Here is a 113,588-nt window from a genome sequence, read left to right as displayed (position 1 = left end):
AACCCAACAAATAGATTTAGTCAGATTACCGTTCACTGATAGTTATCTTTGAGTAGCGATAGAGCGCGCCAACGCGCAGAACGCCTCAAGCGGGACTTGTTCGGCACGTTCGGTGGGCTGGATACCGGCTGCGAGCAACCGGTCTTCGATATCCGGTGCGACACCTTTCAGTGAGGCGCGCAGCATTTTCCGGCGCTGGTTAAAGGCAGCCGCGACCACACGTGACAGGGTGGCTGCATGGGCGGGATAGCGCGGCTGGGGCAGGGCGGTCAGGTGAACAACGGCGCTTGAGACTTTGGGGGGTGGCGTAAACGCGCCGGGCGGCAATGACATGGCGATCCGCGCCTCGGCCCGCCATTGGGCGAGGATGGCGAGGCGGCCATAGGCCTTGCTGCCAGGTTGGGCGACGATACGCTCGGCCACCTCACGCTGGAACATCAGGGTCAGGCTCTGCCAGAAGGGCGGCCACTCTGGCGGAGTCAGCCAGCGAACCAGCAATTCGGTCCCGACATTATAGGGCAGGTTGGCGGCAATGCGGATTGGCGGGGTCAGATGGGCCAGCGGGTCGATTTCCAGCGCATCGCCGTTGATCACCTCAAGCCGACCGGGGTAGGCGGCTGCGATATCGTTCAGGGCCGGGATGCAGCGTGTGTCTTTCTCCACCGCCACGACCTTGCGCGCGCCCTCTGACAACAGTCCACGGGTCAGACCACCGGGGCCGGGGCCAATTTCCAACACGTCGCATTCCGTAAGATCTCCGGCCTGACGGGCGATCTTGGCCGTCAGGTTCAGATCCAGCAAAAAATTCTGCCCCAGCGATTTGCGGGCCGAAAGCTGGTGTGCCGCGATAACCTCGCGAAGCGGAGGGAGATTGTCGATTGCGCTCATGATCCGTTTGCCCTGACGCCAGGTGCGCCGAAAATTTTGCCTGTGGCCGAGGTATTTTCAGCCAGGGGAAGGGTCAAGCGCTTTGTGCCATGCGTTGGGCCAGCTTCAGCGCCTCGATCAGACTAGTGGGTGTTGCGATGCCTTGGCCTGCGATATCCAGTGCGGTGCCGTGATCAGGCGAAGTGCGGATAAAGGGAAGACCAAGCGTCACGTTTACCCCGCGATCGAAATCCAGCGTTTTGATCGGGATCAGCGCCTGATCGTGATACGTCGCAATGGCCGCGTCATAGCGGGCACGGGCGGCGGCGTGGAACATCGTATCCGCCGGATGTGGGCCGGTAACAGTATAACTGTCGCCAGGGAGGTCGGCGATCAGGGGCGCGATCCAGTCCAGCTCTTCATGGCCCATCTTCCCACCTTCACCTGCATGGGGGTTGAGGCCCGCGATGGCAATACGAGGGTGCGCGATGCCGAATTGATTGCGCAACCCTTCGACAGTGATTGCAATGGTGTCACGCAGCAGGTCCGGGGTCAGGGCCGAAGGCACCTCGGAGAGTGCGATATGGATGGTTGCGGGCACCACGCGCAGTTGCGCACTGGCCAACATCATGACCACCCGGTTCCGCCCTGCGAGGGCGGCGAGAAATTCGGTATGGCCGGGATAGGCAAAGCTGGCCCCGTCGATCAGGGCCTTCTTGTGGATCGGCGCGGTACAAAGCGCCGAAGCTGCGCCGGATTGCACCAGCGAAACACCACGCTCAATGGCGGCGATGACCGAGGGCGCGTTGGCCGGATCGGGTTGGCCGGGGACGTTGGGCGCCGGAAAATCCAATTGCAGAACCGGCAGCGCCGAGGCGCTGATTTCAACAGCTTCGGACGGGTCAGTTATGCGGACAACCGGCGTTCCCGGCGGCAAGTGGGTCGCGTCACCGATATAGAAGAACGGACATGTGTCGCGAAGGTCCGACCACGCTTTGGCTGCGATTTCCGGGCCTATTCCGGCCGGGTCACCACAGCTGAGCGCGATTGGGGATGTCATTGCTCGACAATGTTTGCTTCGGCGCGCAACTGCGCCACCAGACTGTCAGCAAATGCCTCGAGACGTTGTTGCGTCAGCGCGTTTGCAACGTCCACTCGCGATGTCTCTTCGCCCAGATCACGGGTGCGGGTGCAGAGCATCAAGAACATCAGGGTCTGGCCGTTGTTGCGGGTCAGCGTCGTGGACACCTCATTCAGGTCAAGCTTGGCAAGCTCCAGCGCCACGTCACGCGGTATCTCGCTGGGGCTGGCCTGAATCCGTTGCAAAACTTCTGGTGGCTGGTCCTTGGCGATGCCGTAGAGGTCATCGCAGGTGTCAATTTCTTCTCTGAGTTTGGCCGCCCGTGCCAGGGTTTCAGCACTACGGCCACCGGCCATGTTATAGATCGCGTAGTCTATCTCGGAATAGTTGGTCGCGCTGGTCGCGACCTCACGCAGTCCGCGCATCTGGAACAGCGCAATGGCGTTGGGCAACGAAAGCGGCTGTGTGATCTCTCCGTCCTTCAAACCCAGGATCACTGGTTGCAGTGCTGGCGGCAGGCTGGTGAGGCTCAGCCAGTCAAGTCGTCCACCATTATCGCGGGTGGCTGCCGCTGAATATTGTGTGGCTGCGGCGGAAAACGAGTCAAACCCCTGCAGTTGGGCAATCTCTTGGGCAAGCAGATCAGCCTGGGCAATGGTTTGCTGGTTCACTGGGATAATGATTTCGGACAGCAGCACCTGCAGGCCACCGCTGTCAGTTTGACCCAGGGCGCGGTTGATCTCGTCCTCGGACGGGCGAGCCTGTGACAGGAAACGCGCACTGACATAGTCGCGCCAAGCAACCTGATCGGCCACGAAATCCCGAACGGTTTCGCGATCAACACCCTGATCGGCGAGCAGTTGTAGGAACCGGTCAGTCGACAATTGCCCACGCGCGGCAAATTCGTCGATGCCGACCTGAATGTCTTCGGGGGCTGCCTGGATTCCTGCCTCGCGCATAATCTGGCGACGCAGCCTTTCGTCGATCAGCGCATCACGGACTTCGGCGTCGGACGCACCGGGGGCACCCAGTGCGGTCAGGAATTGTTGCCGTTGTGACAGCTCGTACCAGGTGATGATGTCCTGATTGACCTTGATCGCGGGTGAAAACAGGCTTTGGGCACCAGCTTGTGGCGACGTCAAAGCCAGTGCAGCCCCGATCAGCATTGGGGCGACCGGTTTAAGCCAACCGGAGCGGAGGAAACTGGTGAAACCTGAAATCAACTGCATCTTCTCTTGTACTGTTGGCCGCCACTGTTAACGGAGTACCCCGTCAAGGCTACGGTAAAGCCGAATTCTGTCGAAGGCTCAATACTTGATGATGAGGTAAAGCGCCTACTGACATTCATGTTAACCTGTACGCATTCATTCTGATACGTCACCCCCAACCCATAACGGATCGGTTCGGATTCGCTTAGGTCATAGCGCGCCAGGGCCCGTGTGTTCCAGTTCTGATCCACTCGGTAACGTCCGGTCAACCGAACTTCAGAAATCTCGTCGTCGATACCTTCAGCCGGGTCCGGCTCTTGCCAGCCATAGCTTCCGGTAAAGCCGACCTGCGGCTGTTGCCATCCGACGCGCAGCTCGGCCTTGGAAAAGCTGAAATCGCCGTTCAAAAGGCCACGGCCAGCCAAACGCCAGCCGTTATTGGTTTGAATCTGACCAGCCAGCAGCAAGTCTGAGGTTGTCCCCTGTAAGCCTGAGGTCAGGTTGAAACTGGGGTCAGCATCTGCGCGGTACACCTGACCAATCGTGGCAAGAGCCCGCCAGCCGCCGGCTGCATAGCGGGACCAGTTCAGGCCCACAACGCCGGTCACGCCGTCTTCGCGCCGGTCTGGGGCCGGAAAGCGGGACAGGGACAACAAGTTACCCTGATCGAATTCCTGAAACGTGCTTTCGTCATTTGGCACGTCGTCGTCCGAGACATGGGTCCATCCGATCTGGGCAATCGGTTCCAATATCTGGGTCGCCCCAGATGACTCGCGCTTGCGCATCGGATAACGCAGCGTCAAAGCCGCACGTGGCGTGGTGCGCGTTACGTTGTCAGGGAAATCGCTGTCGTGACGAATGTTGAACGCATCGACCGACGCGCCAGCTCGCACCTCAGCCCGAAGGCCCGACGCAAAAGTCCAATCGCGCAGCCATTCAGCATCAAAGGTGGCACGAGCAACGTCCCGTCCGACGATATCCTCGTCACTGGTACGTTCATGCGCGTGAGTAACAAAGCCCAACCGAACCTCGCCGCCCACAGAGGTCGGGAACAGGCGCTTTTCATAAAACAGATCAAAGATCCGTGACGGGATTTCGTCCTGTTCCTCGCTATCGCGCAGGGTTTTATAGTGGGTGAAACTGGTACGGAACGCCGTGTCGCGTTTGATCCGTTCCAGCGCAACTTCGCTACGCAGCCGATCCAGATCGGGCAGGCCATAATCGGCCAGATAAGCATCGTCTGACGTTGTTCTGATGTTGAAAAGGAACCGATAACCGTCGTTCAGATTGAACCAGCCATTGGCGAACAAGTATCCCCGATCTTCACTCGGCTGCAGGTCATCGCGGGTATAGGCGCCCTCAAGCTGGATGCGCCCCCTTTTAAAGGCCTGCCGATAGCGAAACCCAAGTGTATTGGTCTTGGACGAGACATAGGGCGTCAGTGTCAGATCCTTGTGGTCACCCAGCTTGATGAAATACGGCACCTGGACACCAGTGCCCAACTGCGAGGTAGTTCGGATCGATGGAACCAAGAACCCGGTGGCCCGCTCCAGCGTCGGGTCTGGCAGTCGCAGATAGGGGAAATAGAACACTGGCACATCCAGCACCCGAAGTTGCGCCCCTTCAAAGTAGAGTTGCCGTTCCAGTTGATCATGCGTGACCTTGCGGGCACGGATCTGCCAGATCGGCGGTTTGCCATTCGCGCAGACATGGCACGAGGTGGCCGAAACTTTGCTGAACTGCGTATACCTGCCCGCCGCGCGCGTGGCCTGAACCGAAGCAATCTGCACCTGCTGGTCGAACACCATCCGTGCCCCGATCAGCAGGCCATTCTGAATACCGTCATCCAGTTCGGCCGAATCCGCCAGGATTGTTGTATCACCAGCCTGATCGATACGGATTGGCCCCTCCAGCGTCAGCGCGCCGGTATCGCGATCATAGGTGATACGGTCAGCGGTGATTTTGACGTCACCTTGAAAAGCTTCGACATTACCTTCGGCCACCAGCACGCGTTCGGGGGTGATGAAGATTTCGTCAGCCACCAGCAGGGCGGGCTGGTCCTCTTGCTGGGCATCCTGCGCAGGGCCGGGGGCGGGTTGATTCTGGGCGGCGACACCTATTGGCATTGCCAGAGCCACAGCGCCGGACAGCAAAAGACTTGATATGAGCCGCATCAGCCGTCCTCCGCATGGAGAAGAAGGCCAAGGGAAAGAAGAATTGCTGCAAAGGGCGGAGCCCAGGCTGCGACGAAGATAGGCAATTGACCGTTTTCTCCGAGTATTTGGGCAAAGTTGCGAACGAAGTAGATTGAGAATCCCAAAAGCACTGCGGACAGAACCGCGATGCCGGTACCGCCAAAGCGGACATGGCGCATGGTAAAGGCCGCGCCGATCATCACCATGGCCACCAGAAAGAGCGGTCGCGCAAGTTGAACCTGCAACCAGACTTCATATTGCTTGGTGGAAAACCCGGCCTCGCGGAGGTCACGGATAAGCTGCGGCAAGTCGTAGACCGAAACGGAATCCTGTTGGCCCAGCGTGTCCAGAATGCGCTGGCGCGTCAGCGTGGTGGGGATTTCGATGCGCTGATGTGTTTTGGCGGTCGCCTCGGGGTTCACGTCATCCGCCAGAGACCAGATCTTGGCATTGTGCAATATCCAAGACCCGTTCGACAGTTGGGCCCGATTGGCATTGATTTGCTGTGTAGGTTTACCATCCGGCGAAAATGTAACGATCGTTACGCCGGTCAGTTCCAACGCATCCGCATTCGTGGTGCCGCGCGCGTGGATGACCGATTGCTCATTTTCCGACCCCTGCCGCAACCATAGCCCCTCGCTGGTGATCGACAGCGCCGAGTTGCCTTTGTCTTTGTAGGCATCGGAAAGGCGTCGGTACTCCTCGGACGTGGCAGCGGTGATCGGGTTCAGCAAGGCCACCGCGAGGGTCCCGATAATCAATGCCAACGTGACCGGGGCCAGCAGCGCCCGGATACCGGACCGCCCAATGGCGCGTGTCACCACCAATTCGGAATTACGTGCCAAGCCGATGAACAATGCGATTGTGGCTAGGATGACCAGCAAGGGCAGCATCTCGCTGATCGCTGCGGGTGAATTCAGCAAGGTCAGGTGCAGCAGCGTACCAAAAGACAGCCCCTCCGAGTTAAATCGGCGGGCTTGTTCGACTAGGTCGATCAGAATCAGCAGTGTTAGAAAAATGCCGCCAATGACCAGAAAGCTTTGCATGAACCGGCGGGCGAAATAGCGGTCGAGGATCACGATTGTGCCTCCGCCTTGACCCGGCAGCAGGTTAAATCGGCACCGAAAAGGCCAGAATCACCTTTGCCTGCGCAGATGCGCAACGGCATATGCCTGCCCTGTCTCGCCAATTCGTTCTCCCCCGATCCTGCCGGAATTTTTCCGCGACTGTAATGCAATTGGCGCGCGGGGAAAACTGCTATCTGGTCAAGCCGCGCAGTGCGGGCTAGGTCTTGGGGAACAGTTTTTGAGGAGTTCGCAATGAGCAGTCTTGTCCCGATCCGGTTTCAGCCCTTTGATACGGATGCAATGGCGCAAGCCGAAGGCCGGGTGGCGGTAATCATCCCATCGGACGGCAAGATGAGCCCTGCGGTGCGCCGGGCGAACCGTCTGACCCGCGGCGCGGTGGCGCGCCTGGTGGAAAGCCCCCGGTTCGAAAAGGTAAAGACAGGCGATGTAATCTCGATGGCCTGGCCCGGTGGAATGGCGGCCGAGGCGTTGGATATCGTGATCCTGCCACGCCGCCCTGATCCGACCGAGGCCCGCAAGGCGGGCGCGGCGCTGGCCAAGCTGGCGGGTGGCAAGGACGTGCTTGTGATGGCAGGCAATCAGGTCCGGGCCGAAGATATGGCCATGGGCATCGCGCTGCGCAGCTATGATTTTGACGCGCACAAGACCAAAGAGGCGGAAGAGGTTGGCACCGTCACCATCAGCCACCAGAAAGCCGATGAAGTCGAAGCAGCCTTTGCCCCGCAATATGCCGTGGCCGATGGGGTCCGGATGACACGTGATCTGACCAACGAGCCTGCAAACGTCCTGACCACTACTGAATTCGCCGACCGTTTGGCTGAGATGGAAGCGCTTGGGCTGGAAGTCGAAGTCCTGGAAGAGGACAAACTGGCCGAACTGGGTATGCGCACACTGCTAAGCGTTGGGCAGGGTTCGGTCAGCCCTTCGAAGGTTGTGGTGATGCAGTGGAACGGCGGCGACAAAGACGACGCGCCGCTGGCTCTGGTGGGTAAGGGTGTCGTGTTCGACACTGGTGGTATCTCGCTGAAGCCCGCAGGCGGCATGGAAGACATGACCATGGATATGGGCGGTGCGGGCGTAGTTGCGGGCACCATGCGTGCGCTGGCCAAGCGCAAGGCAAAGGCCAATGTGGTAGGTCTGGTCGGACTGGTTGAAAACATGCCGTCCGGCAATGCCAGCCGCCCGGGCGATGTGGTCAAATCGATGAAGGGCGACACGGTCGAGATCATCAACACCGACGCCGAGGGTCGTTTGGTGCTGTGTGATGTGATGTGGTACACGCAAGAGCGCTTCAAGCCGGTGGGCATGATCGATCTGGCCACACTGACCGGCGCGGTGATCATTGGTCTGGGCCATGAGAATGCCGGTGTATTTTCCAACAACGACACGTTCTGCGATGCGTTCCTGAAATCGGCCAAGGCCGAGGATGAAGGTGCGTGGCGTCTGCCGCTGGGCGAAGGGTACGACAAACAGTTGAAGTCGCGCATTGCCGATATGAAAAACGTCGGCGGTCGCCCGGCAGGCTCGATCACGGCGGCGCAATTCCTGCAGCGGTTTGTGAAAGAGGAAACACCGTGGATTCACCTCGATATTGCCGGTGTGGCCTCGGTGTCATTAGAAACATCATATGCGCCCAAGGGGGCAACCGGCTGGGGCGTGCGCGCGCTTAGCCGTTTGGTGCAGGACAACTTCGAGTAATCGCATGGGGGCCGTCTATTTCTACCACCTGACCCGTCAGCCCTTGGAACACACCTTGCCGGTGCTGCTGGACAAGGCACGGCAGGCCGGGTGGAGGATTGCTGTGCGGGGCATTGATCCCGCGCGGATGGACTGGCTGGATGAAAAACTGTGGCTGGGGCCCGACGACGGGTTCCTGCCACATGGGCGCGAAGGTGGTCTGCATGACGCGGCACAGCCCGTTCTGCTGACAACCGGACCAGATGCGGCCAATGAACCCGCCTGTGTGATGGCGGTCGACGGGGCACCAGTGGACCCGTCGGAGGTGGCGACGCTGGAACGTGTCTGCATCCTGTTCGATGGAAATGATGACATGGCCGTCCAGCAAGCGCGGGGTCAGTGGAAGGCTCTGACTGGTGCGGGTTGTTCGGCGCAATACTGGTCCGAAGAATCGGGCCGGTGGGAGAAGAAGGCAGAGGCGTAAAGGTCTGACCTCAAAAGACATACCAGGAAGGTGACAGATGCACACTAAGCCTTTGGGCCGCACGGGAATAACGGTGACAGACTTATGTCTGGGTACGATGACTTTTGGCACGCAGACATCCGAGACGGATGGCCATAAGCAAATCGACATGGCGCTGGCGGCCGGGATCAATTTCGTTGATACGGCCGAGATGTATCCGGTGAACCCGATCTCAAGGGAAACTGTAGGCCGGACCGAAGAGATCGTGGGCAACTGGAACGCTGCTAACCCGTCCCGTCGTGCAGAATACGTGCTGGCGACCAAACATTCGGGGGCTGGGTTCGCCCACGCCCGCGATGGCGCGCAGATTTCGGGAAAGACGATCCCCGAAGCGATCGAAGGCTCGCTGCAGCGGTTGCGCACGGATTGCATTGATCTCTATCAGTTTCACTGGCCGAACCGGGGCAGTTACATGTTCCGCCAGAACTGGAATTATTCACCCTCGGGACACAACACCAACGAAGTTCTGGACAATATGCAGGACTGCCTTGAGACCCTGCAAGCGCAGGTCGAAAAGGGCAATATCCGCGCCTTCGGCCTGTCCAACGAAAGCACTTGGGGTACCGCACAATGGTTGCGAATAGCCGAGCAGATGGGCGCTCCGCGGGTAGCCTCGGTGCAGAATGAATATTCGCTGCTATGTCGACATTTCGATACCGATATGGCGGAACTCAGCGTGCATGAGGATGTGGGGCTGATGGCCTTTTCGCCCTTGGGTGCCGGTTTCCTGACCGGCAAATATCAGGGTGGCGCGGTGCCCGAAGGCTCGCGCATGTCGTTGGTGGCCGAAATGGGTGGGCGTACCGGTCCGCGCGTGTTCGAGGCCGTGGCGGCCTATCTGGATATTGCCGAGCGGCATGGGTTGGACCCGGTCCATATGGCGCTGGCCTGGTGCCGGACGCGGCCCTTCATGATGTCGGCCATTTTCGGCGCGACCTCGGCGGCACAGCTGGAACACATTCTGGCCGGTAAGGAATTGCGGCTGTCCGATGAGGTCGTGGCAGAAATCGGTCAGGCGCACCGCGCGCATCCGATGCCGTTTTAGGGGGCTCTGCCCCCGCCGCGCCATGCGTGACTCCCCCGAGATATTTTTAGCCAGATGAAGAAGATCCCGTCAGTGATGAGTAGGCTGGATACGTTCCTGCCGCAGTTCACGGGCCGAGAGGCCATGAGCGGTGCGGAAAGCACGTGCAAAGCTGGATTGTGAGGCGAACCCCGTAGCCAGGGCCACATCCATCAGTGGCATGTCGGTGTCGGTGACCAGGCGACGGGCCTCGGCCAGTCGTAACTGCAGATAGTGGTCTTGCGGCGTTGTGTTCAGGCGCAGGCGGAATTGCTGCTGCAGGGTGCGAGGGCTGGTGCCGAGGGTTTCGGCGATGTCCGCCAGTGGCAGCGGCTCGTCCAGCGAGGATTCCATCAGGGTGTTCGCCTTGGCGGTCAGTGCTGTATGGCGGTGTGGGGCACCGGTCCGGCTTTGCGGTTTTGTCGGCTCGGGCGCGCCGTCGTACAGGAACAGACCCGAAACCCGTGCGGCAAAACCGGCACCGTGGCGAGCGGCGATAATGTGCAGCATCATCTCGACCGCTGGGATAGCGCCACCCGAGGTCAGGCGATTGCCGGATACGGTGAAGCGGTCGGGGCGTACGTCCACTTCAGGGAAGCGGGCGGCGAAGTTATCTAAATCTTCCCAGTGGGTTGTGGCGGCGTGTCCATCTAGCAGGCCAGCCTCGGCCAACAGCCAGGGACCACCATCGATGCCCGCCATGGTGGCGCCGGTGCTCGCAATGCGGCGCAATCCGGCCAGCAGACTGGGTGTGGCGTGTCGGGCCAGTTGGAACCCCGCGACAACGATCATCAGATCACAACCCTGCAAACGTGCCAGCGGAATGCCGGGCACGTTCAGCGCGCTGGTCAGCATCGCAGGTTCTGGCGTGGCGGTCACATAATCCCAGTCGAAAGCGGGACGATCCGCCAGACGGTTAGCGGCCCGCATCGGATCAACGGCAGACGCAAAGCTGAGCGTGTTGCATTCGTCCAGAACCAACACGGCCGTTTTCAGGGCGCGATGTTCGGGTTGGAGTATGTTTTTTGCGGATTTCATCAAGTTCGATTCGCATTCTGGCAAGTGTTTTCACAAGGCTGCGTCAGAGTCGCACGCAACGCAAATCGGAATCCGGGGAGAAGCCTGGGGAAAACTCATGGCAAAACCGGGTATAACTTGGGGAAAACACGATGCCTCTGGAAATGAACCGCGAAGTCTTCATCACCTGCGCCGTCACCGGCTCGGGCGGAACGCAGGATCGCAGCCCGCATGTACCACGTTCACCGAAGCAGATTGCCGAAAGTGCGATCGCTGCGGCCAAGGCCGGCGCGGCCATTGTTCACTGCCATGTGCGGGACCCGGAAACCGGTGCGCCCAGCCGTCGCCTGGACCTGTATCGCGAAGTCACCGACCGCATTCGCGAGGCCGAAGTAGACGTTGTCCTGAACCTGACCGCAGGTATGGGCGGTGACATGATCTTTGGCCCGACAGAATCTCCTTTGCCGTTGAACGAGGAAGGTACCGACATGATCGGCGCAGCCGCGCGCGTCGAGCATGTGGCCGAGTGTCTGCCCGAGATCTGCACGTTGGACTGCGGCACCATGAACTTTGCCGAGGCCGACTACGTCATGACCAACACGCCGGGCATGTTGCAGGCGATGGGGCGGATGATGACGCATCTGGGCGTGAAGCCCGAGATCGAGGCTTTTGATACCGGGCATCTGTGGTTTGCCAAGCAATTGGTAAAGGATGGTGTGCTGGATAGCCCAGCTCTGGTGCAACTGTGCATGGGCGTTCCGTGGGGGGCGCCGGATGATCTGAATACGTTTATGGCGATGGTCAACAACGTGCCGGATGACTGGACGTTTAGCGCGTTTGCTCTGGGTCGCAATCAGATGGCTTACACAGCGGCTGCCGTGCTGGCGGGCGGCAACGTGCGCGTCGGGCTCGAGGATAACCTGTGGCTGGACAAAGGCGTGCTGGCTGAGAACTGGCAGCTTGTCGAACGTGCCGGAACCATCATCGAAAACATGGGCGCGCGGGTGATCGGAGCGCAGGAAGTGCGTGACAAGCTGGGGCTAGTGAAGCGGGCACCGGCGGCCGCATGATCCGCAGCGGGCTTTTCGCGCTGATGTTCCTAGCATTGGCTGTACCTGCCTCAGCCAAGGTATATCGTGATCGCAGTGTTGCTATGACAACGGTGCAGGACCTTGAGGTCGAACGATATCTGGGGCTGTGGTACGAAATTGCCCGTTTTCCAAACCGGTTTGAGAAGGGGTGTGTGGGAGTCACTGCGGAATATGGGTTGTTGGAAGACGGTCAGATTTCGGTGACTAACACTTGCCGTGAGGAGACATTGAACGGACAGGTTCGGCAGGCTGAAGGGAAAGCTCGAATTGAGGGGCCAGGACAACTATCGGTAACATTTGTACCTTGGCTTCCGTTCGCGCGGGGAGATTACTGGGTGCTTGGACTTAGGGCAGACTATTCGGTCGCTGTGGTGGGCGCGCCCAGAGGTTCCACCGGTTGGATTTTGGCCAGAACGCCTGAAATATCTGCTGCCGATCGGAACTGGGCCGAATCCGTGCTTCAAAAAAATGGGTATGACACAGGGCAGTTGACGTACATCCCACAAGTCGAAATTGCCGAATAAGTCCCTGCTTTGAACGGCGCAGGGTGCAGGAGTTAGGAAATTGACAAAAACAGCAGCAATCATTGGCGGCGGCGTCATCGGCGGCGGATGGGCCGCTAGATTTCTACTGAACGGCTGGAACGTTCGGGTGTTCGACCCGGACCCCGAAGCTGAGCGCAAGATTGGTGAAGTTCTGGATAATGCGCGCCGCTCCTTGCCGGGGCTGAGCGATGTGCCATTGCCGTCCGAGGGGACTCTGACGCTCCACGAGGATATGGCAGAGGCCGTGCAGGGTGCCGCCTGGATACAGGAAAGCGTGCCGGAACGACTGGATCTGAAACTGAAGGTCTACAAGGGGCTGCAGGAGGCTTGTGATCCTGACGCGATCATCGGGTCCTCGACCAGCGGCTTCAAACCGTCCGAGTTGCAAGAAGGCGCGCTGCGGCCTGAACAGATCGTGGTGACACACCCGTTCAATCCGGTCTACCTGTTGCCGCTGATTGAACTGGTTCCGACTGACAAGAACCCGCCCGCGACGGTTGCCAAGGCACAAGAACTGCTGAAATCCGTCGGGTTCTTCCCGCTGCACGTCAAAAAGGAAATCGACGCGCATATCGCTGACCGGTTCCTCGAAGCCGTCTGGCGCGAGGCGCTGTGGTTGGTCAAGGATGGCATCGCCACGACCGAAGAGATCGACGAGGCCATCCGCATGGGTTTTGGCATTCGCTGGGCGCAGATGGGTCTGTTTGAAACCTATCGCGTGGCCGGAGGTGAGGCCGGGATGCGGCACTTCATGGCACAGTTCGGGCCAGCGTTGAAATGGCCGTGGACCAAGCTGATGGACGTGCCGGATTTCACCGATGAGCTGGTCGACCTGATCGCGGATCAGTCGGACGCGCAGTCGGGCATACACTCGATCCGCGAGCTGGAGCGCATTCGCGACAACAACCTTGTGGGCATGATGCGCGCGCTTAAAGCGCAGAACTATGGCGCAGGGGCGGTGCTGAACCAGCATGACGCGCTGTTGAAACCCGGCGCGTTGCCGACGCTGGAACAGGCAGATCTGAGCCAGCCGATCCTGACATTGTCGCGCGCGGTACCGCTGGACTGGACCGACTACAACGGCCACATGAACGAGGCGAAATATGTCGAGGCCTTCGCCGCTGCGACTGACCGGTTCATGGAGATCATCGGCTGCGATGTGGATTACATCGCCTCGGGCGGCAGCTATTTCACTGCGGAAAACCACATCCGCTATGTCGACGAAGCACACGCAGGCGCGAAGATCGAAGTGCGCACGCAGATGCTGTTGGGGCAGGGCAAGAAGCTGCACGTGTTCCACAGCATGTATGAGGGCGACAAGCTGCTGGCCACGGGCGAAAGCTTCCTGCTGCATGTCAGCCTTGAATCTCGCCGCCCCAGCGCACCGTCGCCGGAAATCGAGGCCGCCATGGCGCGGATCGCCGAGGCGCAGGCAGGGTTGCCCTATCCCGAAGGCGCGGGCGCCGCGATCCGGAAACCCGCATGACCCGGTGCGTTTTGATTACGGCTGGCGCCTCAGGCGTTGGCCGTGCCATGGCCCAAGCATTTGACGATGCAGGTTATGATGTTTGGATCACGGATATTGACGAGGCCGCTCTGACTACGGTGCCGGATCACTGGGAGGCTCGTCGCGCCAATGCCGCAAGCGAATTCGATATGAGCGCCGTTTTTCAGGACATCGCAGCCGAAGGTGGATTGGATGCGCTGTGCGCCAATGCGGGCACGGCAGGACCGACAAACGCGATCGAGGATATCGGGTTGGCAGATTGGCGGTCCTGCGTTTCGATCAACCTCGAGGGCGCTTTTCTGGCCGTGAAATATGCAGCCCCTTTGATGAAGGCCGCGCAGGCGGGCAGCATCACCCTGACGTCGTCAACTGCGGGTCAATTCGGGTACCCGTACCGCGCGCCTTATGCGGCGGCGAAATGGGCGGTGATCGGGTTGATGAAAACTCTGGCAATGGAACTTGGCCCCCACGGTATTCGCGCCAATGCAATTTGTCCTGGTGCGGTTGAAGGTCCACGGATGGAGGGTGTGCTGGCACGTGAAGCGGCCGCAAAGGGTATGACCCGCGATCAAGTCTATGCCGGGTATGCTTCGGGTACGTCGATGGGGCGCTTTGTTGAAGGTCACGACATCGCAAATATGGCCGTTTTCCTTGCCTCGGATGCGGCGCGGTTGGTTTCAGGGCAGGTTATTGCTGTGGATGGGCACACTGTGAATCCAGATCCGAAAATCTAGCTTGTTTCAGAAAATACATTAAACCCCAATGCCCTGGTGCAAAAAGGGCATTGGTGATCGGCTTGAGGCAGGGTTTTCACGAAACGCTGAAGTCAGCCCTGATTTGGCCCGCGAATTTGGCGGATAGTTTGGCGGACAGCTTGCCAGTCTTGTGCTTCCTGTCTATTTCCGGCGGCTTCACATTCGCGCATCTTTTGTGCGGCTTCCGCCTCGGCCCGGTCGCCGTGAACGGTATAAAGAGCCCGTGCGTATTGAGCGGTCTGTAGTGCGTCCATTCCTGTCGTCCTCCGTCTGTGATCGGAATACCCGAAGGTTCGCGCCGAACGACGATAGCACAAGACAGGCTTAGGTGCATCCTCCTAGTCAGAAATCTGTGTACGCAGCTGTTTAAGGTGTTCTGAGAAGTCGCGCGCAGTCAGGTCAGCCTCGCGTACCAGACGGTCGAAATGGCGGGTAAAGGTTTCGATCCGATCACGGTCCCGAAAGGCCATATAGTGGCTGCCGGCGTAGAAAACACACAGCAGAGGGCCGAAGATCGTAACCGGAGCGGAATAAAGCCGTTTTGCGTCAAATAGATAGATTCTAAGACGCGGGTAGAGCTGTTCGCAAATCTCCAGCAGATGGTCGATCTGTTCCAGCCGGATTTTGGGACAAAGACCGTCGTAATAGCCCCGCGCATGGACGAAACTATCGATTTCATACAGCGGCATGGCGATTTCATAGTCGGATTGCGCGCTGCGCATCCACATCAGCCGGTCAGCCGAGGCACCGATGGCCTGGTCCGCCGTCCGCCCCAGATGCGGGGCATATTCCCATTCGAGCACCGCGCGGGTCTTTAACATGTCGGGCAAAGTCGCTGGAACATAACGGATTTTGTACCCTGCGGCTTCTTGATGCCACTCAAAGATGCGCTCATCCACCAGCGCGCGTGGTGCCTCGGTCATCGTCAGCGAGCTGGCCAACAATTCCGCTGCGCTTTCGGGTCGGTCGGACAGGCTTAGAAGCCAATCCGCCGAAACCCCCAGGGCCGAGGCGCAACTGCCTACCACATGTGCATTTGGCAATCGCGCGCCTTCGCCTGTCAAAAGCTGCGATACGGTCGAACGGTCCACCGCAATCTGACGCGCCAGCGCGCTTTGGCTGACGTGCTGCTCTTCCATCGCGCGTGCAAGGCGTGTGCGAAACTGGGCCGCGCGGTCTCGTTTGTCGATTTTTTCCTGCATGTGTTTGAAAATATCACAGATGATGAGTTTTGTTAATCATATTCAGAATTTTCAACGGATGCCGTGACCCGTAATTTTGAAGACATAATAAGAATATGGGTGACGGAATGGAAACACGACGCAGATCAGTCGTGAAGGCGGTGCTGTGGAATGCGATGGGCTTGCTGGTGATGACCCTGGTTGGGCTGGTCGCAACCGGATCGGCGGCTGTGGGCGGGACATTGGCGATTGTGAACACGGCCATCGGATTGACGATGTATGTCATCTACGAGCGTGTCTGGGCCAAAATCTCGTGGGGGCGCAATGTCTAAGGCGGCCTCACCCGAGTGGGGCACCTTCGCCCTAATCCTGGCCTGCTATGGTGCGTGGTTGGCGGTGATTTTCCTTTTGCCGGTTTGGCTGGCAATTCCGGCGATGGGTCTGGTTGCGGCGCTCCATTCGTCGTTGACGCATGAGGCGCTGCACGGCCACCCATTTCGTACGAAATGGTTGAATGAAGCCCTGATGGCTCTGCCTTTGACCCTGTTCATCCCGTATCAGAGGTTTCGCGACCTGCATCTGGCCCATCACCGGGATGAGACGCTGACCGACCCCTATGACGACCCTGAAACCAATTATCTGGATCCACAGGTCTGGGGGGTATTGGCGGGGTGGCAGCGTTGGCTGCTGTCCGTGAATAACACGCTGTTGGGGCGCATGGTGCTGGGTCCGGCGATTGGCCAATTCATATTCACGCGGAATGAAATGCGCAGTGCTTTGCAGGGCAACGTTGTCATCCTGCGGGCCTGGGCGCTGCATCTGGTTGGGGTGGCCTTGGTTCTGTGGGTGGTAGGGCACTCGGCAATGCCGATTTGGGCGTATGTTCTGTCCGCCTATATCGGGCTGGGGCTGGTGAAGATCCGCACCTTCCTTGAACATCGCGCGCATGAAAACCCGCAGGCCCGCACTGTGATTATCGAAGATCGCGGATTATTGGCCTTTCTGTTTCTAAACAACAACCTGCATGTGGTTCATCACATGAATCCAGGTGCGCCGTGGTACCGCCTGCCTGCGCTATATCGCGCCAGCAGAGATCGGTATCAGAACCGGAATGAGGCTTATGTCTACCGTTCATACGCACAGATTTTCCGGGCGTATTTCTGGCGCGCTAAGGATCCGGTGGCACATCCCCTCTGGCCAAAGCATTGATTGAGCGACACAAAGGGGGCCATGAGTTTATGGATTCCCATCACAATCGCTGCCGCCTCGTTCCAGACAGTGCGGTTCATGCTGCAAAAATCGCTCAGCACCATAAAGCTGACGGCGGCTGGGGCGACGTTCGCCCGGTTCGCATATTCGATGCCACTGGCGCTTTTAGGGCTGGTTGTGGCGCTGCAAGTGACTGGATTCAGCCTGCCACAGCTTACGGGGTGGTTCTGGGTGTACGCTGTCATCGGTGGCACCGCGCAAATTCTGGCAACGATTTGTGTAGTCGCGCTGTTCAAGCAACGAAATTTTGCGGTTGGGATCACCTTTAAGAAGACCGAAGTGATTCAAACTGCCATTGTCGGTTTTCTGGTGCTGGGTGATCAGGTCTCGTACGGGGGGCTGGTTGCGATCTTAATGGGATTAATGGCGGTACTTTTGCTGTCCAAATCACCCGGAGGCGGCGGGGCGTGGTGGAAACACCTGACCAACCGGGCCTCGCGCCTTGGGCTGGGGTCAGGCGTATTGTTCGCCTTTTCCGCGGTCAGTTATCGGGGCGCGTCGCTGGAATTGGGCGATATCGACGCGTGGTTTCGCGCTCTGATCACTCTGGCCGCAGTTGTGACGTTCCAGTTTCTGAGCATGGCGCTATGGCTGCTGTGGCGCGACCGGGCCGAACTGCGCGCAGTGTGGCAGACACGTCAAACAGGGGTGTTTGTTGGCCTGACCAGTCTGGGCGGATCGTTTTGCTGGTTCTTTGCGTTCACCTTGCAGAACGCCGCCTATGTCAAAGCGCTGGGACAGGTCGAGCTATTGCTCAGCCTGATCGCATCGATCCTGTTTTTCCGCGAGACCATTACCCGGCGTGAGATCGCCGGGATGGCGTTGTTGGGGCTGTCGATCTTGGCGCTAGTGCTGGCGATTTAACCAGCACGGCGCTCGGCAAAGCTTAGGGCAATGAAGCTGGGCAGGTGATCGCCCATGCCCACAACCGCGTTGCCGTTATCCGAACGACGGCCACGACCTTTAGGCTCTTTGTCCTTTTTGCGGTCGCTCTTTTTGCCTTCGCTCCTTTGCGTGTCAGCAGGCTTGGTCTTTTTCTCAGGCTTCGGCGTGTCGGCTTTGGGTTCTTCCTTGACCGGATTGTCGAGCTTTGGAATGTCCTTCTGGATCAGCTTTTCAATCGCAGCCAGAGCCTTTTCGTCGCGACCCGAACAGATGGTAATCGCCTTACCGTCGCGCCCGGCACGACCGGTGCGGCCGATGCGGTGTACGTAATCCTCGGGGTGGCCGGGGACGTCGAAATTGAACACATGGCTGACCGACGGGACATCAAGGCCACGCGCAGCCACGTCCGAGGCAACCAGCAACCGCAAGGAGCCGTCGCGGAAACCGTCCAGCGTTTTCATGCGCTGTGATTGGTCCAGATCGCCGTGGATCGCGGCGGCGTCATAGCCGTATTTCTTCAGCGATTTTGCGCAGATATCAACGTCTGTCTTGCGGTTACAGAAGATGATCGCGTTGGTGCATTTCTCGCCCTCGGCATCAATCAACGAACGCAAAACCTTGCGCTTACCGCTGGCCTCACGATCACGGCGACCGCCTTTGAACATGACCACGCCCTGTTCAATGGTTTCCGAGGCCGTGGCCTGTCGGGCAACCTCGACCCGCGCGGGGGCGGACAGGAAAGTGTCGGTGATGCGTTCAATCTCGGACGCCATGGTGGCCGAAAAGAACAGCGTCTGGCGGGTGAACGGCGTCAGCGAGAAGATGCGCTCGATATCGGGGATGAAGCCCATGTCCAGCATCCGGTCAGCTTCGTCCACGACCATGATCTGCACGCCGGTCAGCAGCAGCTTGCCGCGTTCGAAATGATCCAGAAGACGGCCGGGGGTTGCGATCAGGACATCGACGCCACGGTCGATCAGTGCGTCCTGTTCCTTGAAGCTGACGCCTCCGATCAACAACGCCTTGGTCAGTTTCAGGTGTTTGCTATAAGTGTCAAAATTCTCGGCGACCTGTGCAGCCAGTTCCCGTGTCGGGCACAGCACTAGCGACCGCGGCATCCGCGCGCGCGCGCGGCCCCGTGCCAGCATTGTGATCATCGGAAGCGTAAAGCTTGCAGTTTTTCCCGTGCCGGTCTGGGCGATCCCCAAAACATCACGACCTTCCAGCGCAGGTGGAATCGCGCCTTCTTGGATCGGGGTGGGGGATTCGTATCCGGCTTCCTCAATGGCTTTGAGGACCTTCGGGTTCAGGTTCAGTTCGTTAAATTTTGTCATGTAAGTCCGGTTTATGCGGACATGAGACCTGGCCCGCGCGTCAAAGGTGTGCCGGGCCCGGATGGCCATACGCTGCATTGCGCATTTTCGGCTTGGAGGGGGACATAACAAAAACGCTGGGCGGGGTCAAATGAAGACCTATTTAGGATTTCTGCTGTCTTTTCTGGGTGGATTTCCCGCAACAATTCAGACACTTCCGGGAAAGTGTTTCCTAACTTTTTCGTCCAGATCCAGTGGCCGATGCCGGATCAGGCCCTGTTGTTCCAGCCGGGCGCGTACATCAGGGTCGGTGCCGCTGATCTCATCAAAAAAAGCGCGCAGACCGTCCATGCCGCTGTCGGCTTCGATCCAGTTGAGCAATTCGTTCATATTCATGCCGCCGCGTTCGCGCGGAGCATTCAGCGACTTGCCGGGCTGATACGAGCCACGCGCCAGACGGAACCGAAGGTGAGCCTGAAAATGTTCCCAATCGGGGGCGTGTCGATGGCACAGCTCCAACCCCGGCAATTCGAACTTGCAGGGCAAGAGTGTTTTATCCTGGAACAGGTTGTGGATACGAAAACTCAGTTTCTTCAGGCCCGTCCGGACGATCAGCTTACCTTGCAAATGGCTGAAGAATCCACCCAGAACAAAGGCGCCATAACGCGGGTACAGCGATTGTACGAGGGCGTCGCGGTGGGGGGATTTGGGAAGATGCGCCTTGTAAAGATCCGTGGCGCCGCCCATGGCTTCGATCGGGCGGACACGTACAGCGGGGATGTGGTCGGGAACATCGGCCAGTTGCTGGTGAATGGGGCGGTCCGTCCACAGAAACTCGTCCATGTCGATATGGGCCAACCAGTTCAGATTGGTCTTGCGATAGGTGAATGACGCATTTGCGGTCTGACGGTTTTGATGCCGTTCGGGCCGTTCACGCTTGCGGCTGGCCCAGAAGGCCTCATCGCATGTTTGCACGTCGACCTTCGGATGCCGATCCAGGGCATCGAAGGCACTGGAATTGGGTTCATCCAGATAGATGTGCATCCGGTCGACCCCAAGATCGAGGTGATAGGCCACAAACCGCAGGATATCCGGGGCAGGGCCCCGAACCGTTGAAACAATGCCCCAGCCAGAGCCGTCAGTCATCAATGTGGTCCAACATGGATTGCCGGGTCTTATAGTGCTGGATTCGCCCAAAAATGCTGCGCGGGTCGTACATCACCAATTTTAGCATCCGATACCCCAATGGACGCAGCACCGCGTCGTTTTCTGCATGACGCCAGAGGCGTGCCAAAAGGTTTCGATCCAGATCACCATTCCTAAGCGAATAGCCCGCCATGCCAAATGCCAATGGAACGTCGTGGTGTTTTTCACCCTGCATCTCAAAGGCTTGATCGTTCGAACGAAGGGATACCCGACGCTCGCTATCATGCAGTTTGATCAGATCGTACAACAGGTAAAGACCCTGTCCGCCCAGTCGTTGATCCAGTGTTTCGCCATGGTCAGCGAATGTGGTTGCCGAGGAAATAAGCCAGCGCACAGGCAGGTCCCGCGCCAGCTCTGAACCCTTTTCCCGCCACATCCGCAGAAACAGCGCCCGTGCCTCAGCCGGTGACGGATGCCGGCGCAGCAATGCGATGCACATGGCGTGAACAAGATGCAGCTGCGACTGGCCAGCAAATTCCCGCTGCAGCGCGTGGTACTTTCTGCGCGCGTCCTGCTTGTGGTCAAAGCTGACGTCCGGGTCAGGTTCTTCTACGGGTGTTTGGGCAAGTTCACTCAGACCAACATCCGGTGGCGGCAGTACCCGTTGTGGATCGCGATAAGGAACCTCTTTGCGTTCCAGATGGCGCATCACCGAATAGAAGCCGCCGGGATAGTTTTCCTGATCCAAATCCGCCATGCTTCGGAACCCTAGAGAACGGTGCCCAAACTACAAGACCCGGATCAAACCATCATTTCCTTGGTCGCAGTCAGGTTCAGCTCGGGGTAATCACGCACGACCCGGTCGATATCCCATTGCAAGCGCGTCAGATAGACGATGTCGCCGTCATGATCATGGGCGATGTGCTGTTTGTTGGCGTTGACGAACTTTTCAACCTCGGCCTTGTCACCGCTAACCCAGCGGGCCGAGGTGAATTGCGATGCTTCGAAACGAACGGGCAGGCCGTATTCCATCTCAATCCGGCTGGCGAGCACTTCAAATTGCAACGCGCCAACGACACCGACGATAAAGCCCGAGCCAATCGAGGGTTTGAAGACCTTGGCGGCACCTTCCTCGGCAAATTGCATCAGGGCTTTTTCCAGATGCTTGGCTTTCAGGGGGTCTGCCGCCCTGACAGTTTGCAGCAATTCCGGCGCGAACGACGGAATCCCGGACACGCGCAGCGCTTCACCCTCGGTCAGGGTGTCGCCAATGCGCAGTTGGCCGTGATTGGGGATGCCGATGATGTCTCCGGCCCAGGCCTCTTCAGCCAGTTCCCGGTCAGAGGCCAGAAACAGAACGGGGTTCGAAATCGCCATCGGTTTCTTGGATCGCACATGGGTCAGCTTCATGCCGCGCTTGAAATGGCCGCTTGCCATGCGGACAAACGCCACCCGGTCACGGTGCTTGGGGTCCATGTTGGCCTGCACCTTGAAGACAAAACCGGCGACCTTCTTTTCATCTGGGGCAATTTGACGGGGTTCTGCCGATTGTACCTGAGGCTGCGGGCCATAAGCGCCGATACCTTCCATCAGTTCCTTGACGCCGAACGAGTTGATGGCCGAGCCGAACCAGATCGGGGTCATGTGCCCCTCAAGCACTGCTTGCGGGTCAAGCTTGGGCAGCAATTCGCGCGCCATTTCTACCTCTTCCAGCAGCTTGTCCAGCAGATGCTCGGGCACGTGTTCGGCCAGTTTGGGGTCGTCCAGACCGTTGATCTGAATGCTTTCCGCCACTTTGTTGCGGTCGGCGCGGTCCATCAGCTCCAATCGATCACGCAGCATGTCATAGCAGCCGATGAAATCGCGGCCTACGCCAATCGGCCACGCAGCGGGCGTGACGTCGATGGCCAGCATCTCCTGAATTTCGTCGATGATCTCGAACGTATCGCGGCTTTCGCGGTCCATCTTGTTACAGAAGGTCAGGATCGGCAGATCGCGCAGGCGGCAGACCTCGAACAGTTTCTGCGTCTGGCTTTCCACACCTTTCGCGCCGTCGATCACCATGACAGCTGCGTCTACGGCGGTCAGGGTGCGATACGTATCTTCCGAGAAATCGCTGTGGCCGGGGGTGTCCACCAGATTGAACCGGAAGTCCCTGTAATCGAACGACATGGCCGAGGCTGAGACCGAAATACCGCGATCCTTCTCCATCTGCATAAAGTCCGACCGCGTCCGCCGCGCCTCGCCCTTAGCGCGCACCTGACCGGCCATCTGAATAGCGCCCCCGTACAACAGGAACTTTTCAGTCAGCGTCGTCTTGCCCGCATCCGGGTGCGAGATGATGGCGAATGTCCGGCGTCGGGCAATCTCGGGCGGTAATACGGGTTGGTTGGTGGCGGTATCAAGCATGAACGCGCGTATAGGCGGGGAATCCTGCCGAAGCAAGACAAAGGGGGTGTTCAAAATCGTATGGTTATGCCAATAAGAACAAATAGTGAACAAATAATGGAGAGGATCAATGAATTTAAAAGAAATCGCAGACGAACTGGTTGCTGGATGCCGCGAGGGCCGGGCCAAGGAAAACCTAAGTAATTTATACGCGCCTGATGCCGTTTCGGTCGAAGCGCAAGAGATGGAAGGCATGGGGCGAGAGACGCACGGCATCGACGGCATCCGTGGCAAACACGAATGGTGGGAAGGCGCGCATGAGGTGTCGGGCGCTTCGGTCAGTGATCCGTATCTGCATGGCGACGACCGCTTTGCGGTGATTTTCGAAGTGCAGGGCAAGGTTAAGGAAAGTGGTGAGACTTTCGATATGAAAGAGGTCGGTATCTATCACGTCGCCAACAGAAAAATCGTGCGTGAAGAGTTCTTTTACTGAAGCGTTGTGACTTCTGGTCTTCCCCGTCTGGCTGGTGCTAGACATGCGGGCAACAACAGATGGGGAGGATCTCATGGATCTGGGAATTCGCGGAAAACGCGCGCTGGTTTGTGCAAGCTCAAAAGGGTTGGGGCTGGGCTGCGCCGAGGCACTGGCAGAGGCAGGCGTCGACCTGGTGATGAACGCACGCGGGGCCGAAGCGCTAGAATTCGAAGCCGCTCGTTTGCGGTCCGAGTATGGTGTCGACGTGCAAACCGTGGCCCGCGACGTGACCTCGACCGAGGGTCAGGCGCAGGTAATCGAAGCCGCGCAGGGCGTTGATATACTTGTGACAAACGCCGGTGGCCCGCCGCCCGGACTTTGGTCGGATTGGGATCGTGACGATTTCATCAAGGCGCTGGATGCAAATATGCTGACGCCGATTGCGTTCATGAAGGCACTGCTGCCGGGTATGATCGACAAAGGGTGGGGCCGGGTGGTCAACATCACGTCTCAATCCGTACGTGCGCCGATCCCTGCTCTGGGTCTGTCGAACGCGGCGCGAACCGGGTTGACCGGATATGTGGCGGGAACGTCCCGTCAGGTGGCGCAATATGGTGTGAATATCAACAACCTGCTGCCGGGTATTCATGATACGGACCGGGCGTTGTCACTGGATGGCGGCGTATCGAAACAACAAGGCATCTCGCTGGACGAAGCCCGGGCCGCACGTTCGGCAACGATCCCGGCGCGTCGGTACGGAACGCGGCAGGAATTCGGGGCGGCCTGCGCATTTCTGTGTTCGCAACAAGCCGGGTTCATGGTCGGGCAGAATATCCTGCTGGACGGTGGCGCAAGCAATATGACGATGTAATCATGTCCCAAGGATTTTCGCTGAAGGATCAGTTGTTTAATGCGGAAAAGACTCGCTTTTTGGCGGGCCTTTTCTCCGATGCTGATCCATCCTTTGATGCCAAGACGTTCGAGGCGCAGGTCATGTCGCGGCTGCTGGATCTTGAACTGAAAGAGCGCATGGCCTGGATTGCCGACTGCCTGCAGCAGGCCGTACCTGGCGAGCTGCCGACTGTCGCGCCAATCCTTCTGCGCGCACTGCCACCGCCTTTGGACCCAACCAAGACGGATGATGATTTCGGCGATTTCATCTTTGCGCCTTTGGGGGATTGGGTCGTGGCTGTGGGGTTGGATCACCCTGATCTGGCTCTGGACGTGCTTGAAGAGCTGACTCAGAGGTTTTCGATGGAGTGGGCCATTCGGCCATTCCTCAACCGCTATCCGGATCAGGTTTTGGCGCGGATGGAGCAGTGGTGCGTGCACGACAGCTATCACGTGCGCCGTCTGGTCAGTGAGGGCACGCGACCGCGGTTGCCTTGGGGGCAGGCGGTAGGGCTGCAATTGACCGATCCACTGCCATTGCTGGACCGCTTGCACAAGGATCCGACGCGCTATGTCACGCGGTCTGTGGCGAACCATTTGAACGACATCACTAAGAAAGATCCTGCGCTGGTGTTGGACCGGCTACAGGACTGGTCCGAAACCGGGACACAGGACCGGGACGAGCTGCGCTGGATGACCTCGCATACCCTGCGGGGGCTGGTGAAGGCAGGCCATCCCGTTGCCATGAAGATGTTGGGCTTCGATCCCGAGGCCGAGATAACCGCCAGCGTTCAGGTAAACCGAGAGGCGCGGATTGGTGGGGCGCTTGAGTTTGATGTCGCGTTGACCGGTGCGGGGGATCAGCCTGTTCTGGTCGACTATATCATTCATTTTCAACGCCCTGGCGGCAAAACTTCGGCCAAGGTGCATAAGCTGAAGCAGACGACCTTGCGCGATGGTGCGCTGAGGCTAACCAAGAAGCACAAGCTGAAAGGCAATGCGACCACGTTCAAGCTGGTTCCCGGCGCGCATCGGCTAGAGATTCAGGTGAACGGGCGGGTCCGCGCCTCGGTCGATTTCGACTTGCTGGGCTAGGACAGGACCCTCACGCTTTTGTCAAAATTGATAGCAGCGGTTGCACAGGCGGCAGTGCTGCATTAGCTGCGAAGCAGCCAGTGAGGAAAGGGGTGCTGCGATGAAGCATGAATCAGTGCAGAATTACTATGGCGAGGTCCTGCAGGGCAGCGCAGATTTGCAAACCAACGCGTGCTGTACACCCGACGACATGCCGGACCATGTTAAAAAGATCCTCTCAAAAATTCATGACGATGTGCTGACGCGCTACTATGGTTGCGGCCTGATCGCGCCGCTGGATCTGGAGGGGATGAGCATCCTTGATCTGGGTTGCGGGGCCGGTCGCGACGTTTACGCTCTGTCGGCGATGGTGGGTGAAAAGGGTCGCGTGGTCGGGGTCGATATGACGCCGGAACAGCTAGAGGTCGCCCGCGCGCATCAGGATTTTCACGCGCAGGCTTTTGGTCATGCCGCCAGCAATGTGGAATTCCATCACGGTTACATCGAAAAGTTGGATGAGCTGGACCTGGAGCCTGGTTCCTTCGACATCATCGTCTCGAACTGCGTGATCAATCTGGCCACGGATAAAGAGGCCGTCCTTCGCGGTGCCCATCGTCTGCTGAAAGAGGGTGGTGAGATGTATTTCTCGGACGTCTACGCCGACCGTCGTGTACCGCAGGCCATGGCCGAAGATGAAGTGCTGTACGGCGAATGCTTGTCCGGCGCGCTGTATTGGAACGATTTCCTGTCGATGTCGCGCAAGTCGGGGTTCGGTGATCCGCGCCGCGTCACGCACCGCCCGCTGACCATCGAAAACCCTATGTTAGAGGAACGTGTTGCACCGCTGAAGTTCCTGTCGGCCACCTACCGTCTGTTCAAACTGTCCGAACTGGAACCCGCTTGCGAGGATTATGGGCAGGCCGTCATCTACAAAGGCACCATCCCGCACGCGCCACATCTGTTCGAACTGGACGACCACCACGCGATCGAGACAGGCAAGGTGTTTCCTGTCTGCGGCAACACATGGATGATGTTGAACGATACCCGTTTCGCGCGGCATTTCGACTTTATCGGTGATTTCTCGACGCACTATGGCATCTTCGAAGGCTGCGGCGGTGAAAGCCCGTTTGAAGCCACCGGCGCGACCACGAGCGCGTCGACCGGCGAGGTCACCTCGGGCGGCTGCTGCTGATCACTTGCACCGGACGGGCGGGGTTGCTATCCCCGCCTAAGCCCGATGAATTTGATCGGGAAAAGGCAACGAGGCCCATCGGTGACAATAGACGCAATTCCTCCTCGTCTGGAAATTCGCAATCTTAACGCACGGTACGAGGGGCGGGTTGTAGTTGACGACGTCTCTTTGACGGTTGACGCAGGGAAAGTGACTTGCCTACTTGGGCCTTCGGGATGCGGCAAGTCGACCACTTTGCGCATGATCGCCGGGGTCGAGATGCAGGAATCCGGTGAGATCTATGTCGACGGCAAGCTGATCTGCGACACCGTATTCCGAGTTCCGCCCGAACGCCGCGAGATCGGCCTGATGTTTCAGGACTTCGCGCTGTTTCCGCATCTAAGCGTTGCTGACAACGTGGCCTTTGGCCTGACCGGGCATAAAGAAGAAAAGCGCGCGCGTGTTGATGAGTTGCTGCGCAAGGTTGATCTGATCCGTTTCATCGACAAATTTCCGCATCACCTGTCAGGGGGCGAGCAGCAACGTGTCGCCCTGGCCCGCGCACTCGCTCCGCGTCCTAGGATCATGTTGATGGACGAGCCGTTCTCGGGCCTCGACAACCGACTGCGCGACGGTATTCGGGATGAGACTCTGGCGATCCTCAAGGAAGAGGATGCCGCCGTTGTGTTGGTGACGCACGAGCCCGAAGAGGCGATGCGCATGGCTGATGAGATCGCCTTGATGCGCCGCGGCAAGATCGTGCAGCAAGGTGCGCCGTATAACGTCTATACCCGTCCCGCCGATAAGGCCGCTGTGGCATTTTTCAGCGATGTCAACGTGTTGCAGGCGCAAGTGAATGGAGCGTTGGCCGATACACCCTTTGGTCAGTTTCTGGCGCCGGGCATTCCCGACGGCACAGACGTTGAGATTGTATTCCGGCCACAGCACGTGCGGTTGGACTTTGACCGCAATGGCAAAGGCCCGCTGCCAACGGCAACCGATGGTGTTGCGGCCCGCGGCACGGTCGAGAGAGCGCGGTTCTTAGGTAACGAAAGCCTGGTCGAGTTCCGCATGGACCATGATGGTTCCGTTCTGAAGGCCACGGTGCCGAATGTTTTCGTGCCAAATCCGGGGCGGGTCATGTGGCTGACCATTCGACGGGATCGGTGCTTTGTTTTCCCCATTTAGGGCCTGAAACCGTAGTTTAGGCTCAAGTGGTGCTCGAAAGCCTCAGATTGCGGGTGCGCTTTGCTTGCCGCCGCGCGGGGGCGGGTCTATCAAGGTCAAAACGCTGCGGTGGATGGGGCAAATGCGTATTCTTCTGACCAATGATGACGGTATCAATGCGCCGGGCCTGATCACGCTTGAGGCGATTGCCGCCGATCTGGCCGGGCCCGACGGAGAAGTCTGGGTGGTTGCACCGGCATTCGAGCAATCGGGTGTTGGCCATTGCATCAGCTATACCCATCCGATGATGGTCGCGAAACTGGGAGACCAGCGTTTCGCCGCCGAAGGCTCGCCTGCCGATTGTGTGCTGGCCGGTCTGCATGATGTGATGAAGGATGCGCCGCCCGATTTGGTGTTGTCTGGCGTGAACCGGGGCAACAACTCGGCGGAAAACACGCTGTATTCCGGCACTGTCGGCGGTGCGATTGAGGCTGCGTTGCAGGGCATCCCGGCCATTGCTTTGTCGCAATATTTCGGCCCACGGAATCTGGGGCTGGACGATCCGTTTGAGGCCGCGACCCGGTTCGGGGCGGATTTGGTGCGGAAAATTCTGGACGCGACCCCGGTGGAACAAGGCGATTACCGTCTGTTCTACAACGTGAATTTCCCGCCCGTGCCCGCGGACGAGGTTCTGGGCACCCGGATCGCACCGCAAGGGTATCGCCGCGATACGCATTTCTCGGTCGAACCGCACAGTTCGCCCTCGGGGCGGCGGTTCCTGTGGATCAAGGGCGGCTATCAGCACAACCCCACAGCACCAGGAACGGATGCGGCGGTCAACTTGGCGGGCTATATCTCGGTCACGCCGATGCGCGCGGATCTGACGGCACATGACGCGCTTGAGGCATTGAAGACGATCGAATGACCGGACCAGATCCCGAAACAATCATGCAGTTCTTGTTTGCCCTGCGATCGCGTGGGGTAACAGATGCGCGCGTGCTGGCCGCGATGGAACAGGTCGACCGTGGCCGCTTTGTCAAAGGTCTGTTCGCCGAGCGCGCGTATGAAGACACGCCGCTGCCGATTGCCTGCGGGCAGACGATCAGCCAGCCGTCTGTTGTTGGGTTGATGACACAGGCGCTGGATGTGCGCCCGCGCGACACAGTGTTAGAGGTTGGAACCGGCTCGGGCTATCAGGCGGCGATCCTGTCCAAGCTGGCGCGCCGGGTCTATACGGTCGAACGCCACAAGCGGTTGGTGCGCGAAACCGGTGCGCTGTTTCGCGAGTTGGGGCTGACCAATGTCACCGCGATGCTGTCGGACGGCTCCTTCGGTTTGTCCGAACAGGCCCCGTTTGACAGGATCATTGTGACCGCTGCGGCGGAGGATCCGCCAGGGCCGCTCTTGGCGCAGCTTAAAATCGGCGGTATCATGGTTTTGCCGGTGGGACAGTCGGATGCGGTTCAGACCCTGATCCGGGTCAGGCGGACCGAGACCGGGTTGGACTATGACGAATTGTTACCCGTTCGTTTCGTGCCCTTGTTAGAAGGGCTTGGCAGGGACGGTGCGTAAAAGAATATTCTGCAACATGCGCCGGAACCCCGGAAAACACGGGCAGGCGTTGAGGACAGTAAGATGAGAGCAGTTTCCAAATCAGCGATGCTCCGCTGCGCGACAGGTGTAGCGGCGTTGGCGATTCTGGCCGGGTGCGAAGGCCCGCTGGATTATGATCTGCGCGGGCAGGTCGGCGGATTTTCGACCGCCGATGCCGCGCGCGGAGTGACCGCGAACCGGCCAGCGCCGGACGCGCGCGGGGTTATCACCTATCCGAATTACCAAGTGGCCGTTGCACAACGCGGCGATACGGTCGCCTCGGTTGCTGCCCGTGTTGGGTTGCCCGAGGGTGAATTGGCCGTTTTCAACGGTCTCAAGCCAACAGATCAATTGCGCGACGGTGAGGTGATCGCCTTGCCGCGTACGGTCAGTTCGGCCAGTTCGGTGGATATCGCCTCGATTGCCGGAACCGCAATTGATGAGGCGCCGGCAGATGGCTCGGTTAGGACATCGACATTGGCACCGGCCCAACCTGCAACCGCGCCCGCACCGGCCCCTGCGACATCGGGGCCCGAGCCGATCCGTCACCAGGTCAAACGCGGCGAGACAGCTTATACCATTGCACGGCTTTACGATGTGCCAGTGGATGCGCTGGCCGAATGGAACGGGTTGGGGTCGGACTTTACCGTGCGGGAGGATCAGTTCCTGTTAATCCCGATCAAGAACCAGCCTGCTCCACGACAAGCGGTTGTGCCCGCCAGCAATGTGACACAACCCGGCCAGGGCTCGCCCACGCCGACACCGCCAAGTGCCACGCAACCGTTGCCAGATGAAGTTATCGAACCAGCCCCTCCTGCACCGGATGTGACGGCTGAGCCACCGACGAGTCAGAGCAGTTCGGCCCTTGGCCTGCCGGTTACCGGCACGATCGTTCGGACCTATGACAAAGGCAAGAATGAAGGGATCGACATCGCAGGTTCACCGGGAACCGCCGTGAAGGCAGCAGAAGCCGGGACCGTAGCGGCGATCACCGCAGATGCGGATCAAGTGCCTATCATCGTGGTTAAACACAACAGCGATCTGCTGACCGTCTATGCAAACGTCGATAAGATCACGGTCAAAAAGGGCGACCGCGTGCGCCGAGGCGAACAGATTGCGTCCTTGCGTGGCGGCGACAATTCCTATGTCCATTTCGAGGTGCGCAAAGGGTTCGAATCCGTCGATCCGGAACCTTATCTGAAGTGATGAGAACGGCCCGTTTCGGGCCATGCCTCCAGCGGAGGTATTTATAGCCAGATGAAGCGGCGGCGGATCACGCGTGAGGGTCGTAGTCGCTCAGCCGTTTTCCAGGTTCATCGGCAAAGATTTCCGGTAGGGGTGAGACGGTTTCGATCAGGTCGATGCGAAACACGCGGAACCCTTCGCGTAGCTCACACCACGCGGTAAGGGTCCAGACGCGGCCCCAGTATTCCATATGCAACGGACGGATGGTTCGGTCTGTCAAAACCCCGTCGATGCGGCGATAGGACAAGTGCAGTTTTTGTCGGGTTTTGATCGCGGACCGGATCGGGGCCATATGTGCCAGCCCCCGCGCGGCATCAGCAAAGGGGTAGACCGCGAATTTCCACGTGTCTGCTTCGGCGACGACCTGAGTGGGTAATACAGCATCAATCTTGTCAGCCAGAGTTTCGGCGGCGGCCTTTAGGTCGGGGTCTGCGGCCTCGGCCACGATGGCCATGCCGAGGTTCAGCGCTTCAAGCTCGGCCGGGGTTAGGTTCAGCGGGGGCAGGGTGATTTGCTCGCGAACCATATAGCCTACGCCGCGTTCACCCTCGACCGGAATGCCCGAAGCCACCAGCGTGTCCATATCGCGATAGATCGTGCGAACCGATACCTCTAGCCGATCCGCAATATCCTGCGCGCGGTGCAGTTTGCCGTCGCGCAGGATCTGGATGATGTCGAACAGACGATCAGAGCGGCGCATGACACGCCGCCCGGACCGCGTTTATGCGGTCATGTTCCATAGCACATTCTCGTGGCGCATTTGGACGCTTTCAGGGTTGATGGCCGCCATCATGCCAGCGGCACATTCCTGTTGCGGAAATTGTGCGGCTGCGTCCTGCGCGGCCTTCATATCTGTCCAGACGACATAGTCGGTCCAGCGGCCATCTTCACCCTGGCTCAGCTGACGGTGGGCAAAACCGGGGGCCGCGCGGACAAACGCCTCGGACGCCTGGCTAAGCTTCACGAATTCTTCCGGTGTTGTCCCGTTGGCGAGGGTGAAGGTGACGATTTCAGCAACATGGGTCATTTGATTCTCCGTTGACCAGGTTTCGATGCCCTGTTCCTAATGCCCTTCAACTGACATAAACCTGTCAGTTGAGAAATGCCAGTCTGCAAAAAATGCGTGATTGGATCAATTTTGAACGCGGAATTGATCTGGCGCACTTTTGCGCAGGGCCTTGCAGGCGTAGACACGGACCCAGATCACATTCCCGGCGCAGCGCGCCGATGTACAAGGAGAAGAGACATGCTCAACAATATCGGCCTTCCCGGTCTGCTGCTGATCGCCGTTGTGGTGCTGGTGCTGTTTGGCCGCGGTAAAATCAGCTCGTTGATGGGTGAAGTGGGCAAGGGCATTACCTCGTTCAAGAAGGGCGTCAAAGAAGGCGCGGACGAGCTGGAGCAGGATGCTGCCGAGGTGGCCAAGGACGTCACGCCCGAGACCGACAAAGACAAGGTCTAAGCGCAGATGTTTGATCTGGGTTGGACCGAGCTTCTGGTCATCGGCATTGTTGCCCTGATCGTTGTGGGGCCAAAGGACCTGCCGGTGCTGTTTCGCAATGTCGGTCGCTGGGTCGGCAAGGCCCGCGGCATGGCGCGGGAATTCAGCAGCGCCATGAACGAAGCCGCGGATCAGGCCGGTGTGAACGAGATCAAAAAAGGTCTGAACGCGGCGGCCAATCCCGTCAGCACCGCCATGGACAGCGTTAACGAGGCGGCGCGGGACGTTGCCAAAAGCATCGACCCCACCAAGTTCGACCCCGACAGCGAGACCGGCAAGCTGGCAGCAGAACGGGCCGAGCAGGCCAAGAAAATACAGGCCTCGACTGCACGTGCAGCTGCCGAGCGTAAGGCCAAAGAAGCGGCGGATGCACTGGCCAAAGCCGAAGAGGCCGAGGCCGCGCTGAAGACTGAAAGCAAGACATGACAAAGACCGACGAGATCGAAGACAGCTCAGCCCCGCTGATCGAGCATCTGGCGGAACTGCGCACGCGGTTGATCCACTGCGTCGTGGCGTTTCTGGTCGGGATGATCATCTGTTTCACCGTGGCAACGCCGCTTTTCAATTTCTTGACCAACCCTTTGTGCGAAGTGCTGGCCGAACGCGGTCAGGATTGCGGTTTGATTTTCATCTCACCGCAGGAAGGGTTCTTCGTCGCCATCAAGGTCTCGCTGCTGGGCGGCTTTATTCTGGCCTTCCCATATATCGGGATGCAGATGTGGCGCTTCGTGGCGCCGGGCCTGTACCGATCGGAAAAGAACGCGTTCCTGCCATTCATGCTGGCCTCGCCCTTCATGTTCCTTCTGGGGGCAAGCTTTGCGTTCTATGTCGTGACGCCGTTGGCTTATGACTTCTTCCTCGGGTTCCAGCAATTTGGCGCCGAAGGTGAGGCCGTGGTGGAAGGCGCAACCGCGGCTCCACTCAGCGTGGTCTTTCAGGGCTCGGCGCAGGAATACCTGAACCTGACGATCAAGTTCATCGTGGCCTTTGGCCTGTGTTTCCAACTGCCCGTTTTGTTGACCCTCATGGGCAAGGCGGGGCTGGTTACGGCCGAAGGGTTGGGCTCCGTGCGGAAATACGCGGTGGTTGCCATTCTGGTGCTTGCCGCGCTGGTGACACCGCCTGATGTGATCACGCAGGTCATTCTCTTCGTTGTCGTCTACGGCCTTTATGAGATTTCGATTTTCCTCGTCGCCCGGGTTGAGAAAAAACGCGAAGAACAACTGCGCGCCGACGGCTACTATGACGATGAAGAAGAAGCCGACGAAGAGATCTTGCGGGAAGAAGACGGCAAGTAACCCCGCTGAAAACCATGCGACAGGCGCGCTTAACCGGCGCGCCTTTTTCATGTCCGGCCCTTGTTGTGCCGCTTGGAACATGGTTTGAACCCGGCAATGCATGACCGGAGGCCCCAATGGATGACCAAGCCCTGAACCGTATCGCCGACGCGCTGGAACGGATGGCGCCAGCCCCACTGGCCGCGCCTGATTTCGCGGCAGCCCCGGCGTTTGTTTGGCATGTTGAACCGGACCGGCTAGAGCCTGTCACGCAGGTCAATCGCGTCGATCTGGATTTGCTGGTGGGCATCAATCGGTCTCGCGACACACTGCTGGACAATACGCGCAGGTTTGCTGCCGGGTTCAAAGCCAACAACGCGCTGCTCTGGGGCGCGCGGGGGATGGGGAAATCCAGCCTTGTCAAAGCCGTTCACGGCATGCTGCAGATGGAATTCCCAGATCTGAAGTTAGTGGAACTCCAGCGCGAGGATATGGGCTCGGTCGCCCGCCTGCTGAACCACCTGCGCGCCGCGCCGCATCGTTTCATCCTGTTCTGCGATGACTTGTCGTTTAGTCATGACGACCAGCACTATAAATCGCTCAAGGCGGTGCTGGACGGGGGGATCGAAGGGCGCCCAGAGAACGTCGTATTCTACGCGACTTCGAACCGCCGCCACCTGATGCCGCGCGACATGATCGAAAACGAACGCTCCAGCGCGATCAACCCGTCTGAGGCGGTCGAGGAAAAGGTTTCGCTGTCTGATCGGTTCGGCCTGTGGCTCGGCTTCCACCCTTGTGATCAGGATGAATACCTGGCGATGATCGACCGCTATTGCAGGGCATATGGCGTGTCGGTTGACGCTGAAACCCTGCGTGCCGAAGCCATCGAATGGCAGGCAACGCGGGGCGCGCGGTCAGGCCGTGTGGCATGGCAATTCTTCGTCGATCTGGCCGGGCGCAACGGCGTGCATATCGCCTAACCCGCCCGTTTCATCTTTTTCCAAATACTCACGCCGGAGGCATGGCCCAAAGGGCCATTCCTTACAGCAAAGACAAAATCCGCGCGGCTTCGTCTGCCGTGCTGGCCAACGCATCGCGATCTTCACCGGGATGGAATCGCGCACGTACGGCGGTTGGCATCGGGGCAGGCTCGACAATGGAAACCCGCGGGCCGGTGCGTTCGGTCTCTTGCGCCCAACCACGCGCCAGCGCCATCTGCGCCGCCTTCGTCGCCCCGTAGATGCCATAAAACTTCTGACCAGCTTTCGGATCGTCAAAGAACACCGCGTGGCCGGTTTCGCCCAATAGGGGGGCAATATAGGGGATCAGAACTGATGTCGCCGTGGCGTTGGTATTAACGGCCTTAGTCCACTCTTTTGGGTCGATGAAATGTGTGGGCGTCAGGGCCGAGGTGTGAACGGCCGTGTGCAGCCACAAATCCACCTTGCCCCAGCGATCATGGATGCCCCGGCACAAGGTCGCCATGGCGTTTGGGTCAGCGATATCCATCGGCGCCAGGGTTGCGGCACCGCCTTTGGCCCGAATGCGGTCATCCAGCTCTTCCAGCCCGCCGGTGGTGCGGGCGACGGCGACAATGTGATATTCGGGTGCCAGTGCCTCGGCCAGGGCAGCGCCCAACCCACGAGAGGCCCCGGTAACGAGGGCAATTTTGGTCTGATCGGTCATGACAGGGGTTTGAACCCCCGCACGCAGGGCGTCAAGCCAGATTAACTGCCGGGTATAACGATCCGCTTGGTCTGGCCGCTTTGTCGCAGCATTACGCCGTCGGCATCAATGGCAACGACGGTGCCCGAAGACACGCGGCTGCCCAGCTTGACCTCTTTTACACGTCCCGAAGACATACGCATGAGGGCCCGCATGTCCGATTTCGGGCCAAAGATCCCCAAAACAGACAAAGAGCTTTTTTTCAGCGCGCCTTTTTGCGTGGCCGCGCTTTTGACAGTGGCGTTTGACATGAATTCCGGCCTGACCGCAGCGGTCCGACCCCTTGATTGAGTGGTTGGCAACCTGCGGGCTACCAAACCGGTTCAGAAAGGAAAAGCCCGAATGGCCGAGCGTTTCCCAATGGGATTCCGCATTGCGGCGAAGCCCTTGCGATTGCAATTTCTTCACCGATGGGTTGTGGCGGAAATCTTCCGATGCTGCCCGTCAGGCAGGCAGAAAAAGGCCCGCATCACATCGGTGAAACGGGCCAAAAGTAAGGTCGATTCGGATCAGAGCTTATCCCGAAGCCAGCTTTGCGCTGTTCCACGATCCGCCAGGAACCTGCATATCTGCCCGTTTCTTGCTGACCCGGTTGCTGTTTTCGAGACTGTCCAGATAGTCGTCGCTGACGCTGCCGGTGATGTAATTGCCGTCGAAACAGGAACAGTCAAAGGCTTCGATCTCGGGGTTGCCCTCTTTGGCGGCCCAGATCAGGTCGTCGAGGTCCTGATAGAACAGGGCATCTGCGCCGACTTCCTGACGGATTTCTTCGATATCTTTGCCATTGGCGATCAATTCATGCTTGGTGGGCATGTCGATGCCATAGACGTTAGGGAATTTTACCGGCGGTGAGGCGCTGGCGATGTACACTTTTTTAGCCCCGGCTTCGCGACACATCTGCACGATCTTCTTGATCGTGTTGCCGCGCACGATGGAGTCGTCGATCAGCAGAACGTTGTGATCGCGGAACTCCAACGGTACGGCGTTCAGCTTGCGGCGCACCGATTTCTGACGCTCTTCCTGGCCGGGCATGATGAATGTTCGCCCGACATAGCGGTTTTTGACCAAACCTTCGCGGTAGGGAATGCCGGTGGCCTTGGCCACCTCAAGCGCCACGGGGCGGGCGCTGTCGGGCACGGGGATGATGCGGTCGATCTCAAGCCCTGCGGCCTCGATCTGGCGAGCCAGCGTCTGACCCATGCGCATCTGGGTTTTGTAAACCGAAACACCATCCAGCAGCGAATCCGGGCGGGCCAGGTAGACATATTCAAAGATACACGGGGTCAGTTGACCTTCGACCGCCTGGAAGGTGTGCATGTTTCCATCCAGATCAATCAGGATCGCCTCGCCGGGATTGAGATCGCGCAGCTTTTCAAAGCCGTTGATCCCAAAGGCGACATCCTCTGAGGCAAAGGCGTAATCGTCGCCGTCGCCGTCCACATCACGCTTGGCGACGGAAAGAGGGCGGATGCCATAAGGATCGCGGAACGCCAGCATGCCGACACCGGCAACTAGGCAGATTACAGAATAGGCGCCTTGGATTCGCTCCATCGTCATCTTCACGCCAGCAAAGATGTTGCGGATCGGTTCGCCATTGCCGTTGACCTTGATCGCATCGGCAACCTTGTCGGCCAGCACGTTCAGCAGGATTTCCGAATCCGACGTGGTGCGCAGGTGGCGACTGTATTTGGCGGTCACCTTTTCACGCTGTTCGGCGGTGTTGGTGATGTTGCCATTGTGGACCAGATAGATGCCATAAGGGGCATTCACAAAGAACGGCTGCGCCTCGGATGCGCTAAGCGATCCGGCGGTTGGGTACCGCACATGGCCCATTCCGATCTTGCCCAGCAAGGTCTCGGCGTCTTGTGCGTTGAACACGTCTTTGACTAGACCGTTTGCCTTCTTTTCACGGAAGAATTCACCGTTATAGGTGACGATCCCTGAGGCATCCTGACCCCGGTGCTGCAGCATCAGCAGCCCGTCATAGATTTCCGCAAAGACATCATGTGTCCTGCTTGCGATCCCTAAAATCCCACACATGTACGGGCTCCAATTTCCATGACGTTTTGACTAGCGGTGATGATCTGAACGTCTGCATGGGTATGCCAATGCGCCTTGCTTCCATCCCGGCTGATGATGCAAACGCGCCAAAGTCACGAGGGCAAGCGCGAGAGAAAACAGGTACAGCAAGATCGGTGGCTCCGATTCCATGTCAGTTCGGCCTCCACATAATGCCTAATGCCGCCTGTGTCATCAAAGGATCACATTCACCCATCGTCGCAGGTGCGTTTTATGAAAGGTGACTGGAATAGGTGACATAATGGCATGCTTGTGCTGTCATAGTGCAAGTAGCGGTTTTTTTACCCAGTATGTGAGTTTTGATAGGACGTCAGCCATGTGGGAACACAAGCAAGGAAGAAAAAAGGAAGACCCGGTGAAACGCCGGTGCCATCGTTGCCGTGGCATGGGCCGGTCGCCTTGCCCCATTTGCAATGGCTCAGGCGAGGTGATCAAAAGCCGCGATATCCACGGTAAACCCATAATGGGCCGCTGCGAGGGGTGCTTTGGCCTGAAGAACACCAGATGCACAGTCTGCGGCGGAGAAGGTTTTCTAACGGAATATGTCTGATAGGCAGGTAAGAAAAAAGCCCGGTCAATGCCGGGCTTTTTCTTATTCAGTTGCGGCCGGTGCCGTGGTTTCCGAGGCCTCTGGCGCCTCGGTGCCGGCACCGCAGCTTGCCACAAGCTCTTCATATTGTTGGGTGACCCAACCCAGCCATTGTTCGGGATTTTGTTCTTCGATCCGGTCGCTGAACTGTTCGAAAACTTTGGCAGAACGGCTTTCGTCGACCATCGTATAAGACTGGCCGGTCATGACCGTGTCATAGACAAAGAAGGCGATAGCAACCAACAGGATGCCACGCGCGATGCCGAAGAATAAGCCAAGCGCCTGATCCAACCCGCCAATGGCCGAGCGTTGCACGATTGACGAAAACAGCGGTGTAAAGATGCTGACCACGATCAGAGCGATTGCAAACACGGCGGCAAAGCCGGTGATCACCGACAATTCGCAGCTATCACGCAGGAAATCTCCGACGACCGGGATCTCTTTCACCAGCGGAACGGCCTGGGGTGCAAAAATGAAGGCCAGAACAGCGGCTGCGACCCAGCCGGCAATGGCCAAAACCTCACGTAAAAATCCGCGTGAATAGGCCAGCAGGCCCGACACGACGATGATCAGGGCAACCACCCCGTCGATAATTGTAAAACCTTCCATGGCCCTCGCCTGTACTTTTTTTCAGCCCCTCAAGGCGTTACCTTAACCTGCTCCGAAGGTTTCGCCAACAAACCCCACCAAATCAGAGGGTCGGGTGAGTGTCAGACCTGCCACAGTACCGGTTTTGCCACCCGCCGGAGCAATTGCCGATGTGAAACCAAGTTTTTGCGCTTCTTTCAACCTGTTTTCGGTCTGAGGGGCCGGTCTAAGTGCCCCGGATAACGAGATTTCTCCGAAAACCACCGTATCTGCGGGCAAAGCTGTGTCTTCGCGGGCACTCAGCAGGGCTGCGGCCACTGCAAGGTCGGCGGCGGGTTCGCTGACTTTCATCCCTCCGGCCACGTTCAGATAAACATCGAGGCCTGCAAAGGGGACACCGCAGCGCGCTTCGAGAACGGCGAGGATCATCGCCAGCCGTCCGCTGTCCCATCCCACGACGGTGCGGCGGGGTTGAGAATGGGGGGATGGGGCGACCAGCGCCTGCAACTCAACCAACACAGGGCGAGTGCCTTCGATCCCTGCAAAGACTGCCGATCCGGGGCTGGGTGTGCCGCGTTCTGACAGGAACAGAGCAGAAGGGTTTGTGACCTGTGCCAGCCCTTTACCGGTCATCTCGAACACGCCGATTTCGTCTGCGGGGCCAAACCGGTTCTTGACGGCGCGCAGGATGCGGAACTGATGGCCGCGCTCGCCTTCGAAGTAAAGGACCGTATCGACCATATGTTCCACCACCCGGGGGCCTGCGATCTGGCCTTCCTTGGTGACATGGCCGACCATGACGATCGACACGCCGTGTCGTTTCGCAAACGTGGTCAATTCATGCGCGGCAGCCCGGACTTGTGACACCGAACCTGGTGCGCTGTCGACATTGTCGGCCCACATGGTCTGGATCGAGTCGATGATGGCGAGGCCGGGTTTTTCAGCCTCAAGCGTTGTCAGGATATTGCGCAGGTTGGTTTCGGCAGCCAATTGCACCGGGGCATCTTCTAGCCCTAACCGACGCGCACGCATGCGAACCTGCGCGCTGGCTTCCTCACCCGAGATATAAATTGTTTTCACTCCAGCGCGGGAAAAACGGGCCGCCGCCTGCAGCAGAAGGGTGGATTTTCCGATGCCAGGGTCACCGCCCACCAGCAGGGCCGACGCGGGGACAAGGCCGCCGCCAAGCACGCGGTCGAGTTCCTCAACCCCGCAAAGGGTACGGGGCGGGGGTGTTTCCTCGGTCGACAGATCGGTGAGTGCGATGGACTGGCCGCGTTTGCCGCCCAAGGATTTCTTGGCGGGGCCCGCCGAAAGGGGGACGTCTTGCGAGATGGTGTTCCATTCACCGCACGCGTCGCAACGCCCGGACCAACGCGAATGCGACGCGCCACAGGCCGAGCAGGAAAAAGTCGTCTTTGCCATGCGGCCTTGGTGCCCGAGGACGAGCGGTTCTTCAAGCCCTTGCAGGGCTTTCATCTCCGCCGGTGGGGTGCCGCGTCCTCAGGCCCCGAGGGGCCATCGTCCGCGGCAAAGGCGCTGAGGCGCCTATTCCGCCGCACGGGGCGGGGACATTGCGACCACGCTTGAGGCTTTGGTCGTGTTGTCTTTGGGGGGTGTTTGCAGCTGAGCCGACAATTCTGGCAACAGCTCGAACAGTTCATCCCGCAAGCGGGCCAGTTGTGATTTGGCGATGGTTTCTTCCATTTCGACATCGCGCGTCCATTGGCGCAGTTCGTTCTGGATCACCTGAGCCTCTTCGAGACGCTTCTGGAACAGTTCGATCTCTTCCTGACGCTGTTGCAGGAAGGTTCGGGCACGATTGATCCGCACGTCGCCATAGGTTTCGGCCAGTTCGTGGCTGATCTGGCTCATCTGTGCGGCCAGTTCCAGGATTTCAGGCTCGAGTGTCTGTAGGTCAGGGTGCTGGCACAGAAAGGCCATGCGTTCTTTGACCGCGTCAAACTCGGACGACATCATGAACAGGCCGCCACGGTCCGCTGCGTGGGCCATTTGATAGGCGTCTGATATGTCGTGCATGTTCAGGGCAAATTTGCGGTGATTGTTTTCCAGCGCCATCATCCGTGCATTGGCCGGCAGATAAAACGCCAGCATGAGAATCAAAACGGTCAGGCCAATCTGAATAAACATCCCCGCATCCGTCACCGGACCGCCACCAAATCCGGCTTGCATGGAGAGCCAGGGTAACACACCCAAAGCGGATAAAAGCGTGGCTGAAACGGCAAACAGGGCCGCCGCGCAAATGAGGAAAAAAGTCAGTCTTAAAAAGGCATTCTGAAATTGCAATGTAATGTTATGGAGGGCAGTCATGTTCGACGAACTCCTTCTAGAACCGGTACACACCAGGCCCAAGCGGAGAGCATCCAAAACACACAGATTGATCCGCTACGGACCCGAAAACTACAAATTGTCACTGCTCGAAATATAAAGATGATACTCAGATGAGTGTTTTCAATCAATTAGCTATGAGGATTTCGTGATCTGCGTGTCATTTCGGTAATGTGGCCCAACGCGAGCGAGGCCAGAATGCAGGCCGTGAACAGGTAAAGTCCCCATGCAGTTTCGATGGTCGCGTACGAGATGCCTTTGGCCAGAGTGATATAGAGCGCGATCAGAAAGATGTCGGCCATGGCCAGTTTGCCGAGGATGTTAAGCGCGGGTTGGACGCGGGCATCCAGCAGGTCCCACTGTATCAGGGCGGTGCCGATGGTTTTGATGTAAGGCGCGACGAGGGCGAAGATGGTGACGATCAGCGCCAGAAAGACGTCGGATTTCCAAAGAGACTGGAGCCCGGTGATGACGCTGATTTCGCTGAGGCCAAAAATCGGCAGCAGACCGGCACGCATCAGCGGGGCAAACCATGCGATGGGGTAGAGGATCAAAAGGGAGAGGGTGGCGAGGCGGAGTGTCATTCGGTTTAGCCAGTCTGGTTCGCTCGGGGCAATCTATTGGGACAAGTATGTGTTAACTTAAACAAATGAAGCCAATTGACAGACTTCAATAAGGAGTAATATCCGATGCCTTCATTTTTGGCCTTCAAATCCATCGTTGATCCTTCGGATTGTGATTTCCTCGGGCACATGAATGTTTCGAAGTATTTCGCTGCCTGTTCCGACTCTGTATTTGCCCTGCAGGCGGAAATGGGGCTGACGGCAGAAGATATGCGCAGCGGGCGAAAGCTGTCTTTTGCCGTCGTCCATACCTCCAGCGATTTTCGGGCTGAACTGAGCGCCGGCGAAGCAATAGAGATGGAAAGCGAAGTGCTTGAAATTTGAGGGAAGTCGATGACCTTTCGTCACACTCTCAAGAAAGTGGCGGATGGTGAAACTGCGTTCATGACGGTTTTCAAATGTGTTCTTCTAAATCTGGACACACGACACGCGGCAACCCTGCCGGAGGACGTTGCCAAAAAGGCTAAGGGGTGGATGGCCAAAAACTGACCTTAACGTACCGCCTCAATCGGCCCCTCGGCACTGCCGCTGATAAACTGCTCCACATAGGGATCACCCGAGGCATCCATCTGTCCAACAGGGCCGGTCCATTGGATGACGCCCCCATGCAGCATGGCGACGTTATCGGCAATCGCGCGGACGGAACTCATGTCGTGGGTGATGGTCATCGCGGTGGCGCCCATCTCGGTCACGATCTCGCGGATTAGATCGTTGATGACGCCGGACATGATCGGATCGAGGCCGGTGGTGGGCTCGTCAAAGAAAATGATCTCGGGTTCGGCGGCGATGGCGCGGGCGAGGCCTACGCGTTTCTGCATGCCGCCCGACAGTTCCGACGGAAACCGGTCGGCCACGTCGGATTTCAGACCCACGCGGCGCAGTTTTTCGATAGCGATTTCGCGGGCGTATTCCGGCGGGCGCTTCAACGGTCCGCGCAGCAGGCGGAACGAGACATTCTGCCAGACGGGCAGCGAGTCAAACAGGGCAGCGCCCTGAAACAGCATCCCGAACCGGGCCAGAAACTTATCCCTATCGCCTTTGGTGGCGTCTTTGCCATCCACATAGATCATACCGCTGTCGGGTTTGATCAGGCCAAGGATACATTTTAGCGCCACCGATTTGCCGGTGCCCGAACCACCGATGATGACCATCGAGGTGCCCTTTGGTATCTCAAGGTTCATGCCCTGCAGAACTCGATTGTCGCCAAAGGCTTTCTGTACATTCTCCATCCGGATCATAGTGAGAAGAACACCCCTGTCAGAATGAAGTTTGTGGCCAAAATCATGATGGCAGCAGATTCGACCGAGGATTTTGTGGCGCGGCCCACACCCTGCGCGCCGCGGCCCGAGTTCATGCCGTAAAAGCAGCCCATGACCGCCGCGATCAGGCCGAAGGCTGCGCCCTTGGCCAGCGACGACATGATGTCATGGGCCTCAAGGAAATTAACGGTGTTCAGCAGATAGGTCGCCGGGTTGAACCCCAGATTTTGGGTCGCAACGACATAACCGCCCGCGATGCCAATGATATCTCCGATCCCGACCAGCAGCGGCACGGTGATCAGCGCGGCCAGAACACGCGGGGCGGTCAGGTATTTCATCGGATGAGTGGACAGGGTGACCAGGGCGTCGATCTGCTCAGTCACTTTCATGGTGGCGATCTCGGCCGCGATGGACGAGGTCACGCGGGCGGCAATCATCAGGCCCACCAGCACGGGGCCAAGTTCGCGCACCATACCGATGGCAACGATCTGCGGCACCACGGCCTCGGCGTTGAAGCGGGCGCCACCGGCATAGATTTGCAGCGCCAGCGCGCCACCGGTGAAAATTGCGGTCAGGCCGACAACAGGTAGGGACAGCCAGCCGATGTTCATCAGCGCGACGATAAATTCGCGCGGGTAGTAGGGCGGACGAAAGATGTGTGAGATCGCGTCTATGGTAAACAGCGCAACCTTGCCAAAGGTGGCAAACAGCGCCAGGACCGCGCGACCCAACCCACCCAACAGAGAAAGAGGATTCATTCCACGTAACCCCGTGAATAACGCGCGCCAAGCGATGTGAGGATTTCATACCCGATGGTGCCTGCGGCCTCGGCCAGGTCATCGACCGTCTGGTGACCGTTCAGGATGCGCAGGCGTTCCGGGTCTTCGGGCAGGTCAGTGACGTCAACGGTGATCAGGTCCATCGATATGCGACCGACCACAGGGCAGGGCTGGTCTCCGGCAAATGCGTCGATACCGCCGCCAATGGCCCGGTGCAGCCCGTCCGCATACCCTGCGGCCACGGTTGCGATTCGCGATGGGCGCCGGGCGAGCCAAGTGCCGCCATAGCCGACGGTTTCACCAACTTCGACCGCGCGTACCTGAATGACGGGCAGATCGACGGTCACGACGGGCTTGGCGTCGGCAAATGGCATGCCGCCGTAAAGACCAACGCCCGGACGACAGAAATCAAAGTGGAATTCCGAGCCCATCAGCGTGCCCGCCGTTGCCGCCAGCGACCGCGGCGCGGTGACACCGTCGGTCATATCGCGGAAGGTCTTAAGCTGTTGACGGTTCATCGGATGGTCAGGTTCGTCCGAGCAGGCCAGATGCGATATGACTACCTGTGGGTTCTGGCTTTCCATCTCGGACCTCAGCGCGGCCCAATCGGCGGGTTCAAGGCCCAGACGATTCATTCCACTGTCCAATTGAACTCCGAACGGGTGACTCGGCATTGCTTGTTGCAGGCGTTTGAACTGTTCCGGAGAGTTGATCAAAGGAATCAAGTTGTCAGCAAAGTGCAGCCCGTTGTCACCTTCCATGAACCCCGAGAAGACAAAAATCTGGGGATCGGGTCCAACGGCCTTGCGCACGGCGGCACCTTCTTCTGCGGCGGCGACAAAGAACTTGCGAACGCCTTCTTCGGCCAGGGTCGCAGACACCGGCCCGGCACCCAGGCCATATGCGTCAGCTTTGACCACGGCGCCGGTCTCGACATCCGTTTTTGCATTGAGCGCCCGCCAGTTGCTGGCGAGCGCCTGAAGATTGATCGTCAAACGTGCGGTACTCATGATGCTGTTCATGACATTGGATTGCGGCAGGTCAAGGGGGTAGGCGGCGATTCTTGTTCACTTCGCAATGTTCCTACGCAGCTTGTGGCTTGTTACCAATGGCCTCGGCTAAAAAAAGCCGTCGGACGAAGTCTCGCCATTGTGTCTTCCTTGTGTTCAACTCGGCGCATGAAACGGGACCGTTGATCGACCTGAAAGGGGCCGTAATGCTGAACCTGACCGCCGACTACCGTGCCCGGGCTGCTGAACTGCCCGGCTTGTTTCTGGACGTCTTCACCGCCTCAGAGGGCGAGGGCGAAGGGCGTGCGGTTGCTGCCTTGGTAGATGATCTGCTGCATTCAACACCCGATGGAGATCTTTTGGGCGTTTTGGCTTTGGACGACCGCAATCTGGCAGGTTGCATCCTATTCTCGCGGCTCAGTTATGATCAGGACCCGCGCCAGGTCTTTCTGATGTCACCGGTGGCCGTGCGTGCCGACAGGCAAAAATCGGGCATTGGTCAAAAACTGATCACCTTTGGATTGGAACAGCTGCGCCATAAAGGGGTTGATTATGCAGTGACTTATGGTGATCCGGCTTACTATTGCAAAACTGGGTTTCAACCAATCGCACAAACAATCGCACAACCGCCCATGCCGCTGAGCATGCCACACGGTTGGCTTGGGCAATCCTTGAGTGGTAACGATGCGCCGCTTGTGGGTCCGTCCCGCTGTGTCAGCGCATTCAATAAGCCTGAGATGTGGTAGGTCAGTAGCCTTCGATCTGGCCGTCCTGTTGCCAGGGTTTTACCAAGTTACCGAACCGAGTGAATTGAGCCTCGAACGACAACTCGACCGTACCGATGGGGCCGTGACGCTGCTTGCCGACGATAACCTCGGCCTTTGCATGCAAGCGCTCCATTGCCTGTTTCCACTCTTCCATCTTTTCCAGCTCGTGATCGCCGGGTTTTTCGCGTTCCTTATAATATTCCTCGCGGAACACGAACATCACCACGTCGGCATCCTGTTCGATCGAGCCCGATTCCCGCAGGTCAGACAATTGCGGGCGCTTGTCGTCTCGGTTTTCTACCTGACGGCTAAGCTGCGACAGAGCTATGACCGGGATGTTCAGTTCCTTGGCGATGGCCTTCATTCCCATCGAAATCTCGGCGATTTCGTTCACCCGGTTTTCGGCCATGCCGCGGCACAACTGTAGATAGTCGATCACTAGCAGGTCCAACCCATGAGTCCGCTTCAATCGCCGCGCGCGAGCGGCCAGCTGCGAGATCGGCAGGGCCGGGGTGTCGTCGATGAACAAAGGGCAGGCTTCCAGATCCTTGGCCGCGTCGACAAAGCGGCGGAATTCGGATTCCGTCATGTCACCCTGACGAATTTTGTGGCTGGAAATCTCGGACGCTTCGGCCAGAACCCGGCCTGCAAGCTGCTCGGCGCTCATCTCAAGTGAGAAGAAGCCAACCACGCCACCATCAATCGCACCCTCGGTGCCATCGGGCTTGGTGCCGCGTTTATAGGCCTTGGCCACGTTGAACGCCACGTTTGTCGCCAACGAGGTTTTCCCCATCGACGGACGCCCCGCCAGAATAATCAAGTCGGATGGGTGCAGCCCGCCCAACTGTTTGTCCAGGTCGGCCAGACCGGTAGAAATTCCCGCCATGCCACCACCGCGCTGATACGCTTCGTTGGTGACGTTGACGGCTTCTGTGACCGCCTTGAGGAAAGATTGGAAACCCTGTTCGGTCTGGCCCTGCTCGGATAACTGATAAAGTTGCTGTTCGGCTTCGACGATCTGTTCTTTGGGCTCGCTGGAAACATCCACTCGCGCCGCCTTGTCCGAGATGTCCCGTCCCAGTCGGATCAACTCGCGGCGAATAGCCAGATCATAGATCATCTGGGCATAGTCATGCACCGCAAACGCACTGATCGAGGCCCCGGCCAGTTTCACCAGATAGGCGGGCCCGCCCAGTTCCTTCAGACCTTCATCTTCGGCCATGAAGGATTTCAGCGTCACAGGTGAGGCCAGCGCATTCTTGGCGATGCGATTGGCCGCAACCTCGTAGATGCGAGCGTGGACCGGATCATAAAAATGCTCGGACCCGATGATCGAGGCCACCCGGTCATAAAGATCGTTGTTGGTCAGGATCGCACCCAGAAGCTGCTGCTCGGCTTCAATGGAATGCGGCATTGTTTCGGCGTTCTGAATCTTCGCCGCTGCCTGCTCGATACTGCTTATCTCGTTCATTTTGTCCCCGCTGCCCACGGTGTTCTTACACGCGACACCGGCGTGCCGGCTATCTGGAAATACTTGTGGGTAACTATGGGTAACGCCTTGGGATAAGTTTTGAAGACGCCATAGTTCCAGAATGGATTTGGTCTATTATGTAGGATATCGCGCAGATGTCACTATATATTGTTTTCCCAAAGCCGATTCTCAGGCGTTTATCCCCAAGTAATCCACAGCAAGTTTACGTGGATTTATTCGCATCCTGCCATCCGCGCGGGTCGTTCAGGAAGGCCTCGACACCATCAAGTGTCTCTTGGTCAAAGGCTTTCTGCGCTTTGGCCTCGGCCAAAACATCCCGCCATGTGCAAAGGTGATGCAGCTTCACGCCGTGATCGCCCAGCGTTTTTTCGGTTTCGGGGAAAATGCCATAGTAGAAGATCACCGCCGTATGCCCGCAGGTCGCGCCAGTTTCACGGATCGCATCCACAAAGGACAGTTTTGAGCCGCCATCGGTGGTCAGATCCTCGACCAGCAATACACGCTCACCTTCGCTCATGGCGCCTTCGATACGGGCGTTGCGGCCATAGCCTTTGGGCTTTTTGCGCACATAGGTCATCGGCAGCGCCATACGCTCGGCCACCATGGCGGCAAAGGGGATGCCTGCAGTCTCACCACCTGCGATGTTATCAAACGCCTCAAACCCTGCGTCGCGCATCACAGTCACAGTCAGGAAATCCATCAGGGTTGAGCGGATGCGCGGGTACGAGATCAGCTTGCGGCAATCGATATAGGTCGGGCTGGGCAGGCCCGAGGCCAGCGTGAAAGGCTCGCGCGAGTTAAAGTGGACGGCTTTGATCTCCAGCAGCATCCGCGCGGTCAGGCGGGCGATTTCGGTGCTATCGGGGAAAGAGCTGGGGATCATGGTGCAACCTCGGGACAAAATGACATTGCGGGCTGATAGCCTGTCCTTTGGGCCAGAGTCGAGAGGGCTGAGCCGCAAAAGAAAAGCGGACCCGCAAGAGGTCCGCTTTGCGCCCTTGCGGGCCGCGCAAGCTAAGGTGGGCTTAGCTGCTCATATCATAGGCCCGTTCACCGTGTACCGACAGATCGAGCCCGTTTGTCTCGGTTTCTGCGTCTACGCGAAGCGGGGTGATAAGTGCAACCAGTTTGATCAACACAAAAGTGACAACTGCCGTAAAGGCACCCACAATCACCAGCCCGCCAATCTGGGCGGTCCAAGCGCCCAGACCGAATACAGCGATCATCAGCGTGCCAAAGATGCCGCCTACGCCATGAACGGCAAAGACGTCCAGCGTGTCGTCGATCTTGAAGATATTGCGGATGACATTTACCGCCTCCTGACACAGGACCCCTGCGACTGCACCAATGATCAGCGCCTGCACCGGATCGACATAGCCCGAGGCCGGAGTGATCGAGGCCAGACCGGCGATTGTACCGGTGACCAGACCCACCATCGAGGCTTTGCCGTATTTGATGCGTTCGTACAGCGCCCATGTCAGTGATGCGGTTGCCGCCGAGATATGCGTGACAGTCATCGCCATCGCGGCACCACCATCAGCGGCCAGTTGCGAACCGCCATTGAAACCGAACCAGCCGACCCATAGCATTGCGGCACCAATCATGACAAAGCCGGGGTTATGCGGCGGCGTCGTGCGATTGCGGCGCGGTCCAAGTGCAATGGCGATGATCAGCGCAGCCAGACCGGCCGTTTCATGGACGACGATGCCACCCGCGAAGTCGCGGACACCAACTTCTCCTAGAATACCGCCATCGGTCAGCATGCCGCCGCCCCAAATCCAATGCACCACGGGCGCGTAACACAGCAACATCCAAAGGGCTGAGAATATCAGGACAAACCCAAACCCCACACGTTCGACATAGGCCCCGACGATTAGGGCCGGGGTGATGATGGCAAAGGTCATCTGAAAGGCAAAAAACAGAACTTCGGGCAGGGTACCCGACAGGCTGTCGGCGTCGACACCGTTCAAAAACGCTTTGCCCAGCCCGCCCCAGAGGCCCGACCCACCGTCGCCAAAGGCGATGGAATAACCCGCAATCAGCCACAGGATGCTCATCAAACAGGCAATGCTGAAACAGTGCATGAAGACGCTCAGCACGTTGCGGGCGCGCACGAGGCCGCCATAAAACAGGGCCAGGCCCGGCAATGTCATGAACAGGACCAGGGCGGTTGCCACTATGATCCAGGCGGTATCGGCTCCATTCATCAGCCGGTCTCCTTTTTTGCGTCTTTTACGTGCGTGGAAGGGGTTGAAGCCGACAGCAGTCGCGGAAAAAAGAGGCAGACGCGGTTTTAGCGCCTGATTAACGGGCTTTTGGAAAAACGGTGAGAAAACAGGCACCCGATGGCGCTGGGTGCCTAATAATTAAACAACTTAGGAAAGGTGCGTTGGCACATATACCCAGGGTGGTGTTGGTGAAGCCGTCACATGGACGGATGCCAGAACCGCCAACGTACGGCCCATTAGAAAGCGACTCGTGCTAAGGGATTGCTTGTCTTGGTTGAAAGCGGCTTCTAAAGTCGGTTGCGACGACAGAAGGGGCCGGAATGACGGTGGAGTTGGCGGGACCACGCATCCAGAATTTGAACAAAGTCCTGGAGGGTATCAGTGACATTCACGGCACAGGCTTGTTTGCGCGGTCCGATATCCAAACTGGCGCTATTCTGGGGTATTTAGACGGCCAAATCGTCGATTATGATCATCACCCCACAGATCGCGATCTGGAGTGGAACGGGATTGGTGGAAGCAAAGTTCTCTGCCGCCCGTTTGCCACCCAATACGCTTTGATTAACCATTCGTTTACACCCAATCTCTCAATACTCAGAACCGATTGGGCCATTGTGGCCAATAAAGATATTCGTGAAGGAGAAGAATTGACGCTTGATTACCTCGAGCATGGTGTGCCCGAAACTTATCTGAATTCTCCACACGGAAAATACCTGCGTAACAATTGAGAATATGTTCACTCATCATCTTATTCATCCAGTGCATCTGGAAACCGAGACTCGTATCCGGCTGTCTTCCGTCATTCGAGAAATTGTCCCTTAAAGACCAGTGCTTTGCGGAAAAGCGGCCGAGGAGATCTCGGAAAACAGGCTTAACGCAAACCATACTGATGAATTGCACGCATTCTCTGGCAACGCCTTCCAAAAAGTCTGACTGAACTGCGTTGCAATGCCTGTCTTGAGTGGGATCTGTCGGATCTAGTGACATCCCCGGAACCCCATTGCGACGCGTGGTATTTCAAACTTCTGCTGATGGTTTCCGGTGATATGTGTCTGGTCTATGGCGCGAGTTTCTCGGATCTTGCGCACATGCCCGAAAACCCGCGGCCTTACTACCGTGACCACACGCTTCCCGAAGTTACAGAACTGGTCGACGCACTTGTTTCCGTTTTGCAGCTTCGCGTTGGATCGCGGCTTGAGGCTGATCCGGACACATCCATTCAAGTCGTCCTTGGCGGGGTGGACACGGCACCATTCCATGAACGCCTTTCGAAATTGTTCGAAGAGGAAGGGCTGATATTGGAAGATTGCGAGATGTCGGCGGCAGAAAATGGGGATTGGATCATCTACGGAGGCTGGAGTTATTCTGCCATCCTTCGCAAAGACCTGGCCGAGGAATTCTATTGCGTTGCGCTGATGTTCAGGTTGCAACTGGACTGGATCAAAGCGCGCCGTATTCGTAACAAGATCGTCAATACTGCGGATGAGCGCGCGGAAACGTATCACGGCAGCAAAATTGGCGAACTCAATACCGCCCTGAATGAGTTGATCTTTTTCCTGCAGGTGGCCCGTCAAAGGCGGGCTGATTACCGGGCGAATCTGAAGCCCTGGCTTGCCCGGTGTTACGATTCAACCAACACGCGCTGGCAAATCGAAGATAACTTTGACAGCCTTTACAAAGCGGCCTGTGATTTTCGGAATTATGTCGGTTTTATCAGCGACGAAAAATCCAAGCTGCAACTCGAGATACAGTCAAAACTGCTATATTTCATCGCCGGTTTGGACACATTGGCGATATCTTCCTTTGCCATGACGTTGCTGTCTTTTCGGCGCGGTGACAGCCCTGTGTTGCCCAGCTGGATTCACCAATATGGCCCAAAGCTGCTGTTGTTTCTTGTGGCGTCGAATGTCGTGCTATTGCTGGTGATTTTCGTGCTGGGCTTCATTCGAAAAAGATAGGCGGTTTTGGCGCCGCATTAAGAAAGTGCGCTAAGTCCTTGTGCCAGCAGCGCCAAAGCATGATCTCTTGCGGCCACGCGCACGTTTTCCCGACCCAATGCACCAAATTCGACGGTCTCGGTCAGCGTAGGGTGACCTTTCGCGGCTAACCCAAAACAGACGCGACCTTCGGGTTTGAATTCAGAACCACCGGGGCCCGCGATACCGGTGACGGAAACCGCCAATTGCGCGTCGGAGTGCGCCAGGGCACCGTCCGCCATTTCGCCCGCAACCTGTTCCGAAACCGCCCCATGCGCGGCCAGCGTTTCAGCCTGAACCCCTAGCATTTGCTGTTTCGCGGTGTTCGTGTAGGTGACGAACCCACGCTCGACCACGGCCGAACTGCCGGGGATATCGGTCAGTGCCGCCGCCACCATACCGCCGGTGCAGCTTTCGGCGGTGGCGATCATTACGCCTTGGGCCTTGGCGCGGTCGAGGATTTCGGCGACGGTCACAGGCCCAGTACTCCGTGCGAAATACCGGCGAGGATCAGAACTCCGATCCCGGCGAAGATACCGGCAATGACATCGTCCAGCATGACGCCCATCGCATCGTTGCGCCGGTCGGCCCAGCCAACAGGGCCCGGTTTGGTGATGTCGAACAGACGAAACAGCACGAAACCGGCGATCCAGCCCGGCCAAAGTGCCGTGATTTCAATCCCGTGTGCCCAGGAGGGGTAAGAGATGGCCCAGAGCGCGATGAACTGCCCGGCGACCTCGTCGATGACAATTTCGGACGGGTCGTGATTGTCCTGACCGGCGGTCATCACGCGCGTGGCCCAGAGACCGCCAAAGAACGCGGCAAGTGTGGCGATCACCAGCAAGGGAAAGCCGCCAAGCGTGTGCAGAACCCACGCCAGCGGCAGGGCGGCTAGTGACCCCCATGTGCCGGGCGCAGGTCGCAGATAGCCCACGCCGCAGACGGTTCCGATCAGTTGCGCGGCGGTCATGATTTCACCAGACAAGCTGTGGCGAGTGAGGCAATCCCCTCGCTTCGGCCTGTGAACCCCAGCCGTTCCGACGTCGTTGCCTTGACCGAGACCTGATCCGAGCGCAGGTCCATAATCCGTGCCATCTCATCCCGCATGGCAGGCGCATGGGGGCCGATTTTGGGGTATTCGCAGACCAGCGTGCAGTCGACGTTCGAGATTTTGTAGCCCATCTGCCCGGCCAGCTCGACCGCATGACGCAGGAAAATCTCGCTGGGGGCACCCTTCCATTGTGGGTCAGAGGGTGGGAAATGCTGTCCGATATCGCCCTGCGCCAGCGAACCATAAATGGCATCAGTGACGGCGTGCATGCCCACATCCGCGTCTGAATGACCTTGCAGGCCGCGATCATGCGGCACCTTCACACCACACAGGATCACGTGATCCCCCTCGCCAAACCGATGCACGTCGTACCCGTTGCCCAGCCTTACATCCATATCCGTTCCCAATATACGTTCAGCCCTGGCAAAATCCTCGGGCCGTGTGATTTTGATGTTATCCGCTTCGCCCGGCACGATTACCACGTCCAGCCCGGCGGCACGGGCGACCTCGACATCGTCGGCAGCGCCGCCGGGGTGGGCCGCGTGGGCCGAAACGATGGCGTCATAGTGAAAACCCTGCGGTGTTTGCGCAGCGAACAGTCCGGTCCGATCCTGAGTTCCCGTCACGATAGAACCGTCCCCGGTCCACAGCGCATCCGTGACCGCCAGCCCCGGCGCGGCAGCAGGGTGGGTTTCCAGTTCTTCCAGAACCTGTTGAATGGTTTGCAGGTCAACGCAAGGCCGCGCGACGTCATGAATGAGAACGCGATGCACCCCATAGGGCGACAGCGCATCAAGCCCGTTGCGCACCGACCCCGCCCGGTCACTGCCGCCCTTGGCAAGGATCAGATCAGAGTTTTCGAACTCGGCCCATGCGTCCCAGTCATCTTCGGACAAGACAAGCACGATCTGGTCGACTTGCCCGTGAAAGCGGTCAATCGTCCAATCCGCAACGCGAAGCCCCGCCAATGGTCGCCACTGCTTTGGCATTCCCCCTCCGGCGCGCAGGCCGCGTCCTGCGGCGACGATGATGGCGGCGGTGGTCATGGGGGCGTGTTCTCCGATGGTTTGAGGCAATCTTTAGGGTGCGGTGATTGCAGAGGCAATCACCCACGTAAAGTTGCCTAAAAAATGGGCATATGATGATTTTGCGGGCTTGAAGGTCGCCCTTTTGTTGTTCATATGCGCTCAATTCGATATCAAAGCCGCAACTGCCCAAGGATTAAGCACGTTGACTCTGCTCCTCGCTAACAAAGCCCTGAACCCGCCAGTCCTGCTGGCACCGATGGCCGGAATCACCGACCGTCCGTTTCGCGATCTGGTGATGCGTTTTGGCGCGGGCATGGTCGTCAGCGAAATGGTTGCAAGCCAGGAGATGGTTCAGGCCAAGCCCGGCGTGCGGGAACGGGCCGAACTTTCGGCAGATGTTGAGAACACCGCCGTTCAACTGGCGGGGCGTGAGGCGCATTGGATGGCCGAAGCTGCCCGGCAAGTGGCCGATCGCGGGGCACGGGTGGTCGATATCAACATGGGCTGCCCGGCCAAGAAAGTGACGAACGGCTACTCAGGGTCGGCCTTGCTGAAAACGCCGGACCACGCGTTGACGTTGATCGAGGCGGTCGTCGAAGCCGTTGATGTGCCGGTGACGCTGAAAACCCGTCTGGGGTGGGATGACAACCTGCTGAATGCGCCTGATGTGGCACGGCGGGCGCAGGATGCAGGCATCTGCATGGTCACGATTCATGGCCGCACCCGATGTCAATTCTACAAAGGCAGCGCCGATTGGCAGGCGATCCGCGCGGTGAAAGAGACGGTCTCGATCCCGGTTATCGCCAATGGGGATATTGTGGATACGGATGCCGCGCGCGTTGCGCTGGACCAATCAGGCGCAGATGGCGTGATGGTCGGGCGCGGGGCGCAGGGTAAACCGTGGCTGTTGGCGCAGATTTGTCATGACCTCTATGGCGCGGCAGCGCCGGAGATTCCGACGGGTGACGATCTGATAGAAATGGTTCGTGGTCATTATCAGGCGATGCTCGGGTTTTATGGGGCCGATCTAGGCCTGCGCGTCGCACGGAAACATCTGGGCTGGTACATGGACGAGGCCGGCACACCCGCAGCCCTGCGCCGCGCGGTTCTAACAACGCGTGATACGGATGAGGTGATACGCCTGCTGGGCGACGCGCTGAGCGCAGATGCAGAGGCGGCGGCATGACCTCGGATCAGGACATTTGGACCTCGCTGCCGGTTCCCGCCTTCATTATCAACGCCGAAGACCGGATTTCCGATGTGAATTCGGCTGGAGAGGGGTTTCTGAACGCCTCGCGCAAGGCTGTGGTCGGGCACCCGGTCTGGGATCAAATTGCCGTGGACGCCCCGCTGGAAGAAGCGTTTGAGCGCGCGCGCGAACATGGCACGCCGCTGTTCGTGAACGATGTGGATGCCGGATCGGGCAACCGGGCTCCATTGCAATGCGCGTTGCAGATTGCGCCTTTGGTCGGGCATCCGGGGTCGATGATCATGATCATCTCGCCGCGTGAACTGGCGGGGCGGATGACCTTAGGCAATACGGTGAAATCGGCAGCGCAGTCCGCCATCGGCATGGCCGAGATGCTGGCGCATGAGATCAAGAACCCACTGGCCGGGATCACCGGGGCAGCGCAATTGCTTAGCATGAATATTCCGCCGCAAGATCTTGAACTAACAGATCTTATTGTCGCCGAAAGTCGCCGTATCGTAAAGTTGTTGGAACAGGTAGAGCAATTCGGAAACCTGCAACAACCTGATTTTAAACCGGTCAATATTCACGATGTTCTCGACCGTGCGCGCCGATCGGCGCTGCTGGGGTTTGGTGCGCATATGAAAATCATCGAGGATTACGACCCTTCGTTGCCGCTGGCCTATGGGGACCCGGATCAGTTCCTTCAGGTGGTACTGAACCTGCTCAAGAACGCCTCGGAAGCGGCTGACCCCAAGGGCGGAACGATCCGCTTGCGCACCTATTTCGAACATTCCTTTCGCCTGCGACGCAATGATGGATCCGGCCATTCCTTGCCGCTGCAGATCGAAATCATCGACGATGGCCCGGGCCTGCCCGAGAAGATCCGTGGCGATATTTTCGATCCCTTCGTGTCGGGCAAGGAAAACGGCACCGGCCTTGGGCTGGCGTTAGTTAGCAAGATCATCTCGGACCATGACGGCTGGATTTCAGCCGACTCGGTGCCGGGCCGCACGGTGTTCCGCATCTCGCTGAGGCGGGCACCAAAAGACACAATGTAGAACAAGGAGAGCACCCGATGGATGGCACAGTACTGGTTGCAGATGATGACCGCACGATCCGCACTGTTCTGACGCAGGCCCTGACGCGGGCAGGGTGCAAAGTTCATGCGACCTCGTCGCTGACCACGTTGATGCGTTGGGTTGGCGAAGGCAAAGGTGACGTGGTGATCTCGGACGTGGTCATGCCGGATGGTAACGGGTTAGAGATGCTGCCAAAAATCTCTCAGGATCGACCCGGTTTGCCGGTCATCGTGATCTCGGCCCAGAACACGATCATGACGGCGATTCAGGCGGCCGAAGCGGATGCCTATGACTACTTGCCCAAGCCATTCGATCTGCCCGATCTGATGAAGCGGACCGCAAGGGCGCTTGAGCAGAAGCAACATGTGCAAACCGAAGCGGTCGACGTTGCCGAGGATCGTCCGGAAGAACTGCCTTTGGTTGGGCGTACACCAGTGATGCAGGCGCTGTACCGGTTGGTCGCTCGGGTAATGAACACAGACCTGTCGGTGATGATTTCTGGTGAAAGTGGTACGGGTAAGTCTCTGATTGCGCGCGCTATTCATGACTTCTCGGATCGGCGCACATTGCCGTTTGTGACCGCCACAGCGGCGGACCTGCGCGATCTGGAAGGCCCTGCGCGCATTATGGCGCGTGTACGTGGCGGCACCCTGTTGATCGATGAGATAGCCGATATCGAAGACGAATTGCAGGCCCGCATCGTGCGCATGATGGATACGCCCGGCGATCACGTTCCGCGTTTTATGGCCACTAGTCAGTCGGACCTGACCGAAGCGATGGAAAATGGGCGGGTGCGCCAGGACCTGTATTACCGCCTGTGCGGCGCCACGGTGCATGTCCCCGCCTTACGCGAACGGGTGGACGATATCATCTTGCTGGCCGATCACTTTCTGGCGCGAGAAGAGCGTGAGCATGGCGCCAAACGCTGGCTCAGCCCTGACGCGGTAGAGCTGGTTCGGCGTTATTCGTGGCCTGGCAATGTGCGACAGCTGGAAAACGCCGTGCGCCGTCTGAGCCTGACCAGCCGCACCGACGAGATTACCAAATCTGAGGTCGAAATGGTTCTGGGCAGCCAGCCCGAGGCCGAACCGATTCTTGGCGACGGCGAACGTGAGAAGTTATCGGCCTCAGTTGCCCGTCATTTACGCCGATACTTCGACCTGCACGGAAATCTTTTGCCGCCTCCGGGCCTGTATCAGCGGATTTTGCGCGAGGTCGAGGCGCCACTGATAGAACAGGCTTTGGACGCAACCGGCGGAAATCAGGCGAAATGTGCAGATCTGCTGGGGATTAACCGGAATACGCTGCGGAAAAAGATTACAGATCTCGATATTCAGGTGACACGTCGACGCAAACTGATGTAATATCGCCACACAAATCGTGGCATCTGGGTTCGCACCCGGCAAGGACCACGACATATGGCGGTACGTCGCGCACGCGACACATCAGGATGAGGGCAGACGGTGGCAACCCGGGCACAGAGCGGGCCGATTCCAGCGATAAATCGGTGGCGGAAATCCCGAAAACTGCGCAATTTCGGCACTTTGGGCCTGGTTCTTCTAGGCCCTGCGCTGGCGTTGTCGACCTATCTTGTCATCGGTCCGTTTGATCTGGGGGCAACGGCCCCAACGCTGCGCCTGATTCTTCTGGCGGATTTGGTTTATGTGCTGGTCGTGGCCGCTCTTGTTCTGGGGCAGGTGTTCAACCTGATCGCGGCGCGCCGAGCGAAATCTGCGGGCTCCCGTCTACACCTTCGATTGATTGGCGCATTTACGCTGTTGGCTCTGGTGCCGACTGTCACCGTAGCGATTTTTGCAGGGCTGACGGTGAATATCGGCTTGGAAGGGTGGTTTTCGGATCGCGTGCGTCAGGTGGTGGGCTCGTCTCTGACTGCGGCCGAAGCATATGAGTTGGAACACCGCCAGGGTCTAACGCAGGACGCAACCATTCTGGCTCGGTATCTGGACAATGCCCGCAGTCGGGATTTTTATATCTCAGACGCAGAACTGCGCGAAGTTCTTGCGCAAGGACAAGCGCAGATTCAACGTGGCCTGCGCGAGGCGTATGTCATTGACGGTATTGGCGAAATCAAGTCGCGCGGGGATCGTTCCTATCTATTCGATTACGAGGCCCCTACACCCGAACAAATGGTTCAGGCCACGGATGATGGTGTCCTGATCATCGCCGATTGGCAAAACAATGAATTCCGCGCGCTTGTTCCATTGCAGGCTTATCTGGATCGGTATCTTTATGTCAGCCGCGAGGTGGATGGACAGCTATTGACGCTGCTGGACGATACCAAGGAAACGGCACAATTCTACCAACAGTTGGAAAGCGAACGGGGCAGGGTGCTGTTCGAATTCGGTCTGCTGTATCTGGGCTTCGCGGTGATCCTTATTCTGGCGGCCATGTCGCTGGGAATGTGGTTTGCCGAACGCCTCTCGCGCCCGGTTGGCCGGTTGACCACGGCAGCGCAGCGCGTTGGTGCGGGTGATCTGAGTGTGCAGGTGATCGAAGAAGCCAACGATGACGAAATCGCAATGTTAGGCCGTTATTTCAATCAGATGACGCGGCAACTTAAAGGACAGCGCGATACGTTACTTGAGAACACCCGCCAGATTGAGCGCCGTCGGCGTTTGTTCGATTCGGTGCTCAGCTCAGTGACCTCGGGCGTGGTTGGCGTTGATCCGGATGGCTGCGTAACATTCGTGAACCGTTCGGCCGAGAGGTTGCTGGACTGGACGCGTGTGGATGAGCAGCTTGCCATCGGTATTGCAGTGCCAGAGTTTTTGCCGCTGTTCGAAAGCCTCAAGGAAAGTGGGCAAGAGGCCGTGCAGGGGGAGATCAAGGTCACCCGCAAAGGTCAGCTTGAAAACCTGCTTGTCCGCATGGCGACCCGCCGTGGCGAAGACGGCGGGCTTGAGGGGTATGTGGTTGCTTTCGATGATGTGACCGATCTTGTCAGCGCGCAGAGGATGGCCGCCTGGGGCGACGTTGCGCGGCGGATCGCGCATGAGATTAAGAACCCGCTGACGCCAATCCAACTGAGCGCTGAACGCATTAAACGCAAATTCGCACGCAAGTTGGATGAAGAGGATTGCGATAGCCTTGAATCCATGACTGACGTGATCGTGCGGCAGACAAATGATCTGCGGCGGATCGTGGACGAGTTTTCGAAATTCGCACGGATGCCGGAACCAGACCGGCGCGAAGAAGACGTCGTCGGGCTGGTGCGCGAGGCGGTGCTGTTGCAGCAAGCCGGGCAGCCGGACGTACAGATCGACGCGACACTACCTGATCAACCGATATTGACGGATGTGGACGCCACAATGCTGAATCAGGCGCTGACCAATCTGATCAAGAATGCCGGTGAGGCCATTGAAACACTGAAACAAAAAGGCCCACCGGATGACCTGAAACCACGGATAAAGGTGGACGTGATCAGCGATGACGCGGGTACGGTGATTACCATCGCTGACAACGGCATCGGCCTGCCCGAAGATCGGGCGCGGCTGTTTGAGCCGTATGTGACCACAAGGGACGAGGGCACAGGTTTGGGCCTGCCCATCGTCAAAAAGATTATCGAAGAACATGGCGGAGCGCTCACCCTGGAAGATGCGCCCGTCTTTGACGGACAGGACCATTTTGGTGCGATGGCCGTGATCCGTTTACCGGGGGGAAATCTCTCTCCGACCGCAGCGCCACAGAAGCAGGCAATTCATACAAACAAACTGAAAGCAGGCCAAAGATGAGTGACATTCTGATCGTAGATGACGAACGCGATATTCGCGAACTGGTGTCCGACATTCTGGAGGACGAAGGCTATTCAACCCGGCTGGCTGGCAACTCGGACGAGTGCATGGCCGAGATCAATTCTGAACCGCCGGGGCTGTTGATACTGGATATCTGGCTGAAAGACAGCCGTATGGACGGGATCGACATTCTGAAGTCCGTGAAACGCGACAACCCCGACGTGCCGGTGGTGATTATTTCAGGCCACGGGAACATCGAAATCGCGGTCGCTGCCATCAAGCAGGGGGCGTATGACTTTATCGAAAAGCCCTTTAACATTGACCAGTTGATGGTGGTTATCCGTCGCGCCATGGAAACCTCGCGCCTGCGGCGCGAGAATGCCTCGCTGAAACGCAAAGAGGTCACCAATTCGGATATGATCGGTAAGTCCGCGTCTTTCCGCGCGATGCAAAGCCAGTTGGACAAGGTGACCAAATCGAATGGTCGTGTGATGCTGAGCGGCCCGGCTGGATCGGGCAAGGAAATCGCCGCGCGATACATCCACGCCCATTCCAACCGCGCCAATGCGCCCTTTGTGACCGTGAACTGCGCCGGGGTTGAACCTGCGCGTGTGGAAGAAGTTCTGTTTGGTCGTGAATCCTCGGAACGTGGAATCGAGCCCGGCCTGCTGGAAGAAGCGCATGGAGGTGTGGTCTATTTCGACGAGGTGGCCGATATGCCGATGGGCACGCAGTCCAAGATATTGCGCGTGCTGGTCGATCAGCAATTCCAGCGTGTTGGTGGATCGGACAAAGTGCGGGTTGATCTGCGGGTAATCTCATCAACCAACCGCGATCTTGAAACGGAAATCGCCGCCGATCGGTTCCGCGAAGAATTGTATCACCGCCTGAACGTGGTGCCGATTGCGGTGCCGTCGCTGGAAGAACGGCGCGAGGATATCCCGGTTCTGGCGCAGCATTTCATTGAGATGTGTAATGAAACGCAGGGGCTCGCGATGCGTGAGATCTCGGAAGAGGCAGTGGCGCTGTTGCAGACCATGACCTGGCCCGGCAATGTGCGGCAGCTCAAGAACCTGATTGAACGCGTGCTGATCTTGGGGGACGAGTCTGGGCCGATCGAGGCCAAGGAATTGCCCGCCGAAGAGGAAAAGACCGACGACTCGGGTCGTGTGGTGCTGTCGGGTGCGCTGGCGACCTTGCCCCTGCGCGAAGCCCGCGAGGCGTTCGAGCGAGAATACCTGCTCACCCAGATCAACCGCTTTGGTGGCAATATCAGCCGCACCGCCAGCTTTGTCGGGATGGAGCGCAGCGCGCTGCACCGCAAACTGAAATCGCTGGGGGTTGTGACCTCGAACAAATCAGGTGCGCGGGTGGCGCAACTGGACGAACCGGAGCCGGCGGAATAATCCGCCGGGCCGTTACCCGGCTTGACCGGGATTGATGATCTGGAACGCCCCGTTGTCGAATTTCACATAGCACGATTGGGTGCCTATCGGTGGCAATGTCGTTGTGGCCACGGCGGGCACCCGTGATTTCACGTTCTGCTTGCAAGGCGGCAGGCTGATCGGACGAAACCCTTTTTTGGCCATGCACTGGGCCTCGACCTGATTGCGCAATCCTTGATTTGCATCGACAGAATAAACCCGGCCGGGCTGCCACCAGCCGGGCGACCGGTAACAACGTCCCCGTCCGTCACAATAGGTGCGCCCGGGCCAATACGTAGGCGGGCTTTGACGTATCTGAGTGGCCACCGGAACCTCTTCCAGCGCCTTAACCTGGCATTGAGTGGTCTCAGCTTGAAGACGCGAAACGCTCTCACCCTCGCGATAATACAGTGAAAGCGGGCCTTCGCATGCGGATAGGACCATCAATAGAATAATCAAACGAACTACTGATTTCATAGGCTTATCTTGCCGTAGCTTTGCCGTTATGACAATTCAATTGACCGCTTTGGGGGCATCTGTCATTCAAAGATTTCAGGCAGAAGGGCCAAAAACATGAAGGTCATCATTTGCGGTGCGGGTCAGGTCGGCTGGCAGATTGCACGGCACCTTTCGGGCGAGCTGAACGATGTGACGGTGGTGGACAACAACCCTGACCTGGTGCGTCGCGCGACCGAAACGCTGGATGTGCAGGGGATTGCAGGGTTTGCCAGTTATCCGGACGTGCTAGAGCGGGCGGGCGCCCGTGACGCCGACATGATCATTGCCGCGACCCATTCGGATGAGGTGAATATGGTCACCTGTCAGATGGCGCACTCCATTTTCTCGATCCAGCGCAAGATCGCACGCTTGCGCTCGAAATCCTATCTCGAGGCGATCCACTCGGACTTGTTTCGTCGCGATCACCTGCCCATCGACGTGGTAATCAGCCCTGAACGCGAAGTGGCAGCCGCTGCCATGCGCCGCCTGTCCGCACCTTCGGCCTTTGACACGGAACTGTTCATGGATGGCAAAGCCCAGCTGCTTGGCATCCGCATCGAAGAAGACTGTCCCATCATCAATACGCCGCTACGACAACTGACAGATCTGTTTTCAACACTCAGCTCTATTGTCGTGGGGGTTCGGCGCGACGGCAGCCTGTTTGCACCGGAATCCGAGGACCAGTTGTTCGTTGGCGATGAATGCTATGTCTTCAGCAACGTTCAGGACGTTGACCGCACGATGGAGGTCTTTGGCAAGACGCAAAAGAAACAGGACCGCGTTGTGATTGTCGGTGGCGGAAATGTCGGGCTTGAGGTTGCGCGCACGCTGGAAGAGCGTGAAAGCCGGGTGCGCGCCAAAATCATCGAACGTGACCGCAGCTGCGCCGAACACGCCGCTGAAGCATTGGAACGAACGATTGTTCTGAATGGTGACGGGCTGGATGCGACCCTGCTGCGCGAGGCGGGGATCGAACGGGCTGATGCGATGCTGGCAGTGACCGATGACGACCGGGCTAACATGCTGGTCGCTGTGCGCGCCAAATCCGAAGGCTGTGCGCTGGCGATTGCCCTGATCAATGATCCAACAATGGTGGCGCTGATGGGCCCGCTGGGGATCGATGCCTATATCAACCCGCGCGCCACGACCGTCAGCTCAATCTTGCGCCACATTCGCCACGGGCGGGTGCGGCAGGTCTATTCCATTGGGGATGCCGAGGCCGAGGTGATCGAGGCCGAGGTGCTGTCGACCTCGCCGCTGGCCGGGCAAAAACTGCGCGACATTGATTTCCCCGAAGGTGTTCTGTTGGGTGCTGTACGCAAGGGGGATGAGGTGCTGCGCCCCACTGGCAGTCTGCGGATCGAGGAAAAAGATGTCGTCGCGATCTTTGCCATGGCCAAAGATGTGCCCGAGGTCGAGCGGTTGCTGCAGGTTTCGATAGATTTCTTCTGATGATGCGCGCGCGAACACAGCAGATCGGTTTGGTGCGGCGATTGCCGCTGTTCCTGCTGATCTGGGCGGTGTTTTCGCTGTCGATGTGGGTGCCGGCGATCTATTCGCTGGCGCTGGATGATCATGACACGTCGCGGTCATTCTTCTATTCTGGTTTGTTGGGGCTTTTCGTTGTGGCCTCGGTCGGGTTGGCGTCGTCGAACCGGGTGCCGCGTCGGGGTACGTTGGGGCAGTTGGCGGTGTTGTTGGGGTGTTTTACGGTACTGCCCTTGTTTCTTGCCATCCCGCTGCACGATGCGTTGGGCAACACCACATTTCTGAACGCCTATTTCGACATGGTCAGTGCGCTGACAACCACCGGCGCTGACATTTTCCCAGACCCTGATCGCCTTACGGCCCCGCTACACCTTTGGCGGGCGCTGGTGGGGTGGATGGGCGGTTTGCTGATGTGGATTTCGGCGGCCGCGATTCTGGCACCGCTGTCGTTGGGCGGGTTCGAGGTGACCGCACGTGGGCAACCCGGCCGTCCGGTCTCTGGTGTTGCACAAAGTGAAAAAGTCGATCCGCGCGGGCGTTTGGTCCGATTGACGCGCACGCTGACGCCAGTTTATACAGGTCTGACGGCGGTGATCTGGCTGCTGTTGTTGATCGCAGGCGAGCAAGGACTGACCGCCATCTGTCATGCGATGTCCACCATGGCCACGTCCGGAATCTCTCCGGTCGGTGGGCTTGAGGGTGCACAGGCTGGTTTCACGGGCGAGGCGATCATATTCCTGTTCCTGTTCTTTGCCCTGTCCCGACTGACCTTTTCCACCGATACCGCCACCACCGGGTATTCGCGGCTGGACAAGGACCCAGAGTTTCGGATCGGTCTGCTGATCGTCATTGCCGTTGCAACGCTTTTGTTTTTTCGTGTGTGGGCGGGCGTCAATGAAATCGGCGGGACTCTGAGCCCGATTGATGCGGTGTATGTGTTCTGGGGTATGGTGTTCACGGCACTGGCATTCCTGACGACGGCCGGGTTCGAAAGCGCCAACTGGAATGACGCACAGCAATTGTCGGGGCTGGGGACGCCCGGCCTGATCCTTATGGGTCTGGCCCTGATCGGCGGGGGGGTCGCCACCACGGCGGGCGGCGTCAAACTGCTGCGGGTTTTTGCCCTGTACCTCAACGGTGCGCGCGAGATTGACCGGCTTATCTACCCCTCATCGGTCAGCGGCGTAGGGGGCGGCAATCGGCGTATCCAAAGCGACGGTGCCTTTATCGCCTGGATCTTTTTGATGATGTTCGCGTTGACGGCCGCTTTGTTCAATCTGCTGTTGGCGATGATGGGGGCGGGGTTCGAACAGGCCATGGTCCTGACCGTTGCGGCGCTCAGCACGACGGGTCCGGTGATTGAACTGGCCACGGATATTCCCATCCGACTGGTGGACCTGTCGCTTGGGGCCAAACTGACAATGTGTGCGGCGATGGTAATCGGAAGGCTGGAAACACTTGCGATCATTGCCCTGATTACGCCAACCCTTTGGCGGGATTAAGCTTCGGCATTCCAGAATTGACTGATTTTTCATCTGGAATATCTGTGCGCAGCACTCCATACTCCTGCGGAGGGAGCGCGTTGGTCCGCAGCGCGTAGCAAGAACAATGGCGAGATAATAAAATATGGCTTCGGACAGACAGAATCTGCAGGACGCGTTCCTGAACAATGTACGGAAAGCAAAGGTCCCGGTCACAATATTCCTGATCAACGGTGTGAAATTGCAGGGTGTGATCACCTGGTTCGATAATTTCTGCGTGCTACTGCGCCGCGACGGACAGTCGCAGCTGGTCTATAAGCATGCGATTTCGACCATCATGCCGTCGCAACCGATCAGCCTGTATGAGGGCGAAGACGCCTCTTGATGGAACACGATAGGACGCGCACCCGGGCCTGGGTGCTGCATCCGGAAATCAAATCTGATGAACAGCGCCGCGTTCCCGAACCGGCGTTGGAAGAGGCGGTGGCGCTGGCTGCCGCTTTGCCCGATCTGGATGTGGTCGGGTCTGAAATTGTGCGTTTGCAACGTGCCCAGCCGGGGTTGCTGTTTGGCAGCGGCAAGATCGAAGAACTGGCCGAGCGGATTCATGATCACGAGATCGAGTTGGTTCTGATCGACGGGCCGGTATCTCCTGTACAGCAACGCAACCTTGAGAAGGCTTGGAAGGTCAAAATCCTCGACCGAACCGGCCTGATCCTTGAGATTTTCAGCGACCGTGCGCGTACCCGCGAAGGTGTGTTACAGGTCGAGATGGCCGCGCTCAGCTATCAGCGTACGCGGCTGGTCCGGGCCTGGACGCACCTGGAACGGCAGCGCGGCGGATTGGGCTTTGTTGGTGGCCCGGGTGAAACCCAAATCGAAGCTGACCGACGGGCGATTGACGAACAGCTTGTGCGGTTGCGGCGGCAATTGCAGAAGGTGGTCAAGACCCGTACATTGCATCGCGCTGCGCGGGCCAAGGTGCCCTATCCGATTGTCGCTTTGGTGGGATATACGAACGCGGGCAAGTCGACGCTGTTCAACCGCCTGACCGGGGCCGAGGTCATGGCCAAGGATATGCTGTTTGCCACGCTGGACCCGACCATGCGCCGGGTCGAACTGCCGGACGGTCCCGAGGTGATCTTGTCGGACACAGTTGGTTTCATCTCGAACCTGCCGACCGAACTGGTTGCGGCCTTCCGCGCGACCCTCGAAGAGGTTCTGGGCGCCGATATCGTTGTCCATGTTCGTGACATCAGCCACGAAGATACTGACGCACAGGCGCAGGATGTCGAGGCGATTTTGACCTCGCTTGGTGTCGACGAAGAACGTCCCCGGCTGGAGGTGTGGAACAAGATTGACCTGCTGAATGACGACGAACGCGAGGCCACGTTTAAACGGGCCAAACGTGATCCGTCGATATTTGCCATTTCGGCAGTAACCGGCGAAGGGGTAGACCCTTTGCTTGCCGAGATTGCAACCAAGCTGCAGGGCGCGCGACACGAAGAGATACTGTCTTTAGGATTTGCCGAGGGCAACAGACGCGCCTGGCTGTTTCGACAGGATGTCGTGCGGTCCGAAAAACAGACCGAAAACGGGTTCGAAATCACTGTATTGTGGACGGACAGGCAGGCGGCGCAATTCGCCGGGATTTAGCAGTCAGCCCCCATCAATCTGACGCTGCATATCCTCGACGTCGAACCATCCTTGCGAGGATAGAACTTTGTGGTCTTCGGTCAGGTCCCATTCTTCCCAACCCCGGGTGACGACGAGATTGCCGGTTTTGGTATGGTGGCCTTCGAAGGTCCAAACAAAGATAGCGTGGGGTCCTGCCCATCGCATCATGTCGCAGCGCAGCTCAAGATCGGGAAAGTCAGACTGAAATCCACGGGCCATTTCGGCGATTGCGGCGCGGCCTTTCAGCGGTTCAGCCCGGTTCATGGAAATCTGCCCGTCGGCGGCAAAAAAACTAGCGACTGCGTCGTGGTCGCCCGAGCTCCAGGCGATTGCATAGTCGCGCGCAAGGTTGTTCAGCCTATCCCGAATACTCGCCATTTGTGCCCCCGGTCCCACATAATCCGCTGACAGATCGTATGCGAAAACGGCACTCGGCGTCCACGGGTGCGGGTAGCAGGGGGCAAGGTCTTGCCGAAACAGCGGAATTCAGCGCGGGATAAGGTTGGTCACTCCGACGGCCGCAGCGCGCGCCAAATCCAGGTCCAATGACATCGGGATATACTCGCCCCGCCGCCACAGCTGCGCCTGATCATCATAATAGCGCGACAGGAAATGGCCCGACTGACCGGTTGCCGTGATAAAGACTGAACTGTCCGGGTCGGCAAAGTCATAAACGCCGCGATAGCCTGCGCCATGTACGTTTTGGAACGGGTCCTTGCCTTCGCCCGAGGTACGCCCGCGCAGCAGGGTATTGTCGCCGCCGCTGGTGGATTGCCGGATGTTGACGAAGAACCGCAAAACCGGAACCGAGCCCAGTACCGGGTGATCGTGTGTTGCCTGATGCGCATCGCCCCAGCGCAAGGATTGCAGCGCGGTGCCATAGTTTTCGGCGATCCAGATCAACGCATCGTCCAGCGCCAGCCGCGCCATGTCGGTGCAGGTCTCTGAGGGCGCACTTTGGCGTACGTCACACCAGACCGACGCGCCGTCGATGTCGCGGTAGACGCGCTCGATGAACAGCGGCTCGACATGTTTGTATTCGGCGGCCAGCGGGCCCAGCTCGTCCGAGATCAGACGGATTTGCAGCGCGCGTAGCCACGCGGCATAAATCAGCGGTTCGGGCAGGTGCTCGTTCATCTCACCATTCCACTCGGCCAGCAGAGAAAGGGCGATCTGACGTTGACGTTCCGGGGTGCCTTCGGGGGCGGATGCGCCGGTAAACCAAAGGTCCGCACCGATCAGCGGCAGCAACGAGCGGGCGGTAAAGCTGACGGTATCCAGTTGCGCCTCGATAAAGCTGTCACGCGTGTGGACCTCGCGCGATTGCATCAAGCGTTCCCAGCGATGCACACGCTGGGTGTCGCCCCATTCATACGAGACATGCAAGGGAAAGGGGCGGTCGATGATCTTGTTGTTTGTGTTGCCCAGAATGCCACCTGCGGGGGCAACGAATTCGGGATTGTCAGCATAAGGCAGGCGGCCTTGCCAGAGGTTTTCGGCCAGCCAACCGGGCGTTGGGATACGGCCGCGGCTTTGGTTGAGCGGGTCGCGTTTGGGCATTGCGCCAATCAGTTTTAGTCCGATCGTATCCTTGTCGACCAGCGACAGGTTTTGCGAGGGCGAAATGAACAGTTCGCCCGCATCAATCGCCTCTCGGACAGTGTCAGCATTCATCAGCGCCATCGACGCCGTCATCGACGTGTCGCGCGGGCTAAGCGCCGTCCAAGACAATGAGGTGACATGACCCGGAGGCGTGATCGTTTCCAGATTGTAGTGACTTCCGGGCAGGACAGGACCATTTTCTGTCCAACGCAGGGTCAGGGTGATGGGGGCCTCGTCCTTGATCTCGATGATCGAAGGGCGGGTGCGGAACTTTTTGAAGCCATCCGGCGACAGATATTCCTCGGGGTTTTTGGGGTTCAACTGCTCGATATGTACGTCCTGATCGTCCAGGTAGGACGACGTCAGACCCCAGCCCAAACGGTCACTGCGCCCGGTCATAACAGCAGGAACACCGGGAATAGTTGCACCAATCACGCCACCTTTGGCCAGCTCCAGCCGCGCCAGATACCAGACACCGGGGGCAGTGAACCCTAGGTGCGGGTCATTGGCCAACAATGTGCCACCACTGGCCGAGCGTGAGGGCGCGGCGGTCCAGGCATTGGACGCTCCGGCCAAGCCACGTTTCGGAAAAGGCGACAGCGGCGTGTGGGGCATAGGCGTGCCGCGGGCGTAACGGGGCAGCCCTGGAAACAAAGCGGCATATTCTGGCAGGGCAGCTATACCGGCCCCCGGCACATTTGGCAGGATATCGGTCAACCGCGCCGGATCGTTCAGCATCAGCGAGGTACGGGCACGCAACACCTCGTCCTCAAGGTGGCCGGACAATTGCAGACCCATCAGCTTGATCACCGCAATGCTATCGCCCGGTTGCCAGGGCGAAACGGGCGCGTTGAACAAAAACATCTCAGGCGCACCACGGCCAAGGGCGGCTTCGTTGATCTCATCCAGCCGCGCGTTTACCCCGGCGGCATAGGCGCGTAAGGCGGCTTTGGTGTAATCGTCCTGCGCCTCGACCGAGCGGTGGGCCAGACCGTAAAGGTCCAGCCTGCGCAGCAGCTTGTCGATGTGGACGGTACGCGCGCCGAAAATCTCCGATAGACGCCCCTGCGCGGTGCGGCGCATGACCGTCATCTGCCACAGGCGGTCCTGCGCATGGGCATAGCCCAGACCAAAGAACACATCTGGGTCATTTTCGGCCAGGACATGGGGGACATTGGCGGTATCGCGGATGATCTCGACCGGGGCGCTCAGCCCCCGAACCTCGACCGTTTGATCGTAGTCCGGCAAGGACTGGCTCGCCAAAAAATACACCAATGCCACAGCGGCCAAAGCCAGCAGGATCAGACCCGTTGTAATACGTACGAGCCAGCGAAAAACAAATCCCATCTGCGCCTACAATCCTGATCCTATTCCGATTGCGGCCAGACTAGATGATGGCTTGATCGACCGAAAGAGGAACAGCCCGGGAATATTCGTGTTTACAGCGCTATAAATGAAAAACCCCGCCGCAGCTGGGAACCTGTGGCGGGGACTAATGAGGGGGGAGTGGTAGTCCGATGTTTACGGAATGATCCGCGTGTATTTGGTGCCTTCGACAGTGGCGCCGAATTTCAGTCCGGCTTGTCCGAATACCACCGCCAACACAGGCGACCGCAGAGTCGTTGTGTCCGTGGATAGGGAGTTTCCAGTTGCATCAACCACATAGCCAATATCGGCACCGGCGGTCCATCCGCTGGACCGGCGGAAATCGTTCAGTGCGTCCTGCGTCATGAAGAACAGGACATGTGCATATTGTTGCGCGCCGATTTGCAGGCCGGCGGTTCCGGAAATTGCAGAATAGTAATCAACCGTTGCGCCCTGAATGCGCAAGGCGCCCTGACCGTAGGCGCCACCAAAGAAGATTAATCCAGCGTCGGTGATCAGGGGCATGATCAACATGCCGTTGGCTTTGTTTGCGATCTCAACCGTGTTGGGATATTTCGCGTACATTTCGGTTAGTGTGGCATCGACGCGGGCATCGATGGTGGCGGCGTTGGAGTTGCCGACACCGTTGCCGCAAGCTGCGGTTACCGTCAAACCGGCCATGCCAAAGGCAAAGCCGCGACGGCTTAGTCGGGGTGCGTTGGAACTGCTCATGTTTTTTTCTCTGTATGACTGCCTGATATGTCGGGTGTTCCCGATCTTATGTGCAAGAATACGCCGATTGCCCACGCGTGTCACGGGAAAGCTGAGTGACAGCGGATCACAATCGGCGAAAAATTGCGACAATTGGGGATATTAGCCTTGCAGGATGCGCGCGACCTGTGGAGCAAAATAGGTGAGGATGCCGTCACAGCCAGCGCGCTTGAAGGCCAGCAGGCTTTCCAGCATCACCCTCTCACCATCGATCCAGCCGTTCTGCGCAGCGGCCTGTATCATCGCGTATTCACCGGACACCTGATAGGCATATGTCGGCGCGCCAAAAGTGTCCTTTACCCGTCGGCAGATATCCAGATAGGGCATGCCGGGCTTGATCATCACCATATCGGCGCCCTCGGTCAGGTCGCGTTCGATCAGGCGCAGGGCCTCGTTCGAATTGGCCGGATCCATTTGATAGGTCTTCTTGTCGCCCGTCAGTGCACCCGATGCACCCACCGCATCGCGGAAGGGTCCGTAAAAGGCGCTGGCGTATTTCGCGGCATAGCTGAGGATCATCACGTTCTGATGTCCCGCCGATTCCAACGCACGGCGCATTTCACCGATCCGCCCATCCATCATGTCGGACGGGCCAATGATATCGGCACCTGCTTCAGCCTGCGCGAGGGTCATCTTGACCAGCGCCTCGACCGTTTTGTCGTTCACAATTTCGCCATCGATGACATAACCGTCGTGACCGTTGATGTTGTACGGGTCCAGGGCAACGTCGGTCATCACCGCGATTTCCGGGGCAGCGGCCTTGATGGCGCGGATGGCGCGGTTAGACAGATTGTCAGGGTTCCAGGCCTCGGCGCAATCCTCGGTTTTCAGGTTGGCGTCGGTATAGGGAAAGATGCAGATCGCGGGTATTCCCAGCGCCTGCGCCTCAACCGCAGCCTTGGCGATCAGATCCACCGACCGGCGCATCACACCGGGCATCGAGGGCACGGGCTCTTCCACACCCTCGCCGTCGCGCACAAAAACCGGCCAGATCAGATCATCTGTGGTCAGCGTATTTTCCCGAACAAGGCCGCGCACGGCCTGCGATTGGCGCGCTCGGCGGAAACGGGTCAGGGGATAGGGGGCGATGGTCGGCTTCATGTCGCACTCTCCTTGAATATTCCCGCATTGGGTGGCATGAATTCCAAGTGGTCTCAAGGGTAACGATGGTCGCGCTTGCGCAAAGAAGGCCCCAAAGGACAGTGAACAAAGGGCTGACGCTTGGACTTATACTCTTCGCTTTTCGAAATCATCGACATGCGCAGCTTTTCGAATCTGTGGTATTGGATCGGGCTGGCCGTGCTGTGGTCGTCGGCAAGCCATTGGTCTATGGGTATACCCTATGATCTTCTGGTGCGCGCCCGTCGTGTCGGAGGACAAGCAGAACGTGATTTTCTGGACATCGTGCGGATCAACAGCAATCGGATTCTGTATATCGTTGATGTGTCTGGTCTGGCCATTCTGGGGCTGTGCTGTTTTATTTTCACCGGTCTAGCGATGCTTGGGTTCTTTTACGGCGTTGAATTCGCGCAGGCTGTGTTCTTGTTGCTGTTCCCGGTCTGTATTGTGATGCTGATCAACATTTCAGCAGCGCGAAAGCTGCAGGCCGGCGACGGGACATTGGAATTTACCGGCAAGATTTTGACCCGCTGCCGGATTTATACGCAGATTATCGGCATGGTCTCGATCTTGATCACGTCGCTTTGGGGCATGTATCAGAACTTCTCGATTGGTGTTCTGGGGTAGGAAATTCGGAAAGGCGAGACGATGACGGCTCCGAACCACGTAACAGTCGGCGGCGCCCCCGAGGGGTTTGACGCACAACTTGTCCTGAACGAGATCGCGCGATCCAATGGGCCGGTCTGTCACGTTGCGCGCGATGACAAGCGGATGGAAGCGATGCGGGCAGCACTTGCCTTTTTCGCTCCGGACATGCCGGTGTTCATCTTCCCCGGCTGGGATTGCCTTCCGTATGACCGGGTTTCACCGAACGCGGATATCGCGGCGGCGCGGGTCGCAACACTGGCCGCGCTGGTGCATCAGATGCCCGAACGGTTTGTGCTGCTAACGACACTGAATGCGGCAACACAGCGGGTTCCGGCGCGTGACGTGCTGCGTGAGGCCGCGTTTACCGCGCGGGTCAACCACCGCGTCGACGAAACCGCGCTGCGGAACTTTCTGGTGCGCATGGGTTTCACACAAAGCCCAACGGTTATGGAGCCCGGAGACTATGCGATCCGCGGCGGCATTATCGACATCTTCCCTCCGGGCGAATCCGGCCCGGTTCGCCTGGACCTGTTCGGGGATGTGCTGGACGGTGCGCGCCGGTTTGATCCGGTGTCACAACGCACCACCGAGAAGCTGGATGTGGTGGAACTTGCCCCGGTGTCCGAGGTCATTCTGGATGACGCCGCCATCACACGATTCCGGCAAAACTATCGCATCGAATTCGGTGCGGCGGGCACTGACGATCCGCTGTACGAGGCGGTTAGCGCTGGCCGCAAACATCAAGGCGTGGAACACTGGTTGCCGTTTTTTCACGAAAAATTGGAAACGCTGTTCGACTATCTGCCTGGTGCCACGATCTCGCTGGACGATCAGGTTACGCCTGCGCGTTTGGCCCGGTGGGAGTCGATTGAGGACCAGTACGAAACTCGGCGGTTGGCGCTAGAAAACCGCTCGCGCATGGACACGGTTTACAAACCTACGCCGCCCGGATTGCTGTATCTCGACGATGCTGCATGGGAACAGGCAGTGGGTGACCGGCGCGTTTTGCAGTTCAGCCCTTTGCCACAGGCCAGCGGCCCGGGCGTGATCGATGCGGGTGGCCGGATCGGGCGGAATTTTGCGCCCGAACGACAGCAGGAAAGCATCAGCCTGTTTGGGGCGCTGGCCAGTCATATCACTGACAAGATGGCCAAAGGGCCGGTGCTGATCGCGTCTTATTCGGAAGGCGCCCGCGAACGCCTGACCGGATTGATCGAAGACGAAGGTCTTGCCGAAGCGATCCCCGTTTCCAACGGCACTCGCGTCGGTAAACGCGGGCTGCACCTGGCCGTATGGGCGTTGGAGCATGGGTTCGAAACGCCGGACCTGACGGTGATCGCGGAACAAGATGTTCTGGGCGACCGCCTGATCCGCCAACCCAAGAAACGCCGAAAGGCCGAGAACTTCCTGACCGAAACCCAATCGCTCAGCCCCGGTGATCTGGTGGTTCACGTCGATCACGGGATTGGACGGTATCAGGGGATGGAGGTCGTGACGGCGGCGGGCGCGGCGCATGAGTGCCTTTTATTGGAATATGCCGAACAGTCCAAATTGTACCTGCCGGTCGAAAATATCGAGTTGCTGTCGAAATACGGGCACGATGAAGGTCTGCTGGATCGTCTGGGCGGCGGTGCATGGCAGGCCAAAAAGGCCAAGCTGAAAGAGCGCATCCGCGAGATGGCGGACAAGCTGATCCGCATCGCTGCTGAGCGGGCGCTGCGCAAAGCTCCGGTCATGGACCCGCCGCCCCATGCGTGGGAGGAGTTCAGCGCGCGCTTTCCGTATCAGGAAACCGACGACCAGCTGCGCGCGATTTCCGAGGTGATGGAAGACATGCACTCGGGCGTACCAATGGATCGCCTGATCTGCGGCGACGTCGGCTTTGGCAAGACCGAGGTCGCCATGCGCGCCGCTTTTGTCGCTGCGATGTCCGGCGTGCAGGTGGCCGTTGTGGCCCCTACGACGCTCCTGGCCCGACAGCACGCGGCATCGTTCAGGGAACGGTTCCGGGGCTTCCCGCTAGAGGTTCGGCAGCTGTCGCGTTTCGTCTCGGCGAAAGAGGCGCAACAAACCCGCGATGGGTTGGCGCGTGGCACTGTGGATATTGTGATTGGCACGCATGCGCTGCTGGCCAAGGGGATTCGGTTCAACAACCTTGGGCTGCTGATCATCGATGAAGAACAGCATTTCGGCGTTGGCCATAAAGAGCGCCTAAAGCAACTGCGCAGTGATATCCACGTGCTAACCCTGACCGCGACACCAATCCCGCGGACGCTGCAATTGTCGCTGACCGGTGTGCGCGATCTGTCGATCATCGGCACGCCGCCCATCGACCGTCTGGCCACCCGCACCTATGTCAGCGAGTTTGACGCGGTCACGGTGCGCGAGGCACTGCTGCGCGAACATTATCGCGGCGGGCAGAGTTTCTATGTGGTCCCGCGTATCTCGGACCTGCCTGAAATTGAGGAATTCCTGAAGGACCAACTACCGGAGCTGACGTATGTCGTGGCCCACGGGCAAATGGCGGCAGGCGAACTCGACGACCGCATGAATGCCTTCTATGACGGGAAGTATGATGTGCTGTTGGCAACGACGATTGTTGAAAGTGGGCTGGATATACCGACGGCCAACACAATGGTTGTGCATCGCGCGGATATGTTCGGTCTGGCGCAGCTGTATCAAATTCGCGGACGGGTGGGGCGATCAAAGGCCCGCGCCTACGCTTATTTGACCACCAAGCCGCGCCAGCGATTGACGGCCACGGCCGAGAAACGACTGCGGGTTCTAGGCTCTCTTGATACACTGGGGGCGGGGTTCACGCTGGCCAGCCAGGATTTGGACATTCGCGGCGCGGGCAATCTGCTGGGCGAAGAACAGTCAGGCCAGATGCGTGACGTCGGCTACGAACTGTACCAATCCATGCTGGAAGAAGCGATTGCCAAAATCAAAGCTGGAGAGATGGAGGGTCTGTCGGAGGCAGACGACCAATGGGCCCCGCAGATCAATCTGGGCGTCCCGGTTCTGATCCCCGATGATTATGTGCCCGATCTGGATGTGCGCCTGGGGCTGTACCGCCGCTTGTCGTCACTTTCGACTAAGGTCGAATTGGAAGGCTTCGCGGCTGAGTTGATCGACCGGTTTGGTTCACTGCCAAAAGAGGTGAACACCCTGATGCTGGTCGTGCGTATCAAAGCGATGTGCAAACGTGCGGGCATTGCCAAATTGGACGGCGGACCTAAAGGCGCGACGATCCAGTTCCACAATGACAAGTTCGCCTCGCCTCAGGGGTTGGTCGAATTTATTCAGAACCAGCGCGGGCTGGCCAAGGTTAAGGACAACAAGATCGTCGTGCGCCGAGACTGGAAAAAAGACAGTGACAAGATCAAAGGCGCCTTTGCCATTGCCCGCGATCTGGCGGAAAAAGTGGTGGCCGAGAAGAAGAAGGCGAAGGTCTAGTCGCCGCTGACGAAAGTACACAACTGCCAGTCGCCCGAGTCGGATTTTACAAACGCGGCGCGGTGGCCGGTCATAGGCCAAAGAAAGTCGGCGTGCATATAGCCTTGGGTGCCGTCCGTCAGCAGGACACGCTGATATTCGGCACCGTCCTGATAGTCACGTATGATCGCGATTTCGTGGCTGATCAGGCCTATAATGGACGAGTTGCGATCCGGTCTTTGACGCAGAGATACATCGGAGCCTGTGACAAAAAACGCCAACTCTGGGTCCAGCGAGGCGGGCAGGGTGATCTGCCATTGATGCGGCATCCAGAACTCGCCTTCTTCGTCGAAGTAACCGGGCTGAGACAAAGTGGTTTCCAAGTCAGACCAGTATTGCGCGCGTAACGCATCCGCGTTTTCACGCTGTTCTTCCGGCAGGGCTTCCGGGTCGAGGGTCAGATTGGAACGTAATTCCTCGGGGCCGCCATCACCGCCATGGCTTAGGTAGATATCGGGGCAGGACGCGGCAACCACAGCGTCGGTATCCCGTGCAGCCACTTGGGCCATTAATGCCTCGCGAAAGGCGATCAACGATGGATCACGGTCTGACTGATCGACCGGTGGAAAGGATTGACGGTCGGCAAGTGCTGGGCCGCAGATCACGGCAGCCAGCAGTAGCGCGTATCTCATTCGGCGGCCCTCATCGCGGCTTGGGCGCAGAAACAGGATGCTCCGACGGCGCGGTCAGCACGTGCCAGCGCCAGATCAAGACGTTGTTTGATCTGAGCGATTTCAACACTTTCCCCGCGTTCCTTCAGGCAATCGTGCAGACCTTTGAGGCTCCAAACATTGTCCGGGTGGATCGAAGCACGACTGAGGGTGCCGCCCAAGCCAAGGTCTTCGCGATAGACCGCTTCGGCCTCGGCCACGTGACCTTGTTCGAACAACAACGCCCCTAATGCATGGCGGGTTGGCTGCATCCAGCCCCACGGTTCGTCATAGGGCAGCGTGTCATCCAACTCGACCGAGCGTCGCAGATGGGCGTAGGCGATATCGTAGTTGCCCTTGCGGTATTCGATCTCTCCGCTCAGCATTTCCCGGGCAATTTCAAGCAGGTCAACGACGCGGTTATTGTGCAGAAGGCGTGTTTCAGGCACGCAGGCCTTGGCCGACAGGAACAGTTGTTCCTCAGCTTCGGCTTCGGCGACGTCACCGGTTGCAGCATGGGCGATGGCGCGAGCATAGTGGATGGTGGCAGTCAACGTGCGATAGAGGTCGGGGTTTGCGGGCAGTTCCAGCGCCTTTGCCTCGTCCCATCGGCCAAAGCGGATCAGGATATGCGGCCCCATGGACATGTAGCTTTCGAAGTAATCCGCCATGGGCGGGCTTTCGATGTGCAACAACTCTTCGGGGGTTGTGTCCCACAGGCCCTGATTGGCACGAAGGGCCGGTTCCATCTGGCCCAGGAACAACGCGCCATAGATGGCGAAATGGTAATTGTGCTGGCGATAGCCGGTATAGATGTTGAACGCGCCTTCGCGCTCGTAATATTTTAGATCGGCTATGGTGGCCTGTTCGTTCCAATAAACGACGTTGTGGTAGTGGCCGCACAGCACATCGATATGGGTGGGCATATGCACCAGATGGCCCGCATCCGGCACCAGCGTGCGCAGAACATCCCCGGCTTTTAATGCCTTTTCGGGGGTCGGAGACATCTCCATCAGGTGGACATAGAGGTGCAGCAGACCCGGATGCGACATGGCTGCGGGGTCATTGGCCATCGCGTCTTCCAGCGCCTTCTGCGCCTCAAGCGTTGCTGCGCCTTCGGCGGGTTGGCCGGTTTTCAGATCCCACATCTGCCAGGGGGTGAGGTTCAGCAGTGCCTCAACATATATCGTGCGCAGGTCCAAGTGATCGGGGTGATCGGCAAAGGCCGCGCGCATGGCATCGGCAAAATCGTGGTTCCAGCCGTTCATATCCGGGATCGGATCGCGCTGAGGGTAACGGGCGGGCAGGGCGCGGATCAGTGCCTGTTCAACGGGGGTGCAGGTGTCCAACAGGGCCAGCGCTTGCTGGGTCGCGTCATAGGCTTGCGCAAGCGCTTTCTGCTGGCCACGCGCGTCGCGTAAATCCCAGGGCAGGTTGTAATTCGGACCGGCGGCATAAGCGATGCCCCAATGGGCCATGGCGCAGTTCGGGTCATGCTCGGCAGCGCATTGGAAACAGACAACGGCCTCGTCATGGTTATAGCCAAAGGTCCAAACCAGCCCCCGATCGAACCAAAGCTGCGCCTCGGCCGAGGTCGTGCTGACTGGACAGGAATATGTGCCCAGATCGTAATAGTCGCTCATTGAAAATCTCCCCTCGGGTCGGGGAAAGATTAGCGTGATTCACCCGGGCTGCACAGGTCAGGCAGGCAGTCTGTTTTCGATCCGGCCCATATGCAGCATCAGCCCGAAACCGGCCACGCTCATGACCAGGATGCCGGTGGTCAGCGGATACAACGATCCATCGAACATTTGCCCGATCGGGGCGGCGATGGCGGCGGCCAGAACGGTCGAAAACGCGCCGATGACCGATGCCGCCATACCGGCAATATGGCCCATTGGTTCCATCGCGATGGCGTTCAGGTTGCCCATCGTCATGCCAGCCATGAAGAAGATCGAGGTCTGCCAGAAGACGAACACTGCAAAGTTCAAATTGGCCGAAAGCGGCATCATGTTCAGCATGATGACGCCAATCGTGATGGCGATCTGCGCACCCAGTGCCCATGTTACCAGCCGCCGCATCCCAACGCGGATCACAAGCGCGGCGTTCAACAGGCTGGCAGATCCCGCCATCAAAGCCACAAAGCCGAACCAAAACGGGAAGCTGTCAGCGCTGTCATGGATCACGTCATAAACTGGCTGCACCATGGTCAGCATGGTGAACAACATGCCAAGGCAAAGGGTTTGCACAAAAATCGACACGCGCACCGTGGGGTGGGCGAACATCTCACGCGCGGCCGCGGTCATCAAGGGCAGGCGCAGAGGTCGGCGGTTTTCGGGCCTCAGCGATTCAGGTAGACGCAGGCCCAGCCAGATCACGGTGATCACCGAGAACAGGATGAACGAAACAAAGATGCCGCGCCATCCTGCGATGGCGATCATTCCGGCCCCCAGCATCGGGGCGACGGCGGGCACCAGAGTAAAGATCATCATGGCGATAGAGACGATCCGCGCCATTTCTCGGCCCGAGTACAGGTCTCGGATGATCGCCATGGCGACCACGCGCGGCGCGGCGCAGCCGATGCCCTGGGCCACCCGTGCGAACAGTAGAGGTTCCAGTGAAGAACTGGCCCAAGCCACGGCAGCAGATACGATATACAAAGCCGAGCCGACATAGATCACCGGCTTGCGCCCAAACGCATCGGACAATGGACCCACAAAGAATGTCCCGATGCCCATGCCCAGAACAAATGAGGTCAGGATCAGCTGAGCGTCGTTGATATCATCGGGGCTCAGCTGCGCGCCGATCTCGGGCAGGGCAGGCAGCATCGAGTCGATCGAAAACGCAATCGTCGCAAACATCATTGCGACAAGTGCGATGAACTCTCCTGAAGACATGCGATTGGCCATGGCGCCCTCCTGACCTGATTGCGCTATCACGGCTTTTCAGGTGGCGCTAGGGGGCAGGCTGCACAGGGACCTGTGCTATTTTGCAGGGGAAGCCTCAATCTGAGACATAATCTCACCGATTACTTTTTCCCACATTTCAGTGGGTTGTGCGCCAGGAACCGCATGCTGGTTGGCCACAATGAAGGTAGGAACAGAATTTACCCCCATCTGCCGCGAGTGGGTGTCGCGGGTGCGGATATCCTCGCGATCAGCGTCGGATTTCAGCAGCTTCGACACTACGGCTGCGTCCATGCCGATACTGTCGGCGATATCGGCTAACACTTCGTGGTCGCCAATATCACGACCCTGCACGAAATACGCATCGAACAGAGCGTTTACGGCTGCGTCTTGCTTACCCTCGATCCCAGCCCAGTGGATCAGGCGATGCGCGTCCAGCGTATTGGGCGTGCGCTTCATCCCTTCGAAGTCGATATTCAGCCCAGCATTCTGCGCGTGCTCAACCACCGGGGCATAGGCGCGTACGGCGCCGTCTTTGCCGCCGAACTTGCGCTCCAAATACTCACGACGATCCATACCTTCGTTCGGCATGTCAGGATTCAACTGAAACGGATGCCATTCGATTACGAAAGGGTGGTCTGGGATGGCGGCCAGCGCTTTGTCCAGATGGGTTTTGCCGATATAGCACCACGGGCAGATCGGGTCAGACATGATGTCGAGTTTGACGGTCTGGGTCATGGTGTATTCGCCTTGAAATAGGCCGGCAGAGCCCGGCGCAGGAGTTTGCCGTTGCCGCCGGTTGGCAGTTCGGGCAGGTGAATGAAGACGCGTGGCTGTTTGTACCGCGCCAGATTTGCCTCCACATAAGTGCGCAGGGCAGCTTCGTCCAGTTTTTCCGGCCCGGTATAGAATGCGGCAATTACGAATGTGTCCTGTTTGACCTCAACCGCCGCTGCACCCACTTGCGTGATGCCGGGGTATTTGGTCAGGGCGGACTCAACCTCGACCGGGGACACGCGATAGCCGCCCGCGTTCATCATATCGTCGTCGCGGCCCAAATAGGTGATCTGCCCATCCACCGCCATGGCCCCCTGATCGCCGGTCAGGAACCAGTCGCCCTGAATGCGCGCCTCGGCCTCGTCTGGTGCGTTCAGATAGGTCAGCATTAGACCGGGGTCGGATCGATGGATGGCGATGGTACCTTCTTGCCCACGCGGGATCGGCCCATCCGGCCCCAATATCGCCACCCGGCGACCCGGTTGAGGTTGCCCCAACGCTTCGCCCCGCGCCGGATGGGCAGGGCTGGATGAGATGAAGGTCGAACATTCGGACATACCGAAGGCTTCGTATAATTCTGTCCCGGTCAGGTCGCTCCATTGCGCGTGCAGGTGCCGCGACAGCTTTTCACCTGCGCACAGGCCGTGACGCAGGGCCGGTAAATGCAGATCACCGGAGGATTTAAGCAGTTTGCGAAACACGCCAGGTGCAGCGGCAAAGATCGTCGCGTTATGTTGCCGCAATAGCTCTGGCAGGGCGTTCGGGTCGGTGCCGGGTTCGGGGATCAAGGCGGTGGCGCCGATCGTCCAGGGATCCATCAGCCCGGTGCCCAGAGTATAGGTCCAGTTGAACGCCCCGGCATGACAAAGGCGGTCCGTATCCCGCAACCCGTACCAGCCATCCACCATCATCTGACGCGCCCAAATGGCGCGGTGGGCATGGGCCACGGCACGTGGTTTGCCGGAAGTGCCAGAGGTATAGACGATATAGGCCAACCGGTCCGGGTCACCGAGTTGGAACTCGGTGGGGGGCAGGGCGCGCATCGCGGCCAGATCGTCTAGCGCAATCTGCAACGGATGTTCCGCGCAGGCGACGGCTGGGTCGCGCAGAATGGCTGTGGGTTGCAGATCAGAAATCATGCGCGCGGTTTCGGGTTCGGTCAGCTGTGACGAGGTGGGAACGGGCACGATCCCCGCAGCGATGGATCCAAGATAGGCGATAGGGAAATCAACCGTATTCCCCAACCGCATCAACGCAATGTCCCCGGGTTTCAATCCGGCCTTCAACAACCCGGAAGCGGTGCCCAGAATGGCCGATTTCAATGCGCCATAGGTCCAATCCTGCGCCCCGTCATTGCATAAAACCGACAAGGCGGTTTTGTCCGGGTGGTCATCCGCGTGCCGCAGCACGTGCGCGGCCAGATTGAATGGTGCGGGGCAGGCCGGAGGCGGCCCCTGATCGAAAACAGAAAGCATGGCCACTGGCTATCGCGGCGCTTGGCGCGTTGCAAGCCGGGCAGGCTGGTCCTATAGATTGGCGCATGAGCACTAATGAACAGCCATCTCTGATCCGCATTGCTCGTGACTCGGGCGAGCATACCGATCCCGAGCCGCTTGATCTGGGCGCGCGCGTGCGTCAACTGCGCAAGGCGCGGAACTGGACGCTGGAACAAGCGGCGTCTCAGGCGGGGCTTGCGCGCTCGACCCTCAGCAAGATCGAGAATGGGCAGATGTCGCCCACATATGACGCGCTGAAAAAGCTGGCGACCGGGTTGGAAATTTCGGTGCCACAGCTGTTCACCCCGCCACTGCGCGATCAGGTGATCGGGCGTATGGCTGTTACCCGCATGGGCGAGGGCGCTGAACATCCAACAGTGACGTATGAGCATGAATTGCTGGCCGAAAACCTGACGAAAAAGCAGATGCTGCCCTATCGCGCCCGCGTGCGCGCGCGCTCAATGGACGAATTTGACGGCTGGGTGCGCCATGACGGCGAAGAATTCCTGTATGTGCTGACCGGGGTTGTGAAACTGTACACCGAATTCTATGAACCCGTCGAAATGCGCCGTGGCGACAGCGCTTATTACGACGCCAGTATGGGTCACAACGTGATTTCCGTCAGTGACGAAGATGCGACGATCCTGTGGGTAACGTCACTTGCTTAAGGAACGGCTGAACTCGCGGTTCAGTCCTTCGGTGAATAGAAAATCCTCAAGTTCTTCGTGGGCTTCATTTACGGTCAGGTGGTGGCGCTCGGCCAAGTAGGCTTCGAACCCTTTTCGATCTTTGCTCAGCCGCACCTTGTCCTGATCGCGCAGATTCGGAAAACGCCGTTTAGCGCGGGAATACATAGCATCCCAGTCTTGCAGCAGGTCAGTCCAGTTCAACATCAGTCAGCTTTCCGTAATTCGGGTTTCACGGCTGCTCGGCCCTTTCATCAGGGTACGGAGATGGCGGGAGTCGATGCGCATGACAAAATGTCGCACCTGAGCGGTGCTGACGTAACGTCAAAAAGGCCCGTTGCGCACGATACGCAACGGGCCTACGGACCTGAGGTTAGAGTGAGTGGAGGCCGGTCCGCAAAATCCAAGTGTGACGCGCCGCATGACAAGCTATCTAGCGAAATAATCAGAATTAATCTGGCCAAACAGTACGTTTAAATGACAATAGGCTATATCGTACAGATATGTTCAGTAAAGCCCCTTGTGGGTGTTTTTTTTAGTTAAGCTGGAATTTGGGGAGGCTGCAAATTGTGGCGGAACTGTGTCTGGATATGCCTAGATGTGGTATGCTTTGTGCGATGTGCCGAAATCCGCCGAAGGCTGCGGCGATATGGCAGAGCCGTCCTTTGGGGTCAAATCTTCAGATCCAAGACGCCAAAGCCCCAAACAACCTGCAGCGGATTAACGCGGCAGCGGGGCTTATTTGGTCACTCTTCGTACCACCAAACCTGCGGCATATACTCGGGCCCGTCACCATAGATCGGCAGGGTTTGAGGCTGCTTCAGTTCTTTGGCATGGGCGATGCGCCCGACGTCGAAATTCCAGATCGGAATGACATAGCGACCAGCAGTCAGAACTCGGTCAAGTGCACGAGTGGCGGCCACGAAATCCTCGTGACTTTCCGAGGTCAGCATAGCGTCAATCAGCCCATCCACAGCGGGTGAGGCGACACCCATCAGGTTGCGCGTGCCCTGTACATCCGCGTTTTCGCTGCCCCAATACAGGCGCTGTTCATTGCCCGGAGACAGAGACAGCGCACGGCGGAGGAACGTGATGTCAAAATCCAACTCGGCATTGCGGCCAACAAATTGCGCGCTGTCTACTTGTTCGACGTTGACCTTGATGCCCAAACGCTCAAGTGCTCGGGTGTAGATTTCGATGGCTGTTTGTCCTTCGCTGTCGCCCTGTTGCAGCAGAACGGTGATGGTAAAGTCTTGACCATTCTGGTTGCGCAGCACGCCGTCCTGAATGGTCCAGCCAGCCTCGGCCAACAGCTTGTTGGCCTTGCGGATATTGGCGCGATTCCGGGCCGAACCGTCGCCGACGGGCAGTGCATAACCTTCAAGTGCGCCGGGCGGAAGGTCGTCGGCATAAAGTTGCAGCAGCTCGGCGACACGCCCTGTGGCTGGACCTGGCTGCATGCCCAGATCAGAGCCCGAGAAATACGATGTGATCCGTGGTTGGGCGCTGCCGGTGATCGTATCGTTGATAAATTCGAAATTGAACGCCAGCAGCATCGCCTCGCGGACGCGCCAATCATCGAAAGGGGCCTTGCGGGTGTTCATGACGAACCCGGTCATGCCCGAAGGTTTGCCGTGCGGGATCTCGGTCTTGACCACATCACCGCGCTGAACGGAAGGAAAATCGTACTGAGTGTTCCATTTATCGGCGTTGAATTCGCGCACCGCGGTCAGTTCACCAGCCTTGAACGCCTCGAACAGGACGGTGCCGTCGCCAAAGAACTCGATCCTTATCTCATCCAGGTTCATGGTCCCGCGCCGGAACGGAATGTCAGCCCCCCAATAGTCTGGATTGCGCCGCAAATTCACATAACGGCCCGCCTCATAGCTATCGACCACGTACGGCCCCGACCCGATGGGAACGTCCTGAAGCGCGGCGTTGGCGAAATCTTTCCCCTCCCACTGTGCTTTTTGCAGGATCGGACGCAGCCCGGCGATCAGTGCCAATTCCCGGTCGGGTTCGTTGAAAGTGATCCGCACCGTGCGGGGGCCGGTCTGTTCGATGCTGTCGATCTTGCCCCACAACCCGCGGTAACGCAGATGACCTTCGGTGCCCAGAGTTTCATAAGACCAAATCACGTCGTCCACGGTCACCGGATTTCCGTCAGAAAACCGGGCGTTCTCACGCAGGGTAAATTCTACCCAAGAGCGGTCCGGCGCAGTCTCAACTGATTCGGCTAACAACCCGTAAAGAGTGAAAGGTTCGTCCCAAGACCGGCCCATCAGGCTTTCGTGGGTCCAAAAACGCAATTGCCATGGCGAGCTGCCTTTTTGCACAAACGGGTTCAAACTGTTAAAGCCGCCGGTGTTTCCAAATACAACCTTACCGCCTTTGGGCGCGTCCGGATTGGCATAGGGCAGAGACACAAAATCCGGTGGTAGGGCAGGGTCGCCGTACATAGCTATGCCATGGGCCGATTCTGCATGGGCGATTGTGACAGCAAAAACAGAGGTGATTCCCGCGATCACAGGGCGAACGGGGCGTAGAAAATCGGGGCGCATTTTGGAAACAATCCTGCTCTGGCCTTATTTTGTTGGGATTCACCGTACCGATGATTTTTCTTATTTTCAAACTTTTAGCTTGGACGAAGGCGGGGAATTGCGTATAAAGGACGCACTGCTCGATAGGTTTCTTGCCTGTATGAAACCTGCCTCAATAACTTAACGCCCGCTTCGTGCGGGCGTTTTTTTTGAGGCGTTTTGCCCCCGGACGCAGAACCCACATGTTTCCCCGTTTCCTTTGCAGTTGCAGCATGGCACTGTGCGTGCAAAGCAGATGTTGACGGAGAAAGCTCATGAGCGTGGCGGGAAAAACGGCGATCATCACAGGGTCGAATTCAGGGATCGGTTTGGGTGTCGCCCGTGAATTGGCCAAGGCTGGGGCCAACGTAATTTTGAACTCGTTCACCGACCGGGATGAGGATCACGCGCTGGCCGCCGAGATTTCGCAGGAAACCGGAACCAACGCACGCTACATCAAGGCGGACATGTCCAAGGGGGAGGAATGCCGTGCTCTGATCGAAAAAGCAGGTGCCTGTGACATTCTCGTGAACAACGCGGGCATCCAGCATGTCTCACCTATCGATCAGTTCCCGGTCGACAAATGGGATGCGATCATCGCGATCAACATGAACTCGGCCTATCACACTATGGCAGCGGCTCTGCCGATGATGCGCCAGGCCGGGTGGGGGCGCATTGTGAACATCGCCTCGGCGCACGGGCTGACTGCGTCGCCGTTCAAGGCGGCCTATGTCGCGGCCAAACATGGTGTGGTTGGGATGACCAAAACCGTAGCACTGGAGACCGCGCAGGAACCGATAACCTGTAACGCGATTTGCCCGGGCTACGTGCTGACGCCGCTGGTCGAGGCGCAGATTCCCGACACGATGAAAGAATACGGCATGAGCCGCGAGGACGTGATCAAGAACGTCATGCTGGAACGTCAGCCTTCGAAAGCCTTTGCAACGGTCGAGCAATTGGGCGGCACCACGGTCTTTTTGTGTTCGGATGCTGCCGCGCAGATCACCGGGACGGCGATCTCTGTGGACGGGGGCTGGACGGCTCTGTAAGGCAGGGGGCAGGTCATGAAACGCATCAATCTGGCATTGCAGGGCGGCGGCGCGCATGGCGCTTTTACCTGGGGTGTTTTGGACCGGCTGCTGGACGAAGATGATATCGAGGTCGCGGCAATCACTGGCACCTCGGCTGGGGCGCTGAACGGCGCGGCTTTCAAATCCGGCATGGTGCGCGATGGGCGTGACGGCGCTCGGGCCAGCCTTGATGGGCTGTGGGCGCGCATGGGGGCCGTGGGCGATATGCGCCTTGCCAATTGGATGCAGGCGATCGAGCCCGCGCAGATCGCGCATGCCATGGAGTATTCGTTGCCGTTTTCCGTGGGTGATGCGTGGTCGCGTCTGGTGTCGCCCTATGCTTATGGTCCATTTTATCGCAACCCGCTGGAACCGGTGGTGGACCGGTTCAATTTCAATGAAATCTGCGCCGATGAGGGGCCGCGCCTGTTCGTCTGCGCCACCTGCGTGCGCAGTGGCAAGATCCGGGTCTTTACCGGGGATGAGGTTTCAACCGATGCGATTTTGGCTTCGGCCTGCCTGCCTAGCTTGTTTCAGGCAGTCGAGATTTTCGATCCCAAATCCGGCCGGACCGAGGCGTATTGGGATGGCGGCTATACCGGCAATCCAGCGCTGTACCCCTTGTTCAATACCGATTTGCCGGATGACGTTTTGATCGTGAACATCAACCCGTTGGAACGGGACGAGGTGCCGAAAACGCCGCAACAAATCCAGAACCGGATCAACGAGATCAGCTTTAACTCATCCCTGTTCCGCGAATTGCGCGCTATCAGCTTTGTGCAGCGCCTGTTGGCCGAAGGCAAACTGAAGGCGGGTGAGATGAACCGGGTTCTGGTCCATATGATCGCCGATGACGCGCTGATGAATGACCTGTCTGTGGCGACAAAGACGGTGCCGAACCCGGTTGTTCTGCACAAGTTGAAAGAGGCCGGGCGCGCGGCGGCACATCGGTTTCTTTCGGACAACAAGGGTGATTTGGGGCAGAAAAGTACTGTCAACCTGCCCGAGATGTTTGGCTGATCACTCAGGCGGTAGCGTCGGATCTTTGCCGTTGGGGTAAACCAGACCGGCAGAAATCACCAGCTTGGCCGCGTCCTCGATAGTCATGTCCAGCAAGATGACGTCTTCGGCAGGAAAGAACAGCAAAAACCCCGAGGTTGGGTTTGGCGTGGTCGGGATGAAAACGCTCAGCAATTCGCCCGCGGTTTCGGCGCGCTGGGTGACCTCGCCTTTGGCGGTGGTCGATACAAAGCCGATGGCCCAGATACCGCGGCGGGGATATTGCACCAGACAGGCTTTTTCAAAAGATCGTTCAGTCTGGGCAAAGACCGTTTCGGATATCTGTTTAATCCCGGAATAGATCGAGCGGACGACCGGCATCCGTTCTACCAGGCTTTCAGTGAACGAAATAAAGGACCGTCCAAGAATCCCCTTGGCGACCCAGCCCACCAGAACAGTGAACACCAGAAAGATGATGACGCCGACGCCGCGTAGGTTGATGCCTACATATTGTTGGGGCTGGAACTGTTGTGGGATCAGTGGCAGGACCGCACTATCGATCCAGCCCACGACGGACCAGATCAACCAGATCGTCAACCAGACAGGCGCAATGACGACGATGCCCGTCAGAAAAGACGCGCGCAGCCGGGAAAACAGGCCCGGTCGGCGGTGGGGTTCTTCGTCAAACGGTGTGTTCATTGCGATCCTGATTGGTTTGCCGATTTAGTTAAGCAGTCCGGCGTCTTGGTACAATAGGGTAGCTCTAGGCGGATTTGATCAAAGCAATCGCGATACCGGCGGCAAGACGGGCATTGTTACGCACCAGCGCAATGTTTGCGGTCAGCGAGCGGCCCTCGGTCTGTTCATAGATCCGTTGGAGCAGGTATGGCGTGACGCCTTTGCCGGTGATCCGGTGCGTATCCGCGTCGGATTGGGCTGAGGCGATGATGGGGGCCAGTTCCTCGGCCGGGATTTGATCGGCGTCGGGGATCGGGTTAGCAACCAGTTGACCTCCCGGAAGGCCAAGCGCGCGACGGGTGGCGTGGGCCTTGGCGATGTCTTCGGCACTGTCCATGCGCAAGGGCGCGGGATAGGCGGACTTGGCGGACCAAAAGGCCGGGAATTCGTCCTGGCCATGCGCGATGACCGGAACGCCCAGCGTTTCCAGCACTTCAAGCGTTTTGGCCAGATCCAGGATGGCCTTTGCCCCGGCGGCAACAACAGTAACGGGTGTCTGCGCCAGTTCGTGCAGATCGGCTGAGATGTCAAACGACGTCTCGGCCCCCTGATGCACACCACCGATGCCACCGGTCGCAAAAACTTCGATTCCGGCATAACGCGCGGCGATCATCGTGGCGGCAACTGTCGTGGCCCCGGTGCCGCCGGTCGACATGCAGGCCGCCATATCCGCGCGTGAGATTTTGGCGACGCCCTGAGCCTGACCCAAAGCTTTCAACTGGTCGTCTTCCAGGCCCACATGCAGTTTGCCTTTCATGACGGCCATGGTTGCCGGGACCGCGCCAGCGTCGCGTATGTCCTGTTGAACCTGCGCCGCCACTTCGATGTTCTGAGGGTAAGGCATGCCGTGGGTGATGATGGTGCTTTCCAGCGCGACGATGGGCTGACCTGCATCTTTGGCGGCGCGGACCTCGGCGGAATATTGGATGTCGATCACAGTGGGGTTTCTCCGGAAACATAGGTTGCGGCGGCATGCAGGGCGCGTCTTAGGGCTTCGTCGTTGGACGCACCGTTGGCCTCGGACGCGATATGCGCCGCCATGAAAGTATCGCCCGCACCGGTCACACGGGTGACCAGAACGGGCGGGGGTGTTTGGGTCAATAACTCGTCAGCGTTGCCAATGGTGGCCGAGTTGCCGCCGTCGGTGACCAGCACACGCAGTGCGCCACGGTCCAGCAAGCCCTTGGCAGCGCTTTCAGAATCCGCGAACTCGCGCTGGCACAGGATGCCGGCCTCTTCGAGGTTCACATAAAGCGTGGCGCGGGCGTGTTTCAGGAACGGCAGCAGACGTTCGGCCTTGCCGGGCGAGGCCGGGGCCACGCGCAGGTCCGCACGCGCAAAGGCCGGGCTTTGGGCGATTTCTTCTAACAGGGTCAGCGTCAAGTTGCCGTCCAGCGCGATGGGACCCTGGAACGGAGTGTTCTCAAACCCCAGCGGCCCATGCATCAAGGGGCGCAGGATTTTCGCCCCGGCTGCCTCAAGCGAATGCGCATCGGCAATGGCCGCGATCAGGCCGTTGGCTCCTTCGACGGCCATGTACCTGTCCGTCGGCAAATCCTGCGAGCGGTAGATGTGGTCCGTCACCATGCCCAGCCGCGAACAGGCATTGACCAACTCGTCCCCTTCAGGGTCGCGACCAATGGCAGTCAGAAGGGTCGGCGTCATACCGAAGCGCACCAGCGTCATGGCAATGTTCATGGCCACACCGCCGGGCAGGCGGGTGATCCGCCCCGGCACGTCCGAACCCTGCCGCATGGCGCTGGCGGAACGCCCAATAATGTCCCACAGGACCGAGCCGATACACAGGATTTCGCTGTTCTGAGTCATGCCCGTGTCATGCCGCAGCCCCGAGGTGGGTGCAAGGGTTAACGCTCACATCGCGTCGGTGAGGGCTTTCAGCGCAGTAAGCGGGTCGTCTTGCGACCAGATCTCATCCCCGATGCCGAAAAAATCGGTGCAGGGGGCGATGTCGCGGACCAGCTCGGGGGTCAGGCCACCTTCGGCGACAACCGGAACCTCGATAGTCTCGGACCACCATTGGAACAGATCCTTTTCAGCCGTGGTGCCGTCACCCAGCGTTGACGCGCCCAATGGGCCAAAGGCGACATAATCCACGCCAGCCTCGCCAGCCGACATGCCATCATGGCTGGATGCACCGCAAAAGCTACCAACGATGGCCTCTGCCCCCAGTTCCTTTCGTGCGAACCGGACCGAGCGCGCGGCGTCGTCCAGATGTACCCCGTCCAACCCCAACCGTTGCGCCAGCAGAACATGGTTCGAGATGACCAGCGCCACATCTCGCGCATGGGCCACCTCGCGGCAGGCATCAGCAGCGCGTGCGATGGCGTCTTCGTCATTGCCCGCCAACGCCAATCGAATGCAGGCGATCTCAGCACCGTCCAGAACGCGGCCCAGCTGGTCGGGGAAAGTGCTTAACGTGATGGTCGGAGGGGTGATCAGGTAAATCTGCGGCTGCTCGGGGGAGTCCATTGGCGCGTCCTTCGCTTTCAGTCTTTGGCGCGGTTTAGCGGATTGTGCCGGGGAAGCAAACTTTTATGCTGGTTTAAGGCGCAATTGACCGTCCGGATGCCTTGCCCTGCGCCAGCGCGGCGATTACAGCAGGCCAAGTTTTCCGGAGACAGCCATGCCCAGCGATACATCCCAGCCTTCCTTTGTGCTTGTGCGCCCTCAGATGGGTGAAAACATCGGCGCCGCCGCGAGGGCGATGTGGAATTTTGGGCTGGACCGGATGCGGATCGTGGCGCCGCGTGATGGCTGGCCGAACCCCAAGGCGGTGGCAATGTCCAGCGGGGCGGGGCGCTTGCTGGACGAGGCGCAGCTTTTCGATGACCTTGCGGGCGCGCTGGCCGACAGCACCTTTGTCTTTGCGACCACGGCGCGCCAGCGTGGTCTGACCAAACCGGTCTACAGCCCGGAACGCGCGATGCAGATCGCGGCCGAGAAAGTGGCGGCTGGTGAAAAGGTCTCGGTCCTGTTTGGGCCCGAACGGGCAGGGTTGGAAAACGAAGATATCGCCAAGGCAAATGCCATTATCTCGGTTCCGGTAAATCCGGAATATGCCTCGCTGAACCTTGGCCAATGCGTGTTGTTGACCGCCTATGAGTGGATGCGCCAGACCGGCGATGTGGTGCATGAGGCCACCGATCTGGGCAAAGGCGATTGGGCCACGGGTATCGAGGTCGAAAAACTGGTCGAACATTACGAAGACCGGCTGGAAGAGGCGGGCTTTTTCTACCCGCCCGAAAAGGCCGAAGGCATGAAGACCAATCTGCGCAATCTGTGGTCGCGGATGCGGATGACCCGTGCCGATGTGCAGATGCTGCACGGGATCATGCGTCAGATGGTCCGCTGGAAGGATAAAGGCTGAGGCTGGACCTTAGCCCTCCTTCACCCTAGCTTGCGACGAAATCCAAGGCACAAGAGGACAGCATGAGCGGTAAGCGCAGCATCTTCGAAGACGTCTCAGACACCGAAAAACAACAGGCCGTTCAACCGGGTATGATTGACCGGGGCCGTGGTGGCGCACGCGGGGCCATCCGCGTCTGGCTTATGATCCTGTTCGCGCTGGTCGTTGTCATGATCGCGGTAGGCGGCCTGACGCGCCTGACCGATAGCGGGTTGTCGATCACCGAATGGCGTCCAATCACCGGGGCCATTCCGCCGATGACCGAGGCCGACTGGCAGGCCGAGTTCGACAAGTACAAACAGATCGACCAATGGGAAATCCAGAACCAATGGATGGAGCTGGATGACTTCAAATCCATCTACTGGTGGGAATGGGGCCACCGCCAACTGGGCCGCGTTATCGGTCTGGTTTGGGCGCTTGGGTTCTTTGGCTTCCTGTTGACGCGCAAGATTCCGACTGGTTGGACTGGTAAGCTGCTGATCCCCGGAGTTCTGGGCGGAGTTCAGGGGGCTGTCGGCTGGTGGATGGTCGCCTCGGGCGTGACGCAGGGCGAGGGGATGACGGCCGTTGCCAGCTATCGCCTGGCAGTCCATCTGGGTCTGGCCTTCGTTATCCTCGGGTTCCTTGCGTGGTACATCTTTGAGCTAGGGCGCGAGGAGCGTGACCTGATGCAGGCCCGCCGCGCGAAAGAGGGCAAACTGTTCTCACTATCGACCGGGCTGATGCATTTCGCCTTTCTACAAATACTCATAGGCGCCCTTGTGGCAGGCATAGACGCTGGAAGATCATATACCGATTGGCCCCTGATCGGTGGTCAACTGTTGCCGCCTGACGCGACGATGCTTGAACCGATGTGGCGCAATTTCTTTGAAAGCCCCGGTCTGGTGCAGTTCATCCACCGCTGCGCGGGCTACCTGCTGTTCATCTTTGGGATCATCGTTTGGCGACGTGGCAGCACCAGCGCGCATCCGCAAACGCGGTTTGCATTTAACGCAGCTTTTGCGGCGTTGTCGTTGCAGGTGGTGGTCGGGATTATGACGGTCATTTACGCGGCCCCCTGGCAGATCGCCATCTTCCACCAATTCATGGCTGTCGTCGTCTGGACCTTGATCCTGCGCGCGCGTTTCCTGACTGCATATCCAATCGCCACCTCAATCCGCGGAGCCTGACCCCGATGACTGCCTATGATGACCTGATGGCCTTTCAACGCGAAACCTCGGCCCTCGGGCAAATCGCCGGGCGGCTGGGCTGGGATCAGGAAACGGTGATGCCGCGCGGCGCAGCCCCGCAACGGGCTGAGGAAATGGCCGCAATCGAAGCGGTTCTGCATGCCCGCCGCTCTGACCCGCGCGTCGCCGAATGGCTGGAGAAGGCCGACCCGAAGGACGACGTGGCCCGCGCCCAATTGCGCGATATCCGTCGGGCATATGAACGCACGATCAAGGTGCCGGCTGATCTGGCCAAGGCCATCGCGCGCGTGACCTCAGCGGCGCAAGGCACGTGGGCGCAGGCCCGTGCGGATGAAGATGTTTCTGCCTTCCTGCCTGTTCTGGAAGAAGTCGTCGCCCTCAAGCGTGAAGAAGGCACTGCAATGGCGCAGGGTGGTGATGTCTATGACGCCATGATCGAAGACTACGAACCCTATACCACCGGGTCACAGATCGGCGAGATTTTCGATCAGATGCGCCCACGTTTGGTGGCCCTGCGCGCGGCCGTTTTGGATAAACCAGAGCCGCAAGCTCTGACCGGGAAATTCGATGAACAGATACAGATGCAATTGTCGCAGAAACTGGCGACCACGTTCGGGTATGATCTGAATACTGGGCGGGTGGACAAAGCGGTGCATCCGTTCAGCTCGGGGAGTGGCCGGGATGTGCGCATTACCACCCGAACAAGCGAAACCGACCCGTTCAACTGTTTCTATTCGACCATTCACGAGGTCGGCCACGCCGCGTACGAACAAGGCATTAACCCGGCCTTTGCGTTAACTCCGCTGGGGCAGGGCGTGTCGATGGGTGTGCATGAAAGCCAAAGCCGGATTTATGAGAACCAGCTGGGCCGGTCTCGCGCGTTTACGGGGTGGCTTTACAAGCAAATGGTTGACGCGTTCGGTGATATCGGTGTCGCGGATGCCGACGCGTTTTATGCCACGGTCAACGGTGTGCACAAAGGCTATATCCGGACCGAGGCGGACGAGGTGCAATACAACCTGCACATCATGCTGCGCTTTGACCTTGAACGCGCCCTGATGGCCGGAGACCTTCTGGTCAAGGATCTAGAGGCCGCCTGGAACGACCGGTTCAAAGCCGATTTCGGTTATGCGGTCGACAAGCCGTCGAACGGGTGCTTGCAGGACGTCCATTGGTCGGTCGGATTGTTCGGTTATTTCCCAACCTATTCCTTGGGTAATGTCTATGCCGGGTGTCTCTATCAGGCTTTGCGTGTTGCTGTGCCTGGTCTGGATACGCAACTGGCCGAGGGCGATACGTCCGGCGCAACCGGCTGGCTGCGCGAGAACCTACAGCGTTTTGGCGGGCTCTTCACCCCGCGCGAGACTATCCAACGCGCCAGCGGGATTGAACCGGGACCGGAACCGTTGTTGGCATATTTGGAACAGAAATTCGGTACGCTATACAATCTTTGAGCGCGAGACCTTCGGCAGCGTTCGTCAACACACTCGGACCGCGTTGCTTGGTTTCGCGCATATGCTTTAGGAGCGTCGAGTATTGCTAGTCGGGTAACAAGTGGATGGTCAGGTAGCATAAAAGTTGAAAGCCCCCCTGAACCATATGGTTTTCTTCCAAATCAAAATTCATGACCGTCTGATCAGCCAAGAAAAAAGCAAGCCACAATCCTAGCGACACGATAAAGGCCGCGTCGACCCTCTTCTGCCAGCGATCCGTCCGGGAATAGGGGGTAAATGACGCGAACGCAAAAAGCAGCGTCGATAGAAATAGCCACAGTATGATCCCGACAAATATGATTACATCAACGGCAGTAGAGGCACCAAACTGCGCTAGCGTTTTTTGCAGAAACGGAAAGTTGTGGCCGTCAAACCATGGGGTTGAAGTCACCCCTAGCAGCTCTAGCCCGCCGATGAAATCGGTTAGAAACGCAAATGCCCACCATAGGAACCAGAAAATCACTAAACTTTGTTTGAACAAAATTCGCATTAAAACGACCTCTTGAAACTGCTGTTCCAAATATCCTTGGTCATAGAATAGCGACTTTTTAGGAATTACAGAAACCAGCGCCGATTTGATCGTTCTATTGGGCAAACCGTTGATTGCCACATTCTGAGAGATTATTGGCGAAAACAAATCCAAGGCCCCAAAACTCTGCGCTCTGGGGCCTTTGTTGTAATCTTATTCCTCGGCCTCTTCATCACCCTGATCTGCGATCCAGGCGACGCTAACGACCACTTCGCCTTTACCGGTGTTGAACACCTTCACACCGCCCGCGCTGCGGGACCGGAACGAAATGCCTTCGACAGGAACCCGGATTGATTGACCTTTGGAGGTAGCCAACATGATCTGATCATCGATCTCAACCGGGAACGAGGCCACCAGCTCTCCGCCGCGCATCGCCTTGTCCATGGCCGCAACGCCCATCCCGCCGCGTCCGCGGACCGGGTAGTCGTGGCTGGAGCTCAGCTTGCCCGAACCGCCTGCTGTGATGGTCAGGATCAAGTTTTCAGCAGCGGACATCTCGGCATAGCGTTCCTGACTGATGGTCGCCAGCGCGTCGCCTTCCTCGTCGGTTGCTTCGGCGTCGTCGGTCAGACCGGCAACGGCGCGGCGCATCTTGAGGTAAGCGGCGCGTTCGTCCGAAGTAGCCTTGAAATGGCGGATCACCGACATGGACACAACGCGGTCGCCATTGCTTAGCCTGATGCCACGTACACCGGTCGACTTGCGGCCTTTGAAGACCCGCACATCGGTGGTCTGGAAGCGGATCGCACGGCCCGAATTGGTGACCAGCATCACGTCGTCATCTTCCGAGCAGATGCGCGCGTTCACCAGTTCAACACCCTCGGGCAGATCCATTGCAATCTTGCCGTTGCGTTTGACGTTGGTGAAATCGCTCAGCGCATTGCGGCGTACGTCGCCGGCACTGGTGGCGAAGACGATCTGCAGGTTCTCCCACTCTTCATCCGGTACGTCCACCGGCATGATCGCCGCGATGGAAACGCCGGTCGGGATTGGCAGGATGTTGACGATGGCCTTGCCCTTGCCGGTCCGGCCCGATTGCGGCAGGCGCCAGGTCTTGAGCTTGTAGACCATGCCGTCGGTGGTGAAGAACAGCAGCTGAGTGTGCGTGTTCGCGACGAAGAGGTTGGTAACAACATCCTCTTCCTTGGTCTGCATCCCCGAGAGGCCCTTGCCGCCGCGTTTCTGCGCGCGGAAATCGGCCAGCGGGGTACGTTTGATGTACCCGCCCGAGGTGACAGTCACGACCATATCTTCGCGTTCGATCAGGTCCTCGTCTTCCATGTCGCCGGACCAGTCGACAATCTCGGTACGACGGGGAACGGCGAACTGCTCGCGCACGCTGCGCAACTCATCACCGATGATCGACATGATGCGTTCGCGCGAGGACAGAATATCCAGGTATTCCTTGATCTTACCTGCCAGTTCTTCCAGCTCGTCCGTGACCTCTTTGACGCCAATTTGGGTCAAGCGTTGTAGGCGCAGATCGAGGATGGCGCGGGCCTGAACCTCAGTAAGGTTATAGGTGCCGTCGTCGTTCATTTTGGACAGAGGATCGTCGATCAGTCGCAGATAGCCTTCGATCTCAGAAGCAGGCCAGCGGCGGGTCATCAGTTTTTCGCGCGCTTGCGCCGCGTCTGCGGATGACCGGATTGTGGCGACCACTTCGTCCACGTTGGAAACGGCCACGGCCAGACCGCACAGGATGTGGCTGCGTTCGCGCGCCTTGCGCAGGTCATAGGCGGTGCGGCGGGCAACAACATCCTCGCGGAAGTCGATGAACGAGGTTAGGAACCGGCGCAGGGTCAACTGTTCAGGCCGGCCGCCATTCAGCGCCAGCATGTTGCAGCCAAAGGAGGTTTGCATCGGCGAGAAGCGGAAAAGCTGGTTCAGAACCACCTCGGGCGTCGCATCGCGTTTTAGTTCGACCACGACACGGACACCGTTGCGATCGGATTCATCCTGTACGTGCGACACGCCTTCGATGCGCTTTTCACGCACGGCCTCGGCGATCTTTTCGATCATCGCGGCTTTGTTGACCTGGTAAGGGATCTCATCCACGACGATGGCATAGCGGTCTTTGCGAATCTCTTCGACACGTGTCTTGGAGCGGATGATGACGCTGCCGCGGCCTTCCAGATAGGCTTTGCGCGCGCCAGATCGGCCCAGCATCACGCCGCCGGTCGGAAAGTCAGGACCGGGTACATATTCGATCAGCTGCTCGGACGTCAGGTCTGGGTCGTTGATCAAGGCCAGTGTGGCGTCAACTACTTCACCCAGATTGTGCGGCGGTATGTTGGTTGCCATGCCAACGGCGATCCCACCGGCGCCATTGACCAGCATGTTCGGGAAACGGGCAGGCAGGACGGTCGGTTCCCGGTCCTTACCGTCATAGTTGTCCTGAAAATCGACTGTCTCTTTTTCGATGTCGGCCAGGAGCGACGCGGCAGGCTTGTCCATGCGCACTTCGGTATAACGCATGGCCGCCGGGTTATCGCCGTCCATCGAGCCAAAGTTGCCCTGACCATCGAGCAACGGCAAAGACATCGAGAAATCCTGCGCCATCCGCACCAGCGCATCATAAATCGCGCTGTCGCCATGCGGGTGGTACTTACCCATCACATCGCCAACCGGACGCGCCGATTTGCGATAGGATTTGTCGTGCGTGTTGCCTGTTTCATGCATTGCATACAGGATGCGGCGATGCACCGGCTTCAGCCCGTCGCGCAGATCGGGGATCGCGCGGCTGACAATGACCGACATCGCATAGTCCAGATAGGACGTGCGCATCTCGGATTCGATGGACACCGTCGGGCCGTCGTAGACTGGGCGCTCGGGCGGGGTTTCGTCCATGTTTTCAGGAATATCTGGCGTATCGCTCACGTAAACTGCCCGTTCTTTGTGCAGGGTCTATATCTTGTGGATGTACCTTATCAGACCCGGCACATAAGGTGCAAGCAAGCAACGATTTTGCATGCGAAAAACCCCCGTAACACCTGAGTAACATATTGTTAACTAAGGGTTAGGGAGTTTTCGTGTTACCCTGAAGAGACCTTGCAACAAAATTGGAGGTCTGCATGGAGCAAAGCGAAACCGAACTAATGCTCAAGGGGTACGGGCTGACAACGGCAGAGTTCTTCTACCGCATGCCCGATTACATCCACGTTTTGAACACGTTCATCTGGCAGGATTACGACCTGGCGCCGGATCATCCGAAATTGTTCGATTTCATCGACTTCTGGCAGCGCGAGATTGACGGTCCGCTGCATTCGGTCCGGTTTACGCATCGCAAGATGATCGCGCCCGGTGAATGGCGCAACATGGTGGGTGAATTCAGGGTCAATTGAATATCCGGCCTGTTTTTTTGGTCGGTAACGATTGAGACGCGTTAAATTTATTGGTGCTTGGGTTATGGTGTCGACCAATTCATTGGTCACATACGGAATCGCTTTATGTCCCGAGCTTTGCTTTTCGCCGCTGCGCTGTTTATCAGCGGACCATCTGTCGCCGAAGGCGTCTTTGACAAAATCAAGAAAGGTGCTGCAAACACAGCCGACGCTGTCGGGCGCGGGGCTGAAACCGTGGGCAATACCATCGAAAAGGGTGCAAACGCGGTTGAAGGGACTATCAACTCGACCACTGATCTGGTGACGAACGAGGCTACCCCCGAAGAGACGCGCGCCAAGCTGGACATTATGGCCAGCGAGGTTCTTACCCAGTTATTAGCGGAAAACCCCGACGCGAAGGCTCTGTATGACGTGAGTGCGGGCTACGCGGTGTTCGATTCACGCAAGGTTACGGTGTTTCCGGTCTCGGCCGGGTATGGACGCGGGGTGGCCGTTTCAATGGATACCGGCCAGCACACTTATATGAACATGGGGACTGGCGGAGTGGGTGCCGCCGTGGGTATCGGCGGGTTTGAAACAAAGTTCGTGATTATGTTCGAAACCCCCGTCGACCTGCAGAAATTCATTGAACAGGGTTACGATGCTACGGCGGAGACCGGCGCCATGTATGGCGACGAGCGCAGCGGAGAAACCGTGCGGTTCACCGATGGTCGGTCCTTTTTCGTGCTGGGCAAGAAAGGCTGGCGCGTCTCGGCTGGGGCGTCCGGCACGAAATTCTGGGAATCGCCTGAACTGAACTGATCAGCCTGAACAGCTGGCCCCGCCCAGAACACAGAATTTGGCGCAATGGGGATGGTTGAGGTGTACGTCCGCCTCGGCCTCGGCCAGGGTGTGACCCATTTCGAATTCGGGCGCATAAGGTAAAAGTGTGCAGGCCAGAACGGCGGGGCGTTCCGCACCCTTGCGCTTTACCACCATACGGGCGCTGGCGCACATCACGGCGTCGGGTGATTTGTCCAGAATACCCCAGCAAGCTGTGGTGATTTCCGGCACTTCGATGGATTCGTCCATCTCGGGGAACAGGGCCGTCTTGCCAGGGTTTTGGGCGTCTATGTCAAAGCCATTCTGCTTGAAAAACGCAGCATAGCCAGCGCGGCTTTCTACGTCGCTGTCACCCCAGACAGTGCGTCCGGCCACGGCCATGTTAAAGCCGTTGTCACGCAGCCACTCCATACCGGTCACGGTCTTGGCGAAGCTGCCCTTGCCACGTTCTTCGTCATGCAAATCGGAGCAGTAGTGATCGACCGAGATTCGCAGGGTTAGCTTGTTGCCGTAGTCACGCTGCAATTCCAGCAGACCCTCACGCATCTTTCGGCGCATCATTGGTTGCATGGCATTGGTGAGAATCAAAACCTCATACCCACGCTCCAGCGCAGCGCGGGTCATGTCGATCATTTCGGGGTTCATGAATGGTTCACCACCAGTGAACCCGATTTCCCGAACCGGCCATTTGCGGGATTCGATTTGATCCAGATAGTCCCGCACCTCATCGGCAGAGATATAGACCAGCGCATCGTTGGTCGGGCTGCTTGCGATATAGCAGTTAACACATTCGATATTGCACAAGGTGCCGGTGTTGAACCAAAGCGTTTCCGGGTTGCTAAGCGCAACCGAGGCCCGCGTTTGCCCGTCAGCCGTCACCAATGTGTTCTGAAATTTGCCGATATTGGCAACCTGAGAGGCGTTGTCTTTCATTCCGGTATCCGGTTCTTTGCAGTCCTGATGCTGACTTAGCCTTTCAGACCGAATTAGTTAAGGGTTCCACGGTCGACCTGACAGAGTTTTGATGACGGGAAAAAGTGTAATTTTGTTTGCGCTAACATTGGACATGCCCTCAGGGGTAAGGTAAGGGAAACGCATGGTTTCTCGCGTCATCCCCGTCGACCCGTTCGATCTGGTCATTTTTGGCAGTACTGGCGATCTTGCGCAGCGTAAGATCCTGCCGGCCCTGTTCCGACGCTATTGTGCCGGACAATGGCCTCAGGACGTTCAGATCATTGGCGCGGCCCGTTCGGAATTGGACAGCGATGCGTTTCGGGATGTGGTCACGCAATCGTTGCGCGAACATGCGCCCGCGCATTGTACGGATAGCAAGGCACTGAATGCGTTCCTGCAACGGGTCGATTATGTCGCGTTGGATGCGCTTACGGATGAAGGTTGGGATCAGCTTGCCGCCAAGCTCACCATTGATCGGGTGCGGGCCTTCTATTTCTCGGTTGGGCCGCGCTTGTTTGGGCCGTTGGCCGAGCGGATCAAAGCCCATGACCTAGCCACCGCGCAAACGCGGATCGTTATCGAAAAGCCATTTGGTCACGATCTGGGCAGCGCGCAGGCATTGAATGCAACGCTGGCAGAGCATTTTTCAGAAAGTCAGATTTATCGGATCGACCATTATCTGGGCAAGGAAACCGTTCAAAACCTGATGGCCGTCCGTTTTGGCAACATGCTGTTCGAACCGTTGTGGAACAGTCAGTATGTCGACCACATCCAAATCACCGTCGCCGAATCTGTCGGCATCAAAGGACGCGAAGAGTATTATGAGCGCGCAGGCGCCATGCGTGACATGGTGCAGAACCATCTGATGCAACTGCTCTGCCTGATTGCGATGGAACCGCCGGCCAAGTTCGATCCTGACGCGGTGCGCGACGAAAAGCTCAAGGTGATCCGCGCATTGGACCCGGTCGAGCCGCACCACATCGTGCGCGGTCAGTTTGAAGGTGGGCCGAATGGGTGTAGCTATCGGGATACTGTTGGCAATCCACGTTCGACCACGGAAAGCTATGTGGCGCTGCGGGCTCACGTCAGCAACTGGCGGTGGGCGGGTACGCCGTTCTATTTGCGCACGGGCAAAAGGCTTGTGGCGCGATCTTCGGTGATCAATGTGATGTTCAAGGACGCACCGCATTCGATCTTTGGCGCAGATGCCGGGCGTCACGCCAATGTTCTGTCGATCCGTCTGCAGCCGAATGAAGGCATTACGCTGAAGGTGACAATCAAGGAACCGGGGCAGGGTGGGATGCGTCTGGTCGACGTGCCGCTTGACATGAGCTTTGCCGAGGCGTTGGGGCCCGAAAACCAGGACCCGCCGGACGCTTATGAGCGGTTGGTGATGGATGTGATCCGTGGCAACCAGACCCTGTTCATGCGCGGCGATGAGGTCGAGGCCGCATGGGCCTGGACCGATCCGATAATCGCGGGTTGGCAGGCGCGTGGTGATGTGCCCAAACCTTATGAAAGCGGCAGCACTGGCCCCGGCGACGCCGAGCTGCTGATGAAACGAGACGGTCGCCGCTGGCAAGGAATAAACCCATGAACATACAGGAATACGCCGACCGGGATATGCTGGCCATCGACGTTGCAAACGTGCTGGCAGGCGATCTGGAATCAGCCTTGCTGCATCACGATGTCGCCTCGCTGGCAGTGCCCGGTGGTACCACGCCCGGTCCGATGTTCGATGTTCTGTGCGCGGCGGATCTGGAATGGGACCGGGTGCGGGTTCTGCCCACCGATGAACGCTGTGTACCGGGTGATCACGACCGCTCGAACGAGCGTCTGATACGCGAGCGGTTGCTGACCAATCGGGCGTCGGTGGCGCAATATATCCCTCTGTACGTGCCGGGGAAGGAGCCCGAGGATGTCTTGCCGGAAATCGAAAGCCTGATCACTCCGATCAGGCCCTTGTCGGTGCTGGTGTTGGGAATGGGCGAGGATATGCACACGGCATCCCTTTTCCCAGGTATGGATGGGCTTGAGGCCGCGTTGGACGGCCACGCGCGTCCGCTGGCTGTGGCACGGACCGAAGTTCAGCCAGAACCCCGTATCACGCTGACTGCGCCCGTTCTGGATGGTGCCTTGTCGAAACACCTGATCATTTTCGGGAACGCGAAACGAGATGCTTTGGAACGGTCCATGTCCCTGCCGCCGGAAGAGGCCCCAATTGCAGCGGTGCTGAGCGGCATGACCGTACATTGGGCGGAGTAGACGCTATGCAACTGGAGAAACTAAAGGCACTGGCAGCAGAACGGCAGGGGCAGCCCATCCTGGATCTGTTCAACAAGGATGCGAGCCGGGCGCAGGGGTTTTCGGCCTCAACCGGTGATCTGCTGTTTGACTATTCGAAAACCCTTATTGACGCGGACATCCGCGACGCTTTGATCGGGCTGTGCGATACGGCGGGTCTGGCTGAACGGCGTGACGCCATGTTCTCGGGCGTCAAGATCAACGAAACCGAAGGGCGCGCGGTGCTGCACACGGCGCTGCGCAATCTGGATGGCGGCCCGGTCGAGGTTGACGGGTTGGATGTGATGCCCGACGTGCTGGACACGCTGCACCGGATGCGGGTCTTTGCTGAAGAGGTGCGCGGGGGTGCGATTTCTGGGGTAGGGGGCAGCTTTACCGACATAGTGAATATCGGCATCGGGGGTTCGGATCTAGGTCCGGTGATGGCGACGCACGCATTGGCCCCATATCACGACGGGCCGAACCTGCACTATGTGTCGAACGTGGATGGCGCGCACATTGCTGACACGTTGCGTCTGCTGGATCCGACACGGACATTGGTCATCGTAGCGTCAAAAACCTTTACCACGATCGAGACGATGACCAACGCCCGTACCGCGCGCGCCTGGATGTTGGATGGCGGCGGCGACCCAGCAAAGCAGTTCGCTGCCGTGTCTAGCGCGGTGGATAAAACCGACGCCTTTGGCATTCCTATGGGACGGGTGTTCGGTTTTGCCGACTGGGTTGGCGGGCGCTATTCGATTTGGGGACCGGTTGGATTGCCGGTGATGATCGCGGTCGGTTCGAACGCGTTTGATGCCTTTTTGCGCGGCGGACAGGCGATGGACGTCCATTTCCGCGCTGCCGACTGGATCGAGAACATGCCGGTAATGCTGGCTTTGGTTGGGGTCTGGCACCGTCAGGTTCTGGGATATACCAGCCGCGCGGTTCTGCCCTATGATCAACGGTTGCTGCGTCTTCCCGCCTACTTCCAACAGCTTGAGATGGAGTCGAACGGTAAATCCGTTGCAATGAACGGCAGTGCCTTGACCATGCCTTCGGGGCCTGTGGTTTGGGGTGAACCGGGCACCAATGGCCAGCACGCCTTTTATCAGTTGATCCATCAGGGCACCGATGTGATCCCCTGCGAATTCATGGTGGCCGCCGAAGGGCACGAGCCCGAACTTACCCACCACCACCGCCTTTTGTTGGCCAATTGTCTGGCCCAGTCCGAGGCACTGATGCGTGGCCGGTCGTTGGATGAGGCGCGGCAGCGCATGGCCGAACAAGGGTTGGCCGGTAAGGAACTTGAGCGTCAGGCCCGTCACCGTGTGTTCCCAGGCAATCGGCCGTCCTCGACCCTGATATATCCGAAACTCACGCCGTATGTGCTGGGCCAAATCATCGCCTTGTACGAGCACCGCGTGTTTGTCGAAGGGGTTCTGCTGGGGATCAATTCGTTCGACCAATGGGGGGTGGAACTGGGCAAGGAGTTGGCGACCTCGCTGGGTCCGATTGTGGATGGTGAGGTTAGCGCTGACGGCAAGGATGGCTCGACCGCTTCGCTGGTTGCTTATGCGCTAAAACACCGCAATTGAGGGATCGATTTTACCACCTGCCGCAACGGCAAATCGCATTCTTTTATTGTCAGACAATTAAATGCTTGGCAGGCTCTGCCTAAGGAAAAGCCATACTGCCCGATGTGATTGCGGGCAAAAAGTGGCACCGCCATAGGGAGGACGCCCATGCTGGGACAGATGATGACGCAGCCCTTGCTGATCTCGTCGCTGATTGATCACGCCGATCGCTTTCACGGTCAGACCGAAATTTATTCGGTCGAAACCGATGGCACAGTGAGCCATAGCAGTTGGTCGCAAGTGGCGGAAAATGCGCGGAAACTGGCCTCGGCACTGTCTAAGTTGGGATTAGAGCCACAGGCACGGATCGCGACGCTGGCCTGGAATAACCGGCGGCATCTTGAGATCTACTATGCCACTTCCGGGGCCGGGTTCGTCTGCCACACCGTCAACCCGCGTCTGTTTCCGGAACAACTGACCTATATCATCAACCACGCGCAGGATCGGGTTCTGTTCTTTGACGCGACCTTTATTCCCCTGGTCGCTGCCCTGCACGAGCATTTGCCAGAGGTTCAGCATTTCGTCCTGATGGGGCCAAGAAACGAAGACGCCGTCGCGCAGATACCTGGTGTGCAATTCTACGACGATCTGATCGAGACCGGTGAGGCCAATTTTGAATGGCCCAGCTTTGACGAAAACACAGCATCCGGCCTGTGTTATACATCCGGTACAACCGGTAATCCTAAGGGGGTGCTGTATTCACACCGTTCCACTGTGCTGCACAGTTTCGGGTCTAACACACGCGACGTTATCGGATTTTCGGCGATGGATGTGGTGATGCCGGTGGTTCCGATGTTCCATGTAAACGCCTGGGGGTCACCGTATGCCTGCGCTATGTCGGGATCGCGTATGGTGTTGCCGGGACCGGGTTTGCATGGTGAGGCGCTGGTGAATCTGATCGACACTTACGGCGTCACTCTGGCCATGGGTGTGCCGACGATCTGGCAAGGGCTGTTGGCCTATGCCGAGCAATCCGGCAGCAAGCTGGCCAGCCTGCAGCGGACGGTAATCGGCGGGGCTGCGTGCCCGCCTTCGATGATCGAAACCTTCCGCGAAACCTATGGCGTTGACACGGTCCACGCTTGGGGGATGAGCGAGATGAGTCCGTTGGGAACTGCAAATCACCCTCTGGCCAAGCACTTGGACCTGCCGGAAGACGAACAGCACGCAGTCCGTGAAAGCCAGGGACGACCTTGTTACGGCGTTGATTTGAAGATCGTCGACGATGAAGGCAATGACCTGCCGCATGACGGCGAAACCCAAGGTGATTTGCTGGTGCGTGGGCCATGGGTTTTGGACAGCTATTTCCAGATGCAAGATGAAGACTTGCTGCAGGATGGCTGGTTTGCCACTGGTGATGTCGCCACGTTGGACCCTGACGGCTATATGACCATCCGCGATCGGTCCAAGGACATCATCAAATCCGGGGGTGAGTGGATCAGTTCGGTCGAGTTAGAGAATATCGCCGTCGCGCACCCCAAATTGGCGACCGCAGCCGTGGTTGGCGTACCGCATCCGAAATGGGACGAGCGCCCACTGCTGGTGGCCGTAAGGGCGGAAGGAGAAGACCCGACCGAAGATGAAGTGCTGGCATTTTATGACGGTAAAATCGCCAAATGGCAGGTGCCGGACAAGGTGGTGTTTGTGGACGCCTTGCCCCTGAACGCAACGGGCAAGGTTCTGAAACGCAATTTGCGCGCGGAATTCAAGGACGCCTTGACGGGGTAATCACCAAAAATGTGGGAAATGGCTCCGGCGGTAGGGATCGAACCTACGACCAATTGATTAACAGTCAACTGCTCTACCGCTGAGCTACGCCGGAACGGTTTGCGCCGTATAGCAACCTGTTTCTGCGGCGTCCAGAGGGCGTATAAGATTTTTCGTCGAAAAATCTTGCGCCGCAATCGGCCGTTGGTGATGAGTGTCTAAGGTGGGGAGAATTTGGCTCCGGCGGTAGGGATCGAACCTACGACCAATTGATTAACAGTCAACTGCTCTACCGCTGAGCTACGCCGGAACTGAGGGCCGTATAACAATCCCGATTTTTGTCGTCCAGAGGGGAATTCGACGTTTTCGTAAAAAAGTTTCAGCGGCTTAGGTTTGTCTGGTGAAACGGGTGTTAGAAGACAGCTTTCCTTCGGAAGTGACTTGAGATTTCCCAATCAGATCAATCAAATGGGCGAAGACGTTCCGTTCAGCAGCAGGTAGCAGGGCGGTCGGAGTGTCGACGTAAATTCGCTCGGCCAGTTCTCGGGCCGTACCGGCGTGATCTTCCAGCGCAGACAGAATCTGTGCTTCGCGTGTCAGGCGGTGTTTGATCAGCCAGTCCAGCCGCGCTGCGGGATCAGCAATCGGCGCGCCATGCCCGGCGTGAAAGACCGCCCACTCGCGTGAGTGCAGACGATGACAGGCCGCCATGAAATCCGTCAGATCACCGTCTGGGGGCGAAACCAGTGAACTGGCCCACCCCATGACGTGATCGCCAGTGAAGCAGACCTGACCCCATCCAAGCGCGATGTGATTTCCTAGATGGCCGGGTGTGTGAATCACCTCAAGCTGCCAGCCATCGCCTGCGACCAAAGCCCCATCCGCAAGTTCGATGTCAGGGCGAAAGCTGGTGTCGATACCTTCGCCGCCGCCCACTAACCCGCCCTCAGCCAGTTGAGTCATGACTGCGCTACGCCCGGCCTCGGGCCCTCCAAAGGCCAGAATCGGGGCCCCGGTACGATCCGCCAAAGGTCGCGCCAGCGGAGAGTGATCCAGATGGCTGTGGGTGACGATGATATGGCTGATCCGCTGTCCGGGCCCTATCGCTGACAGAATCGCATCCAGATGATCATTGCTAAGCGGTCCGGGGTCGATCACGGCAAGCTCGCTTGTCCCCAACAGATATGTGTTGGTCCCGCGATATGTCATTGGCGATGGATTCGGCGCCAGAATACGCTGCAATCCCGGCTGCAGCTCGACCGCCGGACCGGCGGGCGGATTGAAATCGTCAGGCGCCTGCATTCTGGGCTCTTTCTCTTGTCGTAACAGCCCGTTAGGTTTAGCGCATGTCCGCGCTTTGGCTCAAACACTATATGCCGCGCAGCCTCTATGCCCGTGCTGCGCTGATCCTGGTCCTGCCGGTGGTCGTGGTGCTGTTGGTGGTGGGGATCGCGTTCCTGCAAAAACACCTGGAAGACGTCACGGCGCAAATGACCCGCGCTGCTTCGCGCGAAGTGATGTTGATCACGGAGGTCATGGAAGAGACGGAAACGCAACAACAGGCATTGGCAGCTGTTCGGCTTGATCTGCAGGCGCTTGAAATGAAGGCCCGCTTTCTGGGCATTAACGACGAACCAATGGTTGGTCACCGCCGTTGGTATGATTTCATTGCGCCACGGGTTGAGGCCGATCTGCAGGGCTTGCTTCCCGATTTGGTGGCGGTTGCCTTGCCCAGCGGTCAAGAGGCGCGGCTGTACCTGCAGACAGACCTCGGCATTCTACAACTGACTTTTGATCGCCGCCGGTTGTCTCCGGTAGCGCCGCACCAGTTGATCGTGACGATGGTGTTCTTTGCGGTTGTGATGACCACGATTTCTTTCCTGTATATGCGCAACCAACTGCGTCCGATTACACGCCTGGCCGAGGCTGCGCAGGCCTTTGGTCGGGGCAGGGTGGTGCCGTATTCACCCGGCGGCGCCATCGAGGTGCGCGCGGCGGGCAGTGCCTTTCTGGACATGCGTGCCCGTATCGAGCGCCAGATGGAGCAGCGCACCATGATGCTGTCGGGGGTTAGTCACGACCTGCGTACCCCGCTGACGCGTTTAAAGCTGGGCCTGTCGATGTTGCCAGAGGATGAAGCAGCCCCTTTGCAGCAGGATGTTGACGAGATGCAATTGCTGCTGGATGCGTTCCTCGAATTCTCGCGCGGGGCGGCCGAGGGCGCTCCAGAAGCTGTCGATCCGAAGGTGCTGTTGGAGCAAATCGTGAAAGACGCGCGGCGTGCAGGGCATGAGGTCGATTTGATCTCGGTCGAGGGGGAAGGGATGGCGATGCTGCGCCCCACTGCCATGCGGCGCGCGGTGGAAAATCTGATCGGAAACGCCGTTCGCTATGGCAATTGCGCTGATGTCAGCCTGTCCATCACACCCAAATCCCTGCGTATCCGGGTCGAGGATGACGGGCCAGGAATTCCACCCGAGCAGCGGTCCGAAGCGGTCAAACCATTTGCCCGCCTTGATCCGGCGCGCAATCAGAATCAGGGTACCGGAGTGGGGTTGGGCCTTGCTATTGTTTCAGATATCGCGCGGGCCCACGGGGGCGTGGTGCGTCTAGGCAAGAGTGAGCGACTAGGCGGTCTCTGCGCCGACATCATAATCGGGCGCTAAGGCTTCGATCGATACATGCGCCGCATCACCAGCGGGGTCAGGTACATCGGGATTTGGTAGGCCCCGATGAACACCATGATCGGTGCAGTAACCTCGGGCGCTAAAGCCACGAAAAACAGCGCGATATTACGGTTGCCTGCGATCAGGGACACCGCCGTCGCCACGGCTGTGGACATGCGATACCTGGTCAGTCGAAAACAGACGACCTGAACGCCAAAATTGGCGATGCAGGCAAAAGTAATCCAGAGGAACGCGCGTTTCGGATCGGTCAGGATGACCTCGCTGACCGAGGGCATCAGGCCGATGACGAAGAGGGCTAAAGTGATGTTTGCAAGACCGTCAAGCGCACTTTCTGTTTTGGGCGATGGGTCTCGCAGCAGTGTTTTTCGAATAGCGACTGCGGTCAGTGTCACCAGCAGGATTGTGATTAGCAGTTTTAACGCAGCCCAAAGCACCGTATCGAATCCGCCCAGTTGCGGCGCAAACCAGAATACCGGGGCTATAGTCATTGGCAGTAACGCAGTGCCGATCACCAAAAGGCGGAGCGCGTATTCAGATGGGTGCCCCATCATCCGACACATATTAGGGCTGCCGGCGATCGAGGGGGCCGCGGTCATGACCAGCAAGGCAAATAGGGCGGGGGTGTCGAGCCACCCGCCCAAGGCACCGACCGTCAGCACTGTCAGGGGCATCGCAACCTGTAGACCAAGAACCACCAAGACAACGCGGGGCAGATCACGCAGCGATCCGAATATGCGCGCGGGGTCCATTCGTAGCACGGTGACGAACAGCAACAGCACAACCATCGGCGGCAACAGGGGCCGCATCGGTTGCGCCAACCCCGGCAGCAGCAGCCCTGACAAAAGGCCCGCCAACAGAACAAATGGTCCGTGGCGGGCAGCGATGTGCAGCGGGTTCAACGGCAGGCTACCCGGTTGGGCCTTGCCGCAGGTTATTCGGTAGCCAGGTGGCCAAATCCGGGAACCAGATCAGGACGAAAACCATAACAACCATGATCAGGAACATCGGAATCGCAGCACGGGCGATATAGCTCATTTCATGATTGGTCATGCCCTGCATCACAAACAAGTTGAACCCGATAGGCGGCGTGATCTGCGCCATTTCAACCACGACAACGATGAAGATGCCGAACCAGATCAGATCGATACCGGCGTCGCGGATCATCGGCTCGACAACGGCCATGGTCAGAACGACCGAGGAAATGCCGTCCAAAAAACATCCAAGGATGATGTAGAACACAAGCAGCACCATCAGCAGTTCGAACCGCGTCAGTTCCCATCCGGCAATCAGATCGGCCAGACCGCGCGGCAGGCCGGTAAAGCCCATCGACAGCGACAGGAATGCCGCGCCCGCAAGGATCAACGCGATCATCGCGCTGGTGCGGGTGGCCCCCATGAGGCTTTCTGTGAACGTCTTCCAGTTCAACGAACCCTGACCGGCGGCGAGCAACAGCCCCCCGATCACACCAAAGGCAGCGGCCTCGGTCGCGGTGGCATATCCCAGATACATTGAGCCGATGACAACGACGATCAACAGGATCACTGGCAGCAAAAAGCGCGAGTTCTTGATCTTCTCGGCAAAGGTCCGTTTGTTTTCCTGGTTCGGGCTCCAGTCCTTGCCAATTTTGGAATAGATCGCGACGTAGCCCATGAACATGCAGGCCAGCACCAGACCCGGCAGGATGCCAGCGAAGAACAGCTTGGTGATCGATTCATTGATGGTGACGCCATAGACGATCAGCGTCAGCGAGGGCGGGATCATCAGGCCAAGCGTCGCCGCGCCGGTCAGGGTGCCGATAATCATCCTTTCCGGATAGTTACGCTTGCGCAGTTCTGGGATTGACATCTTGCCAACTGTGGTCAGCGTCGCAGCGGACGAACCCGACACGGCGGCAAAGACCGTACAGCCCACGATATTGGTATGTACCAGACCGCCGGGCAGGGGGGCCATCCACGGGGAAAGCCCCTTGAACATGTCCTCGGACAATCGCGTTCGATACAGAATTTCCCCCATCCAGATGAACATTGGCAGTGCTGTCAGCGTCCACGAGGACGAGGCCGACCAGATCGTGGTGATCATGACGTCGCCGACGGGGCGGGTGGTGAACAACTCCATCCCGACCCAGGCGACGCCCATCAGTGCAAGCCCGACCCAGACGCCGGTGCCAAGCAGGGTGAACAGAACAAAGAGAAAGAGGATGATGATTGATGCGTTTTCCATGCTCTCACTCTCCGTGGCTTTGATCGGCAAGATCGCGGGTGATGCGGTGATCGCCGCGGAAGATCACGTGGATAAGGTGATCAGTCAGAGCGATGGCCAGAATGACCGCGCCGACTAACATGGCCGATTGCGGTATCCAAAGTGCGGTTTTGTCCTGTCCCTGGCTGATATCGTTGAACTTCCAGCTCCAATAAACAAAGCGGTAGGCGTACCAGCAGAAATACCACATGACCGCCGTGCCTATGCCAAAGCACCAGATTTCCAGCACCCGGCGGAATTTATCAGGCACCGCATTCAACAGGATCGACACGCGGATATGACTGCCCCTGTTCAGCGCGTTTGCAAAGGCCAGAAACGAGGCTGCGGCCATCGCGTAACCGGCATAGTCGGGCGCGCCGGGGAACACTTCACCGGTCCAACGGGCCAGCATCTGCACCACAATTAGAACCAGTATGGCGATCAGGCTTAACGCCGCCAGCACGCCTGCTGCCAGATAAATGAAATCCAGTACGGACCGAAGCCCTCGCAATGCTGCCATACTGTCCCCGCTTTTCTTTTGGTTGGATAGAGTACGGGCGGCAGATCGCTGCCGCCCGCACACGCTGTGTTATTGCTGTGCGTTGAAGGCGTCGACGATGGCTTTGCCTTCGTCCCCGGCAGCCTCAAGCCATTCATTGGTCATGGTGACGCCGATCTCTTTCAGCTCGTTGGTCATCTGCTCGGACGCCGGACCAACGGTCATGCCGCCATCACGCAAGCCTTGCAGGGTGAACCCGGTATATTCCTTGGCCCGCCAGTTCCCCGCGTATTCGGCCAGTTCGGCGCAGGCTTTGATGACGTTCTTATTCGCGTCAGATACTCCGGCCCAGATATCCGAGTTGACCATCACATAGTTGCGCGGCAGCCAGGCATCCACTTCGTAGAAATAATCTAGGCTTTCCCAAACTTTGCGGTCATACCCGGTTGAGCCAGAAGACACCATGGAATCGGCAACGCCGGTGGCAAAGGCCTGGCTGATCTCGGCCGCTTCGATGGTCACCGGCAGCATTCCGGTCAGCTCGGCAAGACGTGACGTGGCGTTGTTGTACGAGCGGAACTTGATGCCTTTCATATCAGCGACCGAGTTCACTTCGTCTTTGAAATACAGCCCCTGCGGCGGCCACGGCACTGCATAAAGCAGCGTCAGGTTCTGTTCGGCCAGCAGGTTCTCGATCGAAGGTTTTGCAGCGTCCCAAAGCTTGGCGCTGTCGTCAAACGAGGTTGCCAGGAAGGGGATTGAATCAAATCCAAACAACGCGTTTTCGTTCTGGTGGCCGGACAGCAGACGCTCTCCAATAGGGGCCTGACCGGTCTGAATGGCGCGTTTGATATCCGCCCCTTTGAACAGGGAACCCGAAGGGTGGGTGACAATTTCGATCTCGCCGCCGGTGCCGGTGGTCACGCATTTGGCGAATTCAGCGCCTGTGGCCGAATGGAAGTTCGACGCCGAATAGGCCATCGGCATGTCCCATTTTTCAGCTGCGACCGGCAGGGCTGCGGCAGCGGTCAGTGCAGTTGCTGCCATAAGGCTCGTCAGTTTTTTCATTTTAGTCTCCCAGTTGGTATTGATTCTGCCGGTGTTGTTCACCGGCTTTGCTAATTTGCGTATCGCGACGGCGCGTAAACGCTGACATCCGTGTTCGGACGTCTGCCCGCGATCATTTGCGCCAAAAGACGCCCTGTTTTCGGTCCGCCCGTCAGACCGATGTGATGGTGGCCAAAGCCCATATACGCGCCGTCAATCCCCGGAACTTCACCGATAACTGGGATCGAATCTGCGGGTGCGGGCCGGTGCCCCATCCATTCCACTTCATCCTTCCATGTCACACCCGGAAAAGCCGCCCGGGCATTCTTGCGCATCAATTCGAACGGCGCCTTCGAGGGCGGCGCGTCCAGCCCGCCGAACTCGACAATCCCGGCCAGACGGATGCGACCCTCTAACGGAGTGGCGACGAACTTGCCTGAAGCCACCATAACCGGGCTTTTCGGCATTGCGGAAGGTTCCACTAATTCAAGATGATACCCGCGTTCGCTTTCCAGAGGAACAGTAATGCCCAGCTTGTCGGCCAAAGGTCCTGACCAGACCCCTGCAGTTATGATCGCTGTGTCGCAGGGGATGGTTGTACCGCCTGCGCGTACGCCTGTGACTTTACCGTTGTCCCGAACCACGTCTTCGACCGTTGCGCGTATAACTCTGCCTCCATTAGCCTCGACATGGGCGGCCAGATCTTTGACATAGCGCCCCGGATCGGTGATGTGGCCATGATCGCCAAGCCGGGCGGCAAACCCGATATCCTTGCTGAAAATCGGGTCATAGGCATGAAAGGCTTCGCCTTCTAATTCGTCCCACGCAAAACCATGCTTGCGCCGGATGTCCCAGCCAAGTGCATCACCTTCGAAATGTTTCCGGTTTTCGTAAAGGAACAGATAGTCAGATGGGACAATCCACTTCTCGGCCCCGGTGCCGTGCGCCAGCGCTTGATGGTCATTCAGGCTGTCGCCGACAATAGGTGTCAGCGCGGCAGCAATGCGTTCAACGTCGCCCGCGTTGGCATGTTTCAGATAGCGCATCAACCATGGCAGCAGTTTGGGCACGTATCCCCATTTCATGAACAGAGGCTGGGACGGATCAAACAGCATCCTCGGGGCTTTTTGCAGCAGTCCGGGCACCGTGACTGGAATAATCGAGCAGGACGCCAGAACCCCGCCATTGCCGTGCGACGTACCCTCGCCAGGTCCAGCCTTGTCGATCAATATGACGTCATGCCCATCACGTTGCAGCCAGACCGCTGTGGATACGCCAACAATACCGGCACCGATTATGGCAATGGTCTTGCGCTCACTCATGCTGCCACCGCCTTGGCCACGGCATAGTGGTTCAGCTTGTCCAGATCCGGTCGGCCACCAATCCCGGGCATGTCCGGCACGATGACTTGTCCGTTCTGTACCACGAAGGGGTCTTCCAGAATGTCTTCTTTCAGGAAATACGATGCCTGATAGAACTCGCATCCCAGCTTTATTTCGGGTGTTGCAGCGATCATGTGGGTTCCGGCCAGATGCGCTAGACCAGCCTCGAACATATCTCCACCATAGGCGCTGAGCCCATGAGCCGCGGCGATGCGGGCCACGGTCTGGCCCCGGCTGAGCCCACCGGACTTCATGATCTTGACCGACACGCCATCGCATATGCCTTCTCGCGCGGCACGCTCCATATCCTCGGGGCCAAACACGCTTTCGTCGGCGAGCAGGGGCAGGTCGATCTGACCTCGCAGTTTGGCCATCATGCCATAGTGATGCGCCCGCACTGGTTGTTCGATGAAATCGGGTTTGAATTGAGCAACATCGCGTACCTGAGCAGGAGCATCCTCGATAGACAGACCTTGATTGTAATCCACTCGCACAGAAAACTCGGGGTAATGCTGCGCCAGATGTTCAAGCCGCATGATGTCGAACGCATGGTCCTTGAACCCGGTCTTCAGCTTGATGATGCGAACTCCGTCCTCGCGCAATTGCTCGAGCAGTGCGATGTCCTGCGCGAAATCAGGATTGGCGATCGAACAACTCAGCGGAATTGTGTCCCGGCATTTGCCACCCATCAGTGCCCAGACCGGCACGCCGCTGATACGCCCTGTCAGATCCAGCAAGGCAGTTTCCAGTGCGGCCTTGGCCTCGGTGCAATGCGCGACGCCATGGGCAGCCTTGGCCATGATCCCAGCCCGATCTGCCACGCGCGAGCCAACAACCAACGGCCGGATATAACGATCCAGCGCCGCATAAGTTGCTTCGGGTGTACCGGTGAAAACCGACCATGGCGACGCTTCGCCAAATCCTTCTGATCCGCCCTCTGAGGTCAGGCGCAAGATCACAACTTCGCAGCTGCCTTCGACCGAGCCGATTCCATGGTCACGCCGTGAGGTAACAGGCAGCTCAAGGTGCCAAAGATCGAACCCTGTGATGGTCTGATTCAAGTCGGTCATTGGTCCTCCTGTCGTCCGGGGGAACCGTGCCGTGATAGCTATATCATTTCAAATACTATATTGTGGCAAGGGTATCAGAAAAAATGATGTGAGTAAGTCAATGTCCCTAAGGTTTCGGCAATTGCAGGCGTTTCACGCGATTATGGAGACGGGAACGGTGACCGGGGCGGCTTCGGTTCTGGGGATATCGCAACCCGGTATCAGCAATCTTCTGGCTCAGTTAGAACGCGAAGCCCGCCTGCCGCTGTTTGAGCGCAACAAGGGCCGTCTGATGCCGACCCCCGAAGCCGATCTGCTGTACCGCGAGGTTGATACGGTTGTGCGGGGTCTGGATCACGTGGCGCAGGCCGTGACGGACTTGCAAAACAAACATCCCGGTCAGCTGCAAGTGGCCGCGCCGCATATGCTGTCGTTTGGATTCATGCCACGGGAAATCGCGCGCTTCGCCGCCAGCCGCCCCAATCTGTCGGTCAGTTTTCAATCGCAATACTCGTCCAAAATTCAGGAATGGGTGATCTCGGGACTGTTCGAGGTCGGCATTGTCGAGGTGCCAATTCTGCACGATACGCTCAATGCTCAGGTGTTCCGTTTTGAAACCGTGGCCACATTTCCCGAAGGCAGTCACCTGGCACAATACGACGTGCTGACCCCGGACCTGCTGGAGAATGAGCCCTTTATCGTGATGGGCCCTGAACACCAAACCTATCGTGGCACACGAGACGTCTTTCAGGCCGCGAATCGGATGTGGCGCACGCAGATACACACGCATCTGTCCGAAAACCTACTGAGCTTTGTCAAACAGGGCATGGGCGTTGCCGTCATCGACCCCTTTACCGTCGCCTTTGATGCCGAAGGCGGCTATGAGACCCGCCCATTTCGGCCCGCGGTGACGTTGGAGCTGGCGATTATCACGGCCAAAGGGCGTCCTTTGTCGACCATCGCGCGGGAATTCCTAGACCAGCTTGTGCCCGCGATGGCGTCTTTTTCCACCAACGCGCATGGCGGCGACAGCGTTTGAATACCAAGCGCTCAGTTTTTGCCTATTGACCTT

At 58.4% G+C, this 113,588-nt stretch carries 107 protein-coding genes and 2 tRNA genes; 51 read left to right on the top strand and 58 right to left on the bottom strand.

Going from position 1 to position 113,588, the window contains the following annotated elements; all coding sequences use genetic code 11:
* Positions 1-42: 42 nt before the first annotated feature.
* The 5 genes from rsmA to lptG form a co-directional block, all read right to left on the bottom strand.
* Positions 43-888 carry a 16S rRNA (adenine(1518)-N(6)/adenine(1519)-N(6))-dimethyltransferase RsmA gene (gene rsmA, locus AB1A64_RS05405; RefSeq protein WP_366550484.1) on the bottom strand — a complete coding sequence of 282 codons (846 nt, stop codon included), beginning with the start codon at positions 886-888 and terminating at the stop codon, positions 43-45.
* A 73-nt stretch (positions 889-961) separates the two neighbouring features.
* On the bottom strand, positions 962-1,927 hold the full coding sequence (gene pdxA, locus AB1A64_RS05400) for a 4-hydroxythreonine-4-phosphate dehydrogenase PdxA (RefSeq protein ID WP_366550483.1): 966 nt from the start codon (positions 1,925-1,927) through the stop codon (positions 962-964).
* Positions 1,924-3,177, bottom strand: coding sequence for a peptidylprolyl isomerase (locus AB1A64_RS05395; protein WP_366550482.1), 1,254 nt, complete (start codon positions 3,175-3,177; stop codon positions 1,924-1,926). Before AB1A64_RS05395 ends, pdxA begins: the two co-directional genes overlap by 4 nt.
* On the bottom strand, positions 3,168-5,330 hold the full coding sequence (lptD, locus tag AB1A64_RS05390) for an LPS assembly protein LptD (RefSeq protein WP_366550481.1): 2,163 nt from the start codon (positions 5,328-5,330) through the stop codon (positions 3,168-3,170). Before lptD ends, AB1A64_RS05395 begins: the two co-directional genes overlap by 10 nt.
* Positions 5,330-6,430 (bottom strand): LPS export ABC transporter permease LptG, encoded by a 1,101-nt coding sequence (gene lptG / locus AB1A64_RS05385; protein WP_366550480.1) that lies wholly within the window; start codon positions 6,428-6,430, stop codon positions 5,330-5,332. The genes lptD and lptG overlap by 1 nt, the downstream gene beginning before the upstream one ends.
* A gap of 240 nt (positions 6,431-6,670) precedes the next feature.
* Between lptG and AB1A64_RS05380 the strand changes: the two genes are divergently transcribed.
* The 3 genes from AB1A64_RS05380 to AB1A64_RS05370 are packed head-to-tail and all read left to right on the top strand — an operon-like array spanning position 6,671 to position 9,684.
* Positions 6,671-8,137 carry a leucyl aminopeptidase gene (locus AB1A64_RS05380; RefSeq protein WP_366550479.1) on the top strand — a complete coding sequence of 489 codons (1,467 nt, stop codon included), beginning with the start codon at positions 6,671-6,673 and terminating at the stop codon, positions 8,135-8,137.
* Between the two features lie 4 nt (positions 8,138-8,141).
* Positions 8,142-8,600 (top strand): DNA polymerase III subunit chi, encoded by a 459-nt coding sequence (locus tag AB1A64_RS05375; protein WP_366550478.1) that lies wholly within the window; start codon positions 8,142-8,144, stop codon positions 8,598-8,600.
* Positions 8,601-8,637: 37 nt separating this feature from the next.
* Positions 8,638-9,684 (top strand): aldo/keto reductase, encoded by a 1,047-nt coding sequence (locus AB1A64_RS05370; protein ID WP_366550477.1) that lies wholly within the window; start codon positions 8,638-8,640, stop codon positions 9,682-9,684.
* Positions 9,685-9,753: 69 nt separating this feature from the next.
* Here the strand turns inward: AB1A64_RS05370 and AB1A64_RS05365 are convergent, their stop codons facing one another.
* Positions 9,754-10,740, bottom strand: a complete 987-nt coding sequence (locus AB1A64_RS05365) for a GlxA family transcriptional regulator (RefSeq protein ID WP_366550476.1) — start codon at positions 10,738-10,740, stop codon at positions 9,754-9,756.
* A 131-nt stretch (positions 10,741-10,871) separates the two neighbouring features.
* Between AB1A64_RS05365 and AB1A64_RS05360 the strand changes: the two genes are divergently transcribed.
* From AB1A64_RS05360 to AB1A64_RS05345, 4 genes are read left to right on the top strand one after another with little or no spacing between them, the layout of a single operon-like run.
* A complete protein-coding gene (locus AB1A64_RS05360) occupies positions 10,872-11,789 on the top strand; it encodes a 3-keto-5-aminohexanoate cleavage protein (RefSeq protein ID WP_366550475.1) in 918 nt (305 codons plus the stop codon).
* Positions 11,786-12,334, top strand: coding sequence for a lipocalin family protein (locus AB1A64_RS05355; protein WP_366550474.1), 549 nt, complete (start codon positions 11,786-11,788; stop codon positions 12,332-12,334). Before AB1A64_RS05360 ends, AB1A64_RS05355 begins: the two co-directional genes overlap by 4 nt.
* A 40-nt stretch (positions 12,335-12,374) precedes the next feature.
* On the top strand, positions 12,375-13,841 hold the full coding sequence (locus AB1A64_RS05350) for a carnitine 3-dehydrogenase (RefSeq protein ID WP_366550473.1): 1,467 nt from the start codon (positions 12,375-12,377) through the stop codon (positions 13,839-13,841).
* Entirely contained in the window at positions 13,838-14,596 is a 759-nt protein-coding gene (locus tag AB1A64_RS05345) for an SDR family oxidoreductase (RefSeq protein WP_366550472.1), read from the top strand. Before AB1A64_RS05350 ends, AB1A64_RS05345 begins: the two co-directional genes overlap by 4 nt.
* A gap of 92 nt (positions 14,597-14,688) precedes the next feature.
* Here the strand turns inward: AB1A64_RS05345 and AB1A64_RS05340 are convergent, their stop codons facing one another.
* Entirely contained in the window at positions 14,689-14,871 is a 183-nt protein-coding gene (locus tag AB1A64_RS05340; RefSeq protein ID WP_366550471.1) for a hypothetical protein, read from the bottom strand.
* 84 nt (positions 14,872-14,955) lie between these two features.
* Complete coding sequence (locus tag AB1A64_RS05335) at positions 14,956-15,819, bottom strand: helix-turn-helix transcriptional regulator (protein ID WP_366550470.1); 864 nt, start codon at positions 15,817-15,819, stop codon at positions 14,956-14,958.
* Positions 15,820-15,926: 107 nt separating this feature from the next.
* Here AB1A64_RS05335 and AB1A64_RS05330 point away from each other — a divergent pair, with 107 nt between their 5' ends.
* Genes AB1A64_RS05330 through AB1A64_RS05320 form a run of 3 tightly spaced genes read left to right on the top strand, consistent with a single transcriptional unit; the run spans position 15,927 to position 17,931 of the window.
* Positions 15,927-16,130: a DUF2061 domain-containing protein gene (locus AB1A64_RS05330; RefSeq protein WP_170348929.1), complete on the top strand. Its 204-nt coding sequence runs from the start codon at positions 15,927-15,929 to the stop codon at positions 16,128-16,130.
* On the top strand, positions 16,123-17,007 hold the full coding sequence (locus AB1A64_RS05325) for a fatty acid desaturase (protein ID WP_366550469.1): 885 nt from the start codon (positions 16,123-16,125) through the stop codon (positions 17,005-17,007). The genes AB1A64_RS05330 and AB1A64_RS05325 overlap by 8 nt, the downstream gene beginning before the upstream one ends.
* Before the next feature lie 21 nt (positions 17,008-17,028).
* Complete coding sequence (locus tag AB1A64_RS05320; RefSeq protein WP_366550468.1) at positions 17,029-17,931, top strand: EamA family transporter; 903 nt, start codon at positions 17,029-17,031, stop codon at positions 17,929-17,931.
* Here AB1A64_RS05320 and AB1A64_RS05315 read toward each other — a convergent pair.
* The 4 genes from AB1A64_RS05315 to AB1A64_RS05300 form a co-directional block, all read right to left on the bottom strand.
* Positions 17,928-19,286 carry a DEAD/DEAH box helicase gene (locus tag AB1A64_RS05315; RefSeq protein ID WP_366550467.1) on the bottom strand — a complete coding sequence of 453 codons (1,359 nt, stop codon included), beginning with the start codon at positions 19,284-19,286 and terminating at the stop codon, positions 17,928-17,930. The two genes, AB1A64_RS05320 and AB1A64_RS05315, sit on opposite strands and share 4 nt — an antisense overlap.
* A gap of 186 nt (positions 19,287-19,472) precedes the next feature.
* The gene (locus AB1A64_RS05310; protein ID WP_366550466.1) at positions 19,473-20,411 is read right to left on the bottom strand and encodes a glycosyltransferase family 2 protein; all 939 of its coding nucleotides are present in this window, start codon (positions 20,409-20,411) and stop codon (positions 19,473-19,475) included.
* Positions 20,404-21,168 (bottom strand): hypothetical protein, encoded by a 765-nt coding sequence (locus tag AB1A64_RS05305; RefSeq protein WP_366550465.1) that lies wholly within the window; start codon positions 21,166-21,168, stop codon positions 20,404-20,406. The genes AB1A64_RS05310 and AB1A64_RS05305 overlap by 8 nt, the downstream gene beginning before the upstream one ends.
* 44 nt (positions 21,169-21,212) lie before the next feature.
* Complete coding sequence (locus tag AB1A64_RS05300) at positions 21,213-22,820, bottom strand: peptide chain release factor 3 (RefSeq protein ID WP_366550464.1); 1,608 nt, start codon at positions 22,818-22,820, stop codon at positions 21,213-21,215.
* 109 nt (positions 22,821-22,929) lie between these two features.
* On the opposite strand from AB1A64_RS05300, the gene AB1A64_RS05295 reads away from it, so the two are divergent.
* From AB1A64_RS05295 to AB1A64_RS05260, 8 genes are all read left to right on the top strand, one after another.
* On the top strand, positions 22,930-23,292 hold the full coding sequence (locus tag AB1A64_RS05295) for a nuclear transport factor 2 family protein (RefSeq protein ID WP_366550463.1): 363 nt from the start codon (positions 22,930-22,932) through the stop codon (positions 23,290-23,292).
* Positions 23,293-23,365: 73 nt separating this feature from the next.
* The gene (locus tag AB1A64_RS05290) at positions 23,366-24,145 is read left to right on the top strand and encodes an SDR family oxidoreductase (RefSeq protein WP_366550462.1); all 780 of its coding nucleotides are present in this window, start codon (positions 23,366-23,368) and stop codon (positions 24,143-24,145) included.
* A gap of 2 nt (positions 24,146-24,147) precedes the next feature.
* A complete protein-coding gene (locus AB1A64_RS05285; protein ID WP_366550461.1) occupies positions 24,148-25,260 on the top strand; it encodes a hypothetical protein in 1,113 nt (370 codons plus the stop codon).
* Positions 25,261-25,360: 100 nt separating this feature from the next.
* Entirely contained in the window at positions 25,361-26,431 is a 1,071-nt protein-coding gene (locus AB1A64_RS05280; RefSeq protein WP_366550460.1) for a methyltransferase domain-containing protein, read from the top strand.
* A 45-nt stretch (positions 26,432-26,476) separates the two neighbouring features.
* On the top strand, positions 26,477-27,598 hold the full coding sequence (locus AB1A64_RS05275; protein ID WP_366550459.1) for an ABC transporter ATP-binding protein: 1,122 nt from the start codon (positions 26,477-26,479) through the stop codon (positions 27,596-27,598).
* Between the two features lie 121 nt (positions 27,599-27,719).
* Positions 27,720-28,502, top strand: coding sequence for a 5'/3'-nucleotidase SurE (surE, locus tag AB1A64_RS05270; protein WP_366550458.1), 783 nt, complete (start codon positions 27,720-27,722; stop codon positions 28,500-28,502).
* Entirely contained in the window at positions 28,499-29,149 is a 651-nt protein-coding gene (locus AB1A64_RS05265) for a protein-L-isoaspartate(D-aspartate) O-methyltransferase (RefSeq protein ID WP_170348917.1), read from the top strand. Before surE ends, AB1A64_RS05265 begins: the two co-directional genes overlap by 4 nt.
* Before the next feature lie 63 nt (positions 29,150-29,212).
* Positions 29,213-30,376, top strand: coding sequence for a peptidoglycan DD-metalloendopeptidase family protein (locus AB1A64_RS05260; RefSeq protein ID WP_366550457.1), 1,164 nt, complete (start codon positions 29,213-29,215; stop codon positions 30,374-30,376).
* 67 nt (positions 30,377-30,443) lie between these two features.
* On the opposite strand, the gene AB1A64_RS05255 is transcribed toward AB1A64_RS05260, so the two are convergent.
* Together AB1A64_RS05255 and AB1A64_RS05250 are read right to left on the bottom strand one after the other, a co-directional pair.
* On the bottom strand, positions 30,444-31,115 hold the full coding sequence (locus AB1A64_RS05255) for a YafY family protein (RefSeq protein ID WP_366550456.1): 672 nt from the start codon (positions 31,113-31,115) through the stop codon (positions 30,444-30,446).
* A gap of 21 nt (positions 31,116-31,136) precedes the next feature.
* The gene (locus tag AB1A64_RS05250) at positions 31,137-31,442 is read right to left on the bottom strand and encodes a hypothetical protein (RefSeq protein WP_366550455.1); all 306 of its coding nucleotides are present in this window, start codon (positions 31,440-31,442) and stop codon (positions 31,137-31,139) included.
* 219 nt (positions 31,443-31,661) lie between these two features.
* Here AB1A64_RS05250 and AB1A64_RS05245 point away from each other — a divergent pair, with 219 nt between their 5' ends.
* From AB1A64_RS05245 to AB1A64_RS05230, 4 genes are all read left to right on the top strand, one after another.
* A complete protein-coding gene (locus AB1A64_RS05245; RefSeq protein WP_298382271.1) occupies positions 31,662-31,877 on the top strand; it encodes a twin-arginine translocase TatA/TatE family subunit in 216 nt (71 codons plus the stop codon).
* Between the two features lie 6 nt (positions 31,878-31,883).
* The gene (gene tatB / locus AB1A64_RS05240; RefSeq protein ID WP_170348912.1) at positions 31,884-32,342 is read left to right on the top strand and encodes a Sec-independent protein translocase protein TatB; all 459 of its coding nucleotides are present in this window, start codon (positions 31,884-31,886) and stop codon (positions 32,340-32,342) included.
* Positions 32,339-33,214, top strand: coding sequence for a twin-arginine translocase subunit TatC (gene tatC / locus AB1A64_RS05235; protein ID WP_366550454.1), 876 nt, complete (start codon positions 32,339-32,341; stop codon positions 33,212-33,214). The genes tatB and tatC overlap by 4 nt, the downstream gene beginning before the upstream one ends.
* Before the next feature lie 116 nt (positions 33,215-33,330).
* The gene (locus AB1A64_RS05230; RefSeq protein ID WP_366550453.1) at positions 33,331-34,173 is read left to right on the top strand and encodes an ATP-binding protein; all 843 of its coding nucleotides are present in this window, start codon (positions 33,331-33,333) and stop codon (positions 34,171-34,173) included.
* A gap of 61 nt (positions 34,174-34,234) precedes the next feature.
* Here the strand turns inward: AB1A64_RS05230 and AB1A64_RS05225 are convergent, their stop codons facing one another.
* The 7 genes from AB1A64_RS05225 to AB1A64_RS05195 all read right to left on the bottom strand — a co-directional run bounded on the left by AB1A64_RS05225 (position 34,235) and on the right by AB1A64_RS05195 (position 41,107).
* Positions 34,235-34,879, bottom strand: a complete 645-nt coding sequence (locus tag AB1A64_RS05225) for an SDR family NAD(P)-dependent oxidoreductase (protein WP_366550452.1) — start codon at positions 34,877-34,879, stop codon at positions 34,235-34,237.
* A gap of 41 nt (positions 34,880-34,920) precedes the next feature.
* Positions 34,921-35,169 carry a hypothetical protein gene (locus tag AB1A64_RS05220; RefSeq protein WP_366550451.1) on the bottom strand — a complete coding sequence of 83 codons (249 nt, stop codon included), beginning with the start codon at positions 35,167-35,169 and terminating at the stop codon, positions 34,921-34,923.
* A gap of 265 nt (positions 35,170-35,434) precedes the next feature.
* The gene (purF, locus tag AB1A64_RS05215) at positions 35,435-36,958 is read right to left on the bottom strand and encodes an amidophosphoribosyltransferase (RefSeq protein ID WP_366550450.1); all 1,524 of its coding nucleotides are present in this window, start codon (positions 36,956-36,958) and stop codon (positions 35,435-35,437) included.
* A 631-nt stretch (positions 36,959-37,589) separates the two neighbouring features.
* Complete coding sequence (locus tag AB1A64_RS05210) at positions 37,590-38,195, bottom strand: CvpA family protein (protein ID WP_366550449.1); 606 nt, start codon at positions 38,193-38,195, stop codon at positions 37,590-37,592.
* 42 nt (positions 38,196-38,237) lie between these two features.
* Positions 38,238-39,599 carry a DNA repair protein RadA gene (radA, locus tag AB1A64_RS05205; RefSeq protein ID WP_170514589.1) on the bottom strand — a complete coding sequence of 454 codons (1,362 nt, stop codon included), beginning with the start codon at positions 39,597-39,599 and terminating at the stop codon, positions 38,238-38,240.
* 123 nt (positions 39,600-39,722) lie between these two features.
* A complete protein-coding gene (locus tag AB1A64_RS05200) occupies positions 39,723-40,505 on the bottom strand; it encodes a DNA repair protein (protein WP_366550448.1) in 783 nt (260 codons plus the stop codon).
* A gap of 149 nt (positions 40,506-40,654) precedes the next feature.
* Entirely contained in the window at positions 40,655-41,107 is a 453-nt protein-coding gene (locus AB1A64_RS05195) for a paraquat-inducible protein A (protein ID WP_366550447.1), read from the bottom strand.
* Between the two features lie 105 nt (positions 41,108-41,212).
* Here AB1A64_RS05195 and AB1A64_RS05190 point away from each other — a divergent pair, with 105 nt between their 5' ends.
* Complete coding sequence (locus AB1A64_RS05190) at positions 41,213-41,470, top strand: acyl-CoA thioesterase (RefSeq protein ID WP_366550446.1); 258 nt, start codon at positions 41,213-41,215, stop codon at positions 41,468-41,470.
* A 167-nt stretch (positions 41,471-41,637) separates the two neighbouring features.
* Here AB1A64_RS05190 and AB1A64_RS05185 read toward each other — a convergent pair whose 3' ends face one another.
* Genes AB1A64_RS05185 through alr form a run of 3 tightly spaced genes read right to left on the bottom strand, consistent with a single transcriptional unit; the run spans position 41,638 to position 44,194 of the window.
* Complete coding sequence (locus AB1A64_RS05185) at positions 41,638-42,384, bottom strand: ATP-binding cassette domain-containing protein (protein WP_170514578.1); 747 nt, start codon at positions 42,382-42,384, stop codon at positions 41,638-41,640.
* Positions 42,381-43,163: an ABC transporter permease gene (locus tag AB1A64_RS05180; protein ID WP_170348900.1), complete on the bottom strand. Its 783-nt coding sequence runs from the start codon at positions 43,161-43,163 to the stop codon at positions 42,381-42,383. Before AB1A64_RS05180 ends, AB1A64_RS05185 begins: the two co-directional genes overlap by 4 nt.
* Entirely contained in the window at positions 43,160-44,194 is a 1,035-nt protein-coding gene (alr, locus tag AB1A64_RS05175; protein ID WP_366550445.1) for an alanine racemase, read from the bottom strand. The genes AB1A64_RS05180 and alr overlap by 4 nt, the downstream gene beginning before the upstream one ends.
* 182 nt (positions 44,195-44,376) lie before the next feature.
* On the opposite strand from alr, the gene AB1A64_RS05170 reads away from it, so the two are divergent.
* Positions 44,377-44,940 (top strand): N-acetyltransferase, encoded by a 564-nt coding sequence (locus AB1A64_RS05170; protein ID WP_366550444.1) that lies wholly within the window; start codon positions 44,377-44,379, stop codon positions 44,938-44,940.
* Position 44,941: 1 nt separating this feature from the next.
* Here the strand turns inward: AB1A64_RS05170 and AB1A64_RS05165 are convergent, their stop codons facing one another.
* The 3 genes from AB1A64_RS05165 to AB1A64_RS05155 form a co-directional block, all read right to left on the bottom strand.
* On the bottom strand, positions 44,942-46,432 hold the full coding sequence (locus AB1A64_RS05165) for a replicative DNA helicase (protein WP_170348898.1): 1,491 nt from the start codon (positions 46,430-46,432) through the stop codon (positions 44,942-44,944).
* A gap of 223 nt (positions 46,433-46,655) precedes the next feature.
* Complete coding sequence (locus AB1A64_RS05160; protein ID WP_366550443.1) at positions 46,656-47,336, bottom strand: orotate phosphoribosyltransferase; 681 nt, start codon at positions 47,334-47,336, stop codon at positions 46,656-46,658.
* Positions 47,337-47,478: 142 nt separating this feature from the next.
* Entirely contained in the window at positions 47,479-48,660 is a 1,182-nt protein-coding gene (locus AB1A64_RS05155) for an ammonium transporter (protein ID WP_366550442.1), read from the bottom strand.
* A gap of 341 nt (positions 48,661-49,001) precedes the next feature.
* Between AB1A64_RS05155 and AB1A64_RS05150 the strand changes: the two genes are divergently transcribed.
* Positions 49,002-49,409 (top strand): SET domain-containing protein, encoded by a 408-nt coding sequence (locus AB1A64_RS05150; protein ID WP_366550441.1) that lies wholly within the window; start codon positions 49,002-49,004, stop codon positions 49,407-49,409.
* A 252-nt stretch (positions 49,410-49,661) separates the two neighbouring features.
* Positions 49,662-50,639: a hypothetical protein gene (locus AB1A64_RS05145; RefSeq protein ID WP_366550440.1), complete on the top strand. Its 978-nt coding sequence runs from the start codon at positions 49,662-49,664 to the stop codon at positions 50,637-50,639.
* A gap of 17 nt (positions 50,640-50,656) precedes the next feature.
* Here the strand turns inward: AB1A64_RS05145 and AB1A64_RS05140 are convergent, their stop codons facing one another.
* From AB1A64_RS05140 to AB1A64_RS05130, 3 genes are read right to left on the bottom strand one after another with little or no spacing between them, the layout of a single operon-like run.
* Complete coding sequence (locus tag AB1A64_RS05140; RefSeq protein ID WP_366550439.1) at positions 50,657-51,133, bottom strand: CinA family protein; 477 nt, start codon at positions 51,131-51,133, stop codon at positions 50,657-50,659.
* Positions 51,130-51,627: a phosphatidylglycerophosphatase A gene (locus AB1A64_RS05135; RefSeq protein ID WP_366550438.1), complete on the bottom strand. Its 498-nt coding sequence runs from the start codon at positions 51,625-51,627 to the stop codon at positions 51,130-51,132. Before AB1A64_RS05135 ends, AB1A64_RS05140 begins: the two co-directional genes overlap by 4 nt.
* Positions 51,624-52,754, bottom strand: a complete 1,131-nt coding sequence (locus AB1A64_RS05130) for a bifunctional 2-C-methyl-D-erythritol 4-phosphate cytidylyltransferase/2-C-methyl-D-erythritol 2,4-cyclodiphosphate synthase (protein ID WP_366550437.1) — start codon at positions 52,752-52,754, stop codon at positions 51,624-51,626. The genes AB1A64_RS05135 and AB1A64_RS05130 overlap by 4 nt, the downstream gene beginning before the upstream one ends.
* A gap of 184 nt (positions 52,755-52,938) precedes the next feature.
* Between AB1A64_RS05130 and dusB the strand changes: the two genes are divergently transcribed.
* The 5 genes from dusB (at position 52,939) to AB1A64_RS05105 (ending at position 60,165) form a co-directional block, all read left to right on the top strand.
* A complete protein-coding gene (gene dusB / locus AB1A64_RS05125) occupies positions 52,939-53,922 on the top strand; it encodes a tRNA dihydrouridine synthase DusB (protein WP_366550436.1) in 984 nt (327 codons plus the stop codon).
* Positions 53,919-54,986 carry an ATP-binding protein gene (locus AB1A64_RS05120; RefSeq protein WP_366550435.1) on the top strand — a complete coding sequence of 356 codons (1,068 nt, stop codon included), beginning with the start codon at positions 53,919-53,921 and terminating at the stop codon, positions 54,984-54,986. The genes dusB and AB1A64_RS05120 overlap by 4 nt, the downstream gene beginning before the upstream one ends.
* Positions 54,987-55,003: 17 nt before the next feature.
* Entirely contained in the window at positions 55,004-56,371 is a 1,368-nt protein-coding gene (locus AB1A64_RS05115; RefSeq protein ID WP_170395979.1) for a response regulator, read from the top strand.
* Between the two features lie 99 nt (positions 56,372-56,470).
* On the top strand, positions 56,471-58,759 hold the full coding sequence (locus AB1A64_RS05110) for a PAS domain-containing sensor histidine kinase (protein WP_366550434.1): 2,289 nt from the start codon (positions 56,471-56,473) through the stop codon (positions 58,757-58,759).
* Entirely contained in the window at positions 58,756-60,165 is a 1,410-nt protein-coding gene (locus AB1A64_RS05105; RefSeq protein ID WP_366550433.1) for a sigma-54 dependent transcriptional regulator, read from the top strand. The genes AB1A64_RS05110 and AB1A64_RS05105 overlap by 4 nt, the downstream gene beginning before the upstream one ends.
* Positions 60,166-60,177: 12 nt before the next feature.
* Here AB1A64_RS05105 and AB1A64_RS05100 read toward each other — a convergent pair whose 3' ends face one another.
* Positions 60,178-60,660: a hypothetical protein gene (locus AB1A64_RS05100; protein WP_366550432.1), complete on the bottom strand. Its 483-nt coding sequence runs from the start codon at positions 60,658-60,660 to the stop codon at positions 60,178-60,180.
* A gap of 96 nt (positions 60,661-60,756) precedes the next feature.
* Between AB1A64_RS05100 and trkA the strand changes: the two genes are divergently transcribed.
* The 4 genes from trkA (at position 60,757) to hflX (ending at position 65,306) form a co-directional block, all read left to right on the top strand.
* A complete protein-coding gene (gene trkA, locus AB1A64_RS05095; RefSeq protein WP_366550431.1) occupies positions 60,757-62,133 on the top strand; it encodes a Trk system potassium transporter TrkA in 1,377 nt (458 codons plus the stop codon).
* Positions 62,133-63,671: a potassium transporter TrkG gene (locus tag AB1A64_RS05090; RefSeq protein WP_366550430.1), complete on the top strand. Its 1,539-nt coding sequence runs from the start codon at positions 62,133-62,135 to the stop codon at positions 63,669-63,671. Before trkA ends, AB1A64_RS05090 begins: the two co-directional genes overlap by 1 nt.
* A 124-nt stretch (positions 63,672-63,795) precedes the next feature.
* On the top strand, positions 63,796-64,035 hold the full coding sequence (hfq, locus tag AB1A64_RS05085) for an RNA chaperone Hfq (protein WP_010440340.1): 240 nt from the start codon (positions 63,796-63,798) through the stop codon (positions 64,033-64,035).
* Positions 64,035-65,306 (top strand): GTPase HflX, encoded by a 1,272-nt coding sequence (gene hflX, locus AB1A64_RS05080; protein WP_366550429.1) that lies wholly within the window; start codon positions 64,035-64,037, stop codon positions 65,304-65,306. The genes hfq and hflX overlap by 1 nt, the downstream gene beginning before the upstream one ends.
* A gap of 3 nt (positions 65,307-65,309) precedes the next feature.
* Here the strand turns inward: hflX and AB1A64_RS05075 are convergent, their stop codons facing one another.
* The 4 genes from AB1A64_RS05075 to hemB form a co-directional block, all read right to left on the bottom strand.
* Positions 65,310-65,705, bottom strand: coding sequence for an SgcJ/EcaC family oxidoreductase (locus AB1A64_RS05075; protein ID WP_366550428.1), 396 nt, complete (start codon positions 65,703-65,705; stop codon positions 65,310-65,312).
* Between the two features lie 108 nt (positions 65,706-65,813).
* Complete coding sequence (locus AB1A64_RS05070) at positions 65,814-68,276, bottom strand: penicillin acylase family protein (protein ID WP_366550427.1); 2,463 nt, start codon at positions 68,274-68,276, stop codon at positions 65,814-65,816.
* Positions 68,277-68,450: 174 nt separating this feature from the next.
* On the bottom strand, positions 68,451-69,026 hold the full coding sequence (locus tag AB1A64_RS05065) for a YSC84-related protein (protein ID WP_366550426.1): 576 nt from the start codon (positions 69,024-69,026) through the stop codon (positions 68,451-68,453).
* A gap of 141 nt (positions 69,027-69,167) precedes the next feature.
* Positions 69,168-70,166 (bottom strand): porphobilinogen synthase, encoded by a 999-nt coding sequence (gene hemB / locus AB1A64_RS05060; protein ID WP_366550425.1) that lies wholly within the window; start codon positions 70,164-70,166, stop codon positions 69,168-69,170.
* 120 nt (positions 70,167-70,286) lie between these two features.
* Between hemB and AB1A64_RS05055 the strand changes: the two genes are divergently transcribed.
* Positions 70,287-70,811, top strand: coding sequence for a component of SufBCD complex (locus AB1A64_RS05055; protein ID WP_366550424.1), 525 nt, complete (start codon positions 70,287-70,289; stop codon positions 70,809-70,811).
* 21 nt (positions 70,812-70,832) lie between these two features.
* Positions 70,833-74,288 carry a transcription-repair coupling factor gene (mfd, locus tag AB1A64_RS05050; RefSeq protein ID WP_366550423.1) on the top strand — a complete coding sequence of 1,152 codons (3,456 nt, stop codon included), beginning with the start codon at positions 70,833-70,835 and terminating at the stop codon, positions 74,286-74,288.
* On the opposite strand, the gene AB1A64_RS05045 is transcribed toward mfd, so the two are convergent.
* From AB1A64_RS05045 to AB1A64_RS05025, 5 genes are all read right to left on the bottom strand, one after another.
* Positions 74,285-74,959 (bottom strand): SH3 domain-containing protein, encoded by a 675-nt coding sequence (locus AB1A64_RS05045; protein WP_366550422.1) that lies wholly within the window; start codon positions 74,957-74,959, stop codon positions 74,285-74,287. The two genes, mfd and AB1A64_RS05045, sit on opposite strands and share 4 nt — an antisense overlap.
* The gene (locus AB1A64_RS05040) at positions 74,956-76,620 is read right to left on the bottom strand and encodes a hypothetical protein (RefSeq protein ID WP_366550421.1); all 1,665 of its coding nucleotides are present in this window, start codon (positions 76,618-76,620) and stop codon (positions 74,956-74,958) included. The genes AB1A64_RS05045 and AB1A64_RS05040 overlap by 4 nt, the downstream gene beginning before the upstream one ends.
* 57 nt (positions 76,621-76,677) lie before the next feature.
* The gene (locus AB1A64_RS05035; protein ID WP_366550420.1) at positions 76,678-77,886 is read right to left on the bottom strand and encodes a multidrug effflux MFS transporter; all 1,209 of its coding nucleotides are present in this window, start codon (positions 77,884-77,886) and stop codon (positions 76,678-76,680) included.
* A 75-nt stretch (positions 77,887-77,961) separates the two neighbouring features.
* A complete protein-coding gene (locus AB1A64_RS05030; RefSeq protein ID WP_366550419.1) occupies positions 77,962-78,621 on the bottom strand; it encodes a DsbA family oxidoreductase in 660 nt (219 codons plus the stop codon).
* Positions 78,618-80,135 carry a class I adenylate-forming enzyme family protein gene (locus AB1A64_RS05025; RefSeq protein WP_366550418.1) on the bottom strand — a complete coding sequence of 506 codons (1,518 nt, stop codon included), beginning with the start codon at positions 80,133-80,135 and terminating at the stop codon, positions 78,618-78,620. Before AB1A64_RS05025 ends, AB1A64_RS05030 begins: the two co-directional genes overlap by 4 nt.
* A gap of 65 nt (positions 80,136-80,200) precedes the next feature.
* Between AB1A64_RS05025 and AB1A64_RS05020 the strand changes: the two genes are divergently transcribed.
* Positions 80,201-80,824, top strand: coding sequence for an XRE family transcriptional regulator (locus tag AB1A64_RS05020; RefSeq protein ID WP_366550417.1), 624 nt, complete (start codon positions 80,201-80,203; stop codon positions 80,822-80,824).
* On the opposite strand, the gene AB1A64_RS05015 is transcribed toward AB1A64_RS05020, so the two are convergent.
* Both AB1A64_RS05015 and AB1A64_RS05010 read right to left on the bottom strand, forming a co-directional pair.
* A complete protein-coding gene (locus AB1A64_RS05015) occupies positions 80,813-81,049 on the bottom strand; it encodes a hypothetical protein (RefSeq protein WP_170348869.1) in 237 nt (78 codons plus the stop codon). The genes AB1A64_RS05020 and AB1A64_RS05015 overlap by 12 nt on opposite strands.
* A gap of 539 nt (positions 81,050-81,588) precedes the next feature.
* Positions 81,589-83,403, bottom strand: a complete 1,815-nt coding sequence (locus AB1A64_RS05010; RefSeq protein ID WP_366550416.1) for an extracellular solute-binding protein — start codon at positions 83,401-83,403, stop codon at positions 81,589-81,591.
* Between the two features lie 293 nt (positions 83,404-83,696).
* Between AB1A64_RS05010 and AB1A64_RS05005 the strand changes: the two genes are divergently transcribed.
* Both AB1A64_RS05005 and AB1A64_RS05000 read left to right on the top strand, forming a co-directional pair.
* Positions 83,697-84,470 (top strand): 3-hydroxybutyrate dehydrogenase, encoded by a 774-nt coding sequence (locus tag AB1A64_RS05005; protein WP_366550415.1) that lies wholly within the window; start codon positions 83,697-83,699, stop codon positions 84,468-84,470.
* A gap of 15 nt (positions 84,471-84,485) precedes the next feature.
* Entirely contained in the window at positions 84,486-85,511 is a 1,026-nt protein-coding gene (locus AB1A64_RS05000) for a patatin-like phospholipase family protein (protein ID WP_366550414.1), read from the top strand.
* Here the strand turns inward: AB1A64_RS05000 and AB1A64_RS04995 are convergent, their stop codons facing one another.
* The 4 genes from AB1A64_RS04995 to AB1A64_RS04980 all read right to left on the bottom strand — a co-directional run bounded on the left by AB1A64_RS04995 (position 85,512) and on the right by AB1A64_RS04980 (position 88,718).
* Positions 85,512-86,189: a DUF502 domain-containing protein gene (locus AB1A64_RS04995; RefSeq protein ID WP_366550413.1), complete on the bottom strand. Its 678-nt coding sequence runs from the start codon at positions 86,187-86,189 to the stop codon at positions 85,512-85,514.
* Positions 86,190-86,253: 64 nt separating this feature from the next.
* Complete coding sequence (locus AB1A64_RS04990) at positions 86,254-87,165, bottom strand: pseudouridine-5'-phosphate glycosidase (RefSeq protein WP_366550412.1); 912 nt, start codon at positions 87,163-87,165, stop codon at positions 86,254-86,256.
* The gene (locus tag AB1A64_RS04985; RefSeq protein ID WP_366550411.1) at positions 87,162-88,055 is read right to left on the bottom strand and encodes a PfkB family carbohydrate kinase; all 894 of its coding nucleotides are present in this window, start codon (positions 88,053-88,055) and stop codon (positions 87,162-87,164) included. Before AB1A64_RS04985 ends, AB1A64_RS04990 begins: the two co-directional genes overlap by 4 nt.
* 45 nt (positions 88,056-88,100) lie before the next feature.
* Positions 88,101-88,718: a thiamine phosphate synthase gene (locus AB1A64_RS04980; protein ID WP_366550410.1), complete on the bottom strand. Its 618-nt coding sequence runs from the start codon at positions 88,716-88,718 to the stop codon at positions 88,101-88,103.
* Between the two features lie 154 nt (positions 88,719-88,872).
* Here AB1A64_RS04980 and AB1A64_RS04975 point away from each other — a divergent pair, with 154 nt between their 5' ends.
* The 3 genes from AB1A64_RS04975 to AB1A64_RS04965 all read left to right on the top strand — a co-directional run bounded on the left by AB1A64_RS04975 (position 88,873) and on the right by AB1A64_RS04965 (position 92,299).
* Positions 88,873-89,616: an RNA methyltransferase gene (locus tag AB1A64_RS04975; RefSeq protein WP_366550409.1), complete on the top strand. Its 744-nt coding sequence runs from the start codon at positions 88,873-88,875 to the stop codon at positions 89,614-89,616.
* A 62-nt stretch (positions 89,617-89,678) separates the two neighbouring features.
* A complete protein-coding gene (gene ctaA / locus AB1A64_RS04970; RefSeq protein ID WP_366550408.1) occupies positions 89,679-90,824 on the top strand; it encodes a heme A synthase in 1,146 nt (381 codons plus the stop codon).
* Between the two features lie 5 nt (positions 90,825-90,829).
* A complete protein-coding gene (locus AB1A64_RS04965; protein ID WP_366550407.1) occupies positions 90,830-92,299 on the top strand; it encodes a carboxypeptidase M32 in 1,470 nt (489 codons plus the stop codon).
* A gap of 85 nt (positions 92,300-92,384) precedes the next feature.
* Here the strand turns inward: AB1A64_RS04965 and AB1A64_RS04960 are convergent, their stop codons facing one another.
* Both AB1A64_RS04960 and gyrA read right to left on the bottom strand, forming a co-directional pair.
* Positions 92,385-92,981, bottom strand: a complete 597-nt coding sequence (locus tag AB1A64_RS04960; protein ID WP_366550406.1) for a hypothetical protein — start codon at positions 92,979-92,981, stop codon at positions 92,385-92,387.
* A 39-nt stretch (positions 92,982-93,020) separates the two neighbouring features.
* Positions 93,021-95,747 (bottom strand): DNA gyrase subunit A, encoded by a 2,727-nt coding sequence (gene gyrA / locus AB1A64_RS04955; protein ID WP_366550405.1) that lies wholly within the window; start codon positions 95,745-95,747, stop codon positions 93,021-93,023.
* A 194-nt stretch (positions 95,748-95,941) separates the two neighbouring features.
* Between gyrA and AB1A64_RS04950 the strand changes: the two genes are divergently transcribed.
* Together AB1A64_RS04950 and AB1A64_RS04945 are read left to right on the top strand one after the other, a co-directional pair.
* Positions 95,942-96,211 carry an usg protein gene (locus tag AB1A64_RS04950; RefSeq protein ID WP_058280415.1) on the top strand — a complete coding sequence of 90 codons (270 nt, stop codon included), beginning with the start codon at positions 95,942-95,944 and terminating at the stop codon, positions 96,209-96,211.
* A 105-nt stretch (positions 96,212-96,316) separates the two neighbouring features.
* Positions 96,317-97,012: a hypothetical protein gene (locus AB1A64_RS04945; RefSeq protein ID WP_366550404.1), complete on the top strand. Its 696-nt coding sequence runs from the start codon at positions 96,317-96,319 to the stop codon at positions 97,010-97,012.
* Here the strand turns inward: AB1A64_RS04945 and AB1A64_RS04940 are convergent, their stop codons facing one another.
* Positions 97,013-97,966, bottom strand: a complete 954-nt coding sequence (locus AB1A64_RS04940; RefSeq protein WP_366550403.1) for a radical SAM protein — start codon at positions 97,964-97,966, stop codon at positions 97,013-97,015.
* 163 nt (positions 97,967-98,129) lie between these two features.
* On the opposite strand from AB1A64_RS04940, the gene zwf reads away from it, so the two are divergent.
* From zwf to AB1A64_RS04920, 4 genes are all read left to right on the top strand, one after another.
* Positions 98,130-99,584: a glucose-6-phosphate dehydrogenase gene (gene zwf, locus AB1A64_RS04935; RefSeq protein ID WP_366550402.1), complete on the top strand. Its 1,455-nt coding sequence runs from the start codon at positions 98,130-98,132 to the stop codon at positions 99,582-99,584.
* A complete protein-coding gene (pgl, locus tag AB1A64_RS04930; RefSeq protein WP_366550401.1) occupies positions 99,581-100,252 on the top strand; it encodes a 6-phosphogluconolactonase in 672 nt (223 codons plus the stop codon). Before zwf ends, pgl begins: the two co-directional genes overlap by 4 nt.
* Before the next feature lie 5 nt (positions 100,253-100,257).
* Positions 100,258-101,868 (top strand): glucose-6-phosphate isomerase, encoded by a 1,611-nt coding sequence (gene pgi / locus AB1A64_RS04925; RefSeq protein WP_366550400.1) that lies wholly within the window; start codon positions 100,258-100,260, stop codon positions 101,866-101,868.
* A gap of 147 nt (positions 101,869-102,015) precedes the next feature.
* Positions 102,016-103,635 carry a long-chain-fatty-acid--CoA ligase gene (locus AB1A64_RS04920; RefSeq protein ID WP_366550399.1) on the top strand — a complete coding sequence of 540 codons (1,620 nt, stop codon included), beginning with the start codon at positions 102,016-102,018 and terminating at the stop codon, positions 103,633-103,635.
* A gap of 19 nt (positions 103,636-103,654) precedes the next feature.
* Here AB1A64_RS04920 and AB1A64_RS04915 read toward each other — a convergent pair.
* The 3 genes from AB1A64_RS04915 to AB1A64_RS04905 form a co-directional block, all read right to left on the bottom strand.
* Positions 103,655-103,729, bottom strand: a tRNA-Asn gene (locus AB1A64_RS04915).
* 120 nt (positions 103,730-103,849) lie between these two features.
* A tRNA-Asn gene (locus AB1A64_RS04910) sits at positions 103,850-103,924 on the bottom strand.
* A gap of 77 nt (positions 103,925-104,001) precedes the next feature.
* Positions 104,002-104,916 carry an MBL fold metallo-hydrolase gene (locus AB1A64_RS04905; protein ID WP_366550398.1) on the bottom strand — a complete coding sequence of 305 codons (915 nt, stop codon included), beginning with the start codon at positions 104,914-104,916 and terminating at the stop codon, positions 104,002-104,004.
* 44 nt (positions 104,917-104,960) lie between these two features.
* On the opposite strand from AB1A64_RS04905, the gene AB1A64_RS04900 reads away from it, so the two are divergent.
* Complete coding sequence (locus tag AB1A64_RS04900; RefSeq protein ID WP_366550397.1) at positions 104,961-106,280, top strand: ATP-binding protein; 1,320 nt, start codon at positions 104,961-104,963, stop codon at positions 106,278-106,280.
* Here AB1A64_RS04900 and AB1A64_RS04895 read toward each other — a convergent pair.
* From AB1A64_RS04895 to AB1A64_RS04870, 6 genes are all read right to left on the bottom strand, one after another.
* Positions 106,277-107,200, bottom strand: coding sequence for a hypothetical protein (locus AB1A64_RS04895; protein ID WP_366550396.1), 924 nt, complete (start codon positions 107,198-107,200; stop codon positions 106,277-106,279). The two genes, AB1A64_RS04900 and AB1A64_RS04895, sit on opposite strands and share 4 nt — an antisense overlap.
* A gap of 7 nt (positions 107,201-107,207) precedes the next feature.
* On the bottom strand, positions 107,208-108,521 hold the full coding sequence (locus tag AB1A64_RS04890) for a TRAP transporter large permease subunit (RefSeq protein WP_366550395.1): 1,314 nt from the start codon (positions 108,519-108,521) through the stop codon (positions 107,208-107,210).
* A gap of 4 nt (positions 108,522-108,525) precedes the next feature.
* Positions 108,526-109,059: a TRAP transporter small permease gene (locus AB1A64_RS04885; RefSeq protein WP_366550394.1), complete on the bottom strand. Its 534-nt coding sequence runs from the start codon at positions 109,057-109,059 to the stop codon at positions 108,526-108,528.
* Between the two features lie 69 nt (positions 109,060-109,128).
* Complete coding sequence (locus AB1A64_RS04880; protein ID WP_366550393.1) at positions 109,129-110,106, bottom strand: TRAP transporter substrate-binding protein; 978 nt, start codon at positions 110,104-110,106, stop codon at positions 109,129-109,131.
* Between the two features lie 50 nt (positions 110,107-110,156).
* Positions 110,157-111,407, bottom strand: coding sequence for an FAD-binding oxidoreductase (locus AB1A64_RS04875; RefSeq protein ID WP_366550392.1), 1,251 nt, complete (start codon positions 111,405-111,407; stop codon positions 110,157-110,159).
* Positions 111,404-112,537 (bottom strand): enolase C-terminal domain-like protein, encoded by a 1,134-nt coding sequence (locus AB1A64_RS04870; protein WP_366550391.1) that lies wholly within the window; start codon positions 112,535-112,537, stop codon positions 111,404-111,406. Before AB1A64_RS04870 ends, AB1A64_RS04875 begins: the two co-directional genes overlap by 4 nt.
* Before the next feature lie 100 nt (positions 112,538-112,637).
* Here AB1A64_RS04870 and AB1A64_RS04865 point away from each other — a divergent pair, with 100 nt between their 5' ends.
* Entirely contained in the window at positions 112,638-113,555 is a 918-nt protein-coding gene (locus AB1A64_RS04865; protein WP_366550390.1) for a LysR substrate-binding domain-containing protein, read from the top strand.
* Positions 113,556-113,588: the final 33 nt, after the last annotated feature.

It is taken from the genome of Ruegeria sp. ANG10, assembly GCF_040705255.1.
Lineage (GTDB): Bacteria > Pseudomonadota > Alphaproteobacteria > Rhodobacterales > Rhodobacteraceae > Ruegeria.
This window is presented reverse-complemented; position numbering and strand designations above follow the sequence as displayed.

Excerpts from the sequence above, each read along its gene's own strand:
- AB1A64_RS05320 (WP_366550468.1), top strand. The coding sequence starts at position 17,029 with ATGAGTTTATGGATTCCCATCACAATCGCTGCCGCCTCGTTCCAGACA.
- pgi (WP_366550400.1), top strand. The coding sequence starts at position 100,258 with ATGCAACTGGAGAAACTAAAGGCACTGGCAGCAGAACGGCAGGGGCAG.
- mfd (WP_366550423.1), top strand. The coding sequence starts at position 70,833 with ATGACGGCTCCGAACCACGTAACAGTCGGCGGCGCCCCCGAGGGGTTT.
- AB1A64_RS05360 (WP_366550475.1), top strand. The coding sequence starts at position 10,872 with ATGCCTCTGGAAATGAACCGCGAAGTCTTCATCACCTGCGCCGTCACC.
- AB1A64_RS05135 (WP_366550438.1), bottom strand. The coding sequence starts at position 51,627 with ATGACCGCCGCGCAACTGATCGGAACCGTCTGCGGCGTGGGCTATCTG.
- AB1A64_RS05355 (WP_366550474.1), top strand. The coding sequence starts at position 11,786 with ATGATCCGCAGCGGGCTTTTCGCGCTGATGTTCCTAGCATTGGCTGTA.
- AB1A64_RS05190 (WP_366550446.1), top strand. The coding sequence starts at position 41,213 with ATGCCTTCATTTTTGGCCTTCAAATCCATCGTTGATCCTTCGGATTGT.
- AB1A64_RS05015 (WP_170348869.1), bottom strand. The coding sequence starts at position 81,049 with ATGTTGAACTGGACTGACCTGCTGCAAGACTGGGATGCTATGTATTCC.
- hemB (WP_366550425.1), bottom strand. The coding sequence starts at position 70,166 with ATGAAGCCGACCATCGCCCCCTATCCCCTGACCCGTTTCCGCCGAGCG.
- AB1A64_RS05230 (WP_366550453.1), top strand. The coding sequence starts at position 33,331 with ATGGATGACCAAGCCCTGAACCGTATCGCCGACGCGCTGGAACGGATG.
- AB1A64_RS05220 (WP_366550451.1), bottom strand. The coding sequence starts at position 35,169 with ATGTCAAACGCCACTGTCAAAAGCGCGGCCACGCAAAAAGGCGCGCTG.
- AB1A64_RS05120 (WP_366550435.1), top strand. The coding sequence starts at position 53,919 with ATGACCTCGGATCAGGACATTTGGACCTCGCTGCCGGTTCCCGCCTTC.
- lptD (WP_366550481.1), bottom strand. The coding sequence starts at position 5,330 with ATGCGGCTCATATCAAGTCTTTTGCTGTCCGGCGCTGTGGCTCTGGCA.
- AB1A64_RS05065 (WP_366550426.1), bottom strand. The coding sequence starts at position 69,026 with ATGAGCAGTTCCAACGCACCCCGACTAAGCCGTCGCGGCTTTGCCTTT.
- AB1A64_RS05105 (WP_366550433.1), top strand. The coding sequence starts at position 58,756 with ATGAGTGACATTCTGATCGTAGATGACGAACGCGATATTCGCGAACTG.
- AB1A64_RS05315 (WP_366550467.1), bottom strand. The coding sequence starts at position 19,286 with ATGACAAAATTTAACGAACTGAACCTGAACCCGAAGGTCCTCAAAGCC.
- AB1A64_RS05300 (WP_366550464.1), bottom strand. The coding sequence starts at position 22,820 with ATGCTTGATACCGCCACCAACCAACCCGTATTACCGCCCGAGATTGCC.
- AB1A64_RS04865 (WP_366550390.1), top strand. The coding sequence starts at position 112,638 with ATGTCCCTAAGGTTTCGGCAATTGCAGGCGTTTCACGCGATTATGGAG.
- AB1A64_RS05005 (WP_366550415.1), top strand. The coding sequence starts at position 83,697 with ATGAGCGTGGCGGGAAAAACGGCGATCATCACAGGGTCGAATTCAGGG.
- AB1A64_RS05265 (WP_170348917.1), top strand. The coding sequence starts at position 28,499 with ATGACCGGACCAGATCCCGAAACAATCATGCAGTTCTTGTTTGCCCTG.
- AB1A64_RS05025 (WP_366550418.1), bottom strand. The coding sequence starts at position 80,135 with ATGCTTTCTGTTTTCGATCAGGGGCCGCCTCCGGCCTGCCCCGCACCA.
- AB1A64_RS05285 (WP_366550461.1), top strand. The coding sequence starts at position 24,148 with ATGTCCCAAGGATTTTCGCTGAAGGATCAGTTGTTTAATGCGGAAAAG.
- zwf (WP_366550402.1), top strand. The coding sequence starts at position 98,130 with ATGGTTTCTCGCGTCATCCCCGTCGACCCGTTCGATCTGGTCATTTTT.
- AB1A64_RS05165 (WP_170348898.1), bottom strand. The coding sequence starts at position 46,432 with ATGAACGAGATAAGCAGTATCGAGCAGGCAGCGGCGAAGATTCAGAAC.
- AB1A64_RS05365 (WP_366550476.1), bottom strand. The coding sequence starts at position 10,740 with ATGAAATCCGCAAAAAACATACTCCAACCCGAACATCGCGCCCTGAAA.
- AB1A64_RS05045 (WP_366550422.1), bottom strand. The coding sequence starts at position 74,959 with ATGAGATACGCGCTACTGCTGGCTGCCGTGATCTGCGGCCCAGCACTT.
- AB1A64_RS05010 (WP_366550416.1), bottom strand. The coding sequence starts at position 83,403 with ATGCGCCCCGATTTTCTACGCCCCGTTCGCCCTGTGATCGCGGGAATC.
- AB1A64_RS05375 (WP_366550478.1), top strand. The coding sequence starts at position 8,142 with ATGGGGGCCGTCTATTTCTACCACCTGACCCGTCAGCCCTTGGAACAC.
- AB1A64_RS04950 (WP_058280415.1), top strand. The coding sequence starts at position 95,942 with ATGGAGCAAAGCGAAACCGAACTAATGCTCAAGGGGTACGGGCTGACA.
- AB1A64_RS05290 (WP_366550462.1), top strand. The coding sequence starts at position 23,366 with ATGGATCTGGGAATTCGCGGAAAACGCGCGCTGGTTTGTGCAAGCTCA.
- AB1A64_RS05370 (WP_366550477.1), top strand. The coding sequence starts at position 8,638 with ATGCACACTAAGCCTTTGGGCCGCACGGGAATAACGGTGACAGACTTA.
- AB1A64_RS05185 (WP_170514578.1), bottom strand. The coding sequence starts at position 42,384 with ATGATCCGGATGGAGAATGTACAGAAAGCCTTTGGCGACAATCGAGTT.
- AB1A64_RS04920 (WP_366550399.1), top strand. The coding sequence starts at position 102,016 with ATGCTGGGACAGATGATGACGCAGCCCTTGCTGATCTCGTCGCTGATT.
- AB1A64_RS04905 (WP_366550398.1), bottom strand. The coding sequence starts at position 104,916 with ATGCAGGCGCCTGACGATTTCAATCCGCCCGCCGGTCCGGCGGTCGAG.
- AB1A64_RS05295 (WP_366550463.1), top strand. The coding sequence starts at position 22,930 with ATGAATTTAAAAGAAATCGCAGACGAACTGGTTGCTGGATGCCGCGAG.
- tatB (WP_170348912.1), top strand. The coding sequence starts at position 31,884 with ATGTTTGATCTGGGTTGGACCGAGCTTCTGGTCATCGGCATTGTTGCC.
- AB1A64_RS05305 (WP_366550465.1), bottom strand. The coding sequence starts at position 21,168 with ATGGCGGATTTGGATCAGGAAAACTATCCCGGCGGCTTCTATTCGGTG.
- AB1A64_RS05210 (WP_366550449.1), bottom strand. The coding sequence starts at position 38,195 with ATGGAAGGTTTTACAATTATCGACGGGGTGGTTGCCCTGATCATCGTC.
- AB1A64_RS04980 (WP_366550410.1), bottom strand. The coding sequence starts at position 88,718 with ATGGACTCCCCCGAGCAGCCGCAGATTTACCTGATCACCCCTCCGACC.
- AB1A64_RS05100 (WP_366550432.1), bottom strand. The coding sequence starts at position 60,660 with ATGAAATCAGTAGTTCGTTTGATTATTCTATTGATGGTCCTATCCGCA.
- radA (WP_170514589.1), bottom strand. The coding sequence starts at position 39,599 with ATGGCAAAGACGACTTTTTCCTGCTCGGCCTGTGGCGCGTCGCATTCG.
- AB1A64_RS05070 (WP_366550427.1), bottom strand. The coding sequence starts at position 68,276 with ATGGGATTTGTTTTTCGCTGGCTCGTACGTATTACAACGGGTCTGATC.
- AB1A64_RS05030 (WP_366550419.1), bottom strand. The coding sequence starts at position 78,621 with ATGACCCAGACCGTCAAACTCGACATCATGTCTGACCCGATCTGCCCG.
- AB1A64_RS04940 (WP_366550403.1), bottom strand. The coding sequence starts at position 97,966 with ATGAAAGACAACGCCTCTCAGGTTGCCAATATCGGCAAATTTCAGAAC.
- AB1A64_RS05310 (WP_366550466.1), bottom strand. The coding sequence starts at position 20,411 with ATGACTGACGGCTCTGGCTGGGGCATTGTTTCAACGGTTCGGGGCCCT.
- AB1A64_RS04890 (WP_366550395.1), bottom strand. The coding sequence starts at position 108,521 with ATGGAAAACGCATCAATCATCATCCTCTTTCTCTTTGTTCTGTTCACC.
- AB1A64_RS04870 (WP_366550391.1), bottom strand. The coding sequence starts at position 112,537 with ATGACCGACTTGAATCAGACCATCACAGGGTTCGATCTTTGGCACCTT.
- hfq (WP_010440340.1), top strand. The coding sequence starts at position 63,796 with ATGGCTTCGGACAGACAGAATCTGCAGGACGCGTTCCTGAACAATGTA.
- AB1A64_RS05395 (WP_366550482.1), bottom strand. The coding sequence starts at position 3,177 with ATGCAGTTGATTTCAGGTTTCACCAGTTTCCTCCGCTCCGGTTGGCTT.
- AB1A64_RS04885 (WP_366550394.1), bottom strand. The coding sequence starts at position 109,059 with ATGGCAGCATTGCGAGGGCTTCGGTCCGTACTGGATTTCATTTATCTG.
- AB1A64_RS05160 (WP_366550443.1), bottom strand. The coding sequence starts at position 47,336 with ATGATCCCCAGCTCTTTCCCCGATAGCACCGAAATCGCCCGCCTGACC.
- pgl (WP_366550401.1), top strand. The coding sequence starts at position 99,581 with ATGAACATACAGGAATACGCCGACCGGGATATGCTGGCCATCGACGTT.
- AB1A64_RS04995 (WP_366550413.1), bottom strand. The coding sequence starts at position 86,189 with ATGAACACACCGTTTGACGAAGAACCCCACCGCCGACCGGGCCTGTTT.
- AB1A64_RS05040 (WP_366550421.1), bottom strand. The coding sequence starts at position 76,620 with ATGAGCGACTATTACGATCTGGGCACATATTCCTGTCCAGTCAGCACG.
- AB1A64_RS04875 (WP_366550392.1), bottom strand. The coding sequence starts at position 111,407 with ATGAGTGAGCGCAAGACCATTGCCATAATCGGTGCCGGTATTGTTGGC.
- AB1A64_RS05150 (WP_366550441.1), top strand. The coding sequence starts at position 49,002 with ATGACGGTGGAGTTGGCGGGACCACGCATCCAGAATTTGAACAAAGTC.
- AB1A64_RS05195 (WP_366550447.1), bottom strand. The coding sequence starts at position 41,107 with ATGACACTCCGCCTCGCCACCCTCTCCCTTTTGATCCTCTACCCCATC.
- AB1A64_RS05115 (WP_170395979.1), top strand. The coding sequence starts at position 55,004 with ATGGATGGCACAGTACTGGTTGCAGATGATGACCGCACGATCCGCACT.
- AB1A64_RS05020 (WP_366550417.1), top strand. The coding sequence starts at position 80,201 with ATGAGCACTAATGAACAGCCATCTCTGATCCGCATTGCTCGTGACTCG.
- AB1A64_RS05325 (WP_366550469.1), top strand. The coding sequence starts at position 16,123 with ATGTCTAAGGCGGCCTCACCCGAGTGGGGCACCTTCGCCCTAATCCTG.
- AB1A64_RS05245 (WP_298382271.1), top strand. The coding sequence starts at position 31,662 with ATGCTCAACAATATCGGCCTTCCCGGTCTGCTGCTGATCGCCGTTGTG.
- AB1A64_RS05180 (WP_170348900.1), bottom strand. The coding sequence starts at position 43,163 with ATGAATCCTCTTTCTCTGTTGGGTGGGTTGGGTCGCGCGGTCCTGGCG.
- AB1A64_RS05330 (WP_170348929.1), top strand. The coding sequence starts at position 15,927 with ATGGAAACACGACGCAGATCAGTCGTGAAGGCGGTGCTGTGGAATGCG.
- AB1A64_RS04965 (WP_366550407.1), top strand. The coding sequence starts at position 90,830 with ATGACTGCCTATGATGACCTGATGGCCTTTCAACGCGAAACCTCGGCC.
- AB1A64_RS04985 (WP_366550411.1), bottom strand. The coding sequence starts at position 88,055 with ATGACTCAGAACAGCGAAATCCTGTGTATCGGCTCGGTCCTGTGGGAC.
- AB1A64_RS05345 (WP_366550472.1), top strand. The coding sequence starts at position 13,838 with ATGACCCGGTGCGTTTTGATTACGGCTGGCGCCTCAGGCGTTGGCCGT.
- AB1A64_RS05280 (WP_366550460.1), top strand. The coding sequence starts at position 25,361 with ATGAAGCATGAATCAGTGCAGAATTACTATGGCGAGGTCCTGCAGGGC.
- AB1A64_RS05155 (WP_366550442.1), bottom strand. The coding sequence starts at position 48,660 with ATGAATGGAGCCGATACCGCCTGGATCATAGTGGCAACCGCCCTGGTC.
- AB1A64_RS05380 (WP_366550479.1), top strand. The coding sequence starts at position 6,671 with ATGAGCAGTCTTGTCCCGATCCGGTTTCAGCCCTTTGATACGGATGCA.
- AB1A64_RS04880 (WP_366550393.1), bottom strand. The coding sequence starts at position 110,106 with ATGAAAAAACTGACGAGCCTTATGGCAGCAACTGCACTGACCGCTGCC.
- AB1A64_RS05275 (WP_366550459.1), top strand. The coding sequence starts at position 26,477 with ATGAATTTGATCGGGAAAAGGCAACGAGGCCCATCGGTGACAATAGAC.
- AB1A64_RS05000 (WP_366550414.1), top strand. The coding sequence starts at position 84,486 with ATGAAACGCATCAATCTGGCATTGCAGGGCGGCGGCGCGCATGGCGCT.
- AB1A64_RS04975 (WP_366550409.1), top strand. The coding sequence starts at position 88,873 with ATGCCCAGCGATACATCCCAGCCTTCCTTTGTGCTTGTGCGCCCTCAG.
- hflX (WP_366550429.1), top strand. The coding sequence starts at position 64,035 with ATGGAACACGATAGGACGCGCACCCGGGCCTGGGTGCTGCATCCGGAA.
- AB1A64_RS05250 (WP_366550455.1), bottom strand. The coding sequence starts at position 31,442 with ATGACCCATGTTGCTGAAATCGTCACCTTCACCCTCGCCAACGGGACA.
- AB1A64_RS05335 (WP_366550470.1), bottom strand. The coding sequence starts at position 15,819 with ATGCAGGAAAAAATCGACAAACGAGACCGCGCGGCCCAGTTTCGCACA.
- tatC (WP_366550454.1), top strand. The coding sequence starts at position 32,339 with ATGACAAAGACCGACGAGATCGAAGACAGCTCAGCCCCGCTGATCGAG.
- pdxA (WP_366550483.1), bottom strand. The coding sequence starts at position 1,927 with ATGACATCCCCAATCGCGCTCAGCTGTGGTGACCCGGCCGGAATAGGC.
- rsmA (WP_366550484.1), bottom strand. The coding sequence starts at position 888 with ATGAGCGCAATCGACAATCTCCCTCCGCTTCGCGAGGTTATCGCGGCA.
- ctaA (WP_366550408.1), top strand. The coding sequence starts at position 89,679 with ATGAGCGGTAAGCGCAGCATCTTCGAAGACGTCTCAGACACCGAAAAA.
- AB1A64_RS05075 (WP_366550428.1), bottom strand. The coding sequence starts at position 65,705 with ATGGCGAGTATTCGGGATAGGCTGAACAACCTTGCGCGCGACTATGCA.
- AB1A64_RS05200 (WP_366550448.1), bottom strand. The coding sequence starts at position 40,505 with ATGACTGCCCTCCATAACATTACATTGCAATTTCAGAATGCCTTTTTA.
- AB1A64_RS05035 (WP_366550420.1), bottom strand. The coding sequence starts at position 77,886 with ATGGCCAATCGCATGTCTTCAGGAGAGTTCATCGCACTTGTCGCAATG.
- AB1A64_RS05090 (WP_366550430.1), top strand. The coding sequence starts at position 62,133 with ATGATGCGCGCGCGAACACAGCAGATCGGTTTGGTGCGGCGATTGCCG.
- AB1A64_RS05225 (WP_366550452.1), bottom strand. The coding sequence starts at position 34,879 with ATGACCGATCAGACCAAAATTGCCCTCGTTACCGGGGCCTCTCGTGGG.
- AB1A64_RS04945 (WP_366550404.1), top strand. The coding sequence starts at position 96,317 with ATGTCCCGAGCTTTGCTTTTCGCCGCTGCGCTGTTTATCAGCGGACCA.
- AB1A64_RS05130 (WP_366550437.1), bottom strand. The coding sequence starts at position 52,754 with ATGACCACCGCCGCCATCATCGTCGCCGCAGGACGCGGCCTGCGCGCC.
- AB1A64_RS05340 (WP_366550471.1), bottom strand. The coding sequence starts at position 14,871 with ATGGACGCACTACAGACCGCTCAATACGCACGGGCTCTTTATACCGTT.
- AB1A64_RS04900 (WP_366550397.1), top strand. The coding sequence starts at position 104,961 with ATGTCCGCGCTTTGGCTCAAACACTATATGCCGCGCAGCCTCTATGCC.
- surE (WP_366550458.1), top strand. The coding sequence starts at position 27,720 with ATGCGTATTCTTCTGACCAATGATGACGGTATCAATGCGCCGGGCCTG.
- AB1A64_RS05255 (WP_366550456.1), bottom strand. The coding sequence starts at position 31,115 with ATGCGCCGCTCTGATCGTCTGTTCGACATCATCCAGATCCTGCGCGAC.
- purF (WP_366550450.1), bottom strand. The coding sequence starts at position 36,958 with ATGTGTGGGATTTTAGGGATCGCAAGCAGGACACATGATGTCTTTGCG.
- alr (WP_366550445.1), bottom strand. The coding sequence starts at position 44,194 with ATGAGTACCGCACGTTTGACGATCAATCTTCAGGCGCTCGCCAGCAAC.
- trkA (WP_366550431.1), top strand. The coding sequence starts at position 60,757 with ATGAAGGTCATCATTTGCGGTGCGGGTCAGGTCGGCTGGCAGATTGCA.
- AB1A64_RS05260 (WP_366550457.1), top strand. The coding sequence starts at position 29,213 with ATGAGAGCAGTTTCCAAATCAGCGATGCTCCGCTGCGCGACAGGTGTA.